107 protein-coding genes and 1 pseudogene (2 of these 108 only partly in view) are annotated in these 115,343 nt (G+C 60.5%); 51 read left to right on the forward strand and 57 right to left on the reverse strand.

Translation table 11 applies throughout. The features are described 5' to 3' along the window. From urtC to urtE, 3 genes are all read left to right on the forward strand, one after another. Positions 1–936 carry the 3' portion of an urea ABC transporter permease subunit UrtC gene (urtC, locus tag BM413_RS04270; protein ID WP_091910773.1) on the forward strand. It extends 294 nt beyond the left edge of the window, so 936 of the gene's 1,230 nt are visible here — the last part of the coding sequence; the start codon falls outside the window, past its left edge; it ends in the stop codon at positions 934–936. Positions 937–942: 6 nt separating this feature from the next. Next, entirely contained in the window at positions 943–1,689 is a 747-nt protein-coding gene (gene urtD / locus BM413_RS04275) for an urea ABC transporter ATP-binding protein UrtD (RefSeq protein ID WP_091910775.1), read from the forward strand. A gap of 70 nt (positions 1,690–1,759) precedes the next feature. Next, positions 1,760–2,455: an urea ABC transporter ATP-binding subunit UrtE gene (gene urtE, locus BM413_RS04280; protein ID WP_091910776.1), complete on the forward strand. Its 696-nt coding sequence runs from the start codon at positions 1,760–1,762 to the stop codon at positions 2,453–2,455. A gap of 9 nt (positions 2,456–2,464) precedes the next feature. Here urtE and fhuB (BM413_RS04285) read toward each other — a convergent pair whose 3' ends face one another. The 5 genes from fhuB (BM413_RS04285) to BM413_RS04305 form a co-directional block, all read right to left on the reverse strand. Further along, positions 2,465–4,459 (reverse strand): Fe(3+)-hydroxamate ABC transporter permease FhuB, encoded by a 1,995-nt coding sequence (fhuB, locus tag BM413_RS04285; RefSeq protein ID WP_091910779.1) that lies wholly within the window; start codon positions 4,457–4,459, stop codon positions 2,465–2,467. Further along, positions 4,459–5,352 (reverse strand): ABC transporter substrate-binding protein, encoded by an 894-nt coding sequence (locus tag BM413_RS04290; protein ID WP_348272876.1) that lies wholly within the window; start codon positions 5,350–5,352, stop codon positions 4,459–4,461. The genes fhuB (BM413_RS04285) and BM413_RS04290 overlap by 1 nt, the downstream gene beginning before the upstream one ends. Further along, entirely contained in the window at positions 5,352–7,826 is a 2,475-nt protein-coding gene (locus BM413_RS04295; protein ID WP_244537752.1) for a TonB-dependent siderophore receptor, read from the reverse strand. Before BM413_RS04295 ends, BM413_RS04290 begins: the two co-directional genes overlap by 1 nt. Before the next feature lie 112 nt (positions 7,827–7,938). Then, positions 7,939–8,946, reverse strand: a complete 1,008-nt coding sequence (locus BM413_RS04300) for a FecR family protein (protein WP_244537753.1) — start codon at positions 8,944–8,946, stop codon at positions 7,939–7,941. 114 nt (positions 8,947–9,060) lie between these two features. Further along, entirely contained in the window at positions 9,061–9,576 is a 516-nt protein-coding gene (locus BM413_RS04305; protein ID WP_091910783.1) for an RNA polymerase sigma factor, read from the reverse strand. Positions 9,577–9,949: 373 nt separating this feature from the next. Between BM413_RS04305 and BM413_RS04310 the strand changes: the two genes are divergently transcribed. The 4 genes from BM413_RS04310 to BM413_RS04325 are packed head-to-tail and all read left to right on the forward strand — an operon-like array spanning position 9,950 to position 14,619. After that, positions 9,950–10,741 carry an ATP-binding cassette domain-containing protein gene (locus tag BM413_RS04310; RefSeq protein ID WP_244537754.1) on the forward strand — a complete coding sequence of 264 codons (792 nt, stop codon included), beginning with the start codon at positions 9,950–9,952 and terminating at the stop codon, positions 10,739–10,741. Further along, the gene (locus BM413_RS04315) at positions 10,738–11,655 is read left to right on the forward strand and encodes an ABC transporter substrate-binding protein (RefSeq protein WP_348272877.1); all 918 of its coding nucleotides are present in this window, start codon (positions 10,738–10,740) and stop codon (positions 11,653–11,655) included. The genes BM413_RS04310 and BM413_RS04315 overlap by 4 nt, the downstream gene beginning before the upstream one ends. Positions 11,656–11,674: 19 nt before the next feature. Then, positions 11,675–13,696 carry a Fe(3+)-hydroxamate ABC transporter permease FhuB gene (fhuB, locus tag BM413_RS04320; protein ID WP_244537769.1) on the forward strand — a complete coding sequence of 674 codons (2,022 nt, stop codon included), beginning with the start codon at positions 11,675–11,677 and terminating at the stop codon, positions 13,694–13,696. A 29-nt stretch (positions 13,697–13,725) separates the two neighbouring features. Beyond that, entirely contained in the window at positions 13,726–14,619 is an 894-nt protein-coding gene (locus tag BM413_RS04325; RefSeq protein WP_091910791.1) for an alpha/beta hydrolase, read from the forward strand. A 20-nt stretch (positions 14,620–14,639) separates the two neighbouring features. On the opposite strand, the gene BM413_RS04330 is transcribed toward BM413_RS04325, so the two are convergent. The 3 genes from BM413_RS04330 to BM413_RS04340 form a co-directional block, all read right to left on the reverse strand. Next, on the reverse strand, positions 14,640–15,716 hold the full coding sequence (locus BM413_RS04330; protein WP_210188904.1) for a M24 family metallopeptidase: 1,077 nt from the start codon (positions 15,714–15,716) through the stop codon (positions 14,640–14,642). Positions 15,717–15,801: 85 nt separating this feature from the next. After that, the gene (locus tag BM413_RS04335; protein WP_091911124.1) at positions 15,802–17,394 is read right to left on the reverse strand and encodes an ABC transporter substrate-binding protein; all 1,593 of its coding nucleotides are present in this window, start codon (positions 17,392–17,394) and stop codon (positions 15,802–15,804) included. Continuing rightward, positions 17,394–18,053 carry a helix-turn-helix domain-containing protein gene (locus tag BM413_RS04340; RefSeq protein WP_091910794.1) on the reverse strand — a complete coding sequence of 220 codons (660 nt, stop codon included), beginning with the start codon at positions 18,051–18,053 and terminating at the stop codon, positions 17,394–17,396. Before BM413_RS04340 ends, BM413_RS04335 begins: the two co-directional genes overlap by 1 nt. Positions 18,054–18,330: 277 nt before the next feature. On the opposite strand from BM413_RS04340, the gene BM413_RS04345 reads away from it, so the two are divergent. From BM413_RS04345 to BM413_RS04390, 10 genes are all read left to right on the forward strand, one after another. Beyond that, positions 18,331–19,335, forward strand: coding sequence for an ABC transporter permease (locus tag BM413_RS04345; RefSeq protein ID WP_244537771.1), 1,005 nt, complete (start codon positions 18,331–18,333; stop codon positions 19,333–19,335). Positions 19,336–19,346: 11 nt separating this feature from the next. Further along, positions 19,347–20,255, forward strand: coding sequence for an ABC transporter permease (locus BM413_RS04350; protein ID WP_091910798.1), 909 nt, complete (start codon positions 19,347–19,349; stop codon positions 20,253–20,255). Beyond that, the gene (locus tag BM413_RS04355; protein WP_091910800.1) at positions 20,252–21,088 is read left to right on the forward strand and encodes an ABC transporter ATP-binding protein; all 837 of its coding nucleotides are present in this window, start codon (positions 20,252–20,254) and stop codon (positions 21,086–21,088) included. Before BM413_RS04350 ends, BM413_RS04355 begins: the two co-directional genes overlap by 4 nt. Then, complete coding sequence (locus BM413_RS04360; protein WP_091911126.1) at positions 21,085–21,825, forward strand: ABC transporter ATP-binding protein; 741 nt, start codon at positions 21,085–21,087, stop codon at positions 21,823–21,825. Before BM413_RS04355 ends, BM413_RS04360 begins: the two co-directional genes overlap by 4 nt. A 27-nt stretch (positions 21,826–21,852) precedes the next feature. Next, positions 21,853–22,359, forward strand: a complete 507-nt coding sequence (locus BM413_RS04365) for a GAF domain-containing protein (RefSeq protein WP_091910802.1) — start codon at positions 21,853–21,855, stop codon at positions 22,357–22,359. Between the two features lie 230 nt (positions 22,360–22,589). Next, positions 22,590–23,543, forward strand: coding sequence for an aliphatic sulfonate ABC transporter substrate-binding protein (locus tag BM413_RS04370; RefSeq protein ID WP_091910804.1), 954 nt, complete (start codon positions 22,590–22,592; stop codon positions 23,541–23,543). Positions 23,544–23,596: 53 nt separating this feature from the next. Next, on the forward strand, positions 23,597–24,559 hold the full coding sequence (locus BM413_RS04375) for a sulfonate ABC transporter substrate-binding protein (protein ID WP_091910806.1): 963 nt from the start codon (positions 23,597–23,599) through the stop codon (positions 24,557–24,559). Between the two features lie 31 nt (positions 24,560–24,590). Next, a complete protein-coding gene (gene ssuD, locus BM413_RS04380; RefSeq protein ID WP_091910808.1) occupies positions 24,591–25,760 on the forward strand; it encodes an FMNH2-dependent alkanesulfonate monooxygenase in 1,170 nt (389 codons plus the stop codon). Then, positions 25,757–26,536, forward strand: coding sequence for an ABC transporter permease subunit (locus BM413_RS04385; protein WP_091910810.1), 780 nt, complete (start codon positions 25,757–25,759; stop codon positions 26,534–26,536). The genes ssuD and BM413_RS04385 overlap by 4 nt, the downstream gene beginning before the upstream one ends. A gap of 9 nt (positions 26,537–26,545) precedes the next feature. Next, the gene (locus BM413_RS04390; protein ID WP_091910812.1) at positions 26,546–27,352 is read left to right on the forward strand and encodes an ATP-binding cassette domain-containing protein; all 807 of its coding nucleotides are present in this window, start codon (positions 26,546–26,548) and stop codon (positions 27,350–27,352) included. A gap of 22 nt (positions 27,353–27,374) precedes the next feature. Here the strand turns inward: BM413_RS04390 and BM413_RS04395 are convergent, their stop codons facing one another. Then, complete coding sequence (locus tag BM413_RS04395) at positions 27,375–28,220, reverse strand: helix-turn-helix transcriptional regulator (RefSeq protein WP_139238552.1); 846 nt, start codon at positions 28,218–28,220, stop codon at positions 27,375–27,377. Between the two features lie 65 nt (positions 28,221–28,285). Here BM413_RS04395 and BM413_RS04400 point away from each other — a divergent pair, with 65 nt between their 5' ends. From BM413_RS04400 to BM413_RS04425, 6 genes are all read left to right on the forward strand, one after another. Further along, the gene (locus BM413_RS04400) at positions 28,286–29,626 is read left to right on the forward strand and encodes a glutamine synthetase family protein (protein WP_091910815.1); all 1,341 of its coding nucleotides are present in this window, start codon (positions 28,286–28,288) and stop codon (positions 29,624–29,626) included. 47 nt (positions 29,627–29,673) lie between these two features. Next, the gene (locus tag BM413_RS04405) at positions 29,674–30,831 is read left to right on the forward strand and encodes an ABC transporter substrate-binding protein (protein ID WP_175544236.1); all 1,158 of its coding nucleotides are present in this window, start codon (positions 29,674–29,676) and stop codon (positions 30,829–30,831) included. Between the two features lie 84 nt (positions 30,832–30,915). Next, a complete protein-coding gene (locus BM413_RS04410) occupies positions 30,916–32,010 on the forward strand; it encodes an ABC transporter ATP-binding protein (protein WP_091910819.1) in 1,095 nt (364 codons plus the stop codon). Positions 32,011–32,014: 4 nt separating this feature from the next. Further along, complete coding sequence (locus BM413_RS04415; RefSeq protein ID WP_091910821.1) at positions 32,015–32,893, forward strand: ABC transporter permease; 879 nt, start codon at positions 32,015–32,017, stop codon at positions 32,891–32,893. After that, on the forward strand, positions 32,890–33,723 hold the full coding sequence (locus tag BM413_RS04420; RefSeq protein ID WP_091910822.1) for an ABC transporter permease: 834 nt from the start codon (positions 32,890–32,892) through the stop codon (positions 33,721–33,723). Before BM413_RS04415 ends, BM413_RS04420 begins: the two co-directional genes overlap by 4 nt. 33 nt (positions 33,724–33,756) lie before the next feature. Next, positions 33,757–34,926 carry an iron-containing alcohol dehydrogenase gene (locus BM413_RS04425; RefSeq protein WP_091910824.1) on the forward strand — a complete coding sequence of 390 codons (1,170 nt, stop codon included), beginning with the start codon at positions 33,757–33,759 and terminating at the stop codon, positions 34,924–34,926. A gap of 71 nt (positions 34,927–34,997) precedes the next feature. Here the strand turns inward: BM413_RS04425 and BM413_RS04430 are convergent, their stop codons facing one another. Genes BM413_RS04430 through BM413_RS04460 form a run of 7 tightly spaced genes read right to left on the reverse strand, consistent with a single transcriptional unit; the run spans position 34,998 to position 43,150 of the window. After that, positions 34,998–36,803 (reverse strand): ABC transporter ATP-binding protein, encoded by a 1,806-nt coding sequence (locus BM413_RS04430; RefSeq protein WP_091910826.1) that lies wholly within the window; start codon positions 36,801–36,803, stop codon positions 34,998–35,000. Positions 36,804–36,806: 3 nt separating this feature from the next. Further along, positions 36,807–37,745, reverse strand: coding sequence for an ABC transporter permease (locus BM413_RS04435; protein ID WP_091910828.1), 939 nt, complete (start codon positions 37,743–37,745; stop codon positions 36,807–36,809). Then, on the reverse strand, positions 37,745–38,719 hold the full coding sequence (locus tag BM413_RS04440) for an ABC transporter permease (RefSeq protein ID WP_091910829.1): 975 nt from the start codon (positions 38,717–38,719) through the stop codon (positions 37,745–37,747). Before BM413_RS04440 ends, BM413_RS04435 begins: the two co-directional genes overlap by 1 nt. After that, entirely contained in the window at positions 38,716–39,684 is a 969-nt protein-coding gene (locus BM413_RS04445) for a nucleoside hydrolase (protein ID WP_091910831.1), read from the reverse strand. The genes BM413_RS04440 and BM413_RS04445 overlap by 4 nt, the downstream gene beginning before the upstream one ends. After that, a complete protein-coding gene (locus tag BM413_RS04450) occupies positions 39,681–40,640 on the reverse strand; it encodes a nucleoside hydrolase (protein ID WP_091910832.1) in 960 nt (319 codons plus the stop codon). The genes BM413_RS04445 and BM413_RS04450 overlap by 4 nt, the downstream gene beginning before the upstream one ends. A gap of 39 nt (positions 40,641–40,679) precedes the next feature. Beyond that, the gene (locus tag BM413_RS04455) at positions 40,680–41,561 is read right to left on the reverse strand and encodes a dihydrodipicolinate synthase family protein (protein WP_091911127.1); all 882 of its coding nucleotides are present in this window, start codon (positions 41,559–41,561) and stop codon (positions 40,680–40,682) included. A 38-nt stretch (positions 41,562–41,599) separates the two neighbouring features. Then, positions 41,600–43,150: an ABC transporter substrate-binding protein gene (locus BM413_RS04460; protein ID WP_091910834.1), complete on the reverse strand. Its 1,551-nt coding sequence runs from the start codon at positions 43,148–43,150 to the stop codon at positions 41,600–41,602. Positions 43,151–43,305: 155 nt separating this feature from the next. On the opposite strand from BM413_RS04460, the gene BM413_RS04465 reads away from it, so the two are divergent. From BM413_RS04465 to BM413_RS04480, 4 genes are all read left to right on the forward strand, one after another. Continuing rightward, positions 43,306–44,244 (forward strand): LysR substrate-binding domain-containing protein, encoded by a 939-nt coding sequence (locus BM413_RS04465; RefSeq protein ID WP_091910836.1) that lies wholly within the window; start codon positions 43,306–43,308, stop codon positions 44,242–44,244. A 108-nt stretch (positions 44,245–44,352) separates the two neighbouring features. Next, on the forward strand, positions 44,353–45,231 hold the full coding sequence (locus tag BM413_RS04470; RefSeq protein ID WP_210188905.1) for a hypothetical protein: 879 nt from the start codon (positions 44,353–44,355) through the stop codon (positions 45,229–45,231). Beyond that, a complete protein-coding gene (locus BM413_RS04475) occupies positions 45,228–45,674 on the forward strand; it encodes a phospholipase D-like domain-containing protein (protein WP_244537755.1) in 447 nt (148 codons plus the stop codon). The genes BM413_RS04470 and BM413_RS04475 overlap by 4 nt, the downstream gene beginning before the upstream one ends. Then, on the forward strand, positions 45,674–46,342 hold the full coding sequence (locus BM413_RS04480) for a hypothetical protein (protein WP_091910840.1): 669 nt from the start codon (positions 45,674–45,676) through the stop codon (positions 46,340–46,342). The genes BM413_RS04475 and BM413_RS04480 overlap by 1 nt, the downstream gene beginning before the upstream one ends. Positions 46,343–46,404: 62 nt before the next feature. Here BM413_RS04480 and BM413_RS04485 read toward each other — a convergent pair whose 3' ends face one another. The 3 genes from BM413_RS04485 to BM413_RS04495 form a co-directional block, all read right to left on the reverse strand. Then, on the reverse strand, positions 46,405–47,091 hold the full coding sequence (locus BM413_RS04485) for an HNH endonuclease (protein ID WP_244537773.1): 687 nt from the start codon (positions 47,089–47,091) through the stop codon (positions 46,405–46,407). Positions 47,092–47,340: 249 nt separating this feature from the next. Next, a complete protein-coding gene (locus tag BM413_RS04490; protein WP_091910842.1) occupies positions 47,341–49,182 on the reverse strand; it encodes a HipA domain-containing protein in 1,842 nt (613 codons plus the stop codon). Positions 49,183–49,353: 171 nt separating this feature from the next. Next, positions 49,354–49,683, reverse strand: a complete 330-nt coding sequence (locus BM413_RS04495; protein WP_091910843.1) for a hypothetical protein — start codon at positions 49,681–49,683, stop codon at positions 49,354–49,356. Positions 49,684–49,813: 130 nt separating this feature from the next. Here BM413_RS04495 and BM413_RS33515 point away from each other — a divergent pair, with 130 nt between their 5' ends. Together BM413_RS33515 and BM413_RS04505 are read left to right on the forward strand one after the other, a co-directional pair. After that, the gene (locus BM413_RS33515; RefSeq protein ID WP_091910845.1) at positions 49,814–50,065 is read left to right on the forward strand and encodes a helix-turn-helix transcriptional regulator; all 252 of its coding nucleotides are present in this window, start codon (positions 49,814–49,816) and stop codon (positions 50,063–50,065) included. Between the two features lie 281 nt (positions 50,066–50,346). Beyond that, positions 50,347–50,577, forward strand: a complete 231-nt coding sequence (locus tag BM413_RS04505; RefSeq protein ID WP_091910847.1) for a helix-turn-helix transcriptional regulator — start codon at positions 50,347–50,349, stop codon at positions 50,575–50,577. 186 nt (positions 50,578–50,763) lie between these two features. Here the strand turns inward: BM413_RS04505 and BM413_RS04510 are convergent, their stop codons facing one another. From BM413_RS04510 to ugpC (BM413_RS04520), 3 genes are all read right to left on the reverse strand, one after another. After that, on the reverse strand, positions 50,764–52,215 hold the full coding sequence (locus BM413_RS04510) for an NAD-dependent succinate-semialdehyde dehydrogenase (RefSeq protein ID WP_091910849.1): 1,452 nt from the start codon (positions 52,213–52,215) through the stop codon (positions 50,764–50,766). 176 nt (positions 52,216–52,391) lie between these two features. After that, positions 52,392–53,321, reverse strand: coding sequence for a PfkB family carbohydrate kinase (locus tag BM413_RS04515; protein ID WP_280141814.1), 930 nt, complete (start codon positions 53,319–53,321; stop codon positions 52,392–52,394). Further along, a complete protein-coding gene (gene ugpC, locus BM413_RS04520; protein ID WP_091910853.1) occupies positions 53,305–54,402 on the reverse strand; it encodes an ABC transporter ATP-binding protein in 1,098 nt (365 codons plus the stop codon). Before ugpC (BM413_RS04520) ends, BM413_RS04515 begins: the two co-directional genes overlap by 17 nt. A gap of 77 nt (positions 54,403–54,479) precedes the next feature. Here ugpC (BM413_RS04520) and BM413_RS04525 point away from each other — a divergent pair, with 77 nt between their 5' ends. Genes BM413_RS04525 through BM413_RS04560 form a run of 8 tightly spaced genes read left to right on the forward strand, consistent with a single transcriptional unit; the run spans position 54,480 to position 64,478 of the window. Then, on the forward strand, positions 54,480–55,673 hold the full coding sequence (locus tag BM413_RS04525; RefSeq protein WP_091910854.1) for an ROK family protein: 1,194 nt from the start codon (positions 54,480–54,482) through the stop codon (positions 55,671–55,673). Then, a complete protein-coding gene (locus tag BM413_RS04530; protein ID WP_091910856.1) occupies positions 55,673–57,031 on the forward strand; it encodes a hypothetical protein in 1,359 nt (452 codons plus the stop codon). The genes BM413_RS04525 and BM413_RS04530 overlap by 1 nt, the downstream gene beginning before the upstream one ends. Continuing rightward, complete coding sequence (locus BM413_RS04535; protein ID WP_091910858.1) at positions 57,024–59,081, forward strand: glycoside hydrolase family 31 protein; 2,058 nt, start codon at positions 57,024–57,026, stop codon at positions 59,079–59,081. Before BM413_RS04530 ends, BM413_RS04535 begins: the two co-directional genes overlap by 8 nt. Before the next feature lie 22 nt (positions 59,082–59,103). Then, the gene (locus BM413_RS04540) at positions 59,104–60,339 is read left to right on the forward strand and encodes an ABC transporter substrate-binding protein (protein WP_175544238.1); all 1,236 of its coding nucleotides are present in this window, start codon (positions 59,104–59,106) and stop codon (positions 60,337–60,339) included. 6 nt (positions 60,340–60,345) lie between these two features. Continuing rightward, positions 60,346–61,290, forward strand: coding sequence for a carbohydrate ABC transporter permease (locus BM413_RS04545; protein WP_091910862.1), 945 nt, complete (start codon positions 60,346–60,348; stop codon positions 61,288–61,290). Positions 61,291–61,292: 2 nt separating this feature from the next. Beyond that, the gene (locus BM413_RS04550; RefSeq protein ID WP_091910863.1) at positions 61,293–62,192 is read left to right on the forward strand and encodes a carbohydrate ABC transporter permease; all 900 of its coding nucleotides are present in this window, start codon (positions 61,293–61,295) and stop codon (positions 62,190–62,192) included. 25 nt (positions 62,193–62,217) lie between these two features. After that, on the forward strand, positions 62,218–63,051 hold the full coding sequence (locus BM413_RS04555; RefSeq protein WP_091910865.1) for a creatininase family protein: 834 nt from the start codon (positions 62,218–62,220) through the stop codon (positions 63,049–63,051). Continuing rightward, the gene (locus tag BM413_RS04560) at positions 63,048–64,478 is read left to right on the forward strand and encodes an FAD-binding oxidoreductase (protein WP_244537756.1); all 1,431 of its coding nucleotides are present in this window, start codon (positions 63,048–63,050) and stop codon (positions 64,476–64,478) included. The genes BM413_RS04555 and BM413_RS04560 overlap by 4 nt, the downstream gene beginning before the upstream one ends. A 20-nt stretch (positions 64,479–64,498) precedes the next feature. Here BM413_RS04560 and BM413_RS04565 read toward each other — a convergent pair whose 3' ends face one another. From BM413_RS04565 to BM413_RS33520, 3 genes and pseudogenes are all read right to left on the reverse strand, one after another. Beyond that, the gene (locus BM413_RS04565; protein ID WP_091910867.1) at positions 64,499–65,353 is read right to left on the reverse strand and encodes a sugar phosphate isomerase/epimerase family protein; all 855 of its coding nucleotides are present in this window, start codon (positions 65,351–65,353) and stop codon (positions 64,499–64,501) included. 132 nt (positions 65,354–65,485) lie between these two features. After that, on the reverse strand, positions 65,486–66,172 hold the full coding sequence (locus BM413_RS04570) for a GntR family transcriptional regulator (protein ID WP_244537774.1): 687 nt from the start codon (positions 66,170–66,172) through the stop codon (positions 65,486–65,488). A gap of 84 nt (positions 66,173–66,256) precedes the next feature. After that, positions 66,257–66,424: pseudogene (locus BM413_RS33520) on the reverse strand (GntR family transcriptional regulator); the annotation flags it as partial. Positions 66,425–66,533: 109 nt separating this feature from the next. Between BM413_RS33520 and BM413_RS04575 the strand changes: the two are divergent. Continuing rightward, a complete protein-coding gene (locus BM413_RS04575) occupies positions 66,534–67,517 on the forward strand; it encodes a zinc-binding alcohol dehydrogenase family protein (protein ID WP_210188914.1) in 984 nt (327 codons plus the stop codon). A 52-nt stretch (positions 67,518–67,569) separates the two neighbouring features. Here BM413_RS04575 and ugpC (BM413_RS04580) read toward each other — a convergent pair whose 3' ends face one another. The 22 genes from ugpC (BM413_RS04580) to BM413_RS04685 all read right to left on the reverse strand — a co-directional run bounded on the left by ugpC (BM413_RS04580) (position 67,570) and on the right by BM413_RS04685 (position 91,443). Beyond that, the gene (gene ugpC / locus BM413_RS04580) at positions 67,570–68,625 is read right to left on the reverse strand and encodes an ABC transporter ATP-binding protein (RefSeq protein ID WP_091910873.1); all 1,056 of its coding nucleotides are present in this window, start codon (positions 68,623–68,625) and stop codon (positions 67,570–67,572) included. Beyond that, entirely contained in the window at positions 68,625–70,088 is a 1,464-nt protein-coding gene (locus BM413_RS04585) for an amidase family protein (RefSeq protein ID WP_091910875.1), read from the reverse strand. The genes ugpC (BM413_RS04580) and BM413_RS04585 overlap by 1 nt, the downstream gene beginning before the upstream one ends. 87 nt (positions 70,089–70,175) lie before the next feature. Then, positions 70,176–71,549: an ABC transporter substrate-binding protein gene (locus tag BM413_RS04590; protein WP_091910877.1), complete on the reverse strand. Its 1,374-nt coding sequence runs from the start codon at positions 71,547–71,549 to the stop codon at positions 70,176–70,178. Between the two features lie 52 nt (positions 71,550–71,601). After that, a complete protein-coding gene (locus BM413_RS04595; RefSeq protein WP_091910879.1) occupies positions 71,602–72,438 on the reverse strand; it encodes a carbohydrate ABC transporter permease in 837 nt (278 codons plus the stop codon). Then, positions 72,435–73,379: a carbohydrate ABC transporter permease gene (locus tag BM413_RS04600; protein WP_175544239.1), complete on the reverse strand. Its 945-nt coding sequence runs from the start codon at positions 73,377–73,379 to the stop codon at positions 72,435–72,437. Before BM413_RS04600 ends, BM413_RS04595 begins: the two co-directional genes overlap by 4 nt. 537 nt (positions 73,380–73,916) lie before the next feature. Then, the gene (locus BM413_RS04605) at positions 73,917–74,618 is read right to left on the reverse strand and encodes a hypothetical protein (protein ID WP_091910882.1); all 702 of its coding nucleotides are present in this window, start codon (positions 74,616–74,618) and stop codon (positions 73,917–73,919) included. A gap of 285 nt (positions 74,619–74,903) precedes the next feature. Further along, entirely contained in the window at positions 74,904–75,941 is a 1,038-nt protein-coding gene (locus BM413_RS04610; protein ID WP_091910884.1) for an ATP-binding cassette domain-containing protein, read from the reverse strand. A gap of 126 nt (positions 75,942–76,067) precedes the next feature. Beyond that, positions 76,068–76,874: a 3-methyl-2-oxobutanoate hydroxymethyltransferase gene (locus BM413_RS04615; protein ID WP_091910886.1), complete on the reverse strand. Its 807-nt coding sequence runs from the start codon at positions 76,872–76,874 to the stop codon at positions 76,068–76,070. Positions 76,875–76,881: 7 nt separating this feature from the next. Next, on the reverse strand, positions 76,882–78,114 hold the full coding sequence (locus BM413_RS04620; RefSeq protein ID WP_091910887.1) for an NAD(P)/FAD-dependent oxidoreductase: 1,233 nt from the start codon (positions 78,112–78,114) through the stop codon (positions 76,882–76,884). An 83-nt stretch (positions 78,115–78,197) separates the two neighbouring features. Then, positions 78,198–78,512 (reverse strand): MocE family 2Fe-2S type ferredoxin, encoded by a 315-nt coding sequence (locus BM413_RS04625; RefSeq protein WP_091910889.1) that lies wholly within the window; start codon positions 78,510–78,512, stop codon positions 78,198–78,200. Between the two features lie 60 nt (positions 78,513–78,572). Next, positions 78,573–79,673 carry a fatty acid desaturase family protein gene (locus tag BM413_RS04630; RefSeq protein WP_175544252.1) on the reverse strand — a complete coding sequence of 367 codons (1,101 nt, stop codon included), beginning with the start codon at positions 79,671–79,673 and terminating at the stop codon, positions 78,573–78,575. A gap of 106 nt (positions 79,674–79,779) precedes the next feature. Further along, positions 79,780–80,961 carry an aldose 1-epimerase family protein gene (locus BM413_RS04635; RefSeq protein WP_091910892.1) on the reverse strand — a complete coding sequence of 394 codons (1,182 nt, stop codon included), beginning with the start codon at positions 80,959–80,961 and terminating at the stop codon, positions 79,780–79,782. Then, positions 80,961–81,743: an ATP-binding cassette domain-containing protein gene (locus tag BM413_RS04640; protein WP_175544240.1), complete on the reverse strand. Its 783-nt coding sequence runs from the start codon at positions 81,741–81,743 to the stop codon at positions 80,961–80,963. Before BM413_RS04640 ends, BM413_RS04635 begins: the two co-directional genes overlap by 1 nt. Next, on the reverse strand, positions 81,740–82,744 hold the full coding sequence (locus BM413_RS04645; protein ID WP_091911132.1) for an ABC transporter permease: 1,005 nt from the start codon (positions 82,742–82,744) through the stop codon (positions 81,740–81,742). Before BM413_RS04645 ends, BM413_RS04640 begins: the two co-directional genes overlap by 4 nt. A gap of 22 nt (positions 82,745–82,766) precedes the next feature. Then, positions 82,767–83,702: a sugar ABC transporter substrate-binding protein gene (locus BM413_RS04650; RefSeq protein WP_091910894.1), complete on the reverse strand. Its 936-nt coding sequence runs from the start codon at positions 83,700–83,702 to the stop codon at positions 82,767–82,769. A gap of 11 nt (positions 83,703–83,713) precedes the next feature. Beyond that, positions 83,714–84,628: a sugar phosphate isomerase/epimerase family protein gene (locus BM413_RS04655; protein ID WP_091910895.1), complete on the reverse strand. Its 915-nt coding sequence runs from the start codon at positions 84,626–84,628 to the stop codon at positions 83,714–83,716. 23 nt (positions 84,629–84,651) lie between these two features. Then, positions 84,652–85,755, reverse strand: a complete 1,104-nt coding sequence (locus tag BM413_RS04660) for a Gfo/Idh/MocA family protein (RefSeq protein WP_091910897.1) — start codon at positions 85,753–85,755, stop codon at positions 84,652–84,654. A 35-nt stretch (positions 85,756–85,790) separates the two neighbouring features. Continuing rightward, positions 85,791–86,852, reverse strand: coding sequence for an ABC transporter ATP-binding protein (locus BM413_RS04665; RefSeq protein WP_091910898.1), 1,062 nt, complete (start codon positions 86,850–86,852; stop codon positions 85,791–85,793). Then, positions 86,845–87,942, reverse strand: coding sequence for an ABC transporter ATP-binding protein (locus tag BM413_RS04670; protein WP_091910900.1), 1,098 nt, complete (start codon positions 87,940–87,942; stop codon positions 86,845–86,847). Before BM413_RS04670 ends, BM413_RS04665 begins: the two co-directional genes overlap by 8 nt. Next, the gene (locus BM413_RS04675) at positions 87,939–88,898 is read right to left on the reverse strand and encodes a carbohydrate ABC transporter permease (protein ID WP_091910902.1); all 960 of its coding nucleotides are present in this window, start codon (positions 88,896–88,898) and stop codon (positions 87,939–87,941) included. The genes BM413_RS04670 and BM413_RS04675 overlap by 4 nt, the downstream gene beginning before the upstream one ends. Continuing rightward, positions 88,895–89,755, reverse strand: a complete 861-nt coding sequence (locus BM413_RS04680) for a carbohydrate ABC transporter permease (protein ID WP_091910904.1) — start codon at positions 89,753–89,755, stop codon at positions 88,895–88,897. The genes BM413_RS04675 and BM413_RS04680 overlap by 4 nt, the downstream gene beginning before the upstream one ends. A gap of 80 nt (positions 89,756–89,835) precedes the next feature. Further along, positions 89,836–91,443 (reverse strand): extracellular solute-binding protein, encoded by a 1,608-nt coding sequence (locus tag BM413_RS04685; protein WP_091910906.1) that lies wholly within the window; start codon positions 91,441–91,443, stop codon positions 89,836–89,838. 319 nt (positions 91,444–91,762) lie between these two features. Between BM413_RS04685 and BM413_RS04690 the strand changes: the two genes are divergently transcribed. The 8 genes from BM413_RS04690 (at position 91,763) to BM413_RS04725 (ending at position 101,512) form a co-directional block, all read left to right on the forward strand. Next, positions 91,763–92,785 (forward strand): LacI family DNA-binding transcriptional regulator, encoded by a 1,023-nt coding sequence (locus BM413_RS04690; RefSeq protein ID WP_091910907.1) that lies wholly within the window; start codon positions 91,763–91,765, stop codon positions 92,783–92,785. 302 nt (positions 92,786–93,087) lie between these two features. Beyond that, complete coding sequence (locus BM413_RS04695) at positions 93,088–94,179, forward strand: LacI family DNA-binding transcriptional regulator (protein WP_091910909.1); 1,092 nt, start codon at positions 93,088–93,090, stop codon at positions 94,177–94,179. A gap of 184 nt (positions 94,180–94,363) precedes the next feature. Then, positions 94,364–95,314, forward strand: coding sequence for an ABC transporter substrate-binding protein (locus tag BM413_RS04700; protein ID WP_091910910.1), 951 nt, complete (start codon positions 94,364–94,366; stop codon positions 95,312–95,314). Positions 95,315–95,393: 79 nt separating this feature from the next. Further along, positions 95,394–96,929: a sugar ABC transporter ATP-binding protein gene (locus BM413_RS04705; RefSeq protein WP_091910912.1), complete on the forward strand. Its 1,536-nt coding sequence runs from the start codon at positions 95,394–95,396 to the stop codon at positions 96,927–96,929. Next, on the forward strand, positions 96,926–97,960 hold the full coding sequence (locus BM413_RS04710; RefSeq protein WP_091910914.1) for an ABC transporter permease: 1,035 nt from the start codon (positions 96,926–96,928) through the stop codon (positions 97,958–97,960). Before BM413_RS04705 ends, BM413_RS04710 begins: the two co-directional genes overlap by 4 nt. Before the next feature lie 85 nt (positions 97,961–98,045). Next, a complete protein-coding gene (locus tag BM413_RS04715) occupies positions 98,046–99,392 on the forward strand; it encodes a hypothetical protein (RefSeq protein ID WP_091910916.1) in 1,347 nt (448 codons plus the stop codon). Positions 99,393–99,509: 117 nt separating this feature from the next. After that, positions 99,510–100,370, forward strand: coding sequence for a formyltetrahydrofolate deformylase (purU, locus tag BM413_RS04720; RefSeq protein WP_091910918.1), 861 nt, complete (start codon positions 99,510–99,512; stop codon positions 100,368–100,370). 110 nt (positions 100,371–100,480) lie between these two features. Further along, a complete protein-coding gene (locus tag BM413_RS04725) occupies positions 100,481–101,512 on the forward strand; it encodes a hydroxyacid dehydrogenase (RefSeq protein WP_091910920.1) in 1,032 nt (343 codons plus the stop codon). Between the two features lie 2 nt (positions 101,513–101,514). Here BM413_RS04725 and BM413_RS04730 read toward each other — a convergent pair whose 3' ends face one another. Together BM413_RS04730 and BM413_RS04735 are read right to left on the reverse strand one after the other, a co-directional pair. Next, the gene (locus BM413_RS04730; protein WP_091910922.1) at positions 101,515–102,513 is read right to left on the reverse strand and encodes an ABC transporter permease; all 999 of its coding nucleotides are present in this window, start codon (positions 102,511–102,513) and stop codon (positions 101,515–101,517) included. A gap of 42 nt (positions 102,514–102,555) precedes the next feature. Continuing rightward, positions 102,556–103,296 (reverse strand): ATP-binding cassette domain-containing protein, encoded by a 741-nt coding sequence (locus BM413_RS04735; RefSeq protein ID WP_139238555.1) that lies wholly within the window; start codon positions 103,294–103,296, stop codon positions 102,556–102,558. A 525-nt stretch (positions 103,297–103,821) separates the two neighbouring features. Between BM413_RS04735 and BM413_RS04740 the strand changes: the two genes are divergently transcribed. Next, positions 103,822–104,808 (forward strand): substrate-binding domain-containing protein, encoded by a 987-nt coding sequence (locus BM413_RS04740; RefSeq protein WP_091910924.1) that lies wholly within the window; start codon positions 103,822–103,824, stop codon positions 104,806–104,808. Positions 104,809–104,884: 76 nt separating this feature from the next. Here BM413_RS04740 and BM413_RS04745 read toward each other — a convergent pair whose 3' ends face one another. Further along, a complete protein-coding gene (locus tag BM413_RS04745; RefSeq protein ID WP_280141816.1) occupies positions 104,885–105,811 on the reverse strand; it encodes an NAD(P)-dependent oxidoreductase in 927 nt (308 codons plus the stop codon). A 150-nt stretch (positions 105,812–105,961) separates the two neighbouring features. Here BM413_RS04745 and BM413_RS04750 point away from each other — a divergent pair, with 150 nt between their 5' ends. Together BM413_RS04750 and BM413_RS04755 are read left to right on the forward strand one after the other, a co-directional pair. After that, positions 105,962–106,858: an NAD-dependent epimerase/dehydratase family protein gene (locus BM413_RS04750; protein WP_091910928.1), complete on the forward strand. Its 897-nt coding sequence runs from the start codon at positions 105,962–105,964 to the stop codon at positions 106,856–106,858. 71 nt (positions 106,859–106,929) lie between these two features. Next, a complete protein-coding gene (locus BM413_RS04755) occupies positions 106,930–107,712 on the forward strand; it encodes a FadR/GntR family transcriptional regulator (protein WP_091911134.1) in 783 nt (260 codons plus the stop codon). Between the two features lie 31 nt (positions 107,713–107,743). Here the strand turns inward: BM413_RS04755 and BM413_RS04760 are convergent, their stop codons facing one another. From BM413_RS04760 to BM413_RS04780, 5 genes are read right to left on the reverse strand one after another with little or no spacing between them, the layout of a single operon-like run. Next, positions 107,744–108,448: a fumarylacetoacetate hydrolase family protein gene (locus tag BM413_RS04760; RefSeq protein WP_091910930.1), complete on the reverse strand. Its 705-nt coding sequence runs from the start codon at positions 108,446–108,448 to the stop codon at positions 107,744–107,746. Beyond that, positions 108,448–109,200, reverse strand: coding sequence for an ABC transporter permease (locus tag BM413_RS04765; protein WP_091910932.1), 753 nt, complete (start codon positions 109,198–109,200; stop codon positions 108,448–108,450). Before BM413_RS04765 ends, BM413_RS04760 begins: the two co-directional genes overlap by 1 nt. A gap of 9 nt (positions 109,201–109,209) precedes the next feature. Then, the gene (locus BM413_RS04770) at positions 109,210–110,010 is read right to left on the reverse strand and encodes an ABC transporter ATP-binding protein (protein ID WP_091910933.1); all 801 of its coding nucleotides are present in this window, start codon (positions 110,008–110,010) and stop codon (positions 109,210–109,212) included. A 1-nt stretch (position 110,011) separates the two neighbouring features. Next, entirely contained in the window at positions 110,012–110,845 is an 834-nt protein-coding gene (locus BM413_RS04775) for an ABC transporter permease (RefSeq protein WP_175544242.1), read from the reverse strand. A 10-nt stretch (positions 110,846–110,855) separates the two neighbouring features. Next, positions 110,856–111,851, reverse strand: a complete 996-nt coding sequence (locus BM413_RS04780) for an ABC transporter substrate-binding protein (RefSeq protein WP_091910935.1) — start codon at positions 111,849–111,851, stop codon at positions 110,856–110,858. A gap of 277 nt (positions 111,852–112,128) precedes the next feature. On the opposite strand from BM413_RS04780, the gene BM413_RS04785 reads away from it, so the two are divergent. Then, on the forward strand, positions 112,129–112,812 hold the full coding sequence (locus BM413_RS04785) for a FadR/GntR family transcriptional regulator (RefSeq protein WP_091910937.1): 684 nt from the start codon (positions 112,129–112,131) through the stop codon (positions 112,810–112,812). Positions 112,813–112,828: 16 nt separating this feature from the next. On the opposite strand, the gene BM413_RS04790 is transcribed toward BM413_RS04785, so the two are convergent. Together BM413_RS04790 and BM413_RS04795 are read right to left on the reverse strand one after the other, a co-directional pair. Continuing rightward, the gene (locus BM413_RS04790) at positions 112,829–113,461 is read right to left on the reverse strand and encodes a hypothetical protein (protein WP_091910939.1); all 633 of its coding nucleotides are present in this window, start codon (positions 113,459–113,461) and stop codon (positions 112,829–112,831) included. A gap of 126 nt (positions 113,462–113,587) precedes the next feature. Next, positions 113,588–114,562 (reverse strand): LysR family transcriptional regulator, encoded by a 975-nt coding sequence (locus tag BM413_RS04795; protein ID WP_091910941.1) that lies wholly within the window; start codon positions 114,560–114,562, stop codon positions 113,588–113,590. 258 nt (positions 114,563–114,820) lie between these two features. On the opposite strand from BM413_RS04795, the gene chvE reads away from it, so the two are divergent. Further along, a protein-coding gene (gene chvE, locus BM413_RS04800) for a multiple monosaccharide ABC transporter substrate-binding protein (protein ID WP_091911137.1) crosses the window boundary here: on the forward strand, positions 114,821–115,343 show its 5' end (the start). 545 nt of this gene lie beyond the right edge of the window; only the first 523 of its 1,068 coding nucleotides appear in the window; the start codon lies at positions 114,821–114,823; the stop codon falls past the right edge of the window.

Genomic DNA, 115,343 nt, shown 5'->3' on the forward strand with positions numbered 1-115,343 from the left:
GGTGAGCGCGGCGTCTACGGCAATCCGCTGCTGCCCGACTTCATGGTCTTCCTGAACTGGAAGGAACTGCCCTGGTTCTGGCATGGCTTCGACCATTTCTGGTTCGCCGCGTTGATGGTGATGCTGGTTCCCGGCCTGCTCGCTTTCATCTTCGGGTGGTTCGCCTTCCGCTCGCGCGTCACCGGCGTCTATCTCTCGATCATCACCCAGGCGATGACCTATGCGCTGCTGCTCGCCTTCTTCCGCAATGACATGGGCTTCGGCGGCAACAACGGCCTGACCGATTTCAAGGATATTCTCGGCTTCAACGTCCAGGCCAACACGACGCGTTCGGCGCTGTTTGCTGCAAGCGCCATCGCCCTTGCGCTCGGCGTCTTCATCACATGGCGCATAATTGGCTCGAAATACGGCAAGCTGCTGATGGCGGTGCGCGATGCCGAAAGCCGCACGCGCTTTCTCGGCTGGAGAGCTGAGAATGTAAAACTCTTCGCCTTCACTGTTTCCGCCGTGATGGCTGGTGTCGCCGGTGCGCTTTATGTGCCTCAGGTCGGCATCATCAATCCCGGCGAATTCGACCCGGCGAACTCAATCGAAGTCGTCGTCTGGACGGCCGTCGGCGGCCGAGGCACACTTGTCGGTCCGATCATCGGCGCACTGTTGGTCAATGGCGGAAAAAGCTGGTTCACCGGCGCATTCCCTGAATTCTGGCTATTTGCGCTCGGCGGCCTGTTCGTTGCCGTCACGCTGTTCCTGCCGAAGGGCATCGTCGGCATGTGGGACCAGTGGCGCAACTCCCGCCGCGAGCGCCGCGCTGCCGCCACGCCGGAACAAGGCATTCCACCGATCGTCGAGGTCGCGATGCCGGTCAAGCCGAAACCGACCGCCAAATCCAGCCCGGCGCCGCTCGACGGCGCGGAACCACAACCGGCGGAGTAGCGGGCGATGTCGAAGAGCAACACCATCCTCTATCTCGACGGCGTCTCGGTCTCCTTCGACGGCTTCCGCGCCATCAACAATCTCTCGCTGGTGCTCGACAAAGGCGAGATGCGCGCCATCATCGGTCCCAACGGCGCCGGCAAGACGACCATGATGGACATCGTCACGGGCAAGACGCGACCCGACAGTGGCGAGGTTTTTTTCGATGGCGAGATCGATCTGACCCGCCATGATGAAGCCGAGATCGCCATGATGGGCATCGGCCGAAAGTTCCAGAAGCCGACCGTCTTCGAAAGCCATTCGGTCGAGGACAATCTGGTGCTTTCGCTAAAAGGGCCGCGCTCGATTTTCCCGGCATTGTTTCATCGACGCTCGCTTGAGGAGACAAGGCGTATCGATGAAATCCTCGCGACAATCAGGCTCGAGGCGAAGCGCCATGACCTTGCAGCCAATCTTTCGCACGGCCAGAAGCAATGGCTCGAGATCGGCATGCTGCTAGCGCAGGACCCCAAACTTCTACTGGTCGACGAGCCCGTCGCGGGCATGACCGACGCCGAAACCGAAGAGACCGCGCGCCTGCTCAAGGAAATCGCCAAGACCCGCTCCGTGGTGGTGGTCGAGCACGACATGCATTTCGTCCGTGAACTCGGCGTCAAGGTAACCTGCCTGCACGAAGGCTCCGTGCTGTCGGAAGGCTCGCTCGACTTCGTCAGCGCCGATGAGCGCGTGGTCGAAGTCTATTTGGGGAGATGATCATGTATTGGCGCGTTCCGTTTAGCCGTTTCGACCTGACATTCTGGCGACGTTGGAAGGTGAGGAAATAATGCTGACCGTCAAAGATGCCGTCCTTCACTATGGCGCGGCGGAAGCCTTGCGGGGCGTGTCGATGGCGGCGGGCGCGGGCAAGATCACCTGTGTGCTCGGCCGCAACGGCGTCGGCAAGACCAGCCTGATGCGCGCCATCGTCGGCCACCACAAATTGACCAGCGGCGCGATCGGGTTCGAGGGTGTGGCTCTCGATGGGCGTGCAGCTTACGATCGCGCCCGCGCCGGCATCGCCTTCGTGCCACAGGGACGCGAAATTTTCCCGCTGCTGACGGTTCAGGAAAATCTCGAATCCGGTTTTGCACCGCTCAAGCGCGCGGAATGGGAAATCCCCGGACATGTGTTCGAGTTGTTTCCGGTGCTGAAGCAGATGCTCGGGCGGCGCGGCGGCGACCTCTCCGGTGGCCAGCAGCAGCAGCTCGCCATCGGCCGCGCGCTCGTTATGCGGCCGAAACTGCTCGTGCTGGACGAGCCGACAGAAGGTATCCAGCCGTCCATCATCAAGGATATCGGCCGCGCCATTCGCTATCTGCGCGACCAGGCCGGCATTGCCATCCTTCTGGTCGAGCAGTATCTCGACTTCTGCCGGGAACTTGCCGATGAGGTCAACATCATGGACCGCGGGCGCATTGTTCACACCGGCCCGGCGCAGGACCTCGATAAACCCGAAGTGCGGAAGTATCTCACTGTGTAACTACGCTGTCTAACGTCGGCTCTTCCACTTCAGGAGCATGAAATAAGGCCCGCCGATAAAGGCTGCGAGAAGCCCGGCGGGAACCTGCCACGGGAAGATCAACATTCGTCCGGCCCAGTCCGCGGCAACAAGGATCAGCCCACCCAGAATCGCCGCAGCGAAAAGCTGAGGCACGGCCCGTCGGAAACCCAGAACGCGCGCAAGATGCGGCGCCATAAGTCCGACGAAGCTGAGTGGACCGATGACCAGGGTCGCAACCGCCGTAGGGATCGCGGTCAGGACAAGTAGGATCGCTCGGGTTCTGCCCAAACCTATTCCCAATGCCCGCACACTGGTTTCTCCCAGCGGCAGGATTTCCAACCAGCGTACGGTCAGCGGCGAAGCAGCCAGGACAAGTGCGGCAGCGATCGCGGCTGTTACCGCGTCCGCAGATGTCGCGCGGTAGGTCGAGCCGGATAGCCACGCAAGCAGGAAATCCATTCGCGGGTCGCCGCTGGCAAGAAACAATGCGGCAAAGGCCGAAGCCATGGTCGCCACGGTGACGCCCGCCAGAAGAAGACGTTCCGGTGACATCGCATTGCGGCTGCCGACCAGCACGACAAGGAGGAGTGCCAACAGCGCGCCGACGAAGGCCGCGCCTGTCGTCGCCGCACGATCGAAGCCGCTGCTGAACAGGAAAAGCATCAACACCCCAAACGAGGCGCCGCCCGAAATGCCGAGCACTTCGGGCGCTGCCATCGGATTGCCGGTCATGCGCTGCATAAGCGTGCCGGCAACCGCGAGCATGACGCCGGCCGACAGCGCCACCACGACGCGAGGAACGCGCAAGGCAAGCAGCTCAACAGTATCGGCCCATTGCCAACCGCCAGCACCTCGTCCAAGACCGATGGCTGCTATCACCGCGAAAATGAGAAGCATTGCACCAACTGCAATCACCGATGGGCCGGCCGGCTTTGCGGGCACTCTTGCAGTGTCCTCGCCGACGCTTGGTGACGATCTCATGCGCGGAAGCAACAATAGTAGCAATGGAGCCATGACAAGAACGGTTGCCGTACCGGCCGGCACTTCCATAGCGAAAGGAAGAATCTGCACCAGCCGATCTGTAAGCCACAGCAAGGCTGCGCCTATCAGCGGCGTCCAGATCATGCGTTGGGCAAGGGTGCGGGCACCAGTCGAACGTGCCAATGCGGGAGCTGCCAGTGCAACGAAACCGACGACACCGACTGCAGCAACGACCATCGTGCTGATACCGACGGCAACACCCATTCCTGCAAGCCGCGTCATTGCTGGCCTGGCACCTAGCGCCGCTGCGCCATCGTCGTTGAGATCGAGCAGGCGCAGGGGTCGCAGCAGGAAAGCGGAAGCAATTGCTGCAAGGACCAGCCAAGGCACCAATGAAGCAATCGCCGCATCGCCATTCTGGACGAGCGACCCGCTTTGCCAGATGAACAGCTCTTCAGTGTATTCGCGATTGAGCGCCATCAAAAGGGCGCTGGCGGAACCGCAGGTGAGGCTGACGACAAGGCCGGCGACAATGATCGAGACCGGCGAGAAGTTGCGCCCTCGGGCGAGAGCAAAAACAATCAGGGTCGCAACTGCACCGCCGGCGAGCGCCACGGCCTCCCGCCCGGATTCCAACAACCACGGCGCGTAGAGCGTCGCAGCGGCCAGAGCGAGACTTGCGCCGGCGTTCGTGCCTATCGTCGTCGGCTCGGCCAGCGGGTTCCTAAGAACGTGCTGCATGATCGTTCCGCCAAGGCCGAGTGCCGCACCGGCCAGCGCGCTCACAACCGCACGCGGCATGAAAGCATAACGATAGAGCAGTTGACGGGAATCGGTCACGTCGGTGGTGACAAGCGCCCGCCACCACATATCCGGCGGCAGTAGCTGTGATAGGTTATAAAGTGTCAGTACCAATGCGGTAGATGCAGGAACCGCAACCAGCAGAAAAAGGTTTCGATGACCATGGCGCGAACTGGTCAAGGCCCTGGCTGGAGACTGCATTACGTGCTCGCCAGAAACTCGGCGAAACGCGCAGCCGCTGCAAGGCCGCCAAAAGGCCACACCGGCGGGATGGTCGTCACTCTGCCATTGCGCACACAAGGCAGATTGGCCCAGAGCGAACTCTGGTCGATCCGGATCTTGATATGCGGCGGGATCGGGTCAAGGGAGATCAGCCGCGCATCGCCGATGGCCACAAGTTCTTCGATGCCGACTGTCGAAAAACCCCAGCTGTTCGTCCTGCCTTGCCAGGCATTCTCTATGCCGAGCTGGTCAAGTACATCCTGAATCAGGCTGCCCGCGCCATACACGCGCACATGGCGATCGTCGAACATGCTGACGACGCAAAGCGGGCCTTGGGCCTGCCGTGCCAGTTTCGTCTTCGCCTCTTCAAGTACTGCATCAACACGCTCGACCAGACGTTGAGCTTCGGTCGCCAAACCAAGGGTATTGCCCAGCCTAAACGTTTCCTGTCGAGCATGAAGCAAAGGCGGCGTCGTGCCGGTGTAAAAGGGAACGGTGAAGGTCCACGCGAAACGCTTGAAGGTGCTTTCGTCCAGTCCGTAGCCATAAGCGCCGCAGATAAGGTCGGGCCGCAACTCCATCAGCAATTCGATGTTGGGCTCGCTGCGCGAGCCGAGGTCGATGGTGCCTGCCGGAAAGGCAGGACCGGCAACCCAGTCCTGATAGCCCTTGGTGTCGCAAATGGCGATGGGTGCGACACCAAGCGAAAGGACCATTTCTGCCGATGTCCATTCCAAGCAGATGACGCGAAGCGGGCGTGCCGCCGCTCGCGCACGCAGGGGCAATCCAGCCAGCGCCGCAGCCATGCCAACCACAACCGCGCGTCGGCCTGGCCAATCCGCGGCTGAGGCTCGGTTCGTGGCGACAGACATCACCAGCGATAGGTCATCGTGCCGGTCACCTTGCGGCCCTCGCCATAGAAGCAGCCAAAGCTTTCGGAGAAACAGGAGGCGACATATTTCTTGTCGAACAGGTTGCTTGCGTTCAGCTGGAGCCGGACCGAATTCCAGTCGTAACGCACCGCCGCATCGACAAGCGTGGCACCGGGAACCTTGAAGGTGTTGGCATCGTCGCCATAGCTGGAGCCGACATAGCGGACGCCCGCACCCAGACCCAAGCCTTCCAGCTTGCCGCTGGTGAAGGAATAGTTGGCCCATAGAGATGCGCTGTGGCTAGGCACACCGAAGGGCGTGTTGCCTTCGTCGCTGGTGCCATCTTCGTTGACGCTGGTCGGGCTGGTGATTTTGGTATCGAGATAGGTATAAGCCGCCCTTACGTCCCAACCCGCGTCAAGACTTGCTACCCCTTCGAGTTCGATGCCGCGTGAACGGATCTCGCCGGTCTGGAATACGTCGTCGGGCCGCCCTACGCCGCCATAACGCGCGACATTCTGGCGGGTGAGGTTGAAAGCCGAAATTGTCATGAAGGAATTCCAGCCGACCGGCTGATACTTCAGGCCGATCTCATATTGCTGACCGGTTTCCGGAACGAAAAGCTTGCCTTCGCTATCTTCACCGGCCAGCGGCTGGAAGGACTCAGAATAGCTGATGTAGGGTGCAAGGCCATTGTCGGCGACATATCCGAAGCCAGCTCGGCCGGTGAAGGCGTTATCTTTTTGCCGCGGAAGATAGTCGCTGGCCAGATTGTCATAGACTTTCGAATCCGCCCAGTCGTACCGGCCACCAAGCGTCAGGCGCCATTTGTCCAGCTTGATCTGGTCCTGAGCGTAGAGCCCGACCTGCGATTGGGTCGTATCGGTATCGGTGTACATCGACAACGGGCCGATCGGGTGACCGTAGACCGGATCGAAGATGTTGAAATCATCTCCCAACACCTCAGCTTCGGAGGCGTAATCGCGATAATTGTAACGCTTGTAGTCGAGACCGACGAGCAATGTGTGGCCAAGCTGTCCAGTATCAAAATCTGCCTGCGCCTGATTGTCGATGGTAAAGCCACTGAGCTTGGTGCCGCCGGCATCCGCGTAGCGATAATACGAGCCATCTTCGTCAAGCAGGCCACCGCCGAATACGCCTTCCTCGTAATGCTTCAGATAAACGTAGCGGGCGTTCTGACGAACCTGCCAGGTGTCGTTAATGCGGTGGTCGAAGATGTAGCCGATCGACGCCTGATCATTGTTGTAGGTATCGAAACCGGGCTCGCCGACGAACATGCTGTTCGGAAGCTTCTTCCCGTCCTTTCCCGGAAACACCGTGCCATATGCCGGAAGGTACTGCATCGCCCATCCCGAGCGGTCGCGCTGGTAGTTGGCGAGGACCGTCAGGCTGGTTTCGGCATCCGGCTGCCATGTCAAAGCCGGCGCAATGAAGATGCGATCGTCCTTGACAAAATCCGTCTGGGTGTCGCCGGTGTGCATGGCTCCAGTGACCCGGTAGAGCAGCGTCTTGTCCTCGTTCAAGGGACCGCTGAAATCAAACTTCCCCTCGAAGCGTTCGAAGCTGCCGGCGCCGATCTCGACCTCGTTGATCTTCTCCTCGGTCGGACGCTTGCTTACATAGTTGATGATACCGCCAGGGCCTGCCTGTCCATACAGAACCGATGCTGGACCGCGCATGATTTCGTAGCGCTCGGCACCGTAGGAATCGAGCGCTGTGAAGAGGGTGAAATTGCTTTCCTTGAGCTGCAAGCCATCGCGGTAGAAAACGCCGTTGGCGTTCGAGATGCCGCGCAGTTGCAAGCCCAGGCCGCGATTGTCAGTGCCGTAGAGGTCACCGCTGGCGCCCGGCGTGTAGCGCAGCGCGCTGTTGAGGCTGTCGACCGACAGCGCCTCCATCTGATCCTTGGTGATGACCGATATCGACTGCGGCGTCTCGAGTAGCGGCGTATCGGTCTTGGTCGCGGTCGCACCACGACTGGTGACATAGCCCTTGACCGGACCCCAGGCGGTTTCAATGCGACTCTCGATCGTGACCGTGTCGAGTTTGATCGCCCCGTCCTCGACGGCACCGGTCTGGATCATATCCTGACCCACCAGCGTCGCAGTGTTCGGTCCTGTCAGGCGAAGCGATATGCCGGTGCCTGCCAGCAGCGATTGCAGCGCCTGGGCCGGCGGCATCGTCCCTGCTACCGCCTTCGACTTTACGCCGTCGGCGATGCGCGAGGAGTAGCCCACCTGCCAGCCCGTCGTGCGAATGAAGGCAGCAATCGCATCCGGCAGCGGCTGCGCGGGGATTGAGATGCTTACCGCCCCACTTTGAGAGGCCGTGCCTTGCGCGAAAGCGGCCGGAGCGTAAACGCCGCACCCCAACACGGTCGATGCAAGCAGAATGACAAGAGTTCCGCCAAATATACCCGTTCTACCCGCACCGCGCCCACACCCAGTCCGCATATCGTTACGCCCCTTGAACACCCCCAGCCAAAGGCGTCCGCAACATGCGAACGCCGGCACCTATGGAGTGAGACGAACGAACGCGGGTAATCTCACAAAGAAAGTTGAGAATTCAACGCAGGAAAATGATTCCACCCGGCAACCGGGTGAATTTGGCACCCGTTGCCTCGGCAAGAGAGCGAATGACGAGTTCTGGATTGTCGAGGCGGTAATCTCCGCTGACAGCGGTCCTTTTCAACCGATCATTCGTGACGATGATGCGGCCCCCATAATAGCGCCGCAGATCATCGAGCACTCGTCCGAAGGGGCGATCGACGAAGCTTATGCGGCCATCCAGCCAGGCAAGCCCGCGTTCAGTGTCCCCTTCCGGCATGGGCGACATGGAGGCCTTTGTAATGATCGCGCCGTGACCGGCAGCGAGCAGTGCTCGCGTCTGGCGAGATTCGAGTGGACCGGCATCGACAAGACCTTCACGGACAAGAACCGTATCCTCCGTTTCATCCGTACGAACGGAAAAGGCGGTGCCTTTGACCTCGGCGTCGCCAAGATGACCCGTTACCCGAAACGGATGCTGCGGGTCATGAACGACCTGAAAAAAGGCTTCGCCGGACAAAAGCGTCACCTCGCGCCGGCCGTCGGCAAAGTCGAGACTTACCGAAGAGGCGGTATTGAGGGTCATGACCGAACCATCCGGCAGCGAGATCTTCTGGCTCTCGCCGGCGGCGGTCATGTAATCGGCCCGCATCGAAAGCATGAAATCCGGAAATTTCGCGACTGCCACCGCGAGTATGACCACAGCGGCCGCCACAGCTAACCTTATCGACCACCGAGCACTTGCACCCCGGCGTGGTGCCGACATCGTTGCCGATGCCGTGGTTCTGGATGGCGCCGCGGAAGCCTTCACCGCAGCACGAAGTTCCGACGAGTTCCACAGGGCTTCGACGCGCCTAAAGGCCTCGGCCCTGCGGGCATCACTTTCGCGCCAAGCGTCGAATTGTTCGGCCACGTGTCGATCACTGGCGGCATCTTGCAGTTTCGCGAACCAGTCGAGCGCCTCCTCGTTGAAGGCGTCGCGTCCGGCCGTTGGCTCATGCGGTCTGGAACCGTTGTCGTCTTGCACTCGGCCCATCCGCCGTCTGTCATATGCTATCCCGAAACCTTAGACGTTTCGCGCTGGCCGTTCTCACAATCTGTAAACCAATCTTAGGCGCAATGCCGCCTTTCGCTGCAAAATTCAATCGTGGTCGTGGCGTGTCACGGCATCGAGGCAATGTGCCATAGCCAATTTCATATCGTTGTAGACGGTGTTCCGCGACACTCTCAGATGCTCGGCTATCCTGGGATATGACCAGCCTTCCAGGCGGCTCAAGATCATCACCTGCCGCGCACGTTCCGGCAGACTTGCCAATGCCTTTTCAAGTATCCTGAACCGCTCCCGGTCAATGATTTCAGCCTCTGGCGACAAGCTCTGCGCCGGAATCTCCCGAACCATCTTATCGTCCGGAATGTGGAGTTCAATGCGGGCCTTCGACTGTTCTGAACGCTTGTGATCGAGCGCCAGGTTGCGGGCTGTCTGGTAGAGAAACGCCTGGATATGCTCTATCTGCCGTTCGCCGAGCGCCTTCGCTACTTTGACATAGCTTTCCTGCGCAAGGTCTTCGGCCGTCTGACGGCTGCCGACGATCTTCATCACCGTCCACACCAGCGAACGCCGCTGCGCGACGTAGATGTCGTTCAGCGATCGAGGCATGCGCGCCTCATCATGACAACGGCGATGCAGTCGCCGTTGTCGTCCGACACCTTCGTTTTGCGGGCGAGATAAAATCCCACGGCCCGACTTCCTTCCCAAACTGGCCCAAGCAAGAAGCGTCGGCCAACCGTCGCTAGAACCTCACGCTTGAGTGCCGTGTAAAAGCCGCCTTGATAGACCCCACACCGCGTCAGAATTCGCTATGAACCGCAATCTCCTTGCGGTAGCTATTGGATTGTTGACTTCAGAAGTCATGTTCAATGTTGACTATTGAAGTCATGTTTCATAGTCAACCGCGTATCGCATGTGCGAAGGGGCTTTCCTCGTTTCTTTGCATCTGCGTTTCAGTCAGCACTGCCAAAGGTCAAATCCCGTGTCTCAGATCGAAACCTCAACTGCCTTCAAGATCGACGATGTCAGCTTCGCGGTCGGCGATCGCAGGCTGCTTGGCCCGGTATCGCTGGAACTGGAACGCTCGCGCGTCTACGGCCTGATCGGCCACAACGGCTCGGGAAAAACGACGTTGATAAAGCTTCTGGCACGGCAACAGGCAGTCACCTCGGGCGCCATCACATTTGCCGAGCGCCCGCTTGAACGCTGGGGGTCACGAGAATTAGCGCGTGCGCTTGCCTATCTGCCCCAGACGACGCCCGCAGCAACCGGTCTGACGGTGCGCGAACTGGCGGCTCTTGGCCGCTACCCTTGGCACGGTGCACTTGGCCGTTTTGGCGCGGAAGACCGCCAGCATGTCGAGGAGGCGCTGAAGCTTACCGACATGGAGGGTTTCGCTGACCGGCTTGTGGACGAACTTTCCGGTGGCGAGCGTCAGCGCGCGTGGCTTGCTATGCTGGTTGCGCAGAACGCCGGCGTGATGTTGCTGGACGAGCCGATCTCGGCACTCGATATCGCCCATCAGGTCGAGGTGCTCGGGCTGGTGCAGGAGCTAAGCCGCAAGCGCGATCTTTGCGTCATCATCGTCCTGCATGATCCGAACATGGCAGCGCGCTATTGCGACGAACTGATCGCGCTCAAGGACGGCCACTTGCTGACACGCGGCACGCCTGCCGAGATGATGAAGAGCGATGTGCTCAAGGGTATCTTCGGCGTCGACATGGGCGTGTTTCCTCATCCCGTTACCGGCCAGCCCATCGGCTACGTTCAGTGACCCGGTTCGAGCATCTTCAGGGCAAGCCTCGTCGAGGATTGAGCCGGCGCGCTGCGCTTGGGCTTTTGGCGCTTCCGTTCATCGGCACGTTGCCGGCGCGCGCGGAGCAGCCTCCGCAACGCATCGTCTGCCTGGATTATGGATTGACGGAAACGCTTCTCGTGCTTGGCGTCATGCCGGTTGCAGTGCCCAATCGTGAATCCTGGGAGACTTGGGTGGTGGAACCGACGCTGCCGCCGGAAATAGCCGATATCGGCACGCTTATGGAGCCGAACCTCGAATTCCTCCAGCAGCTTCGCCCGGACATCATTCTGAGCATCCCACTTCTCGATGGCATCAAGCCGCTGCTGGAGCGCATCGCGCCGGTCACGTCGATCAGCATCTACGCCGAAGACGGCCAACCCTACGAGCGTTCCGTCGCGGCCACCCGGCAACTTGCCCGCCTGGTCGGCAAGGTCGAGGAAGGCGAAGCGCTGATCCGTCAGACAGAAGCCAAATTCGCCGAGATACGGCTGCGCCTTGAACCGCTTTCCGAACGGCCGATCTACGTCGTCAGTTTCCTCGATCCACGCAACATCCGCGTCTATGGCCGCAAGAGCCTGTTCCAGGAGGTTTTCGACCGCATCGGCATCCGCAATGCCTGGACGGCAGAGACCAACTATTGGGGTTTTTCGACCGTCGGCATCGACGGGCTCGCAGCATCGAGCAATGCACGTCTTGCCTATCTGGATCCATTACCGACGGGAGCAACTGGAACGCTGACCGAAAGCCCGGTCTGGAAGGCTATGCCTTTCGTTCGCAACCGGTCGATACTGCATCTTCCGCCGGTTCTCATGTTCGGCGCGCTTCCCTCCGCGACCCGCTTCGCACAGGTCCTTGCCGATGCGCTGACGGCGGAGAACGCCAATGGCTGAACAGGCTGCAACGATGGGGATGGCTGCATCCGGTGTTGGCAATTCGTCACCGAGACTTTCATTCTTCGGCAACCTGCCTATAGGGGCGCTGATCCTTTGTGCAGTGCTGATCACGGCGGCCGCTGCCGCGACCATCTCCAATCTCACTGTGCAGCTTCCTTCCGCACTCTGGGTCGACGCGCTCACCGCACCCGACATCGACGACATGCGGCAGGTACTGGTCCACTACGCTTATCTGCCGCGGCTGGCAGTCAGCCTTCTCTGCGGTGCGGCTCTCGGCCTCGCCGGAACGGTCTTGCAGCAGGTCCTGCGCAATCCGCTCGCTGCGCCCGAGACGGTCGGCGTCTCCGCCGGCGCTTATCTGGCACTGGCCTTGGCGACACTTCTGGCGCCGTCGCTGCTGGCCTATGGCCGCGAATGGGTGGCGCTTGCCGGCGCGCTCCTGGCAATCGCTGCCGTGTTCGGCCTGTCATGGCACAAGGGGTTTTCGCCGCTCTCGGTGGTGCTCGCGGGTCTCGTTGTCAGCCTCTACGCCGGTTCTATCGGCGCCGCACTGATCGTGCTGAAGCATGAATGGCTGGCGGGCCTCTTCATCTGGGGCGCCGGAACGCTTGGCCAGCAGGACTGGACGACGACGCTTTGGCTTCTTCCGCGTCTTGGCATAGCCGCCTTGGCGATTGGCCTCATGGTGCGACCACTGACCTTGCTTGGCCTCGATGACGAAGGCGCGCGCAGCCTCGGCGTTCCGCTCGGCGTCTATCGCGTCGCTGCTCTGGGTGCGGCGGTGGCCCTGATTTCCTTCGTCGTTGCGGCAGTCGGCGTCATCGGCTTCATCGGCCTGGCTGCGGCAGCGTTGGCGCGCATAGGCGGCGCGCGCCGTTTTGGCCAGCGGCTGATCATGGCGCCGCTGATAGGCGCCGCGCTTCTTTGGGCAGCCGATCAAGGCGTGCAGCTATTGACCGGCCCGCAAGGCGATCTGCTGCCGACCGGCGCAATCACCGCGCTGCTCGGCGCGCCACTGCTTCTGTGGTTGCTGCCACGCCTTACGCTCGGCTCAGAAACTCCGGCACTGACTGCCGATCGCCTGCCGCGCACATTGCACCCCGGCCTGCTTCTGATCGGGATCGCCATCCTGCTGGCGGCAGTGCTTTTCTTCGCATTGTTCTACGGGCCGGGACCGGCGGGCTGGAATTTCGCTTTCGGCGATCAGCTTCCGTCGATCCTGTCATGGCGGCTGCCGCGCGTGCTTGCTGCCCTTTCGGCGGGTGCGATGCTAGCGCTTGCCGGATTGATGATGCAGCGGCTGACCGGCAATCCCATGGCCAGCCCAGAAGTGCTCGGCGTCAGCGCGGGTGCGGCCCTCGGCATGATCGTGGCGCTGTTCGTGTTTGTCGACGCAAGCCGTCCGACCCAAACAATCGCCGCAACCATTGGTGCCTTTGCTGCGCTGTCGGTAATGCTCGCGCTTGGACGGCGCGCCGCCTTCGCGCCGGAACGGCTCCTGCTCGCCGGCATAGCTCTGACGGCATTGTTCGATGCCCTGATCCTCATACTGACAGCGACTGGCGATCCACGCGCGATGCTGCTCCTGAACTGGTTCACAGGATCGACATACGGAGTTGACATCAATGCAGCAATCCTGACCGCCGGCATCGCCGCTGTCCTGGTTCTGCTAGCACCACTTTTCCTGCGCTGGCTCGACATATTGCCTCTGGGACCAACGGCTGCGCATGGGCTCGGCCTCAATCTCACGACGACCCGCCTTCTCATCCTCCTGATGACCGCAGCACTGACGGCAGCATCGACGCTTATCGTCGGGCCGCTCACCTTCATCGGCTTGATGGCGCCGCATCTTGCCCGTCGCATCGGGCTGGCGCGTGCCATGCCGCAGGCGGTAGGCGCAATACTTACCGGTGCGCTGATCATGGTGGCGGCAGACTGGATCGGCCGCACGGCGATCTTCCCGCGGCAGATTCCGGCCGGTCTCGTCGCCACGCTGATTGGCGGGCCGATCCTGATGTGGCTGCTGCGCCGTCGCTAACCTTACCAAGCTTTGCCGAGAGACAGTTCATGCCAGAGCGCGCCACCCCGAGACCGGCCCTTATCGCCAATACGACGGTCCAGGATTTCGTTCCTGCCAAGGGCGGCGAACCCTACCGCATCTTCACCTACATACCGGCAGCACCGGAGCCCGAAACCGGCTGGCCGGTGCTCTATATGACCGACGGCAACGCCGCGATCGCAACCGCTGTCGATGCCGTGCGTGCGCAGGCAAACTACCCGCTCGGCACGGGTATCCAGGAAGGCGTGATCGTCGCGATCGGCTATCCAGTCGAAGGCGCTTATGATCCACTCCGGCGCTCATGGGATCTTGGCCCGCCGCCGGGAAAAACCTATCCGCCATTCTACGAAAACACGCCCGATGTTCGCACAGGCGGCGCCGGGGACTTCCTTGCCTTCATCGAAGACGAACTCAAGCCATGGATTGAGGGCCGCGTAAAAATCGACCGCAGCCAGCAGGCGCTTTACGGACACTCATTCGGCGGGCTGTTCGCGCTCTATGCGCTGTTCAACCGTCCCCTCGCCTTCCAGACATGGATTTCCGCCTCTCCCGCAATCTACTGGGAGGATCGCGTGCTCGACCGCTCGCTCGAAGCGTTCGAAGCCAACTTGCCTGAAGGTCTTATAGCCGACTTGATCCTGTCGGCCGGCGAATACGAAACAGAAAAGCTCGCGCCCTTCCAGATCGGCGGGGCTGACGAGACCAAGCGCCTGGAGCAGAAGAAGGTCACCCGCACCGACGAATTCGCAAAAGACATGGCCGAGCGTCTGAACCGCCTTTCACCGGACAAGCTGAAAGCCAGCTTCGAACTGCATCCGGGCGAGAACCACATGTCGATCCTGCCGGTGACGGTCAATCGCGCGGTTCAGGCAGCTTTTGCCGCCAAGCGCGGCGGTTCCTGACCGCCGCGCAACCGGCTCAACTATTTCACGACGAAGGCGCTTCGCGGCAGTTCGGAAAGCACCTCGGCGCGATTGCCGCGCACGATGACTATCTCTTCCAGCCGCAGCCCGAACCTGCCCTGCAGATAGATGCCCGGCTCGATCGAGAAGACGTTGCCCTCTTCGAGGACCGTCTCGGATGTACCCGTGATGTAGGGCGGCTCGTGGATGTCGATGCCGAGGCCATGTCCGGTGCGGTGGAGGAAGAACTCGCCGTAGCCGGCAGCGGTGATCACGTCGCGAGCGGCCTTGTCCACTTCCTTGGCGGCAACGCCGGGCTTAGCCGCTTCGATCGCCGCCTGCACGGCACGCTCCAGGACGCCATGAACCTCGTCGAAGCCTGCCGGCGTCTCGCCGAAAATACCGACGCGCGTCATGTCGCTGGGATAACCATCCTTGCGGCCGCCAATATCGATCAGCACCGCCTCGTTTCGCTTCAGCTTGCGGTCGCCGGTGTGGTGATGCGGGAAGGCGCCATTCTCGCCAAAGCAGACGCTAACGAATTCTGGCCTGGCGCCATTGGCGATATAATACTCGCGGATGGCCTGACCGACTTCCAGTTCGGTGACGCCTTCCCTGAGGGCGGAAAAGCCTGCACGCATCGCCCCGTCATTGAGCACTGCGTTCATCTTGAGCAAGGCGTATTCGGCCTCGTCCTTGCGGGCACGCAGATATCCAACCGTATCGGCCAAGAAAGTTCGGGAGGCGCCAGAAATGGCATCGATAACAAGCAGCGCAAAGTCGGCACGCATGGTCTCATCCAGCGCAATCTTCAGGCCGGGCCGATTAGCGCCGCTGTTGGTCAGCAGTTTTGCCAACGCTGTGTCAGGGCCGTCAGCGTCGCTCCATGTGTAGAAGGGCAGCTTGGTGAATGGCCGCTGGCTATCCGCATTGAGCGACGGCATCAGAAAACCGGCGTGATCCTTGGAGACGATCAGCAACACCGGCCGTTCGTCGCCATGCGGCGACATGCCTGCCAGCCAAACGAGATGCGAGGAAGGGCCGACCACGACGAGATCAGTCCCGGTTGCCGTCATGCGCTCGCGCAGGCGAGCCATCCGCTGTTCATGCATATCTTTAAGTTCTTCTGTTGTTGAATGAGGAGGAGCCGCCAAGCGGCGGCTCCTAGGGACAAAAGACCTGCTATTTCTTGGTGACGAGACGGTAGTAGACGAAATCCGACGTCGCCCCGTTGACGTAGCCCTCGACGTTCTTGACCAGAGCAACCTGTGTCGCCGCCTGGAACATGATGACGATCGGCGAATTGGTCTGAACCTTCTTCTGCAGATCGACATACATCTCGTTGCGCTTGGTCGGATCGGCCTCGGCACGGGCAGCCTTGGTCTCGGCGTTCAACTCGGCCGGCACGGCCCAGCCATTGCGCCATGTCGTGGTCGACTGGTAGTTGCCGTCCGAATTGTCCTCGTTATAGGCAAAAGCCTTGGCGTTGGAATCCGGATCCATGAAGTCCGGCCCCCAATAGAGCAGCATCGCTTCATGCGTACGAGCGCGATACTTGGTGATGACCTGCGAGCCGGTGCCGGGAATGATCTCGAAGTTGATGCCGGCCTCGGCAAAGCCTGCCTGCAGCGACTGCGCCATGTCGGTGAACGGCGTCGAGTTGATGACGTCGAGCGTCACCTTCAGCGGCGTCTTCACGCCAGCGTCGGCTAGGATCTTCTTGGCCTTTTCAGGATCGTGAGTATAGGGCGTCTCGTCCAGCGAGCCCGGGAAGCCCGACGGCCAGAATGCCTGATGGATCTGCATCTGGCCCTTGAGGAAGCTGTCGGTCATGCCCTTGTAATCGACGAGATAACGCGCTGCTTCCCAGATCGCTGGGTTCGTCAGGGCTTCGTCCTTCTGGTTGAAGGAGAGAAAGTGCACCGCTGCCTGCGGATAGGTTTCGACCTTGACGGTGTCCTTGCCGGCAAGCGTGGCGATCTGGTCCGGGGTAAGGTTTTTGGCAAGATCGACGTCACCCGACTCAAGCAGCAACTGCTGGGTGGCTGCCTCGGCAACGTGGCGGATGATGACCGTTTTCAACGCCGGAGCGCCGCCGAAATAATCCGGATTGGCGGCGAGATTGATGATCTCGCCCGGGCGGAAAGCTTTCAGCACGAAGGGGCCTGTGCCGGCCGAATTCGCCTTCAGCCAGGCATTGCCCATGTCGCCATTGGCCTCGTTGGCCTGCACGGTGACGGCATCGACCACCGAGGCCGGGCGAGCGGCCAGCACGTTGAGCACGAAGGCGGAGGAGAAATCGCCGTCATATTTGACGACAACCTTGTTGCCGTCCGCCTTGACCATGGCATCGATGTTTTCAGGGGTCCAGCCGAGCTGGCTCAGGATGAAGGCCGGAGCCTTGTTGAGCGCGACGACGCGCTTGAAGGAATAGACCACGTCTTCGGCGCGCAGCGGGTTGCCCGAGGTGAACTTGACGCCGTCGCGCAAGGTGAAGGTGATGGTCTTGCTGGCGTCGTCGGCGGTCCATTCGGTGGCGAGACCCGGCGCCAGCGTCTTCACGTCCGGCGCATCGTACTGCACCAGGCGATCATAGGTCTGGGTGACATATTCACCCGACGAGAACTCATAGGCCTCGGCCGGATCGATGCTGACGATATCGTCGATATTCTGCGCCACCACCAGCGCGGTTTCCGGCGTCGCCGCATAGGTTGCGCCCGCCGTGATCGGCAGTGCCAGCGCGGCCGCGAGCAACGCGGCCTTGAACAGCTTCATCATGGTCTCTCCTTAGTGAGCTTGGTTCCCATTATTTTCTCATCGGCCCTTGAACTGCGCAGGGCCGGGCGCTCGGCGCGCGATCTGAACATCGGCAAGGTGCCGGTCCAGAGCAGGCGCGCAGTCTCTTTGGTATCGTTCGACCAGGAATGCGGACGGTTGCCGCGAAAGTGCAGGCTGTCGCCGGCAAACAGAACCATCTCTTCACCGTCGAGACGCTGGGTGATGGAGCCTTCGAGAAGGTAGAGGATTTCCTCGCCTTCGTGGCTAACAGTCTCCGACCGATAACCAGGCGGCACGTGAAGGACAAACGAAGAAAGAACGTTGCCGGTGAAATCGGCGGCGATGCGCTCATAGACGATCGAGGAGCCGTCGACCGAAAACCTGTTGCGTTCGCCGGCGCGCGTCAGTCCATCCTCCATGCTGGGGGTGGCAATGAAATAATCGACACCGACATCGAGACTGCGAGCGATCTGCGCGAGCGTGCCGAGAGAGGGCGTGGCATGGTCGCGCTCGACCTGGCTGAGATAGCCGACAGAGATGCCAGCCGCATCGCAGAGCTCCTGCAATGTCATCTGCAATTGCCGCCGCCGGGCGCGGATCAGCGCGCCTATTTTCGGCTGCGCGGAAGCCGCAGACTTGCCGGGTGCAGATGACACCGCGATTTTTCTCCCACCAAAATTTTTTTGATCTAAGCAAAATTCTCTGTATAGTCCAAGCGGAATTTTCAGGTGCCTGCATGGCAAGGCGAACAGCACCTTGCCGCCTTGCAGGCATTTTTGCTTGCAGTCGAGAAAGCAGACGGCTCATGCTTCACAGCCATGATCCGTTGTCAGGAATGGGAAACCGCAGAGCGTGGCATTCGAACCCGATACCGCGGCAGGCACGGCAGTCGTCGTCCGATCGAAAACCTTTGGCAAAAGCAGGAGCGCACAGCTGTTGCTGGGTCTTGCCGGCTTTATCGTCACTGTCGCACTGACCTTTCTCGGTCTCCTTGCCATCACTTTCTTCATCGGTCGTGTCGTCCCCATCGATCCGGTTCTGGCGGTGGTCGGCGATCGCGCGCCCCGCGCCGTCTATGAGGCGGCACGCCTGCAGATGGGGCTCGACCAGCCGCTGGTCGTGCAGTTCTTCCACTACGTCGCCAATGTGCTGAGCGGCGATCTCGGCACATCGATTTCAACCGGCAAGCTGGTCGCCGACGACCTGAAGCGCGTCTTTCCCGCGACGCTGGAAATGGCGACGCTCGGCATCATCATTGGCGTGCTGCTCGGTGTGCCGATGGGCGTCTATGCCGCCAGCCGTCAGGGCAGCCTCACCGACCAGGTCATCCGCGTCGTAGGGCTCCTTGGCTACGCCGTTCCGGCGTTCTGGCTCGGGCTGGTGGGTCTGGCACTGTTTTATGCGCGGCTGAAATGGGTCGGCGGTCCGGGCCGGCTTGACATCTTCTATGACGGGCTGGTGGAGCCGGTAACCGGCCTGCTCCTTGTCGACAGCCTGCTGGCCGGCGAAACGGAAATCTTTTTCAATGCCATCTGGCATCTTGCACTTCCGGCCTCGGTGCTCGGCTTCTTCAGCCTCGCCTATATCGCGCGCATGACCCGCTCCTTCATGCTCGATCAGCTGGCGCAGGAATATGTGACGACGGCACGGGTCAAGGGCGTCCCGGAACGGCTGGTCATCTGGCGTCACGCCTTTCGGCCGATCCTCGTGCCGCTCATCACGGTGATTGGCTTGTCTTATGCCGGACTGCTCGAAGGCTCGGTGATGATCGAGACCATCTTTTCGTGGCCGGGCATCGGCAACTATCTCACCACCGCCCTGCTCAATGCCGACATGAACGCCGTTCTCGGCGCCACGCTGGTCATCGGCGCGGTCTTCATCGGCATCAACAAGATTTCGGACGTGCTCTACCGCGTCCTCGATCCCCGCGCGCGCTAGGAGACCCGGCCATGACCACCACTGTCCGCGCCTGGCTGATCGACGACAGCCCCTCTTCCCGTCTGCAGGCCCGGCTCGGCCGCGCCTGGCGCATCACTGGCGCGCTCACCCGCAATCCGCTCGCAGTGGTCGGCGCTGCCATCATCCTCGTGTTGATCCTGACCGCGATCTTCGCGCCGCTGATCGCCACGCATGATCCCCTCAAGCAGGATCTAACGCAGCGGCTGCTCGCGCCGGGCGCTGCCCACTGGATGGGCACCGACGAACTCGGCCGTGATATCTGGTCGCGTGTCGTTTTCGGCGCACGTATCACGCTCGTCATCGTGGCCATGGTCGCCGTGCTGGCAGCACCTGCCGGACTGATCATCGGCGCGGTTGCTGGCTATTTCGGCGGCTGGACCGATCGCATCCTCATGGGCATCACCGATGTTTTCCTCTCCATGCCTAAGCTCATCCTGGCACTGGCGCTGGTTGCAGCACTTGGGCCGGGCATCGAAAACGCAATCATTGCCATCGCCATAACATCCTGGCCGGGCTACGCCCGCATCGCGCGTGCCGAGACGCTGACCTTCAAGAATTCCGAGTTCATCGCAGCCATAAGATTGCAGGGCGCGTCGGCCATGAGGGTCATCCTCGGCCATGTCCTGCCGCTCTGCACCTCCTCGATGATCGTGCGCGTCACGCTGGACATGGCTGGCATCATCCTAACCGCCGCCGGTCTTGGTTTCATTGGCCTCGGCGCGCAGCCGCCGCTGCCCGAATGGGGCGCGATGATCGCGCGCGGCCGCTCCTTCATCCTCGACCAGTGGTGGGTCGCCACCATGCCGGGCTTTGCCATCATCGTCGTCAGCCTCGGCTTCTGCTTCCTTGGCGACGGATTGCGCGATGTTCTCGACCCCAAGAGCGGAGAACAGCATTGAGTACGCCGCTTTTGGAAGTCGATAACCTGCGCGTCACCTTCCCGACCGCGCGCGGCGACATTGACGTGGTGCGCGGCGTTTCCTTCACACTCGGCCGCGAACGGCTCGGTATCGTCGGCGAGAGCGGGTCCGGCAAGTCGATGACCGGCCGCTCCATCCTGAAGCTCATCCGCGCACCCGGCACCGTCAGCGCCGACAGGCTCACATTTGACGGGATCGATCTGCTTGCCCAGTCGGAAAGGCAGATGCGCGCCATTCGCGGCGCACGCATTTCCATGGTCATGCAGGATCCGAAATTCTCGCTCAACCCGGTGATGACAATCGGCGAACAGATCGCCGAGGCGCTGCTGACCCACCAGAGACTGCCGCGACGCGAGGTCGGCGAGCGCGTCAAAGCCATGCTGGAATCGGTGCGCATCGACGATCCCGAACGGGTAGCGAAACTCTATCCGCACGAGGTTTCCGGCGGCATGGGCCAGCGCGTGATGATCGCCATGATGCTGATCCCCGAGCCCGATCTGCTGATCGCTGACGAGCCGACTTCCGCGCTTGACGTTTCCGTGCAGGCGCAGGTGCTCGACATCATCGACGAACTGGTGAAGCGCAAGGGCATGGGGCTGATCTTCATCAGCCACGACCTCAACCTCGTCTCCAGCTATTGCGACCGCATCCTGGTGATGAACACCGGCCGCGTGGTCGAGGAATGCGAGGCCGGCGAATTGCGCAATGCCACGCACTCTTATACGCGCGGACTGCTTGCCGCCATTCCCCGCCTGAACGAAACTCGCAACGAGCTGCCCGTGCTCGACCGCAGCGCATGGGCCAATTCATGACCGCGCTTTCCCTGAAGAATCTCGACATCTCCTATGGTGACTCGCACATCACTCATAGCGTCAGCCTCGATATCGCCGAAGGCGAAAGCTTCGCGCTGGTCGGCGAAAGCGGCTCGGGCAAGTCGACCATATTGAAGGCGATTGCGGGACTGGCACCGGAATGGACCGGCTCGATCACCGCCTTCGGCAAGTCGCGCAGCCATGGCATCGACCGGCATTTCGCGCGGCTCTGCCAGATGGTGTTTCAGGATCCTTATGGCTCGCTGCACCCACGCAAGACGATCGATGCAACCCTAAGCGAACCGCTGACCATCCACGGCATCGGCAACCAGAACGAGCGTGTCGAGGCGGTCATGGCCTCCGTCGGGCTGGACCGGAAATTCCGCTTCCGCTTTCCGCACCAGCTTTCCGGCGGCCAGCGCCAGCGCGTAGCAATCGCCCGCGCTCTGATGCTGGAACCGAAACTCCTGCTGCTCGACGAGCCGACCTCGGCACTCGATGTTTCAGTGCAGGCGGAAATCCTGAACCTGCTTAAGCGTCTGCGCCGCGAGCAAAATCTGACGTTCCTGATGGTGACCCACAATCTGCCCGTGGTGTCTTTCCTCTGCGACCGGCTGGCCGTGATGCGGCATGGCCGGATCGTTGAAATCGCCGATGTCGCCGACCTCAGACAAGGCGCACTTAAGGAACCCTATTCGCGTGAACTGATGGAAATCAACGCCACTCACGCAGCCTGATCCCTCCCCAACTGCAAGGACTTTGACATGACAAATGAAGAAATCATGGCGGCGCTCGCCGAATTCGACGCGGCTGTCGCCGGCGGCAAGGGAGCCGATGCGCCATGGCTGGCGCTTCAGGCATTGTCGCGGAAGATCGTCGGCGCCAAGCTCTTCACTGTCATGACGGTTGATATGAAGAACGAGTTGGCGCGTCGCGCCTATACGTCGGACCCGGAAAGCTATCCGGCTTCCGGCACCAAGCCGATCCAGTACAATCGCTGGTTCGATATCGTTCACAAGGCGCGTCAGACCTTCGTCGCCAACACCATCGCAGACATCGCGACTGTCTTTCCCGATCACGAGACCATCTGGTCGCTTGGCTGCAGCTCGGTCATCAACATGCCGGTTGTGGTCGCCGGCGAATTGCTCGGCACGGTCAATTGCCTCGATGTCGAGCACCACTACACGCCCGAGCGCCTCGAACGCTCCAGGCTGCTGGCCACCCCCGCCAAGCTTGCGTTCCTTGCTGCAGCCCGCGCCAACGCGGCCTGATTGCGGGGCCGACCGGCTACGAGCGAATATCCTTTCGGGAACCTCTTCCCGGAAGGTTTCTGCCGTCAAACCCCAACTTGCCGGGATTTCTGGAAAGGGATTTCGTATTACCTTGCATTTTTGAAATAATTTAACTCTATAGATTTTGTGGAATACTTAGCATGACCTCTCCTCCTGCGTGACAGGAGCCGGCACGCGCCTCGAAAAAAGGGCGATATCGAGAGGGGTTCATGATGGCCATTACAAGACGTCTATTCGGCGCAGCGCTCCTTGCTGCAAGCGCGTTCGCTGCATTCGGCGCATCCGCTGCCGAGGTGAAAGAACTCAAGATCGGCTATCAGAAGACCGGCCTGCCGGTCATCGCCCGGCAACAGGGCCTCATCGAAAAGGCGCTTGAACCCAAGGGCATCAGCGTTTCGTGGGTCGAATTCACCGCTGGGCCGCCGCTTGTCGAAGCCCTCAACGTCGGTTCGATCAATGTCGGATGGGTCGGCGATGCACCACCGATCTTCGGCCAGTCGGCAGGCTCTGCGATCGTCTACGCCGCTGCCCTGCCCTCCAATGGCAAGGGTGAGGCGATCTTCGTAAAACCGGATTCGCCGGTCCAGTCGATCGCCGACCTGAAAGGCAAGAAGGTCGGTGTCGGCAAAGGCACCAGCGCGCATAATCTGCTTGTTGCGGCACTCGAAAAGGAACGCATCGCATTCACCGATATTCAGCCGGTCTATCTGAGCCCCGCCGATGCTGCGGCAGCCTTTGCCAGCGACAAGATCGACGCCTGGTCTGTCTGGGATCCATTCTTCGCCATCGCCGAAACCCGCTACCAGCCCCGCATCCTGGCGCGGTCGAGCGATGTGCTGAACGTGAATACCTATTTTATCGCCAACAAGACTTTCGCCGGCGAGCGTCCGGATGTCGTCACTTCGACGATCGGCGCGCTCGAAGTGGCCGCCAAATGGGCCGACGGCAATCGCGACAAGGTTGCGGCGGCACTCCATGAAGTGACCGGCGTGCCGCTGGATGCCCAGACACTTGCCGCGAGCCGAAGCGAGTTCGGCATCTTTTCGCTGAGCGACAAGATCATCACCAATCAGCAGGCAACCGCCGATCGCTTCTTCAAGCTCGGCCTCATACCGAATGCCATCAAGATCAGCGACGCGGTCTGGACGCCGCCGGCGAACTGAGCCGCCGGGCTGCCGCTTCGTCAATCAATTTGGACCTTCAAAAGAACAGTCAGATGCTCAAGCGACGTCATTTCCTGTCAGGCCTGATGGGTGCTGCCTTGCTCACCGGAGCCCTCTCGCTCGGCAACGCTCGCGCCGAAGATGCGCCCGGCGAATTTCGGATCGGCTACCAGAAAAGCAGCAGCCTGTTCGTGGTCGCGCGCCAGAAACAGGTGTTCGAACAGCGGCTGAAGTCGCTCGGCGTCGACAATGTGCGCTGGGTCGAATTCCAGTTCGGGCCGCCGCTGCTGGAAGCGCTGGGAGCCGGAGCCATCGATTTCGGCGTAACCGGCGACACGCCGCCAATTCTGGCCCAATCGGCCGGAGCCGGGCTCGTTTATGCGGCAAGCTCGCCCACCGTACAGAACGCAATCCTTGTTCCGAAGGACTCGCCAATAAAATCGGTGGCAGATCTCGAGGGCAAGAAGGTTGCCTTCGGCAAGGGATCGAGCTCGCATAATTTCACAGTGCAGGCACTCAAGAAAGGCGGGCTCGCTTATTCCGACATCGTACCCGCATTCCTGAGCCCCGCCGACGCGGTGGCAGCTTTCACGACCGGCAGCGTCGATGCCTGGGCGGTATGGGATCCATACTTCGCCATTGCCGAGAGCAAACACAATGCGCGCGCGCTGGTTACGACAGCGGACGGATTGGACAGCAACTCCTTTTATCTTGCCAATAAGGATTTTGCCGAGCGCCATCCCAATGTGCTGAAGGCAGCCGTCGAGGAATTGTCAGGCGTCGCGAAATGGGCGTCCGAGAATCGCGACGAGTTGGCGAAAACATCGGCTGAAGCGACAGGCATCGAGCTTGCTGCCCAGAAAGCTGCCACCGATCGCTACAAGATAGAGGTTCGTCCCCTGTCCGATGAAGTGATCGCCCAACAGCAATCGATCGCCGACACGTTCTACGACCTCAAGCTGATCCCGAACGCGATCAAGGTGCGGGACATCGTTTGGACAGCACCGTCCAACTGATTGCAGTAAGCGTAGCCAGGAAGCCCAGCCAATGACCATAAATCCGATCAAATCCGAAAAGCCGCTCGACTTTTTCTGGTTCATTCCGACGCATGGCGACGGAAGTTACCTCGGTTCCGAGCAGCAGCAGCGACCGCCGGAGTTCGGGTATTTCAAGGAGATCGCGCAAGCGGTGGATCGCCTCGGCTTCCCCGGCGTGCTATTGCCGACCGGCCAGAACTGCGAGGATTCCTGGATCACTGCGACCGGACTGGCGGCGCATACCGAGCAACTGAAATTCCTGGTGGCGCTCCGCCCCGGCGTCGTTTCGCCAGCATTTGCCGCGCGTCAGACCGCGGCTCTTGATCGTTTGAGTAACGGGCGTTTGTTGCTCAACGTCGTGGTCGGCGGCAATCCTACCGAACTGGCCGGCGATGGCGTCTTTCTGCCACATGACGAGCGCTATGCGCAGGCGGACGAATTCCTGAAGATATGGCGTGCGCTTGTCTCCGGCGAGCAGGTGAATTTCGACGGCAAATATTATCGCGTCGAAAACGGCCGCCTCGACCTATTGCCCGTACAAGAGCGGCCCCCGCTCTATTTCGGCGGCTCCTCGGACGCCGGCCAGGATCTGGCAGCCGAACAGGTCGACATGTATCTGACCTGGGGCGAGCCGCCGGCGCTTGTCGCGGAAAAGATCGCAAGCGCGCGTCGCAAGGCAGCGCTCAAAGGGCGCACGCTTCGCTTCGGCATCCGTCTGCATTTCATCGTGCGCGAAACCGAGGAAGAGGCCTGGGCCGCGGCCGACCGGCTGATCAGCCGCATAACCGATGCGCAGATCGAAAACGCCCAGGCCAGGTTCCTGAAGGAGATGGACTCTGTCGGGCAGCGGCGGATGGCCGAACTGCATGGCGGCAGGCGCGACCGCCTGCTGGTCGGCCCCAATCTCTGGGCCGGCGTGGGGCTGGTGCGCGGCGGCGCCGGCACAGCACTCGTTGGCACGCCCGATCAGGTTGCCGACCGCATCCGCGAATATCAGGATATCGGCATCGATACGGTTATCGGCTCCGGCTATCCGCATCTGGAGGAGGCCTATCGCGTCGCCGAACTGCTGTTCCCGAAATTCGGCATCGGTTCTCGTCGCATCAAGCCACGGGAAGACATCGCCAACGAGTTTTCGGTCGGCTTCCATGGAGCGGAACGCCTGCAGGCCTCCTCATGAAGAAGGCGTTCGCCAATATCGGCCACGAAAGTGCCGGCTGGATTCTTCCCGCAATCATTCTGGTGGTCTGGGAACTGGCCTCGCGGGCGGGTCTCATCGCAACCAATGTCCTGCCAGCACCCAGCGCGGTGGCCGAGGCCTTCTGGCGGCTGCTCAAATCGGGAGAGCTTCTCGAAAATATCTGGGTGAGCACTGCTCGAGCCTTGAGCGGATTTGTCGTTGGCGGTGCGATCGGCTTTGCGCTCGGGCTTGCCAACGGTCTCTCGGCGCTCAGCCGCGGCTTGACCGACACGACGCTGCAGATGATCCGCAACGTGCCGCATCTGGCTCTGATCCCGCTGGTGATCCTGTGGTTTGGCATCGACGAGGAAGCAAAGCTGTTTCTCGTCGCCCTCGGGGTCTTCTTTCCGATCTATGTAAACACGCTGCTCGGTATCCAGACCGTCGATCCGCAGCTTGTCGAAATGGGGCGCATCTACGGCATGTCGCGCACGCAGCTCTTCCTGCGCGTGATCCTGCCAGGAGCACTGCCAGCTATCTTTGTCGGGCTGCGCTATGCGCTCGGCATCATGTGGTTGACGCTGATCGTGGCCGAGACGATCTCGGCATCGTCCGGGCTTGGCTACATGGCCATGCAGGCGCGCGAATTCCTGCTGATCGATGTCGTCGTGCTTTCGATCCTGATCTACGCCCTTCTCGGCAAGCTCGCGGACAGTCTTGCACGCTTGCTGGAGCGGCTTTCCCTGCAGTGGCATCCCGCCTTCCAGAGAGCGTGAGGTGAGACAATGACCGCAGCAACCGTCACGGCCCGCCGCGCTTTCGAGAGTATCCCGCTGGAGCGCTCAGCACCGCGGCCGCAAACACCGGTCACCTTCTCGTTCAGGAACGTCGGCAAGAAGTTTGGCGACAAGACAGTTCTTGAAGGCATTGATCTCGAAGTGCGTGAGGGCCAGTTCCTTGCCGTTATCGGCAAAAGCGGCTGCGGCAAGAGCACGCTACTCCGGCTGCTCGCCGGGTTGGATCGTCCGACGTCCGGCCAGTTGGCGCATGGCGCAGGCAAGACCGATCACAGCCGTACACGCATCATGTTCCAGGAACCGCGGCTGCTGCCCTGGGCGCGCGTGGTGGACAATGTCGCGGTTGGCCTGACTGGCATTGCCAAAGGCAAGCAAGCGCGTGATCGCTCGCTGGAGATTCTAAGAGAGGTTGGCCTCGCCGATCGCGCCAGTGAATGGCCATCGGTTCTTTCGGGTGGTCAGAAGCAGCGCGTGGCGCTCGCACGCGCGCTCGTCGGGCAGCCGCTCATCCTGGCGCTAGACGAGCCGCTCGGCGCGCTCGACGCCCTCACCCGCATCGAGATGCAGCAGCTGCTGGAACGCATCTGGCTCAGCCAGAAATTCACCGCCGTTCTGGTGACGCATGATGTCGCCGAGGCAGTCGCGCTGGCCGACCGCGTGGTGGTTATAGACGAAGGCAGGATCGTGCTCGACCTCGACATTCCGCTGCCAAGGCCACGTCGCCATGGCACGGCCGAGCTTGCCCGCCTCGAAGGACTGATTCTCGACCGCCTGTTCGCGACGACGCCACGATGAGCCTCGAAAAACGACCGCACAGTCAGTATTTCTGCAGATGGCTGATGAACAACGAGAAGAGTTCTGACTGGCTCGATATCGACAATTTCTGATAGATATTCTTGCGGTGTATCTTGACCGTTCCCTCAACGATTTTGAGCAGCGCGGCGATTGATGCGCTGGAATGTCCGCGCAGTATCAGCGACGTTATTTCGATTTCACGGGCAGTAAGCAGATTGCGGGCCATCTGATCCAACGCCGAGTTTATCGGGTCGGATGGATGGCGCTCCGTGCCTGAAGCTTCACGATCGCCCGCATCTTTCCAGTAGCCTTCGGCGAGTGTGCGTATCACCGGCTCAGCCGCACGGATCGTCCGCAATTCGGTTGCGGAAAACAACGGCTCCTCGATCGGCCGCGTAATGCTGACCACAACACCCATATCCGCCCGAGGCCGGAGGAAAAACCCAACCTCGTCGCGAATGCGGGTGCGGACATAATGGCGTTTGAAATATTCCGAACTGTAGAACTGATCAGGTGCCAGATCGCGCAGCCGGTTTACGCCGGTTTCCCTCAAATTGACGGCGGCATTGTAGAACGGGTCCAGCAGATACGGCCCCTTCGAGTAGTCGGATATGACGGTCGCGGCGCGATCGGCAGTCATATTGTGGTAGAGGCATAAGGGCTTCGCCGGACCGGAATAAGCGAAAACCATCAGTATGTCGAAATCAATGAGGGTCTTCAGTGCGGCTTCGATCGAGGCAGGAAAATCCGCAGAACGGGCGTTCGCAATGACGCGCGCCAAGCTCCGGTTCCATTGTTCAAACCCATAACGCAAACGAGACCGCCCCGATCCTCTGGCGCGACTCTTTATTCGCGCGTCTATCCCCAAAGGGATATTCGTTTCCTATAGCGTGAAGCCTAGCCTCTGGCAAAAATCCAGGGGTCAAACCAAGCATGCAAGGTATTACTGACGCGGCCAGGTTGGAGGCAGGACTTCGCGAACTTGACGCGAAGTCAGTCCACGTCGGCATGGTCGATCCCGATGGCGGCTTTCGTGACAAGCTCGTATCGACGGACAAAGCCGTCAAGCTGGCGAAGAGCGGTTATCCGTTTTGCGAGGTCCTTTACTTCTGGGACATCGCGGAAAAGACGTTTCAGGACGGCGCTTTCATCGATAGACCTGCGGAACTTCACGCTGATACGCTGCGACGTTACCCATTCTCGCCCAATACCGCGCTTTGCCTCGCCGATTTTTCGGGCGAGTTCGGAGAGCGGTCTGCCCGCAATCTCTGCCTGAAGCTGCTCGGTGAAGTAGGCGATCTCGGCTATAGCGTTCACTCAGCCTTCGAATTCGAGTTTTTCGTCTTTGCCGAGACACCAGAATCGCTTCGCGCCAAGAAATATCGCGAACTGACCTATTTCGCGCAGGGAAACCGAACCTATTCGTTACAAACGGCGGCCCTGCACGGTGAGATGTTGGCCGGGTTGAAGGACACGATGACGACGCTCGGCGTCAGCATCGACGCCCTGCATACGGAACTCGGGCCAGGTTGCTTCGAAGCACCGCTGACTCACGCCGAAGGCATCAAGGCTGCCGACGATGCGCTGCTGTTCAAGAATTTCGCCAAGGCCTATTTCCTGCGCAACGGACTGACGGCCGGCTTCATGTCGAAGCTGTCGCCCGATCTTTCGGGTCAATCGGGCCATTTTCATATTTCGCTGTCGGACCGCAGTGGCGCTCCGGCTTTCGCGGCACCCTCCGAGCCGGACGGCATCAGCCAGACCGCCCGGCATTTCCTCGGCGGCCTGGTAACGCTGATGCCGGAACTTCTGGCCATGTGTAGCCACACGGTCAATGCTTACAAGCGCATGGTGCCAGGCGCCTGGGCGCCTACGGCTGCGACCTGGGGCGTCCAGAACCGGACTGCCGCCGTGCGCATCATAAACGACACGCCCGAAGCGACGCGCCTGGAATTCCGGGTACCGTCCGCCGACACCAACCCTTACCTCTCGCTGGCGATGTGTCTCGGAGCGGGCCTGCACGGCATCCGCAACCGCATCGAGCCACCTCAGGGCAGCACCGAAAACTTCTACGCCGCCGCGTCTGACCCTCGCACTGCCTTTCCGACCGATCTCGGACGTGCCACCGACCGCCTCGAGGCCAGTACGGCCGCACGCGCGATCTTTGGAGATGTTTTCGTCGACAGCCATGTGGCCGGCCGCCGTTTCGAGGACGCCGAATACCGCAAGCATGTCAGCGAATGGGAGCTGCGACGATATCTGGAGGTGGCCTGAACGACCGATCGAACAAATCAAATAAGGAAACCAGAGAGGACATCGACATGACAAAAATGGGAACAGGAAAGACAGCCGGCCAACAACCAATGGGCGGCATTTCGCGCCGCTCGGTGCTGCAAGGACTGGGTGCCGGAGCCGTGGCTGCGATTGCCGGGAAAGCCGGCTTTGTCGACCATGCCCGCGCTGCCGAAAGCCTGAACTACATGTGCTGGGAAGGCTACAACACCCCCGCCATTCTCGACCCATTCCAGAAAGCGAACGACGTCGCCGTTTCTGTCGATCTGATAACGGACTCCGCTGGCGGTTTTGCCAAGCTGGCAGCCGGCGCATACCGGGATTTCGATCTCGTTTCCTCCGACAGCCCATGGATCGCCCGCATGGGTCCCGCCGGCATATGCCGCTATATAGAAGACGCCGATTTCACTGAGCAGTATGCCGAATTCTACCCGCAGTTCCGCGCACCCTTCGCGCCGCTCCAGCACGAAGGAAAGGCCACCGGCCTGCCGACACGTTGGGGCTGGGTCGGACCGACCGTGAACACCAAATTCGACAAGCTCGAAACCTGGTCCAGCTACGCGCCGGTTTTCGACGCGGCCTATCGCGACAAAATCTGCCTGCTCGATTGGGGTGATTGGCCGATCATGCCGCTGGCGCTCTATGCCGGCGTGAACCCCTATGAGGAACTCGACCAGGCCGCCCTCGATGAAGTGCGCAAGGTCTTGCGCGCAGCGTTCAAGAACACGCGGGCCGTCGTTGCCGACCTGTCCATCGCACAGAAGGGGTTGATCGATGGCTCCTTCCGCGCGCTGATCGGCGGCGGCACCTACGCTACTTCCTCGCTGCGATTGGCCGGGCACGACTATATCCAGTCGATCGTTCCGGAGCCGCGCAACGGCCTCAAGCAGGGCATCATCTGGATGGAGGCGACAGGCCTTCTCGACAATGGCAAGAACTCCAAGCTTCCGGTCGACTTCCTAAAATACATCGTCTCGCCCGAGGTCGCGGTAAAGCTCGCCATCACCGAGGCCACCTCCAATCTGGTGCCCAACCAGAAGGCGGAAGCACTGTTCACCGAGGAGCAGAAAACCGCCCTGCAGATGGACTACATGTGGACGGCCTGGGACAACAGCCAGTTCCATACGGTCGCGCCGAACATCGACGACATGCTGGCGATCTGGCAGGAAGAATTGTCTGCCCGTTGATAGCGAAGCTCCGGTCTGCGCGTGAATGGCACCACGCGCAGATGCGCGTCTTTCCGCATGACCGAAGAACGAAGGCACTAGGCGTTGCAAAATCCAATCATCGAAGCTTCCGACATCGTCAAGGATTACGGCTCGGCGCGCGCACTGCATGGCGTCTCGATCAGCGTCGGCACGGGTGAATTCCTTGCCCTCGTCGGGCCTTCGGGCTGTGGCAAGACCACGCTTTTGAAGATCATCGCCGGCTTTGAGGACCAGAGCGCAGGTAGGCTCGCGATCCGAGGAGCCGACATGAAAGGCGTGCCCGCTGCAGCGCGGCCGACGCGTATGGTCTTCCAGCGCCTTGCTCTCTTCCCTCACAAGACCGTTGGCGAAAACATCGCCTTCCCGCTGAAGCTCGCAAAGACGCCGAAGGCGGAGAGCGACGAGCGCGTGCGCGCAATGCTTGAACTGATGCATCTCAAGCCCGCCTATCTCGATCGTTATCCGGCGCAGCTTTCCGGCGGCGAACAGCAGCGCGTGGCGCTTGCCCGCGCGCTCATTTCGCGCCCTGACGTGCTGCTGCTCGACGAGCCTATGAGCGCGCTGGACGCCAAGCTGAAGAAGTCGCTCCAGGCCGAGTTGAAGAAGTTGCACAGAAACCTCGGCACAAGCTTCGTGCTCGTCACCCACGACCTCGAAGAAGCAATGATGTTGGCCGATCGCATCTGCGTCATGCAGGTGGGGAAGGTCGTTCAGGCCGGAACGCCCTCCGAAATCTATTATCGTCCGACCAGCAGTTTCGTCGCCGGTTTCATTGGCGAGACCAATTTCTTTCCCGTCTCGTTCACGCGCGAAGACACAGGCGCTGCTGAGATTGCATCGCCGCTGTTCGGCGAAAGCAAGGCAAGCCTTCCCGCCGCACAGATTTCACCCGATCTGTCGGGCGACAAGGCGATGCTTCTGGTGAGACCGGAAGTGATGCGGTTCGTCGATGAAGCGGCCAAGTCCGATTTCGCTCTTCCCGGTGTGGTCGAGGAGTTCTTCACCAAGGGCGCGTCGATCCAGTACCGGGTGCGGGTCAAAGGCAGAGAAACGCCTGTCGTCATGGACCTGCCCGGTTCTCCGAACCTGCCGGCGAAAGTCGGCCAGGATGTCACCATCGGATTCGACCGCGCCGACGTCTTCCTGTTGGCGGAGTAGAGCGATGCGGGTCGAACAGAAATCGTGGCGGGATCCCGTACTGATCGGAACAACCATTCCGCTCGCAGCTATAATGCTGCTCTTCTTCATCGTGCCGCTGGTGATGACGGCAGTACTGTCGTTCCAGACGACGAAATTCTACCGCCTGTCCTGGACCTGGGACCTGAACATCTGGATGGAGGTGTTCGCAAAGCCGCACTATTGGGTGATCATGACGCGCACGGTCAGCATGGCGCTCATCTGTGTCGCCTTGTCCGTGCTCGTCGCCTTCCCCGTGGCCTATGCGCTGGCGACGCGCCTCAAAGCCTTGCAGAACCATGTGAAAATCCTGATCGTGTTCGCCTTCCTGACCGATGCGGTGCTGAAAACCTTCGGTTGGGTGCTCGTCCTCGACAAGAACGGCGTGCTCAACTGGCTGCTCGCCCATCTCGGCATCGGTCCCGACGCGGTCAACATCCTGTTTACGCCGACGGCGACGATGATCGGCATGGTCTACAACCTCGCCGTCTATCCGATGTTCACCATCTATCTCTCGCTGGCACGCATCGACCGCGACCTGCAGCTTGCCGCCTATGATGCGGGCGCCTCGCGATTGAGAACGTTCTTCGAGGTCACGCTGCCGCTTTCGAAGCCAGGCCTCTATTCGGGTGCGGTGCTCGTCTTCGTGCTCAGCCTTGGCGTCTTCCTCGAACCGAAGGTGATGGGCGGCGGAACAGCTCCGATGGCCGCCGAACTCATCCGCCAGAGCTTCGAGACCCGCGTGAACTGGCCGCTCGGCGCAGCCCTTACGCTGGTTCTGATCATCATCGGCGCGCTGTCGCTGATGCTGGCGGCAGCGGTCGCTTTCCGCTCCAATCGGGTTGCGGGGAGTGCTGCGAAATGATCTCCCAGCGTCTCAAGAACACCGCCGTCGACACGTTCCTGATCGGATCGGTGGCGCTCGTCTTGATCTTCTTCTACGTGCCGATCGTAACGCTCGTCGCCTTCTCCTTCACCGAAAGCCGCGTGCTGACGCTCCCCATCGAAGGCATCTCGTTCAGTTGGTATGGCGAGTTGCTGCGCAAGCCGGATTTCCTGCCGGCGCTCACCAATTCGGCACTGGTGGCTGCCATATCGACCATCTTCGTCACGCTTCTGGGTACTGGCGGTGCGATTGCCTGGATGCGCTATCGTTTCCGGTTCCAGAACGCGTTTCGCGCACTGACCTTCGCACCCCTGCTGTTTCCGCAGCTTCTGCTCGGCGTCGTGATGCTCCTGTGGTTCTCCGTTCTTGGCCAATGGCTTGGTTTCTCGACCGGCCTGCCGACAGTCATCATCGGTCACATCGTCTACATCACGCCATTTGCGCTCGTCATCATCGCCGTTCAGGTCTACGGGTTCGACGAGACGCTGGAGGATGCAGCACGCGATGCCGGCGCTAGCGGCTGGGAAGTTTTTCGCGAGGTCACCTTCCCGCTGTTGTGGCCCGGTATTTTTTCAGCGGCGACCTTTGCTTTCCTGCTTTCATGGGGAAACTTTTATGTTTCCTATTCGCTCGCCGGCACAGCGCGCACCTTGCCAACATTCGTCTACAGCGGCATCGCCGTTGGCTCCTCGCCGATCTATCCTGCGCTTGCCACGCTAAATTTCGTGCCCGCGCTGGCGCTGGTTGTGTTGGCCGACGTCATCCGCCGCCGCGCCCTCAAGCGTCAACGGCTCGACATTCCCGCCTGATCCCTTCCGGCTATCATTTCCAAGGATACTTCCATGCCGACATACGCACAGACCGTCACCGCCAATTGGAGCTTTCCGACATCGGTTCGTTTCGGGATCGGGCGCATCGCCGAACTCGCCGTTGTCGTCAAGGAACTAGGGGCAAAACGGCCTCTCGTGATCACCGATAGCGGACTGAAGAGCTTGCCGCCGGTACTGAGCGCTCTCGATGCGCTGCGAGCCGGCGGTTTCGAGCCGGCGCTGTTCCACGACGTCAAGCCGAACCCGACCGGCACAAATGTCGCCGAGGGCGTCAAGGCGCTGAAGGCAGGCCGCCACGACCTGGTGATCGCCATCGGCGGTGGCAGCGCCCTCGATGCGGCCAAGGCTGTGGCATTGATGGCAACCCAGTCGCGTCCGATGTGGGATTTCGAGGATATCGGCGACAACTGGACCCGCGTCGACACATCGGCGCTTTTGCCGGTCATTGCCATCCCCACAACCGCAGGCACCGGTTCGGAACTCGGCCGCGCTTCCGTCATCACCAATGAGGACGAGGCTCGTAAGGTTATCGTCTATCACCCACGCATGATGCCCGACGTGGTGGTCATGGACCCGATGCTGACGACCGGCCTGCCGGCGCACATTACGGCTGCGACCGGCATGGACGCGCTGTCGCATGCACTCGAAGCCTATAGCGCGCGGTCCTACCATCCGCTGGCCGAGGGCATCGCGCTGAATGCGCTGCAGATGATCAAGCAATGGCTGCCGCGCGCTACCGCCAACGGCAATGATCTCGAGGCCCGCGCGCAGATGCTCATCGCGTCCGGGATGGGCTGCGTCGCTCTCCAGAAAGGGCTTGGCGCGATCCATGCGCTGGCTCATCCGCTCGGCGCGTTGCACGACAGCCATCACGGACTGCTCAATGCCGTGCTGATGCCCTACGTCGTCCGCTTCAACGCGCCGGCAATCGAGGACAAGTTAGCCGTTCTGGCGCGTTTCCTCGATTTGTCGAAACATGATTCCGGTGCTGTGATCGACTGGATTTGCGAACTGCGCCAGACGCTCAAGCTGCCCGCCACGCTCACCGACATGGGCCTGAAGAATATCGACCGCGACCGAGTGGCCGCAATGGGCGCCGTCGATCCGTCTGCTAGCGGCAATCCGATCCCACTCGACCCGAAGAACCTTCGGACGATCCTAGACGCAGCGATCGACGGGTAGCTCTGAGCTTCTTCAAACTGCACTGGCCGCTGAAAAGCGGCCAGCCGGACAGGGATCGGGCTCAGCGCCCCTTATTGTACTTGCACGAAATGGCCGGATGAAACCTCGTCGTACTTGCGTACCGGTGCCACGAAATCCGGCGCACGCACTGGGCTCCTGATTTCGTCGTTCGAAATGCGCCGGATTTGCCGCCTCGCGGGGTCGGGCACCGGAACAGCTTCCATCAGCTTTTTCGTATAGGGGTGCTGCGGGTTCTCGAACACCGAGGCGCGCGAGCCGATCTCGACGATCTCGCCCAGATACATGACCGCCACGCGATGGCTGATGCGCTCGACCACTGCCATGTCGTGCGAGATGAAGAGATAGGCGAGCTTGAAACGCTCCTGAAGATCGAGCATCAGGTTGATGACCTGCGCCTTGACCGACACGTCGAGCGCGGAGACGGATTCGTCGGCGACGATGAATCTCGGCTCCAGAGCAAGTGCCCGCGCGATACAGACGCGCTGGCGCTGGCCCCCAGAAAACTCGTGCGGAAAGCGATCGGCCATGCTCGGTGAAAGACCGACGCGAGTAAGAAGATCGGCCACGCGCTTACGAACTTCACTTCGCGCGGCCAGTCCGTGGGTGACGATCGGCTCGGCGATCGCCTCACCCACGCGCATGCGCGGATTGAGGCTTTCGAACGGGTCCTGAAAAATCATCTGCATATGCTTGCGGATATCGAGCAGCGATGATTTTCCGGCATGCCGCACATCCTTGCCGCCGACCGTGATGGAGCCGCTTTTTGCTTCCGTCAGCCGCATGATGGAACGCCCGGTGGTCGACTTGCCACAACCGGATTCACCGACCAATGACAGTGTCTCGCCTTCGCGCAGATCGAAGGAGACGTTTTCCACCGCATGCACGCGGCCCGAAACCCGGCCGAAGAAACCGGACTTGATGTCGAAACGGGTGACGAGGTTCTTCACCTCCAGGATCGGCGCCTTGTCATGCTCGACCGTATCGGCGGTATCGGCCACGGATGCGGCCTCGCACGTCTTCATGTCGACGATCGGAAACCGCTTCGGCTGGAGAGTGCCGGTCATTGAACCGAGCTTCGGCACGGCCGAAAGAAGTGCGCGCGTATAGGGGTGGTTAGCGTGCTGGAATATCTCCTGCGTCGTGCCGGTCTCGACCGCTTCGCCGCGATACATCACGACTGTGCGGTCCGAAATTTCGGCCACCACGCCCATGTCATGGGTGATGAAGAGGACCGACATGCCCTCTTCTTCCTGCAGCACCTTGATCAGTTCGAGAATCTGCGCCTGGATCGTCACATCGAGCGCGGTTGTCGGCTCGTCGGCGATCAGAAGCTGCGGGCTGCAGGCAAGCGCGATGGCGATGACGACGCGCTGGCGCATACCGCCGGAGAAACTCAGCGGATATTCGTCCAGCCGTGACTTGGCAGCCGGAATGCGCACCTTGTCGAGAAGCCGTATCGCCTCGGCCCTGGCCGCCGCCTGAGTCATGCCGCGATGGCGCACCAGGACTTCCGTTATCTGCTTGCCGATTTTCAGAACCGGGTTGAGGCTCGTCATCGGCTCCTGAAAAATCATGCCGATGCGGTTGCCGCGGATCTTCTGCATGTCCTGCTGGGAAATATCCAGGAGGTTCTGCCCGCCGAAATTGATCTCTCCCTTGAGACGGGCATTGTTTTCCGACAGGAGCCGCATGATGGAAAGCGCGGTCACGCTCTTGCCTGATCCGGATTCACCGACGACAGCAACCGTCTCTTTCGCGCCGATTTCGAAGGAAACGTCGCGCACGACATCCATCCATTTGCCGTCGACGAGGAAGGAGGTGTTGAGGTTGGAAACAGAAAGAACCGGAGATGTCATGGCTCAGCCCTCCCGCCTGGGGTTGAAGATATCGCGCAGCGCATCGCCGATGAGATTGATGCCGACGATCAGTAGAAGCAGTGCGAGGCCGGGAAAGAAACTGATCCAGTAATCGCCCGACAGAAGATATTCGAAGCCGTTTGAGATCAGCAGGCCAAGCGACGGCTCAGTGACCGGCAGGCCGATGCCGAGGAAGGACAGCGTCGCTTCCAGCATGATCGCATAGGCGACGCGCATGGTGGCAACGACGATCAGCGGCGGCAGGCAGTTGGGAAGAATATGCCTGAACAGGATACTCCTGTCCGGCAGCGCCATCGAGCGCGCCGCGTCGACATAGCTGCGCCGCCGCTCGACCAGCGCCGAGCCGCGAATGGTGCGGGCATAGTAGGCCCACTGCGTGATCACCAGCGCCAGGATGATCTTGTCGACCCCCTGCCCAAGAATGGCGAGGAAGATCAGCGCGATCAGGATCGCCGGGAAGCTCAGCTGGATGTCAACGATGCGCATCAGGATGGCGTCGGTCTTGCCGCCGGCATAGGCGCTGAGCAGACCGAGCGAGGCGCCGATCACCAGCGCGATCGCAGCACTCGAGATACCGACGATGATCGAGGTGCGCAGGCCGTAGAGGATGGCACTGAAAAGATCGCGGCCCTGATCGTCGGTACCGATCAGGTAGTACAGGCCGCTCATGCTTTCCGAGCCCGGCGGTAGGCGGTTGTCCATGATATCGAGCTGCGCCAGATCATAAGGGTTCTGCGGCGCGATCAGCGGCGCAAACAGTGCAGCCAGCGCCAACAGCGTCACGATGATGATGCCGGTCAGTGCCAGCCTATCGCGCAGCAGAGCGCTGATCGTTGCCCGAAATGGAGAGCGGGATGCGCGTTCCACATCAGTGCCGTCTCGCGAATGGACGGAGTTGCCGGAATTCGCCTCGTTGCTCATCAGGAATCTCCCTCAAGACGAACACGCGGATCGACGATCGAATAGAGAATGTCGACGGCGAGGTTGATCAGGCTGAACATGACGACGGTGATCATCAGATAGGCAAGGATCACCGGGCGATCGAGGACGCTGATAGCATCGATGATCAGCTTGCCCATGCCCGGCCATGCAAAGATGGTTTCGGTAACGACGGCAAAGGCGATCAACGATCCGAGTTCCAGGCCGATCACGGTGATGAGCGGGATAAGCGTGTTCTTCAAAACGTGAACCAGCACGATGCGCGTCTCGGAAAGGCCTTTGGCGCGGGCGAAGCGAACGAAGTCCAGTTGCAGGCATTCCATTACGCCGGCGCGGGTGAGCCGGATGATCAGCGATATCTTGAACAGCGCCAGATTAAATGCCGGCAGAGCAAGGTGGGAAAGCCCGTCGAGCGTCAGGAAGCTAACCGGCACGCCGAACAGGTCGACAGTCGCGCCGCGACCGGACGCCGGCAGCCAGCCGAGCTTGACGGAAAACACCAGGATCATCACCAGGCCGATCCAGAAGGTCGGCAGGCTGAAGCCGAGGATCGAGAAAGTCATGATCGACTTCGACAGGAAGCCTTTGGGCTTGAGTCCGGCATAGACGCCGAGCGGAATGCCGATAACCAGCGCCATCACCAGCGCGACGAATGCCAGTTCGAGCGTTGCCGGCAGCCTCTGCAGGATCAGCGTCAGCGCCGGCTGGTTAAAGACGAAGGAATTTCCGAGATCGCCCGAAAGGGCATGGGTGAGGAAGGTCCAGTACTGCTCCAACACCGGCCGGTCGAGGCCGAAGGATTGGATGACCTGCAGCCGCTCGGCCGGGGTCGCGGTCGTGCTGAGGAGAAGATCGACGGGATTGCCGACCATATAGACGCCGACGAACACCAGAACCGACATGACGAACAGTGTCAGGACTGTCTGGAGTGTGCGGCTGAGAAGATAGGAAGTCATCCGCTCACCTCTTTCAATGCCCGCGCACCATAGATGCTGAGGCGTTCCTCCAGCATCTCGAGGAAACGAACCTCATCGATACCGTTCATGACGATGGCATTCATCGGAAGCCCGGTCTTGCCGTAAAAATCGGCATAGGTATAGCCGGCGGTCTTGCCGGATACCTGTACGCCGACGCTGGCCGCCCTGCCCTCGAACATATCGGGTTCAAGCAGCCAGGCTATCGTGGTCGCATCGTGAACGGGTCCGCCCGGCCGGCCGAACCGCTGCATGTCGCTGCGGTCGAAGGTACGCAGGAGCCCCGCGATTGCGGCACCGGCGGCTCCGCCGTTTTCCCCAATAGCAGCAATGTTTTTCTCGGTGATCAGCGCCTGAAATGTCATGTCGAGCGGCATCACCACGACGGGCACGCCGGACGAATAGACGATCTGCGCGGCGTGCGGATCGGCATAGATGTTGTACTCGGCCCATGGCGTCCTGTGGCCAAGTGCCGTGAAGGCGCCACCCATCGAGACGATCTGCCGGATGCCGCGAGCAACATCGCGGTGCTGGACCAACGCCAGCGCAAGGTTGGTCATCGGGCCGATGGCGCAAATGGTGATCGGATCATTGTCCTGGGCTGCCTGCCGCGCCATCCGCACGAGAAAATCGACCGCATGTTCCTTTTGCGGTTGGACACTTGCCGGTGGCACAAGTGCATCGCTGAACGCACCGATATGGGCGTATTTGCCATAAACCTGCTCGCGCACCAGCGGTCCGTGCGCACCGGCGTAGATCGGCACGTCAACACAGCGGGACAAGGATATGATCTTGCAGGCGTTGGCGAGCGTGGCCTCAAGCGGAACATTGCCAGCGACAACCGAAATGCCCAGAAGCTCAACCTCAGGAGAGGCCAGCGCAAGCAGAATGGCGATGGCGTCATCCACGCCCGGATCGGTATCGATGATGATGCGATGCGGGCTCATCGCACCTCCGCCAACGCGTAGCGCGACAGGCGGTCGAGGAAGAGATCGTACACGCCTTTGGCATCGACCTTGGTGATGATCTCTACATTGGGCACCTCGCCCGATTTGCCATACCAGTCGGCGATGGTCTGCCCCATGCAAAGTTCGCTCTCATACTCGACGAAGACGCGTGCTTTCTGCGTTTCGAAGAGATGCGGCGCAAGCACATAGGCAATCACAAGCGGGTCGTGCAGCGGGCCGCCGCGCGAGCCGTAGCGGCGCACGTCGTTGCGATCCCAGAAGGCCATCATCTCGCCGAGCGGCTTGGCAATGCGGCCGGCCGAGCCGCTGAATTTTTCAGCATGTTCGGGCGTCAGAATGACCTGGTGCGTCGCATCGAGCGACACCGCGACGATCGGAATGTCGGTCGAAAACACGATATGAGCCGCATGCGGGTCAGCCAGGATGTTGAACTCGGAAGTCATCGTGCGGTTGCCCGCCTCACGAAAGGCCCCGCCCATCATCACGATGCGCTCAATGCCTTCGGCAATAGCCGGCTTCATCCTGAGCGCGACGGCGACATTCGTCAGAGGGCCGAGCGTGCAAAGCGTGATCTTGCGGCCGCTTGTTGCCGCCGCTTCGCAGCTTTCAATGAGAAAATCGACCGCGCTCTTTTCTTCGACCTTCTTGATCGGATCAGGGAGGACGGTGTTGCCCAGGCCGCTTTCGCCATGAAACTGGCCGTAGATCGGATTGCGAAACAACGGGCGGAAGCCGCCGACGAAGACGGGAATGTCGCTGCGCTCGCCCAGCTCGCAGATTTGCAGTGCGTTCCTGACCGTGCGCTCCAGCGGCTGGTTGCCGCAAACCGGCGTGATGCCGAGTATTTCAAGCTCCGGCGAAACGAATGCCGCCAGGATCGCGATCGCGTCGTCGATACCGGGGTCGCAATCAATGATGATCAGGGTCGCCGTCATTTTGTCTGTTCTTACCTTCGCTTGGAACGAAACGGGCTTTTAAAGAGCGCCGACGCTTCGCAGCACCTCGGCCACTTCGGCACGGGCGCTTTCATTCAATGGGGCTTGTGGTGGGAGGGGATCACCCACGTCGAACCCCTGCAGTTCCAGGGCAGCCTTGATGCAGGCGGCAATGGAGTATTTGGCGAAAATCTCGTTGACCCGCCACAGCGGGCGCTGCAGCTCCATCGCCTTCGCCCAGTCACCGGCGCGCGCCGCCTCGTAGAGCGCCAGGCTCTGCTTTGGCACGATGCAGGCAGGCCCCGCCATCCAGCCGACGCCGCCGATCATCATCACCGCCGCCGGAATGTGGGCGGAAGCGGCAAAAACCTCCATCCGGCCACGCGTGCGCTCGATGATCGACAGGAGCCTCCCGGTATTGGTCGAGGCGTCCTTGATGTAGCCGATGTTGTCGACCGTGCTCAGCCGCTCGATGACCGGCAGGCTCAGGTCCGAGCGCTGGAACTGCGGATTGGTGTAGAGCACCACCGGCCTGCCTTGGGCTGCCGCCGCAATCGACCGGAAATAGTGCTCGACGCCTTCATCCGAAATCGGAAAATAGGCTTCCAGTATAGCAAGGATGCCGTCAACACCGAGATCGACCATACTCTCGGTCTGCTCAACGGCATCGCGAACCGTCGTCGAGGCGACGCCCGCCACAACCGGAACCCGGTTCCGATTGACTCCCACGACCGTCTCCACCACCTTGAAACGCTGCTCGCGCGACAAATAGGCGAATTCTCCCGTGCTGCCGAGTGGCGTCAATCCATGGACGCCGCTCCCTACGAGGTGCTCCACGAGGTCGGACAGCACCTTCACCTTGATTTCGCCAGCCTGATCCACAGGCGAGGCGAGATAGGGAAATACACCGCTGAAAGACATCATGGAGCCCTCGCGCTTGCCTTGGGAGGACAACCGGATCAGTTCGCCTGCTTCACATAGTAAGGCAGCGTGTAGCCATCCGAGCGACCCTGATAGGTGAACTCTTTTTTCGTCGCCCAGGTGTTGGCCAGGAAGAAAACCGGAATGACGCCATCGTCCTTCATGGCGATGTCCATCGCCGTCTGGAGCAGTTTTTCGCGTTTATCATTGTCCAGCGTCGAGCGGGCTTCGATCAGGGCCTTGTCGAACTCAGGGTTCGAATAACGCCCACGATTGCCCTGCCCAGCCTTCTCGCCATAGGTCTCGAGCAGCGGCCCAAGCACCCCGGACGCCTCGCCGGTCTCGACCGCCGCGCCGCCCATGATCAGGCTGAATTCCAGCGCCGAGGCGCGGGTGAAATAGACGCTGCCGGGCATGGTGGCCACCTCGGTCTTGATGCCGATGCGGCTGAACATCTGGCCGATCGCCTGGGCGATCTTGGAATCGTTCGGATAGCGGTCATTGGTTGCGTGGAAGGTCAGCTTGAAGCCGTCCGGGTAACCGGCATCGGCAAGCATCTGCTTGGCTTTCGGTGCATCGTAGGGATCGACGCCGAGATCCGGCGAATGCCCGAAATAGCCTTCAGGCACCAGCTGTCCGGCCGGCAGGCCCTGCCCGTCCATGATGCGGTCGACAAGCGCTTCGCGGTTGATGGCGAGCGACATCGCCTTGCGAACCTCGACCTTCTGCAGCGGGTTCTTGCCGTCGGCACCGACCGCGAAAGGCGATACGTCGCGGCCCTGATCCATATGCAGATACATGATGCGGTTGCCGGGAACCGAAATCACGCTCAGCTTGTCGGACTTTTCGAGATTGCGGGTATCGGCTGTCGGGATGCTCTCAATCAGATCGACATCGCCCGACAGAATGGCTGCGACGCGGGCACTGCTGTTCTTGAAAACGCGGAAGGTGATCTTGTCCCAGGCAGCCTTCTCGCCCCAATAGCCGTCGAATCGCTCGAGCGTGACGTGATCGTCCGGCGCCCAGGAGACAAATTTGAACGGACCAGTGCCGATGACGCCATTCCCGGAATTCAGATCCTGCGTCGGCGTCTTTTCCAGTTCGGCCGACATCATGGCGATACGGCTGAGATTGTTGGGTAGAAGCGGCGTCGGCGCTTTGGTGGTGATGCGCACAGTCATAGGATCGACCGCCGTGACATCGACGATATCCTTGACATAGGCTTCAAACGAGCTCGGGCTGTTCTGCGAAGCGAGTGCGACGCGCTTGATGGAAGCGATAACGTCGTCTGCTGTAAAGTCGCTGCCATCGTGGAACTTCACGTTCGGCCGCAGCTTGAATTCCCAGGTCGTGTCGTTGATGACCTTCCAGGACTCGGCCAGCGCCGGCTGCACCTGCTGCTTGTCGTCCTGATTGACCAGACCGTCGAAGATGTTGCGCGCCATCGCGCTGTTGGGACCATTGACGTAGAACTGCGGGTCCATCGATGTCGTTGAGGCAGCAAGCCCGACCCTGAGCTCTGCGCCATAGGCGACCGGCGCCATAGCCATCGTCGCGGCGACAAAAGTCGCAATAGTGGAAATCTTCATATCGAACGCTTCTCCCGAATTCCTCCGAGGCAGTAAGCCGGCGCTCATCCGGCAGGCTTTGCCTATTTTTTGAGCCTAGCGACTCCCCGGATTGAAAGAAAATCGCATCTGATGTTAGTTTCATAACAAAATGTTATGCCTTTGGAGTATCCTAAATGCGCATCAATCCACGGCAGGTCGAGGCCTTTCGCAACGTGATGCTGGCGGGCGGCATAACCTCTGCCGCCGAACTCATGAACATCACCCAGCCGGCCGTCAGCCGACTGATCCGCGATTTCGAGTATGCCGTGAAACTGAAGCTTTTCGAGCGCGAGGGCAGCCGCTTCGCACCGCGCGATGAGGCGGTAAAGCTCTATCGCGAGGTCGAGCGTCTCTACCTCGGGCTCGACCAGATCGGCCGCGCCGCCGACGACATCAAGACCGCCAAGGGCGGCTTCCTGCGTATCGGTTCGGTGCCGGCCCTGTCATCGCTATGCGCCAATGAAATTCTTCCCGCCTTGACCCGCGAGATGCCGGACATATCGGTCGTGTTCGACACTGAAAGCACCAACCACATCACCGACATGATCGCCAGCCATCAATATGATGTCGGCTTCGTCTTCGGGGGCGCTGAACGCAAGGGACCGCCTGGCGAACTGCTCGCGAAAACGACAGCCGTGGCTGTCCTTTCTCCCGTTCACAGGCTGGCGCGAAGAGAAGCCATCAGCGTGAAAGACATGGACGGCTGCCGGGCAATCATACCGGGGCGGAAGACACCATTGCGGATCAGCTTCGAGCAGATAGCCGGAAGGAACGCAGTCACATTCAAATCCCCGATCGAAACGTCCATCGCCAATTGCTGCGCTTTGGCAGCAAAGGGCATGGGCGTCGGCATCGTCGATGAGATCAGTGCGTTGAGCTTCGGCGGCGAACTCATCATCCGGCCCTTCAAGCCGGACATAGTCGTTTCTTATCTGGCAGTCCGACCGCCGCAGGCACCCAAAAGCCTTGTGGTGGAAATGTTTACCGAGCGTTTGAAGGAAACCGTTCTGAAGACACTCGACGCGACGAATGCCGGCCGTCGAGAATCGAGTCCCGCTCCTGCAAAGCAGTGACGTGATCCATAACCATTTTCGCGAAGCCATCGGGAGAACGCCGCCGAACTTCGTGAGGGCTGGTTCAGCAAAGGCATCGTTGATCGAGGGCGATTGGAGAGTCCGGCGGTGATCCAAGCCGTCATCGGACGCGAGGATTGGGCTCGCCGCTATGATCCGATCCGCCTGACCGTTCGACACGATGCGCTCCTCCGCGAACATGTCGCGGAGGCGATGGCGACGCATGTCGCCGTCGATGTCATGAATCCCGACGTGACGCTCAGCGATGTCGTCAACGACCCGGCGGCGCTCGCGCAGTATCGAACGGCTACCGGCAACCTACTCACTCACCTCGGCGTCGAGCAGCTTGTCTTAATACCTGGCCTGCCAATCTGCGAATTCAGCTTCGGCTACACGCGCGTATCATCCACGCCGGTCTACAAGCGCGAACACCAGGGTATGAGCGTCAACATGCCGGTTCGGCTCAAGGCGTTTGACCCGCTGCCCATCCAGGGACAGAAGCGCCCGATCTACGTCACCCAGCAGCGCAACGAGGCGCTCTACTTTAAGCTGGACGAGCAACGCGTACGCCGCTGGCTGAAGGCAAACGTCGTCGTCGATGTCCCGGAGAGCAGGCTCGGCCGTGCCTATCTCGAGCAATACGCTGACTTCGGACCATTCCTTGAGGTTTTTAAGGATCGTGAGGGCGGTGGCAGCTATCCCAGGACCGTCCCGGCCTACATCTATCTCCTGCTCCACAGCCTCTCGCACCAGATGATGCACTCGCTGGCGGACTCATCCGGCGTCGACCGCGACGGCATCGGCGAGCACATCTTCCCCGCAGACCTATCCTTCGTGATTTACCGCAAGGGAATGACACCGGATCTTGGAAACATCTCCGCTATGTGGCGCAATCATGGTGAGGAGTTCCTCCGTCGCGCGCGATGCCGCCCGATCCGAGCCGGCTTGCGGCCGCTCTCGCTGCGGACATCGCAAGCGACTACGTGACCCTGACGCCCACAACCGACGCGTTCCAGCACTTGGCAACGCTCGCTCGCCAGCGATTGACCATTATGATCCCATTCGTCGACCGCGTTGGTGCGGAATGGGCGGCTGATCTGTTCGGGACTACGGTCGCACCAGAACGTGTTTTAGTTATTAGGGATGCCGCGCAACTCGTCGGCTGTGGGAGGGCCGCTGCACGGGTGCGGGCGTCGGCGACCCGTATCATCGACTATGGTGGCTCGGACCTGGCTGAGGAGACCTTCCATGCCAAAATTGTTTTGGCCGACGGCATTGCCGCCTATGTCGGGTCCGCCAATCTGCTGCGCCGCTCGAAGGCTGACAATCTCGAATGTGGCATGCTGGTCGAGGGTCCGGCCGTGCATGCGGTTAAGGTACTGGTCGATGCAGTTATCAAGATGACTGAACACAATATGGTCGAAGGCTAATGGCTCGTCGCAAGAAAGCCCGGCCCAATTTCCAGCCGGCGAGGCCGGGTGATCTGTCGCTCGGCGTTGAAGAGATCTGCCGCGCCGAAATCGACGGCGCAATCGATTTGTTGATCCGGCACTACAACTTGGCGGCGGCGCACGTCCTGCTTTCCGCCGCTCAGGCAAACATCCGGAATGTCGCCACCCGTGAGGGTAAGCTCCTGCCGAATGATCCAGCACGTCACTTAAATGACCACGATCCCGAATTTGCCCGCGAAGTAAGTCCGCTTTTGGCTTTGCCGTACAATGCGCTCAAGCACGCATCAGGCGACCGAACTTCCCGCATCACGTTGCAGCCAGAGCTCGTCGAGCTCTTGCTACTCATTGCAGTAAACGACTTTGTCGCAATTTTCGGGAAACTTAGCGCACGAATGATGCTCTACAGGCACTGGGCGCACCCTCGCTATCCGGACCTGTTTGACTATGAGGACGCGCTCGGCGCACCCAGCGAACCCCTGAACTCTGTCAGCGGCGATATTGAGGTCGCGCTGGCGAAAGCGCGGATGATTCTGCACGATTTCGATCTCGACTCCACTCGCTATGAGAGCGCGGCAGCAGAATTGCACTTCGTCGAGCATCCCGATCTCGAGAAGCATCGGGAAAGTGGGTCCGAAAGAAGCCGCTGACCGAAAACCTGCTGGTCCGCCCGATGCACCTGCGGGCGTTGCCGCTTTGAGGGTCTTCAACTCTAGCCGAGAAATCGCTCCTGCCGATGCCAGTCAAGGGCTTCTGGATCAGGGCGCAGCCGCTGTTGAACTGGCAGGCGAAGATCTTGACCGGCCAGGTCATAGTAGTGCTTCCCGTTCTGGAAGTCCTCTCGCAAACGCGGGCTTACAACAAAGCGGAAATCCGGATCGGCCGTTACATAGCCGCGATCGAAAAGCTTGTGAATGTCGGTACGGAGCAGCAGCCCATTACTGACCTCGTGTTCACCGCCTGCGCCATAGGCCCGGATATGCGCTGCATCCAAAACCGGCAAGGTACGCTCGCCTGTAATGGCGCATCGGCGATCGTAGCTATCGGTCACCGCAACCCGAAACGTTCCTTGCCCCAGGCGCGGCTTGACCAAGCGCGGCGTACTATAGCGTGCGACTTCATCAAGCGGGCTGGGCGCAGCCGCCGACCGTGCCGCCAAGCGTTCACGGACCGCATCCCAGAAGAAGCGGCCGTCCGCATGGCCGGTGTCAAAAGACTTCCCTACCACGATGCTGGGAGCCCAGCGGTCGGCAATCGGAATCCACAGGTCACGGGGCCAGAAGAACGGCTGCTCCAGAATCCGGCATCCGATGGAGTAATCGGTTCGATATTCGACGGGCTCGCGCCGATATCGCGCAACCCGTCGTCGCATCTCCTCCAAGGACTCCGCGCCATTCATCACGCCGAAGGCCTCCCACGCGAGTGAGATCGGTACGATCGACGCATGTCCGAACAGCCCACCGCCAACGATGAAGTTGTTGGGGCTATGAAGCTTGAAGAGAAACAGCTCGCCCGGTTGAAGCGCTCGGAACTGCGACCGCCCCCCCGGGCTGCCAGAAGTTCACCTCGTCTACGTCCTGGCGGCGCGACAGAAATTCGAACCAATCCAGATCGGTGACGCCAACATAGATCTTGATCGCGTTGGTGCTCACGGAAACGCCTCGGCGCGGTCGCGCACGATCGCCTTCGCACGCTCTGCCGCTGTTTGAGCAGCATCAGCCCGTTCGGCAAAGGACGGCAGAGCCAGCGTAGGCGCTGCTTCGCGCAGGGCAGCGGCGATCGAACCTATCGCTTCTTCCGCACGAGTGACCGGCAACTCGATCGTGCGCGCGAGAGTTAGGAAGTCCTGCCGTGTAAGCCGGTCGTCCTTACCGTTGAGCTTTAGCGCCATACGATCGCCACCAAGCCCCGGAAAGACGTGGGTCGTCACGGCGTCGTAAAGGGGTGCGAACCGGACGGTCTCGAACCGCTTGGAGCCAGGCTCTGCAATCTTAAGGAGCGCCAGGTTCTTGAGATGCATGTCCCCGTCGGCGATCAGCCACGCGAAAAACGCCCGGCGGAACAAGGTCTCGATATCGGCGGCAGGATCGGTCGAAAGCGGCCGCAAACCCCGCGCCATGCGTTCGATCGTGCCGTCGTATTTGGCGGAGGCCGGCAGATCGAGAACCGAACAGAAATCCTCGAGCGCCAGGAAGCGTCGATCATCAGGCCCGTGTCGCACGTCGAATCGCTCGACGACCAATGCAGGTGACATCCCATCCGGCATGTCGATGAGCGCGGCGGCCGGAACCTCGAAGCCCGCTGCGCGACCAAGTTCAAGACAGAGCCATTCGACGACCGGCAGCATTTCGAAGCCCGCTGTTCCGGCCGGCTTAAGGATGTGAGTGAATGGCAGATCGATCGCGGGCAGTAGCGCGCCGTCCGATGCCAAATTCATCGGCGCCTTGATCTGGACACCCGATAATCTCGGCGTTTCCGCGCGCGCAAATAGCTGAGCCAAATTGTGCTCGAACGTCTCCTCGATCTCGCCTCGCGACGGGCCGACGTATCGACCAGTGAAGCGCCCATCGTCGGTGAACGCGGCAAGTTCGGTGTCGAGTTCGTCCCGCGGCAGGACGTTGAGCTCGGCTTGGCTCTCGACGACCGCGATATTTGACATGTAGCGTTTGCCGCGTCGCAGCGCTTCGCGTTCATCCCGCTGATGAAGCACTTGCGCAAGCCATCCTTCGGGGAGGAGTGACTCGATAAAAGCTGGCAGCTTGCCTGGCGCGGTCTGTCGGACAAGCGGCGGTCCGCTGCGCTTGACAGGCTTCCAACGCCATTCGAACCCATCATGGATTAGACGACCGAGGGGATCCCCATGCCATGCCACAAGGAGATCCAGTGCTGCCTTGTTAACGGGACCCTTGGCTGTCGCCGGGCGCGCAATCAGATAGCGCTCAGCGCCCTCCCCTTCGCGGTACCATCCGTTCTCGCGAGCCAACGCCCAGACCGCGTCAGCGGCCACCTGTGGCGAGCCGTATTCCTCTATGAGTCTTACCGCCATTTCGGCGCGCATCGATTCGGTGATGGCGCTAGCATGCTCGCTCCGCAAGCGGAACGCTTCCAGGAAGCGTTGGCGCGGCGAGGAAACGTCAACTCGCAACTCGCCGAGATCGTCCCCTACCACCGCAGAGGCAGTCGAAGGATGGGGGGGCGCCTCATTCTGGATTATTTCGAGCGTCCGTAGCCGGGTTCGTTGGTTGCGCCGTCCGCTGACGAACAGGCGGCCGTCAGGGGTGGGAGCGAGAAGTTGGGCAGAGGCCGACGATAGATAGGCAGTAGGATAGAGGTAGCGCGCGATGCGCACGGCATGGTCCAGCACGGCTTGCTCGATGTCTTCGCCTGACCGGGCATAAACACCGCGGACGAGCGGGACGAGCTCCCCCGCCGCCGCTAATACATGTGCGCGCCTTTTATCTATCGTCTCTCCAACTAGCAATAAGGACACGGACTTTCTCGCATTTCAGATGCGTGAAAGTCCGCCAACGAACACCAAAAGTCAAGGACTTTCTCGCATCTGAAATGCGAGAAAGTCGCAGCATTCAGGGCTAGGGCAAGTGCCGCCCGCTTCCAGCAGCACGATTCCACCATCTTAGAGGTGTAGGCCAGACAGCTCGACCTAAATCGCAAAATGCTTGGAACGGAGCCCGGTTACCCGCTCGATCCGATTGACTAGATAGGTTCGATAGTTGGTCAGGATACCTTCGGCGTCCGTTTCGCCACCGCTCAAAAACATGTCCGTCTCTCGCAACGCCTGCTCCAATGTCAGACCGCCGGCACCGCCATCGCGACAACCACTTCCGTGGCCTGGTTCCCGAATGGAAAGCTGGCCCGACCCCTCATCGACTAGGCCAGTGGACAGTTCACGACGCGTGTCTGCCTGACTTGAGGCGCGGCGCACCAGCAGGTAAAAGCCCGACTCGAAGCTGGTGGCCCAGACGAAGGGCACTGGCCTGCCCTTTCGCGGTTGATCGGCGAAAATATCAGTTGCAGTCCGGACGGTTCACCGCGGCACAGCAGAGTCGCGAATATCAAGCGTCTGCCCTGGCACCAGACCGTTCCAACAAAGGAAGGAATGTGTGTCCAGTCTTATATTCTTGACCCTGGAGGAAGTAGTCGCCCGCTATCGTGGGCAGATCAGCGAGGGGACCTTTTGCAACTGGCGTTCAAGGAGGATCGGCCCCTCCTTCATCAAGGTAGGCAAAGCGGTTCTCTACCCTCTGGAGGAACTCGAACGTTGGGATCGCAAGAACCTGGTCGTCTGCCGCTCCACTCAAGCGCTGCAAGTCGAAGAACCACCTAAAGGAAAGTCTTCGGAACAGGCTGCATAGCTGGACTGGCACCCTCAGCAGCGAGCCGCTGACGCGGCTCGGACCACTTTTTTTGCCGGGTGGCTACAGCATCCGATTTTTATCCGAAGCTATCCGAGGCTACGATCATCGCATTAAGCCTCTTCCCTTCATCGAAAAACGCGCCTCACTGTGCTCGTGCAAGAGCGGGTTCGACAGTTGCGGTGCGTGCCTGAAGTGGCCCACGGCACTCCGGTCGGCTCCGCGCCCAACCAACTGACAATCGTCTAACCTGCGCGGTCGACGATGCGTGTGGAGGCATCATGAATGAAAGAAAATTTCTCACGGACGAAGAAGTTTCAGAGCGCTATCGCGGGGGTATTTCCGTCGGAACCCTCCGCAATTGGCGAGCGATGAAAATCAGGCCGACCTACATTAAGATCGGCAAAGCCGTGTTATATCCCCTTGAGGAGCTCGATGCATGGGATCGAAAAAATATCGTAATCTGCCGTGCGCCAAACCGACATGCCGTGCGCGCACCTAATGAGGTGTGATCTCCCCGTTGGAGGCCGTCTAACCGCCCCCAATTACCGGCTGCGCAGCCTTTCTGGAATCTACATTTTGTGTTTATTTTCAACTTGTTATGGCGAATTGCAAGATTGATCCATAACACCCCAGCATCATTCTCGATGATGCCAGGGTGCTTAGCTACTCTATTGGGTCTTGATCGCGGCTGCCGATCAAGCCGCAAAATGCGAGACGAATTTGGTCGTCAGATAGGCTTCGATAGCCTCCGAGCCGCCTTCGGTACCGTATCCTGAGTCCTTCGTACCACCAAAAGGCACTTCCGGCAGCGCGAGCCCGTTGTGGTTGATCGTGGTCATGCCGGCTTCAACCTTCATGCCCAGCACCTGGCTCGTCGCAGCCGATGTGGTGAAGGCATAGGATGCCAAGCCGAAGGGCAGCCGATTGGCTTCGTCGATCGCCTCATCAAGCGTGGAGAAGCGGTTGACGATCGCGACCGGACCGAAGGGTTCCTCGTTCATGATCCGCGCGCTCTTTGGAGCATTGGCGATGACGGTCGGCTCGAAGAAATTGCCCTTGTTGCCTATGCGGCGTCCGCCGGTCTTCACTTCAGCGCCTTGCGCGACCGCGTCCGCAATCAAAGCTTCAAGCGCGGGAATGCGACGCTCATTGGCCAGCGGCCCCATCTGGGTACCCTCATCCAGCCCGCTGCCGACGCGAATTGCCTTCGCAGCCTGTGTAATGCCTTCCAGGAAGCCATCATAGACGCCATCCTGTACGAGGAAGCGCGTCGGCGAGACGCAGACCTGGCCGGCATTGCGGAACTTCGACATCGACAGCACTTTTACCGCAGCGCCGAGATCGGCATCCTCGAAGACAATTGCCGGAGCATGGCCGCCAAGCTCCATGGTCGCACGCTTCATGTGCTGCCCGGCCAGCGCCGCCAGATGCTTGCCGATCGGCGTCGAGCCGGTGAACGAGATCTTGCGGATGACCGGATGCGGTATGAGATATTCCGAGATTTCGGCGGGAACGCCGTAGACGAGGTTGATGACGCCCTTCGGCACGCCTGCATCGGCGAAAGCGCGGATCAGTTCCGCCGGCGAGGCAGGGGTTTCTTCCGGCGCCTTGACAATAATGGAGCAGCCGGCAGCCAGAGCGCCCGAAAGCTTGCGCACGATCTGGTTGATCGGGAAGTTCCATGGCGTGAAGGCTGCAACCGGGCCAACCGGGAGCTTGATCGCCATCTGCGACACGCCAATGGTGCGCGCTGGAATGATCTGGCCATAGGTGCGGCGAGCTTCTTCCGCGAACCAGTCGATGGTGTCGGCGCCAGCAAGCACTTCACCTTTGGCTTCGGCCAGCGGCTTGCCCTGCTCGCGCGTCATGATGCGGGCGATCTTGTCGGCCCGCTCGCGCAAAAGATCGGCCGCCTTGCGCATGATCTTGGAACGCTCAAATGCCGAAGTCGCGCTCCAGACCTTGAAGCCGCGATCAACTGCAGCAAGTGCCGCGTCCAGATCGGCCTTCGTGGCATGTGCGATCTTCCCGATCACCTCACCCGTAGCCGGGTCCAGAACGGGAATGGTTTTGCCCTCAACTCCGGATCGCCATTCGCCATCGATGAAAAGCTGCGTGTCGGGGTAACTGACGTCGGTATTGGCCACGGATGAGGTTCCTGTTCAATTTGACATGAGGACAGGATCGCTCACGAGGCAGCCCTGTGCGAGTGGACGTAGTGCCGCAACACCCTGTTTGGCAAGCCCGCCGTGATAAAGAAAGCTTTCCTTTCCCAGCTCGGCCTGCTGCTAACCCTCGTAGGGCGGTCTCCCGTCTTGGGCTTTCACGCAAGATCGAACGACGGGTCGAAACGCATCACATCGGCCCGTGTCGGCAATCCGGCCCGGCCCCCGGGCATCGCACATTTGAGTGCGGCAACCGTGTTCGAGAACGCAATCGCCTTCTCGATCGGCCAGCGATAGGACAGTGCCAGCGTCAACGCGCCATGAAACGCGTCTCCCGCGCCAACCGTATCGACCACATGCACCGACGGCGGTCTCGCGTTCGCCAGTTTTCCATCGCAAAGCCAATAAAGGCCGGCTGCGCCGTCGGTAACACCGATGAGCTGGTGCTCCGGTCCGGCAACGAGCCTCAAGCCGGTTTCGATGTCGTTCTCTCCGGAAAACTGCACCAGGCCCGGCTTCGAGAAGACGACATACTCGGCAATATCGACAAGCGGCGCGATTGCATCGCGACCGTGCCGCGAGATATCCGCGTCAAGCACTGTCGGAATGCCCCGCGACCGCGCTGCCTCATATGACTTGAGCGCACCTTTCGGCCACGACAGATCGCAAAGGACGGCGCCACCGAGGCTCTCAGGCTCCAGCCATTCGGCATCGTCGGGCAGATCGGGGTCGGCATAAGCGACGATCAGCCGTTCGCCCGAGCCGTCGACCAGGATGACCGATCCCGGCGACCTGTGACCGGCAAAATGCCTGAGCCAGCGGGTATCGACGGCCTCGTTGCTCAGTTCCCGGCGAAGCGCGATGCCTGTAGCGTCCTCACCCAGACGGCCGGCGAAAATCGCCTTGCCGCCAAGGCGGGCGATGGCGACGCTGGCATTGGCTGCCGGCCCGCCGCCGACATCGCGGCGCGACTTCGCATAGATCTTGACCGGCTGCGCCGGTATCTCGGCGACGCTCATGATGATGTCCTGGATCGCCAAGCCAAGACAAAAAACTTCGCCCGGCCGATGCTCAGACAAGGGCCGCACCAGAGGTGGGATGAAAAAGATGAATGCGACCGACGTCGAGGTGGAACCTACGCTCCTTGTCGCCTACATGCACCGCGCCCGGCTTGACCCTCGTCATGATCTCGCGACCTCCGAGCAAGACGACTGCGATCGAGTCCGCACCGTGATCCTCGACGAGAACAATGTCGGATGAGAAGTCGTAAGCGCTTCCAGAGCCGCGCCTCTGAGACACAAGGGAGACGTGCTCCGAGCGCAGCCCGACCTCGACATGATCGATGTTCTGCAGCGCTTTCATGCGAGCAGCGGGCAGCTTGACTTCTTGCCCTTTGCCGAAGACCAGCCAGGCCTCATCGCCTTCCCGGCGCAGTTCTGCAGGCAGCAGACTCATCGGCGGCGAACCTATAAACGTACCGACGAAGCTGTTGGCCGGCCTTTCATAGATGTCCATCGGCGTGCCGATCTGCTGCACTTCGCCGAGCTTCAAGACAACGATGCGATCGGCCATGGTCATGGCCTCGATCTGGTCGTGCGTGACGTAGATGCTGGTGGTGCGCAACGCCATCTGCAGCTTACGGATTTCCATACGCATTCCGACACGCAATTTGGCGTCGAGGTTCGATAATGGCTCGTCGAAGAGAAAGACTTCCGGCTCACGGATCAGGGCGCGGCCGAGCGCGACGCGCTGGCGTTGCCCACCCGAAAGCGCCTTCGGCTTGCGTTGCAGAAGCGCATCCAGTTCGAGCATTTTGGCAACATCCGCGACACTTTGCGCGATGTCGCCAGCAGGCAGGTCGCGCATCTTCAAGGCAAAGCCAAGATTCTCGGCGACCGTCATGTGCGGGTAGAGTGCATAGTCCTGAAACACCATCGCCATGTCACGATCACGCGGTGCAACAGTGCTGATGTTGCGTCCATCAAGCAGGATTTCGCCGCCGGATATTTCCTCCAGGCCCGCGATCATGCGCAACAATGTGCTTTTACCGCAGCCTGACGGCCCGACCAGAACGATGAACTCGCCATCGGCCACTTCGAGGTCCACGGCCTTCACGGCCTCGACCGTTCCGAACCGCTTCTGCACGGAGCGCAGTGTCAACCCTGCCACTTTCTTCTCACTCCCGTGTTGACATTCGCTGTTTCTAAAGCACAATAATTACACAGTGTAAATATCATGGAAACTCGATGTCTGGACGCTTTGCACCGAGGAGCAGAAGGGAGACCAGAGCGGTCGTCCTCGAAAGCCTTTTGCGCAGCGGAGGAGCCTTCAGGCCGCTGATTGCCAAGGATGCACAGCTCACTGAAGCAAGTATTTCTCGCATTCTGACCGAATTGCGCAGTGAAGACATCATTGAGGAAATTCGCCGCCCCGCCCCTTATGTCGGCGGCCCGACGGCTCTCGTTACACTAAGCAAGAATATTGCTGTCGCGGGCATAGAACTGTCGAACGACCGGCTTTCGTTTGGCATTGGCGATCTTGGCGGCATCATTGATTATGTCGAACGCATGCCGGCCTCGCCGCAACTGAAACAGTCAGAATTCGAGCGATTGTTCGGCAATTGCCTTGCCACGATGACGCAGTGGACGGCCAAGAGGGGCATTTCCATCCGTCATGCAGCATTGTCCATCCCGGGTTACAGCAGAGCAAACACCAATCCGATTTTTACCTGGGACATGAAACGCCTACGCGCCTTTCTGGCCGAAGTTCTGGAAGGTGTTCCGCTGTCGATCACCAACTCGGTTATCGCGCAAGCTGCTTTCCATCGATATTCCAGCACCGCCGCCTACCCGATCGAAGGCGATCACCTGTTCCTGTTCGTCGGCCATGGCGTGGCCGGCGTGGTCGTCAATGAAACAGCGCCTATCGACACCTTCTCGCCATTCGAACTCGGGCATATGGTCATCGAGCGCAACGGGCACGCGTGCCGGTGCGGCCACAAGGGCTGTCTTGAAGCTTACACCTCCTTGAAAGCCGTCTCGAAGATCATCGGCATCGCCGAGAGCGAGGTGCTGCATCAAGGCGACGGGTTCATCGAAGCACTCGATCTTGGTGACGACATTCGAACAAGCCTTCGCGAACGTCTCTTCCTGCTGGGTCTTGGTCTCGGCAACGCACTGAATTTGCACCCCGTCTCCTCTGTTGTGATCAGTGGCTGGCCGTCGCTGATGCCGGTCGCAGACCACGATGCAATCCTGGAAGGCCTCGACGAAAGCCTTCTTGGCGGCTTCGACCAGGATCGTCTCAAACTTTCTTTCATCGCACCGTCCATCGGCAACGACCCGCAGGCGGCGCTCTACTACGCAGCCTATTGTTTCGTGCGCAGCGGCGGGCTTGAGGCGAAAGCCGAGCCCCAGGCTGCGCTGGGGGAGAATGCCTGATGACGATCTTGCACCGGACCGGAAACATCGTGGCCGGCAGCCGAAAAGTAGGCGTCCTCTTCGTTGCTTCATCTCTGTTTTCCGAAGCTGCAGCCAAGGCGTTGATTAACCGCACGCAGGAACTTGCCGGCGACGAAAGGCTGAAGGGCCGGCTTCAGGTTGCGGAAAAACTCGCTCGGGATCGTGAAAGCTGCGCCGAGGCTCTGAAGGCGCTGGATCTCGATCAACTCGACGGTTTGGTCATCCAGCTTTCGACGTTTTGTACTGCAGAGCTACTGCATGAGGTTCTCGACAAGATCGGAAGCCGCCAGATGCCCATAGCGCTCTGGGCGCTGGAAGAGGCCGATGAGATTGTCACGAACTCATTGTGCGGGGCGCAGCTTTGGGCATCGACGCTCAACCGTTTCGACCGCCGTTTCACCTTGCTGCTCGGCAATCCCGGCGATGCCGCGATCGTCGATGAACTTGCGGCCTTCGCTGCTGCCGCGCGTGCGCGCGCAAGCATTACCGGAGCACGCATTGCCCTGCTCGGCGCGCACGCCGACTGGTTCACAAACCTGGCGGCCGACCCCTGGGCGCTGAAGCAAGCGCTCGACGTGACCATCGAGCAGACGACTTTGGTCCGTTTCCTTGAAGACTGCAAAGCCGACGAGGCCTCGGAGAACGCGGCGGCGAAACGCTGGTCCGACGCCCGCTTCGAAGACGGCAACGCAGAGAACGGGCGACAGACGCTCGGCCGCACCTATGCCCGTCTGGAGGCAGGCCTTGATCGGATAAAGGCCGATGCCATCGCCATTCGTGACTGGCCCGAGATCCTTTATGCGGAAAATTTCCGCGGCACCTGGGCTGCACTCGGCGAACTTTCCGACCGTGCTGTGCCGATCGCCCCGGAAGGCGACGTGATGGGCGCGCTGACTGCCCTTGCCATTCGCGCTTTCGATCCGTCGTCGCTCCCGTTCCTGACCGATATTTCCGGCATCGACCGCGCCAACAACAGGCTGGTGCTCTGGCACTATGGCGTCAGCCCACGCCTTTCGGATGGGCCTCGCTCGCTCGACCCGGTGCTGAAACAGGAAAGCTTTCCGCTGCGCGCCGGCGCGATGACCTTGCTGCGTCTATCCTTGCGAAATGACGGCGAGATCCGGATTTTCGTTGCCGAAGGCGAGATTGAGACGGAGCGCTCAAAGGCCAATCGCGCCGCCGGCTATTTCCGTCCGGCGACGATGGAAGCAGAGGCATTCATCCGGAATTTCATCGAAGAGGGCTACGAGCATCACGTCACCGCCGTTTACGGCCATTGGGGCAATGCAGTGCTTCACCTGGGGCGTCAGCTTGGGCTGAAGGTCAACCATGCTTGACACCGGCCGCACGCCGTTTGCCGATCTGCTGCCGCGCGGCGTGGTCCATCGTCCCGTCTCGGTTGGCTGGCGCGCAGATGGCGGCTCGTGGACATCCGCGCCCTTTGGTGAAATCCCAGGCGGAAAAGTCGACGCAAGCGCCAGTGACAACGGGCAAACCATTCGCATTGTCGTCTCAAAGACGGACGCCTCGGCAATCGAGATTGCCTTCGCCGTTCCGAAAATTTTTCAGGCCTTCGGCGGCGGCGAAAGGTTCGAAACGCTTGATCTGCGCGGCCAGTCGGTGCGTTACTACCTGGAGAATTTCGGGCTCGGCAACGGTACCTACCTGCCAAGCCCATGGATCGCGACGACACTTGGTTATGCGGTATTCCTGCCCGAGGAAGCGCCGGCTGTTTTTCACATAGCGCCTTCCTTCGATCCGAATGTGTTCCGTATTCAGGTCGAGGGCGATCGTCTCGATCTCGAGATTCATCTGGGCGATTTGTCCGAACTCTATGCCCTGCTGATAGACCGCATCGGCCCGCCGCTAATGCCGGAAGACAGCTTTTTCAGCCTGTGGAAGGCCGGCGACTGGAGGACCGAAAACGCAAAGACGGTCGCCGCCGACGTAGCCGGTCACTCCAGCCTGGGCTTGCCGATGGGCGTCAAACTGATCGATGCCTATTGGTCGGGCGAGGTTCATTCCTTCGCCTTCGACACGCAGAAATACCCTGACGCCGAGGGCATGATCGCCGACCTGACCAAGGATGGCACCGACATTTATCTTTGGCTGTGTCCCTGGGTCGTGGTTGGAACCCGGTCTTACGAGCACGCAAAGGCGCAGGGTTATGTGATCGTCGATGCCGCGGGAGAACTCATCACGCGGCGTCCCGGTGCCAATCCCAACATCATCGCCGCGCTTATCGATTTCTCCAATCCGAAAGCCCGAGCATGGTGGTCGGACAATCTGCGCGGCTTGCTAAAACAAGGCATAAAGGGCTTCAAGGCCGACTTCGGCGAACAGTTGCCGGAGCATGCGGTTCTCATGTCGGGAGAAACCGGCGGCAAGGCGCACAACGCCTTCGTTCGCTACTATCTGGAGGCCACCATTGACGCCTTCGATGGCGGCACTCCGGCAATCATCAGCCGTTCAGGTTCGCCCCGCATTCGTGCGCCGATCTGGAGCGGCGACCAGACCTCGGATTTCTGCCCCAAGACCGGCCTTCCGTCGGCGATCCGCGCCGTCCAGAGCGCCAGTCTTTCAGGCTGGTCCTTCGTAGGCAGTGACCTTGGCGGTTACTTCGGTACGCCGACCCCGCAGGTTTTCGCGCGCTGGGCCCAATTTGCCTGCTTCACGCCCCTGATGATGCTTCACGGTCTTGGCTGCCGCGAGCCGTGGGACATGGACGACAGTTCGGCCAGAACGTACAAGCGCTTCGCAGCGCTTCATCTCGCACTGCTTCCCGTCTTCCAGCACTACGGCCGCCAGGCGGCCAGCGGCGGACTCCCGCTCCTGCGCATGATGCCGCTGGCATTCCCGGAGATCGACTGGCGCGCAATCAACGACTGGGATCAGCAATTCATGCTGGGCGATGACATACTGGTCGCGCCTGTTGCCTTTTACGGCAACGTGCGTGCGATCTATCTGCCTGCCGGCGACTGGTACGACGTGTTGGCAGGAGAATGGGTCAGCGGGCCTGCTTGGCGGGTTCATGACGTTCCGCTTGAGAACATGCCGCTATTCGTTCGCTCAGGCGCAAGGCTGCCGCTTGCAGCGGACACCGCATCACGTCGTGTTTCCATGCTGGTTTTCGTCAACCCGGAAAATGCTGATCGCCTGTCGATCGACCATGCGGAGGAGCACGCCTGGAATTTGGACCGTGTCGGGATAGTCGGGTCGAGCGGGCGCGCGCGTATCGAGGGTGGAGCGGAGCGGCGGCCGAACGGCAAGGATGCGGCGATCGAGGATTGGTTCGGCCCTGACATCCTCTGGGCGACGCCGCCTTACGCCAAACATATGGAAATCGTCCTGGATAAAACGACGGAGAAGTCGACACGACAGGGCTGACGTCAACAGTGGAGGAGACGACATGACCATACATAGCTTTCTCAGAAAGAGCGTAGCATCTGCTGCGATCGCCATTGGCCTCGGTCTTTCGCCGGCCATGGCGGACAACATCGTATTCTGGGTCAACTCGCCGCTTGCCTCGGGGCCCGACGCGCCGATCTACGCGGAAATCAAGGCCTTCGAAAAGGAAACCGGGCACACGGTCGAAGTCCAATCGGTTGCCCACATGGAAATGGAACGCAACCTTTTCGTTGCACTGTCCGGCGGTGCCGGTCCCGATGTCATGGCGCTCGACATCGCCTGGGTCGCCGGCCTAGCGGATGCGGGCCTGCTTGCCGATCTCTCCGAAAAATCCAAGCCGTTCGCGGCCGAATATCAGGCCGGCCCGCTTGCCAGCGGACGCTTCGACCAGCGCCAATACGCGATGCCGCTCTACACCAACAACGTGGCGTTGTTCGTCAACGACCGCATGTTGAAGGAAGCAGGCATAGACAAGGCGCCGGCCAATTGGGAAGAGTTTCACAAGGCCGCCGTCGCCATGACGAACAAGGACAAGGATACCTACGGCCTGACTTTCGGCGGCAGCCGCATGGGCGCCTTCCAGCTCTACAGCTTTATCTGGGAGAACGGCGGCGACATAATCGACGAAACCGGCAAGGTTCGCGTCGGTGAGCCGGGAGCGGTCGACGCGGTGGATTTTCTCGCCAAGCTCTACACCGAAAACCACGCCATGCCGGAATCGGTGCTTACCGCAGGCTCGTGGGATGAGGTCAACGCGCCCTTCATCCAAGAACGCGCCGGCATGCTGATCAGCGGCGACTGGGCACTGTCGGCGCTTGAGAAAGGCAACCCCAAACTCGAGTTCTCCGTCTATCCTCTGCCTACCGGCAAGCAGGCCGCCACCGTTATCGGCGGCTACAATCTGGCGATCAACGCGAACTCCTCGGTTCAGGATGCAAGCTGGGAACTGGTGCGCTGGCTGACCGGTCCTCGCAGTGTCGAGCTTATGAAAAAGTATGACCGGCTTTCAGCGACGGTTGCGGCAACCACGCCGGAAGCGATTGCAGCCCTGCCGGAAAAGCAGCGGCCATTCATGCAGCAGGCCGACGCCGGAAAGGCACGCCCGGTCGTCGCGGCATGGAGCCAGATCCACAACGAAATCATCGCTAATGTGTGGGACTCCGTCCTTCGCGGCAAGCCGGCCAAGGACGCCATGGCCGAAGCCTCGACCGCCATTCAGGGTTTGCTGGGGCAATAGCTGCAAATGTTGACGCGCTCCTCGCCCCGTCAGGAACTCAAGAAGACCTGGTCGTCCGTGTTCGAGACCGGACGGGGTGCGCGCATCTATCCTTATCTGATGGTGCTGCCGGCAGTGCTCGTCGTTGTCGGCGTTGTGGTCTACCCGCTGGTCTCCGGCATCCTTTCGGCGTTCTACGACGTCACCCTCAGGACGCTCGGCAGCGGCAGGATGAACTTTGTCGGCCTGCGCAATTTCGAGCGTGTATTCGCCGATCCCGTCTTTCTCCAGGCATCGTGGAACACGCTGGTCTGGGTTGTCCTGAACGTTGTCGCCCAGTTGGGACTCGGCCTGGGATTGGCGCTGCTGCTGCATCGGGCCATGCCCGGCATCGGCTTCTTCCGCTCCGGCATTCTCGTGCCATGGGTCGTGCCGAGTGTCGTTGCTGTGCTGACCTGGCGCTGGATGTATGACCCGAGCGTCGGCATCGCCAACGAATTGCTGCTGCAGCTGGGTATCATCGACGATTACCATCCCTGGCTTGGCGATACGGCGACGTCGCTTTACGCAGTGACGATAGAGAGCATATGGAAGGGTACGCCCTTCGTCATGCTGCTGCTTCTTGCAGCGCTGCAGCTCGTCCCGCGTTCCGTCCTTGAAGCCGCCTCCATGGACGGAGCTTCCGGTTGGCGCAAGCTGTGGCATGTGATCCTGCCGCAGATACGCGTGTCCTTCGCCATTGCCGCAGTGCTGACCTTCATCCTCACTGTCAACAACTTCAATGCGATCTGGCTGATGACGGAAGGCGGACCGCTCAACTCGTCGGAGATCCTCTTCACACTAGCCTATAAATACGGCTTCAAGCGCTTCGATCTCGGCATGGCATCGGCCGTGGCCACCATGCTCTTCGTCGGTCTCGTCATCGCGACGACGATCTACCTTAAACTCATCCAGGCACGTGAGGGCGACTGACCATGCAGCCCGCCTCCATTCCCGAACGCCAGGCGAAACGAGCGGCAATGCCGCGCATTCGATCTGGCTTGAGCCTGCCCAAGCCACTGGGCAAGTTTCTCACCTATGCCACTCTGTGGGTAGCCTTCGTCTGGTCGGTGTTTCCGTTCTACTGGATGATCGCAACCTCGATCCGCGGCAGGGACGAGATATTCCAGCGTCCGCCGAGCCTCGTGCCTCATGCGGTTACGTTCCAGAACTACATCGATCTTCTGGTCGGTGCGCAGTTCTGGCGCTTTGCGATGAACAGTCTCATCCTGACGATAAGCGTCACCGTCATAAGCGTCCTTATTTCGGTCACGGCGGGATACGCCATGGCGCGCCACCGCTTCAAGGGCTCGGTGATGCTGCCGCTGTTCATGCTCTATGGGCAGATGTTCCCGCCCGTGCTGCTCCTCATCCCTTTCTACGTCCAGCTTCGTTATCTCGGCTGGCTCGACAGTCTCTACGGGCTTATCCCTGTCTATCTCAGCTACATGTTGCCGCTCTGCGTCTGGTTGATGCGCGGGTTCTTCTCACAGGTCCCATTCTCTCTGGAAGACGCTGCACGCATGGATGGCTGCACCCGCTGGCAGGCATTCTGGAAGGTCATACTACCGATGGCACGGCCCGGCATCGTCGCTGTCGCCACCTGGGTCATGATCCACACCTGGAACGAATTCCTCTACGCCAGCACCTTTATCCTGAGCGAGAAGAAGCGCACCCTTCCGCTCGGGCTCAGCGGGTTGATCGGCCAGTACACGACGGACTGGGGCGTGCTTATGGCCGGTGGTGTCTTAACCGCCGCGCCCATACTCGTCGTCTTCTTCTTCCTGCAGAGGCATCTCGTCTCCGGCGTCGGCGGTGGTGCGGTAAAGGGATGAACGGGGCACGGCACGGAGCAAATGAATGAGCGGTCGCAGCAGCCACTGGGCTGATCTGACGCGTCATGACTTCGCGTCGCTCGACAGCAACCAGACTATCGCCATCCTGCCCGTAGGGGCAATCGAGCAGCATGGCCCGCATCTGCCGGTTTCAGTCGATACGGATCTCGTCGAAGCAGTCGTCGAGCGTGCGTTGCCGCTGATCCAATCCGACCTGACGGTTCTGTTCCTGCCGACCATGGTCTACGGCAAGAGCAACGAGCATGCGGCAATCGCGGGAACGCTGACGCTCTCAGCCGAAACGCTGATCCGGGTTCTCATGGACATCGGCGAAAGCGTGGCGCGCGCGGGCGTTCGCCGGCTTATCTTTCTTAATGGCCATGGCGGCAACAGCGCGGTTCTCGACATCGTCGCCCGCGATCTCACGGTCAAGTTCGGCCTGCAGACCGCAACCTGCCATTGGTACAATTTCAACGAGGCCGAAACGCTGACCGACAAGACCGAGCAGGCATTTGGCATTCATGCCGGACTGGTCGAGACCAGTGCCATGCTGGCGATCAAGCCCGAGCGTGTTGTCATGGATCGTGCGGCGGATTTCGGCAACGCCGCGCAAGGCTGGCAGGAACGCTATCGCCATATCGGCCTCTCGGCAGGGCGTGCGAGACCAGCCTGGGTGATCGGTGATCTCAACGAGGACGGAGCCTGCGGCAACGCGGCTGCCGCAACTGTCGAGATGGGAGAAGGGCTGCTTTCTACCGCTGCTACCAACTTCGCAACATTCGTCTCCGAATTCGACCGCTTCTGTCAGGAGTTGGATGGGGTCGGGCAGTCAGGTGAGCGAGGAAACCGAGAGCCATGATATCTATTTCCGGCAAATCGACGATCGATTGGCAGGCATTCGGCCATGCGCTGGGCGCTGTCGAATCCTTCGACACGCCGTCAATCGTCAAGAAGCGCTCCCGCGACTTCTTCTGGTACAGCCCAATCCTCAATCGCGAACTTGCGGGAAATTTCGGCGACCTGGTTGTCGCCCCAAAGGATGTTTTCGAACTGGAAACCTGCATAGCCACAGCCGTCCAATGGAACGTGCCAACCGTCCTGCGCGGTGGCGGCACCGGCAATTACGGCCAGGCCGTTCCGATGGATGGCGGCCTTATCATCGACATGACGGGCATCAATCGCATCCTCGAGATCAGTGAGACGACGGTGCATGTTGAGGCTGGCTGCAAGATCGGCGCGATCAATAAAGCTCTGCGCGAACACGGCCAGGAGTTGCCCATATTCCCTTCCACCGAAGACATCGCGACGATCGGTGGCTTCATCGCCGGCGGCTCGGGCGGCATCGGATCGATCACCCACGGCATGCTGCGCGATGGCGGAAACATAGATTCGATCGGGGTCCTGTCGATGGAGAACCCGCCTCACCGGCATGTCTTCAAGGGAGACGATATTCGCGCCATACATCACGCCTGGGGGCTGAACGGCGTCATCACCGATCTGGTGTTGCGCACCGTCCCGGCGCGTAACTGGATCAACGTCATTGCTTCCTTCCCGACTTATCGCGCGGCCTTCGAGGCTGGTATGGCAATCGGCAGGAGCCAGGGTTTCGAACTCAAGCTGCTGACGACGATCGATGCACGAATAGCAGGCGCCATACGTCGCCTTGACGGAATTGGCGACAAAGGTCGCGCACTGCTGCTCGCGCTGGTGGACGACGCTGGTCAGGAGGAACTGGCGAAACTGATAAAGGCGCAGGGCGGCACCATCGAACTCGCAATGGACGACAATGCGATGGAAAAAGCCGGTCTGCCAGGCATGTCCGAGTTTTCCTACAACCACACCACCTTGCAGATTCTGAAGAGCGACCGCAGCGTGACCTACCTGCAGGTGACCTTCAAAGCCCCGCTCGACAGTTCAAAGATCGATACGCTGCAGGCGATATTCGGTGACGAGGTGCTGATGCATCACGAGTTTGCCTTGCTCAACGGTGAACTCGTCGCCTTCGATTTGCCGGTCGTCCGCTACTCCAGCGACGAGCGCCTTTTCGAGCTGATGCGGATCTACGACGAGCATGGTTGCCCGGCGTCCAACCCGCATGTGCCCTATGTCGAAGGTGGCTCGATGAAGCCGGACTTCCGCCATCTGGCCTGGAAGAAGAGGCTCGATGCCAACGGACTGCTCAACTCGGCCAAGTCACGTTACTGGGACGATGTAAAACACCTTTCGCCGGAAGAGATCGAGCAGCTGCCGGCCCGTGCCACGATAGCGAAGGCAAGCGCGCGCTAAACTTCCGGCGGCTGACCTGTTCACCCAAGCGTAAGTCCAGCCTTACGCGCCGCCTCGCGCAGGAACGGCAACCCAACTTCGATGACATCATCGGGGTGCTCGGCGACCGGGTCCCACATGGCTGATTTGCTCGCGATATCGGCGTCGACACGGCTCATGCTTTCGAGCGTGATCGGGCCTTCATAGCCGATATCCGCCATGGCCTTGAATGCCGCGTCCCAGTTCAGCATCCCTCTACCGGGCACATCCCGGTTGGCTTCCGAAACTTGGACATAGCCGAGATATGGGGCGGCGGCCTCGAAACCTGCGGCAAAGCTCTCTTCCTCGATATGCATGTGGTAGGTGTCGAGATGGATGAAGATGTTTTCCGCTCCGATCCGCTCGATGATCCGCGCGGCATCGATGCCGCGATTGATCAGATGCGTCTCATAGCGATTGCGCGGCTCGATGCCGATTTTCACCCCATATGTTCTGGCAGTTTTTGCGACCCGTTCCAGAAAACGACAGATTCCGTCGATCTCCTTTTTCGTACGAGCGCGGCTGGTTGTCTTGCCGATGGTTCCATAGGTCATGCCGCCTAACCCGGAGCTGCCAACTTCCGCACAAACGCGAAATGCCGACTCCAGGTATTCAAGCCCCTCCTCCGGCCGTTCGACAACATCCAGCGACGCGGGCAGTCCGAGCGAGGCAAACAACTCCACCTTGTAATGGGCAGCGAAGGACCGCGTTCGTTTCGTGTCGATTTCTTGGGGTCGAAACATTGGGATTTCGAGCAGGCCGACGCCGTGCTCCTTGAGCAGATCCATCTGCGGATCGATGCGGTCAATATCCCATACCGGTGCAATGGCGAAAGTGTGGAGTCCGAAAGTGCTCATGCATCAGCCTCTGTGTTCGTGCGCCGCGGCAGCACTTTTGTCACCGCCGACGACGATGAGTTCGTTCATATGTTAGTCATTGTCAGATTGGTGCGCGAGTTCCGTCGCAATATCCAAAATCGGACACGCTCATCAGGCAGATCCACGGTGACCAACGGATCGAAGACGACCGCTGTCCTCAGTGCTCCAGCGCACGGACGCGATGAGTGTGCGATATGCAGTCATGAGATGGCGATCGAGCGCGGCAGTCGCAGCGGCACCATCTCCGGCGAGTACTGCCTCGATTATTTCGAGATGCTCCGCCGCTGCTGTGCGGTTGCGCCGGATTTCGTCCACCTTGTTCCAGCGATAATGGAAATGGACGATGATGGCGATCATCCGGCTGAAATCCGAAATGAAACGGTTGTGCGCGGCGCCGCATAGCGTCTGGTGAAACCACGTGTCGAGTTCCGGAAAAGCCAGGGCCTCGTTGTCAGAGCCCTCGATGACGCGCCGGTGTGCCTCGGCGAGCTTGTTCATTTCCTCCCGTTGATGCGCGCTCGTTTCGGCAAGAAGTTCTCGCAGGGCCAGCCGTTCGAAAACCTCACGCACGGTGAACATCTCGTCGGCGAAGGCGCGGGTAAATCCTTTCAACAGCCAGCTTCGGTTCGGCCGCTTCTCAATCAGGCCAAAGGGAGTGAACCGGATGAGGAATTCCCGAACCGCCCCCACCGAAACACCAAAATCACGCGCCAGTTGCGCTTCGTTCAACACGGTGTCCGGCGGTACGTCACCCTGCAGGATCCAGCGCAGGAACCTCTCTTCGACCACGTCCTGCATGGAACGCGTCTCACTGTCGTTGAAGAAGTCGGAAGGCACCGGCCTTCGGACGAGATGCTTCGTCCGACCGTCCCAGGTAACGATACCGCATTCCGTCAGATGAGCGAGCACGGCCCGCACTGTCGTGCGGCTCGCGTCGAGCTGCCCGGCCAGTTCTATCTCTGAGCCGAGTGCCGTACCGGGCTCCAAGTCGGCGAACAGTTCCAGAAGCTGGTTGCAATGCGTTTTGAACAGCCTGTTATCCCGTGCCACGTCGCGCCGCCCTTATGGAAAGTGTTTGACAGAAACGGTCTTTATTCAATAAAAAACCAAACACGCACAAGCTGCAAGCGCATAAGGGGCCAGATTAGGCATGACGGGCATGAAGGCACTCCTTTGTATCGAGCCAGGAAAGCTGGAACTTGTGACGCGCCCGCGGCCAATGACCAGACAAGGGCACACGCGGGTTCGTATCGGTCATATCGGAATCTGCGGCACGGACTACCATATTTATCACGGTCGCCAACCTTTTCTCTCCTATCCACGGGTGATGGGGCACGAGCTGTCGGGACGCACCATGGAGAAATCCGCGGATGGCAGGATCGCCGAGGGGGATCTCGTGGTGATCAATCCGTACCTCAGCTGCGGCAACTGCCGCGCCTGTCGCAAGGGCAGAGCCAATTGCTGCGAGCAAATCGCCGTCCTCGGCGTACATGTCGACGGGGGAATGTGCGAGGAGATCGTCGTACCCGACGCGAACCTCTATCCCGCGGGAGACCTGTCCGAGAAATCTGCGGCGATGGTCGAATTTCTTGCCATCGGGGCGCATGGTGTGTGCAGGGGAGGCGTTGAACCGGGATCTGAGGCGCTGGTTGTAGGCGGCGGCCCGATCGGCATCGGGGCAGCGTTGTTCGCCGCAATCGCCGGGGCCACAGTGACACTGCGCGATATTTCGCCTGCGCGGCTGGAACTCGCCCGCCGGATCGTTCCGGCAGCCACATTGGAATTGGTGGGCGAGGAAGGCGATCGGGCCTATGACGTCGTGTTCGATGCCACGGGCAGCATTGCTTCGATGAGCGCGAGTTTGAAGTGGGTCGGTCACGGCGGATCGTATGTGCTCCTGTCCCTCGCAAAAGGTGACATCGCGTTCGATGATCCGGAGTTCCATCGGAGGGAAGCGACATTGTTGGCCAGCCGGAACGCGCTGGAGGAGGATTTCCGGCACGTCATGACCTGTATGCGGGATGGACGGGTTCCCGTCGAAGCTCTTGCGACCCACGAAACCACCCTCGACAATGCGCTGACCGATCTGCCGTTGTGGGCTACGGACCGCGACACGATGGTCAAGGCGATTATCCGCGTCTGAGGATGTAGCGGCGGCATCGCAATGCCGAGCTCCGAAATGTCGCAATAGCGGCTCAGCCCGCCAGCCTCCTGCCGCCGTCCGCATCGAACAGGTGAACCGCACCGGGTTCGGGCCGGATTTGCAATCTGTCACCGCGCGAGATCGTCGCGCGCTCGCGCAAAAGAAGCTGCATTTCCTCGCCGCCCACATCGAGAATGATGAGCGTTTCGGAACCCAGAGGTTCCACCAGTTCCACCGTTGCCGGTGTCCCATCCGCTTCAACGATGCGCAGCGCTTCGGGGCGGACGCCGTAAAGCGCCGCACCGCCGTTGGGAGCATCCTGGGGGAGCGACAGAAGCGCGCCGCCGTTGGTGCGGAACCCCGTGGCGCCGATCTCTCCGGCGATCAGGTTCATGCTGGGCGAGCCGATGAAAGCCGCGACAAAGGCAGTCTCGGGCCGATCGAAGAGATCGAGCGGGGCGCCTTGTTGCTCGATCACGCCCCCGCGCATCACCACGATCCGGTCGGCCATCGTCATGGCTTCTACCTGGTCATGGGTGACGTAGATCACCGTTGCCTGCAGCGTCTTCTGGATCTTGCGTATCTCGGTGCGCATCTGCACGCGCAATTTGGCATCGAGGTTCGACAGCGGTTCATCGAACAGAAAGACCTTGGGATTGCGTACGATTGCGCGCCCCATCGCCACACGCTGGCGCTGTCCACCGGAAAGCTGCCTGGGCTTACGCTCCAGAAGCGCCTCAAGTCCCAGAATGGAAGCAGCGCCCCGGACTTCGGTGTCGATCACCGCCTTTTCCTTACCGCGCAGCTTCAGCGAAAATCCCATATTTTCCGCAACGGTCATATGCGGATAGAGCGCGTAGTTCTGGAACACCATGGCGATGTCACGGTCACGAGGCGCAACATCGTTCATCTGCTGGCCGTCGATGCGGATTTCGCCGCCTGTTATCTTCTCCAATCCGGCAATGGTTCTCAGCAACGTGGACTTGCCGCAACCCGAAGGACCTACGAGCGCAACGAATTCGCCGTCCTCTACCCTAAGCGAGATGTCGTGGAGCACGCGCGTGCCCGAGAATTCCTTGCGGAGGCTTTGGATCGCGACGGATGCCATCAGATTTTCCTTTCCGCGACAATCGTTGCGTTATCGCCGTCCTTCGTCACGAAAAGGGGCGGCAGCAGCGGCGGAAGGTGCCGACGCAACGCTGCAGCCAGACGCAGGATCGTCGCTTCGCCTCCCCAAGGCGCCACGAGCTGGATGCCCACGGGAAGCCCCTGGGCATCAAGCCCGCAGGGCAGCGTGCAGGCCGGAAGGCCCATCAGGTTGAAAGGGAAAGTGAACGGCGTCCAGTCCGCACGCCACCCGCGGTTCTGCGGCCCTGGATAGTCGTGCCACAAGGGGAATGCGGTGCAGGGCATCGTCGGAAGCACGAGCGCGTCAAAACGCGCAAAGAGGTCACGCAGCCTTGCCATGTAGTCGCCCCGGGCGCGGTGATAGGCGGCGGCATACGCCTGGCCTGTCACAGTCCGCCCCACACGCACCAGTTCCTGCAAGGCGGGTTCCATCAGTGCCTGTCGCTCAGCGGGATAGTCGTCTGCCATCATTGCGGTGCCCGCCGAGAGGATGGCGATATAGGTTTCTTCGGCTTGCGGAAGATCGAGCGAAGTGGTTTCCACGCAAGCGCACTCGCCTTCCAGCAGCTTCACCGCGCCGCTGACGAGCGCTGCGACATAAGCATCGACGGATGCCTCGGATATGGTGGGGAGGAACCCCAGTTTTATGTCACCTGCCGATTGGGACAGCGCGGCCGACATGCGACCCTGCCCGGCATGGGAGGTGGACACGACCATCCCGTCCGCCACGATCGTATCCGCAGTGCCGGCAAGTACGTCGAGCATGAGCGCGGCGTCCTCCAGGCTTCGTGCCAGGGGTCCGGGGGCAACCAGCGGTCCGGTGATCGAAGGCCGGTTCTGCGGGATCGTGCCGGCGCCCGGCTTGATGCCGACGACGCCGCAGAAGGAAGCCGGAATCCGTACCGACCCGCCGCCATCATTGCCCAGATGCAGCGGGCCAAGGCCTGCCGCCGCCGCAGCACCCGCACCGCAGCTGGAGCCTCCCGTGGTCATCTCGCGGTTCCATGGGTTGTGCGTGGCACCCGTAAGAGGGGAGTCGCTCACCCCCTTGTGGCCGAACTCGGTCGTGGTGGTCTTTCCAAGCAGAACCGCACCGGCAGCCCTCAGCCGCGCCACCGTCAGCGCGTCTTCGCGAGCAACGGCGTCTTCCGGGCGGATCACCCGTGTGCCGCACATCGTCGGCCAGCCGGCCACATCTATCAGATCCTTTATCGACACCGGCACGCCGTCCAGCGGGCCCTGCGGCGAACCGGCAGCCCAGCGCGCAGCCGATGCTTCTGCCTCCGCAAGGGTCCGGTCGGAATCGACGAGGCAGAAGGCGTTCAGCGCAGTTGCTGTCTCGTCGATCCGTGCAAGGGATGCCTGCGCCACCTCGACCGGTGTGAACTCACCTGTACGGTAACCGTCAAGCATCTGGCCGGCGCTGAGTTGATTGAGATCCATCACGACATTCCAACAGAAGTTTCAGTTCGGGCGGCAACCGCACAGGTAGATGCCGGCGGAAAGAGTAGCTCCGCCGGCATCGGTAGATCAGCGAATGGCGCTGTTCGCGCGCGCGGCTGCCTGGGTCAGCGCATCGGCAGCAGGCACGCCACCGGTCACGATCTCGTTCGTGGCAACAGCGAATGCATCGAAAATGAGCGGCGCCTGCGGGTGGAAGAGGATTTCCTTCGACCGTCCGACGTCGGCGGTTGAAAGGCTGTGGAGCGCCGCTTCTGCCGCTTCGGCACCAAAGGCGGTGTGAAATGCCTCGCTCGACCAGGCAGACGACCGGGTCGTCGCAAGCCCTTTGCCCGACGCCAGAAGCGCGGTGGGCTTCGAAGTCGCCCAGGTCATGAACAGGAAAGCCGCGGTTTTCTGCTCGGACTTGGCGTTGATGCAGGCCTGCCAGCAGGACATGTAGGGTGTTACCGGATGCGTTCCGTCCGACACGAGGGAAGAGAAGCTGGCCTTTCCCGCAACCCGGCTTTTCTGGGGATTGCCGATGGTGGCAGCAAAGTTCGAACTGTCGCTGGCGATGGCCGCGGCGGCCTGCGAGAAGTCGTTCAGCACTTCGTACCAATCATAACTGCCGACCCCCAAGGGGCCCGCCTCACGCAGAAGGCGGCCGTAGATATCGAGCGCCTTGATCCCCTCGGCACTGTGGAATGCAACCTTGCCTGCGTCGTCCACCATGCGTCCGCCATGGGAGAACAGGAAGCCCATCGAAGCCGCTGTCGCCCCGCTGGACGCCTTGGCGCGCATGGCGATGCCAGCCATCGAGTCGGTCTTGACCGCCCGCGCCGTCTCCAGCAGCTCCTCGAATGTCTTGGGTATGCTCGCACCGGCAGCAGCCATCGCATCCTTGTTGAAGAACATGATCTGCGATTCCGCGGTGATCGGAAAAGCGTAGCGTTCGCTGTTGCTCCAGACGGGGAAACCCCGCGCAGCACCCAGAAGATCGTTCTCGTCGTACCAGGCCGCATCGAACAGCTTCGGATTGGCGTAGTAGCTGTTCAGCGGCTCAAGCCAGCCGGCACCGATACCCTGGCCGTAGGACAGGAACATGAAGACGTCCGGCACTGCACTGCCCGAACCAAGGCGGATCGGGAGCGAGGTGAGGAACTCCGCCTCCGACTGGAAGTCGGTAACCACGTTGATGCCGGTCAATGCAGTGAATTGCGGGACGAGCGGCAAGATCGCGTCCGACCAGGGATGCGTCGCGCCGGCAAGATGCAGCGTTGCGCCCTTGGCCTGATTCCAATCGACATTGGCCCCGGTATAGGCCGAGAGATCGGCCTCCTGAGCCTGTGCGCGACCTGTCAGAATCGCAGGAGCCGCAAGCCCGGCAGCGGCGCCGAGCACAAGCTGTCCGAAACTGCGACGGTTCAGTGATGGTGAGGAAAAGATCGGCTGCTTAGTCATGCTGTCATTCTCCGTGTTGGATAGAATGGGGGTTGCCGGTTTCTGGTCGAGGTTACTTCACCGCTCCCAGCGTCAATCCCTGTACGAGCTGGCGCTGGAACATAAGAAGGATGAGAAGGACGGGAATCAGCATGAGGCTTGCCGTGGCTGAAAGCCGTCCCCACTCGATCTGCTGGTAGCCGATGAACTTGTAGAGCCCGACGGAGATCATCGGTATCTGCCCGCCAAGGATGAGGGAGAAGAGAAACTCGTTCCAGGTGAACAGGAAGACGAGCACTGCCACCGCCGCTATGCCGGTTCGGCTCAGTGGCAAGATGATGGTGAAAAAGGTACGCAGATAGCCTGCGCCATCGATGTAGGCCGCTTCCTCCAGCTCCTTAGGGATTTCGGCGAAGAAGCCGCGCATAAGCCAGATGACGAGAGAGAGGTTCAGCGCGACATGCGCGATGACGAGGCCGACATGGGTGTTGAGGAGCCCGACTGCCTGGAATATCACGAAAAAAGGGATCAGCATGGCCACCGGCGGCGTAAAGCGGGTGGAGAGAATCCAGAAACCGATATCCGTGCTGCCACGAAAATCGAAGCGCGCAAGAACATAGGCCGCCGGCGTGCCAATCACGACCGCAAACAGCGTGGTCGCCGCGGAAACCGAGAAAGTGGTCAGGAAATAGCCGATGATGACCGGATCGGCGATAACCGACGCATAGTTCTCCAGCGTGGGGACGAAAACGAAGCTTGGCGGACGCGCGACAACATCCACCGGCTGCTTCAACGAGGTGTTCACCAGCCAGTACAGCGGAAACAGCGTCCAGACCACGAACAGCCCAAGGATGGCCCGGCGAAATCCAGTCTTGAATGCTGGCGCCACCGCTGAAAGTCCGCTTTTCATCGATCCGACTCCGCAATTTTCAGAAGTCGCGTGCGGCGCAGCAGCAGTTGAGATAGCGCCATGATCAGCAGCATCATCAGGATCGCGATCGCGGAGCCCCTGCCGAGCGCTGTGAACTCCAATGCTTCCTTGAAGGCAAAGACGTTCAGGGTGGTGGTGCTCCGTCCCGGCCCGCCGCCGGTGAGGATGTAGAAGGCGTCGAATGCCTTCAGTGCATCGATCGAGCGTAGAAGGACCGCAATGACAATGAAGGGAAACAGCATGGGGAGCGTGATGTAGCGCAGGACCTGCCAGTCGGTGGCGCCGTCGATTTGCGCGGCTTCCACAGGTTCCTGCGGCAACGACGCCAGCCCGCCCGACAGGATCAGGATAATGAACGGCGTCCAGTGCCATGCATCGACGACGACAAGCGTTGTCATTGCCAGCCAGCTCGACCCCAGCCAGTCCTGCGGAGGCAGGCCGACCATCGCGACAAGATGGTTCACGATGCCAAGACTTGGATTGAGCATCATGCGGAAGGTGAAGAGTGCCGCAATCGGCGTGACAGCCAGCGGGAGGATCAACAGGGTGCGCAGCGGCGCAGCCCATGCCTCAGTGGTGCGAAACAGCAGGATTGCGACCGTCAGGCCGACGGCGACTTCCACGGTCACAGCCGCAGTAACGAAGATCGCCGACCGGCCGAATGCCGCCCAGAATTCCGCCGATTGCATCAGTTCGAAGTAGTTGCCCATTCCGACAAATCGAGCCGGTGGATTGGACAGCATGTAATCAGTCAAGCTGAGCCATACGCTGACGCCGAAGGGGAGGATCGTGAAGGCCACCAGAAGTGCCATTGCAGGCATCAACATCAGGGCAATGAAGCGGGTGGGAGAATCCGACGAGCGTGACGGGGAATGTTCGGATGCCCCTGCCCGTTCTGCTACTGCTTCTGCTTTTGCCATCCGACCTTCCATATTGGATGCCGCGCTTGCCAGAGTTTCTCCGGCCAGCTTCTTGCCGGCTGCCGCCTGTCATATTGAAGTTTCGCTAGGCTGATGTGGGTTCCGGTTTAGACGGACCGCCCTCTGCCGCGCTGGAAGAGCTCACGCTCGCCTGATGTGTTCTGCACCTTCCTGACGCTCGACATCGCCGGGCCGTTTGAAAGCGGACCAGATCCTCGGCAGCTCCACACAGAGACGCGTTTTCATGACTGTCGTTCCCATTTGGCCCAGCTCACGCTTTCCACGCTGCTGTTGTTTCGGCGTTATGTTTTTTATTGAATAAAGACCGTTCTTTGTCAAACACTTTATTCGAGCGATGACCAGCGTCAGCCTTTGAGGCGAAACGGGACACGGATGTGCCGTCGCCGATGGCATATCGCCAGCCGATCGTTCAGCGTACAGTCGCGTCTATGGAGCCAAGCAGGAAGGTGCAGCTGCAGGTAAAGCCGTCGTGAATGTCACGACGAAAAGCCCGGGAAATCTTGCAAAGCCACGATATTACGAGAAACCGAGCTTTCGCTTGAGCTCAGCGTTTTCCTTGCGAAGCTTGTCAGCAAGCAGCTTTTTCAAATGTCTATTTTCAACCTCGAGCTCGACCAGATCCTCGGCGAGATCGCGCCGAGCCTCCTTACCTGTTGGTCTGCTGGCGACATTCTTCTCAGCCTTGCTCGACCCTGCCAATCCGTCATCGCGGACTGGGCTGCTTTCGGAAACCGGCTTGTTCTTTTGGGCAGTTTGCGGGACGCCGCCTACCCGGCGGCGGCTCTTCGCGATTGTCTTCTTCGAAGAAGTCTCCGATGCCGCCAAGGATGCGCCGCCTTTTCTTTCAACAGCGGTCGATATCATCGTAGGCTTGACATCGTCTGCAACCGCTCGCAGGCCATAGTGGTCATTGGGCTTGGGATCGTTGGCGGGCTCTTCAGTGTTTTCCGGGCCCGAATCCTTTTGCTGAATCGCGCTTGGGACAACAGAACCATTCTGGAGGTCGTCGGGTTTGTCTGATGCAGATGCAACTTCGATTGAACCCTGGACGACTGCGCCACCATCGTCCGTGCGCAATAGATCTTCAACGTCGGCGGCATGCGCCTTCAGATCAAGCGAGCCCCAGATCGAACCGGGCTTAGATTTGGCCAAGCGGCGGCTTGATTTGATCTCTACTACGAAATCCCGTTGAGGTCGTTTCATCTTCTGGAAAACCATTGAGTCTTTTCGGGGCGGGAAAAAATACGCGCAATCCACTTTGCCAGCGTCGTCGCTGTCAGCCAATGAATGGTGGCTACGAGTCGGATGTCTAACGATATCCGTCGTCCGTATCAACTCACTTCACGATCAGGACCCTCGGCGCGGTCTAATACGCGCCAGATCCCGCTTGGCTACAGCGGCCACAGTCGTCGCCTTTCAAGCGAGAATTGCACAACGGGCGTGGCCGAATCTTCAGCTCATTGACCTGCCAATGGCGGCGCTGGCCAGTACGGCCACGTAATCTCACGCAGCGGCAGCGATCAAAGTACGCGTGTATTCATGATTGGGCGCTTCCCAGATCGTCTCGGTGCTGCCTCGTTCGAGGATCTTGCCGGAACGCATCACCATCACCTCGTCGGAAATGTAGCGAACGATCGCAAGGTCGTGGGAGATAAACAAATAGGTCAGGCCAAGCTCATGCTTCAGGTCTGCCAGCAAATTCAGGATTTGCGCCTGAACCGAGACATCCAGAGCCGAGGTCGGTTCATCGCAGATAATCAGTTCCGGGCGCAGGATGAGAGCGCGCGCGATCGCAATGCGCTGTCTTTGGCCACCGGAAAACTCGTGCGGCAGGCGATTGATAGAGTTGTACGCCAGACCCACCTGCTCAAGCGTCTCGCGAATGCGCCTGTGACGCTCGAAACTGGACGATACACCATTGGCTTGCAGCACTCCGCCAAGGATCGTGCCCACCGAATGACGAGGATTGAGAGAGGCGAACGGGTCCTGAAAGACCATCTGTAGCCGTTTGCGATGGGGTCGCATGGCCCGGCTCGACAGGCCGGACAGGGAGTCTTCGTCCAGAACGATCTCGCCTGAGGCGGGCCTGACGAGGCCCATGATTGCGCGTGACAAGGAAGACTTGCCGCAGCCTGATTCTCCGACCAGCCCCAGCGTACGCCCCTTCGGAATGGTGAAGGAAACGCCGTCGACAGCTCTGGTTCCCCCATATTGGACAACGAGATCACGAACCGTCAGTGCGGGTCCGGCGGTTGGAAGCGTTCCAGTCGTCGCAGAGATCGCTTGCTTTAGCGTGAACTCGAACTCGCCGTCTGGCTTGCGCACGGCCTGCACCTCGGCAAGGCGAGCCCTGTCATAGCGCTTGCCGTCATCCAGGCGGATAGAAGCTCCGATCAGCCCGCGCGTATAGGGATGGCGTCCGGCCGTGAACAAATCGGGTGACGGCAATGCCTCCATCGCCTTGCCGTGATGCATGATGATTACCCTATCGGTCCATCGGCTGACCAAGGGCAGATCATGCGAGATCAGCAGCACCGCCATATTGAGCTCACGACATTAAACATGGGAAGAAGGAACGAAATGCCTTCCTCATCATCCGTTGGGAGAAATTCTTACGGTCTTGGCGGCCCTGGCCGATAATAATGCTGGGGAAGAACGCCGTGATGGTCAGGCAGCGTCGAGTTGCTTCATGAACTTGTCGAGTTCCGCAGGGTCCATGCGCACGATGTGCTTTTCCTCCGGATAGGCCCCACTCTCGACATCGGCGACGTACTCTTGGAATGCTGCAATCCTCTCCCGCTGCAAGCGCTCAAACTCGGCAGCGAAGTTCCGGTAGACTTTGGAGTGGCGCGGCATGTGACCCCGATTTGTGCCGAGGATGTCTTCAGCGAACAGGTACTGCGCGTCGCAGCCGGTGCCGGCTCCCATCGACAGCATGAAGAGCGAAGTGCGCTTGGAAATGGCTTCAGCGACCTCAACAGGAACCACCTCTATCTCCGCACCGAAGGCTCCTGCCGCCTCAAGCTGCTTCACCGCCTCCATGATTTCCATTGCGCTGTCCGCGGTCTTTCCGACAGCCTTGAAGCCCCCGGTCCAGGTCTTGCGCGACGGAATAAGCCCGACATGGCCGACGACGGGAATAGCTTCATCGGCCATGCGCTTGATCGTGGCGTAGCTGGCGCTGCAATAGATGCAGTCGGCGCCGGCCTTGAACATCCTGAACGCCCAGCGGACGAAGTCATCCCCGGTACCGATCTCAAAGAAGTTGTCGCCGGGCATGGAGAAAAGCGTCGGTGCCGCGTCGCGATACTGGGGGTTCAGGATCAGTTCCGGCGGGATGGACACGATGTCGATGCCTGCGCGCTCAGCAGCCTCTGCCTCCTCGATCGTCATGACGCGCAGCATCGTCAGTTGGCGCTTGCCCTTCATCTCGCGCAGATCGGCGACGGTCGGTCTCTTGCGGCGTGTGCTCATGGTTCCCTCATGCGGCGAGAAGTGATTTCAGTTTCGTGTCCGATGCGGCCAGCTTGTCACTTGGCGGCTTCGCACCCTTGGCAATCAGCATTTCGGCGAGCCGGATATCGCGAGCCACAGTGTTGCCGGGACCTACACCACTGGCGGCGACGAGGCGTCCGTCAGCAGCGAGATGGAAGAGTATGAAAGCATCCTCGCCGACATCCCGGCGAACGGTCGTCACGCCTTCGTCGACCAGGCCCGCAATCTGCAATGAGAGGTCGTATTGATCCGACCAGAACCAGGGGACCGCGCTATGCTGCTCGCCTTTGTTCAGCATGTTCCTGGCGGCCAGCGACCCCTGTTCCTGCGCGTTGCGCCAGGCTTCGAGGCGGACGCGGCGGCCGCCATAGATCGCCAGCGGGAACGAGGCACAATCACCCGCAGCGAAGATGTTCGGATCGGATGTCGCCATGCTCTCGTCGACGCGAATGCCGTTCTCGACGGCAAGGCCTGAATTGCTTGCGATTTCGGTGTTGGGGACAGCGCCAATGCCCACAATACAAAGGTCTGCGTCGATCCTTACGCCGTCAACCACCAGCGAGAGGGCACGCATTGAGTCATCAGGCGTCATTTCGGAAATGGAGACACCGCAGCGGATGGCGACACCGCGTCTTGCATGCGCGTCGGCGATGACGTCGGCGATCTCGGTGGGCACGCCACGCATGAGAATGCGCGGCTGGGTTTCCAGCACGGTGACCCTGCAGCCTCGCATCGACGCTGCCGCAGCAAGCTCCAGACCGATAAAACCGCCACCAATAATGGCAACATGGGCGTCGGGACATAGGCAGGCGCGGATCGCTTCGGCATCGTCCTGGGTGCGAAGATAGACGCAGGCGCTGATGCCTTCGGCCATCGGCAGGCGGCGCGGGCGCGCGCCCGTTGCAAGCAGAAGCTTGTCATAGGGAATGAAGCGGCCGTCACTGAGCGCAAGCGTTCGCGCATTCCTGTCGATCGTGACAACCTCGCTGGAAAGCATCAGGTCGATTTGGGCTTCCAAAAGACGCGCGGCATCAGCAATGACCTTCATGCCGACGGTCTCCGCTGCCATGCCGTCCTTCGACAGCGGCGGGCGCTCGTAGGGCAAATGCCGCTCGGCACCGATCAGCGTGATCGGGCCGTCATAGCCTTCTTCGCGCAACGCTAGTGCCGCACGCGTGCCACACTCACCCGCGCCGACGATCACCATCCCAGGCGTCATAGGGAGATTTCCCGCAAGCCCATCTGAAATCGAAGCCAGGTGGCGACCCGGTTGGGATGAATGCGCACTGTTTCCACCGCCGTCTAACCGATCTGGACCAGGACCTTCCCGGATTCCACCTTCACCGGGTAGGTCTGCAGGTTGACACAGACCGGCGCACCCTTGGCGGCACCGGTCTTGTAGTTGAAGCGGCCATTGTGCTTCGGGCACTCGATGATGTCGTCCATCACCAGTCCGTCGGCCAGGTGAACCTTCTCATGTGTGCACAATCCGTCGGTCGCGAAGAACTCATCATCTGGCGAGCGGTAGATCGCAAACGTCTTTCCCGCGTGGTCGAAGCGGATGACGTCCTCCTCGTCGACATCGTCTACCTCGCAGGCTTCTATCCATTCACTCATGTCACTATTCCAGGTCGTTGGGAGGAAATGCTGGCCGGGCCGGCGGTCTTATCGGGTGGCCTATTCGGCCGCCGCTGGAACCACGAAGTTGTGGTATTCGTCGCGGTAGGGTTTTGCCGTCGGCGGCAGTTCGCGCTTGAGGTAGAAATCCTCGTAGCGCAGCTGCTTCTTGAGGACCGGCCACACCTCCTTGTAGGCGTGCCAGATCGATGGGTTTGGCGTCGGCAGATCGTGCTTGATCATCTCGTGCAGCTTCGGCAGCGCGTGATACGGCACCATCGGGAACATGTGGTGCTCCACATGGTAGTTCATGTTCCAGTAGATGAACCGGCTGATCGGGTTCATATAGACCGTGCGCGTGTTGAGCCGATGGTCGACGACGTTGTCAGCCAGCCCAATGTGCTGCAGCAGGCCGGTCATGACCATGTGCCAGCTGCCGTAAATGCGCGGCAAGCCGATCAACATGAGTGGCAGCCAGGAACGCAGGTAGACCGCCAGCGCCACGGTGGCTATGTAGATGGCGACGTGCCAGCGAGCGGCGACCACGGCCTTGTGACGCTCCATCTCCGGGATATAGCTCTTCTCCTCATCAATCAGGCCGACAAATGCCTGTCGGAACAGGCCGGGCAACGAGTAGCGGAAGTCCAGCAGGCCCGTGAACATCAACGCGACCTTGAGGAGATCAGGCGGACGCATCACGGCGATCTCCGCGTCCCGGCCAACGATGATCGTGTCGGTATGGTGACGCGCGTGGCTCCAGCGCCACTGGGTCGGGTTGCGCATCAGCATGAAGCTGGCGATCTGGTAGACCACGTCGTTCATCCAGCGCGTGCGGAACGCCGTCCCGTGGCCACATTCATGCCAGCGGGAGTCGCTCGACGAACCATAGAGCACGCCGTAGACGAAGAAGAACGGCACGCACCACCAGGTGCCCCAGAAATAGACGCCACCAGCGGCAGAGACCAGGATCGCCGCGAACCAGACAATGGTGTCACGGATCGCCGGACCGTCGCTGCGCTGCATCAGTTCCTTTATGGCCTTGCGCGGCACATCCGTGTGATACCACTCGGCCGAGGCCAGTCCAGTTTCGATCGCCTTGCGTGAGCTTTCGCCCACGAGGCTGTAGTCTCGAACCGTCTTTTTTGATGTCGCCGCTGTCATCTCGTTCTCCATCTCGTCTCCGGTTGTCCTGCGCTCCTCCTCAACTGCCTTGGCGGTGCGGCACAATGCCGGCCGGCCTCGGTACGCGCGTTCAAGCCTCTCCCTGTCATGTGTGTCGCTCGAGCGGGATGAAATTCCCCGACGGAAGCGGAAAATCGGTGTCAGGCTGGCGTGCGATTGACGCGATGCGCTTTTCAGCATCGGCTATTTCGCCTGCTCCGCTCAGCACACGTAATGTCGCGTCGTAAGCGCGCTCCTCGCCATGCTCCAGCCAGATCATCTCGCCGCGCTCGCGCGCAGCCAGGTCACCCAGCACGTGATGTGTCGAAGGCTCGATACCCAGTGCGTATTGGCCGGCCTGGAAATTCTCCCACTGGTAGGCACAGGGCAACTGGTCCTTGCGCGTCACGACCTCAAGGCCAAGGCCGAGCCGGTCGTTGACGATCGCGACCGGGACCGTTCCGTCACCGGCCGCCGCCATCTCGTGCTGCCACACCTGCTCGCGGAAATTCATCTGCGGCGCAGGCATGGTGCGATAACCAACCTTTTGCGCTTCGTAGGCGTTGCCCGCATGCCCCGCCCAGACGACGTCGCGGACTGGCGCGACATAGCGCGCGCCCTTATCGAGCACAGGATAGCTGACGTTCACGTGATAGAAGAACATGTGAGGCGTGCGCGAGAATCCGTGGTTCACCACGCGGTCACGGATGCGGATCTCATTGCCGCCTACATCCGCCTCGATGCGGCGGATGAGATGCAGGTCCTCGGCAAATACCGCAGATTGCTGGACGATGCCCTCTGCCCAGAGCACGCAGTCGTCGCCAGTCCACGTCTCGCCATAGCCGGTAAGGCGCGCCGGGATCCCGCCGATCCGACCATGCAGCGAATGGCGCACGGTCTTCTTGCCGGGATAGTTGTACTCTTCGGCCGGCACTTCTTCCGGTCCGAGGATGTGGTCGAGACCGCAGGTGGTGAGCAGACCCGAGAAGGATCGCGCCCAGGCGAAGCCGTTCTCACCTTCATACTCATGCAGGCCGGGGTGGCGAAAACCGGCCGGCGAATTCCAGCCGATCGCCTTGCCCTGGAATTCGCAGTCGGCAATGTCGAGCGCGCGATCGACGAGCGCGGTGAAGCGGAGGCCGGTGCCGGTGCGGAATTCGAGCATGCGGATGCCCCGCTCGACACCGTCGCCGAGCGTCATGAGACGCACCCCTGCGAATTGCGAAAGCATACCGGAGCGTTCCGCCACCTGCCGCCGCGTCAGTGTCTGGCCGTACAAGCTTACCATCAATGCACCTTCGCCTGTTCGGCCAGCGTCGCGGCATCGACGCCCATGATCAGCGCTTCGACGCTAAGGAGGTCTGTCTCCCCGACAGCCTGTTCCGCGACGACCTCGCCTCGACGCATGACAATGATGCGATCGGCAACCTGGAACACGTGGTGGATGTTGTGGGTTATGAAGAGCACCGTGTGGCCCGCCGCGCGCATTTCCTTGACAAAGCGCAACACGCCATGGGTTTCCTCGACGCCCAGATTGTTGGTCGGCTCGTCGAGGATGATCACCTTGGCGGCAAATTGCATGGCACGCGAGATCGCGATTGACTGGCGCTCGCCGCCCGAAAGCGTGTTCACCGCAGCATCGGCGTCGAGCTTCTTGGAGATGCCCACGCGCTTCAGCAGCGTCGACGCCGCCTGCCGCAGCATAGGAAAGTCGATCGGAGCGAACACGCCGAGAAAGGACAGCTTCACCGGCTCACGGCCGAGGAAGAGATTGCGCGCAATCGACAGGTCGGGCGCCAGCGACGTGTCCTGGTGGATCGTCTCGATGCCCAGTTCGATCGCATCGCGGGCAGAGCGGATTGTCACCTTCTCACCCCGGACATAGATCGCACCACCATCGGCGGGATGGACGCCGGAGATCGCCTTGATGAGCGTCGACTTGCCGGCGCCATTGTCTCCCAGCAGCGCAACGACCTCGCCCTCGCGCAGCGTCATCGATGCACTTTTCAGCGCCTTTACGCTGCCGAAGGATTTGCGGATGCCTTCCAGCCGCAGGACTTCCACGCTCATCGCCGCGCTCCTCGCTTGCTGATCACCGCGTGGAGCACAAGCATGATGAGGATGAGCGCGCCGACGAAGATATTGAAGGCGAGGCCGGGTACACCGATCAACACAATGCCGTTTCGGATCGCGCGCAGCATGAATGCTCCCACCACGGTCCCGAGGATTGTGCCGTAGCCGCCGGTCAGCGCCGTGCCGCCGACGACGACCATGGCGATGACCTCGAGTTCGTAGCCAGTTCCTGCTACGGGCGATGCTGCCGAGATGCGAAAGGCGCTGATCATGCCGGCAAGGCCTGACAATACGGAGGCGGCTACGAAGAGCCCAATCTTGACCGCGTCGGCGGGTACGCCGCGCGCGACCGCTGCATTGCGGTTCGAGCCGATCGCACTGATCCAGTTGCCCAGTTTCGACCAGTTGAGGATGTAGGCCGCGATCAGGATCAGGCCTATGAACCAGAACAGCGACACGTAAAACTTGAACGGGCCCAGTTGGAAGCTGCCCGCCAGAAGTGAAACGAAGATACCGGGCTCGTTCCAGGATTTCAGCGGGAATCCCTGCGTGATGTAGAGGGCTGCCCCACGCACGATGAGAAGCATGGAAAGCGTCACCAGGAAGGATGAGATGCCGATCTTGGTGACGATAACGCCGTTGACGGCACCGATCACGATACAGACGACGAGGCCGACGAGAAGCGCGAGGCCGATGTCGACGCCTGCCTGCTGGGCCAGGAGCATGACGACGACCGGCCCGAGCGCGAACACCGCGCCGACCGAGAGGTCGAACTCGCCCGCCGTGAGCAGCAGCGTCATAGCAAGCGCCATGATGCCGAGCTCCGGCAGGAACGCCATCATGTTGGAAATGTTGAGCGGCGACAGAAAGTTCGGATTGGCGATCGAGAACCCGGCCAGAACCACTGCCAGGATAATGAGAGACGTCAACTGGGGCGAGGCCGTAAGGCCCTGCCACCAGTTCCTTCGTTCCTCCAGTCTTTCCGTCACAGTCGCCATCATTCAGCCGCCGCTCGCCACGTCATTTGCTGTAGAGCTTGAGGATGGGTTCGACGCTGTCCTTGTCGTACAGGCTGAACGTCTGGATGTCGTAGCCGATCGGCTCGCCCGAGGCGGCGAGGTTCAGCAGCGCGACGGGCATGAAACCCTGCGCCGAAGGAAACTGCCAGGCAGCGGCATTGAAATAGCCGGCCTTGACGGCCTCCGCGGTCTCCTTCGAGTTGCCCCACCCGACGACCGGGATGGAGCCCGCGGCCATGCCGGCATTTTCCATGACCGGCTTTACGGCTGCCGCAACGGAATCGCCCAGCGCGATAATCGCCGGCGGATTGTTGGCGAGCATGTAGTCGCTCATCTTGGCGATGATGCCGGCCGGATCAGTGCCCGCATCCACAACGTCATAGGTGATCTTCAGCGGATCGAAGACGCTGGCGATGCCTTCCGTCTCCAGCTGCTGATAGCTGGCGCCTGGCACCTCGACCGGCAGGAAGACCTTGTCACCTTCCTTCACCAGCTTGTTGTCGACGAGATACTTTGCCCAGATCACGCCGGCCTGCCTGAGGTCGGCGCCTACATAGGCCTGACGGCCGGTCGCCGTGTCGTCCGTGTTGAAGAAGACAACCGGGATGCCGGCAGCCTTGGCCACCTTCACTTCCTCGTTCCACAGGCCCGGCTGCGCGGACGTCGTGCCGATGCCGTCCGGCTTGGCGGCGATGGCCGAATTGAAGGCTTCCTTCTGCGCGGCCATGTCACCACCCGAGAAGGAAATCTTGCAGTCAACAGCGAGCTGCTGGCACGCCTTCTCCGCTCCTGCGTTCCAGTCAAGCCAGAACGCATCGGACGGGCCGCCATGCGAAAGAAGATAGAACGTCTTCTTGCCGTCCTGCGCCCCTGCGACGCCCGTGAAGGCGGCGCAGGCGAGGAGTGCGACTGCTGCGAGTTTCAGAACGGATTTCATTGAACCCTCCCTCACAAACTGTTTTCGCGGAACTTGCCGTCGAGGAACTTCTTGGCGCGCGGCACGTCGTCCTCGCTCAGATGCTCGATGATGACCGGGATGTTCGGGTGCTTTTCGGCAAGGCGCTGCAGATAGAGATCGTAGTTGAGCGAGCCGAGGCCCGGAGCCGGCAGTTCGATCTCGCCGACGCCGCGGAAGGTGTGGCTTTCGAGCGCGTCCGCATCGCCGATGTCGGCATGCTTTTCGGTCTTGTCATCGCCCGAGCGCTTCACATCCTTGGCGTGCGCGATCTTGATCTTGTCCGTCAGCGTGTCGAACACCTGATCAAGGATCTGGTCCATGCGATCGATGTTGTGGGTCTCGAAATAGTTGGTCGGGTCCATCAGGAGGCCGAGGCCCGGATGGTCGACCTGGGCGAACATCTTCACCGTCTCCTCAACCGAGCCGACGACATTGTTCACATAGGTTTCGAGCAGGAACACCGCGCCATGGTCGTAGGCGGTCTGCGAGAGGTCCGCGATGATCTTGCGGCATTCCTCAAAACCTTCCTCGGTCTTGTTCTTCTCGTGGTGAACCCAGTCCGATTCAGTGTTGTAGGTGCCCGTCTCCGAGATGACGTAAGGCGTGCCGAAGTGGCGCGCGTTGCGGATGATCTCCTTGAGATAGCCAACGCGTTTGTCGCGCTCGGCTTTGTCGGGATGAATGATGTTGGTGTAGCCGGAGATGCAGCAGATCGGCAGGTGATGGTCGCGGAACGTGTCGCGCACCTTCCTGGCCTTTTCCTTCGTGATCTGCCCCGCCGACAGATCAACATCCTTGAAATGAAGGTCGAGCTGGACGGTGTTGAAATCCAGCGCGCGGATCTTCTTGGCTGTCTCTTCGAGGCCGTAGGGGAAATACCCCGTGAAAATACCGGCTTGCATCATGGTGTAATTCCTCCCTTGGAAACTCAGTCGATTGCGATTTCGGAAAGCCGGACCGTGCGGCGCTCCGTGATGGAGCGGTAACCGGCCTCGATCAGGGCCATGGTCTTCACATTGTCGGCGACGGTGAGCGCGGGGGCTTCGCCCGATTTCAGCGCGTGCTGGAGCTGCTCCATCACGCCGATAAAGGCATGCGGGAACCACATCGTCTCCCAGCTCGGCGAGACCCACTCGCCGCCCGTCGTCCTGGCCGATGCATAGCTGAGCGTGGACGCAGCACCCGTTGGCCAGCCGATCGTTCCCTTGGCCGTGCCGAGCGTGCCTTCGACACGCCAGGTGATGTGCTGGTCGTCCTTGTAGCCCTCCTGGCGCGGACCGGACCAGACATCTTCCAGCGATAGAGCGAGCACGCCGGAGGGAAAGCGCAGCGTCGAAACGACGATGCCGTCCGAATGATCGAATGTCGTGCGCGGATCCTTGCGCGTCAGCGTGGTGATCTCATCGGGGTCACCGAACAGGAAGCGCAGCGCATCGAGATGATGCACGCTCATATTGGAAAGCGTCAGCCGGTCGTATTCCTCGAGGAAACCCTGCCAGTGCGGGATCGCATGCATGTCGATCTGCGCGAAAACGATCTCGCCGAGCGCGCCCTGATCGATGATCTGCTTGAGCACGCGCATCGACTGGTCGTAGCGCATGTTCTGGTTGACGGAGAGGATCTTGCCCGCCGCCTTGGCCTCGTCGCGCAAGGCCTTTGCCTCGTCGAGCGACAACGCCAGCGGCTTCTGCGCAAGGATCGCCTTCACATGCGGCTGCTTCAGCGCATGGCGGATGAGCGCCGGCTGCTGGTCGGGCGGGAAGGCCAGATCGATGATCTCGACCTGCGCATCCTCAATCAATTTCTCAGGCGTTTCATGGACGGTCGGAATGCCCCAGCGGTCGGCGACCTTCTGCGCGTTCGCTTTGGTGCGCGAGGCAATGGCAACGACCGGGAAACCCGCCTCCTTATAGGCGGCGAGATGGCACTCGGCCATGATCATACCGGCGCCGATGCACCCGATCCTGAATTCTTTTGCGCGGACTTTGACGTCCGGCTCGAACCCGCCATTCGTTGCGCCATTGGCATCCATTCGATCCTCCCCCTCTATTTTTCCTGCGGCCTGACTCATCGCTGAAGCGCGCTCCCATCGCTTGCGAAACGGTGGACGCGGGCTGCCTCGCAAGACAGCGCGACCATCGCGTCGGGCCGGATATCGGGCTGGCCACGCACCAAGGCACGCACCCGCGACGACCCGGCATCGACCGTCACCACCGTATAGCCGCCCAGTGGCTCGACCTCGTAGACCTTGGACGGCGGCGTAGCCGCACTCTCGCTCCAGGCGGCGACCTTGATATCTTCGGGCCGCAGGCCCACTTCGGCAATCTCGCCACCTCCGGCAAGGCCGGGCACCGCGATCGCGCCGCCGGCGACGGCGATCGCACCGGCGCGGGCTTGCGACGGCAGGATGTTCATCATCGGCGAACCGAGCAGCCGCGCGACATAGACACTCGCCGGTCGGTCATAGATACCGCGCGGCGTGTCGATCTGGCGGATCGTGCCGGCTTCCAGAATGGCCATGCGGTCGGCGACCGACATCGCCTCTTCCTGGTCGTGCGTGACATAGATCAGCGTCTTGCAGAGTTCGCGCTGGATGCGCTTCAGCTCGACGCGGGTCTCCTCGCGCAACCGCGCATCGAGTGCGGAGATCGGATCGTCCATCAGATAGGCGACCGGATCGCGGACGAGGGCACGGGCGATCGCCACGCGCTGGCGCTCGCCCCCGGAAAGCTGTGCCGGCGGCTTGTGCAGGATGTGGCGGATATGGAGTTTTTCGCAAACCTCATCGAGCTTGCGAACGATCTCAGCCTCGGGAACACGCCGCTCGGCCAGCGGAAAACGAATGTTTTCCGCTGCGCTCAGATGCGGGAAAAGCGCGAGGTTCTGGAACACCATCGCCACGTTGCGCTCGGCCGGCGTGATGCGGTTGACCGGACGCCCGTCGATAAGGATCTCGCCTGCGTCCGGCGTCTCGAGCCCGAGGATCAGGCGCAGGATGGTCGACTTGCCCGACAGCGGCGGGCCGAAGAAGCAGAAGAATTCATTGTCCTCGACCGTGAAGCTGGCGTTGGACAACGCGACCGTCTCGCCATAGCGCTTGGACACATTGCGGAATGCGATCTCAGCCATGACGACCTCCGACAGCCTTGCCGGTTGCAACGTCGAAGATGCGCACGGAGGCTGCATCGGGGGCGAGCACCATCGTCTCGCCCACCGCGACGCGCAAATCATTGTCGAAGACTGCCTTCACCGCGCCGCCACCCTGCCCCAGATGCACGATGGTACGCGCACCGATGCGTTCGACGAAAGTGACCGGAAGCACCAAACCTTTGCCATCTTCGGCAACAGTCGCCTGCTCGGGCCGGAAACCGTAGAGCACCTCGGCATTGGAGCGACGCAGCGCGTCGGCGAGACGATCGGGCAGCGGCGGCGTGACGCCGAGCGGCCCCAGATCGACGACCAGCCCGCGATCGCTTTCGGCGGGGCGGCCGGGGATCAGGTTCATGCCCGGCGCGCCTATGAACTTCGCGACGAAGACATTGGCGGGGTTGTTATAGACCTCGATCGGCGTGCCCACTTGCTGCAGCACGCCGTGGTCCATCACCGCGATGCGGTCGGCCATCGTCATCGCTTCGAGCTGATCATGCGTGACATAGACCATAGTCTGCCTGAATTCGCGCTGGAGGTGCTTGAGTTCGGTGCGCATGACCGCCCGGAAAGCCGCGTCGACATTCGACAGCGGTTCGTCGAGCAGGAAGATCGCGGGCTCCATGATGGCCGAGCGCCCGATCGCTACACGCTGAAGGATGTTGACCGAGAGACGGTCGGCGCGGCGATCGAGTAGCGGCGTCAATTGCAGCAACTCGGCAATGGCGCCGACGCGGCGGTCGATCTCGGCCTTCGGCCTGCCATGCATCCTCGGCCCGTAGGCGAGGTTCTGGCGAACCGTCATGTGCGTGAAGATCGCATAGTTCTGAAAGACGAAACCGACGCCGCGGCGCCCCATCGGCACGCCAGACATGTCGCGGTCACCGAAGAGGATGCGCCCTTCGGTCGGCTCCTCCATGCCTGCAATCATGTTCATCGTCGTCGACTTGCCGCAGCCGGAAGGACCAAGCAGGGCCATGAACTCGCCGTCGGCGATTTCGAGGTCCATGGTTTTCAGCGCGGTGAAATTGCCGAACGTCTTAACCAGGTTCTGGAGATGAATCGCGCTCATGCCCGCACCTCGCGCGCTGCGGCCATGCATTTCATGGCAAAGACCGTGGCGATGGAGAGGACAATGAGGATGGCGAGTGCGATGGCCGCGACATAACCCCAGATCAGGTCCTGCGTGGTCACCTTGTAGATGTAGACGGAGATCGTCTCGGTCGCGACGCCTGGGCCGCCGCCGGTCATGATGTAGAGCGTGTCGAAGATCTTGAAGTTCTCGATCACCCGGATCGCCAGCGCGATGATGATGATCGTCTTCATCTTCGGCAGCACGATGGTGGTGAAGCGCCGCCATGGATTGGCGCCAAGCAATGTCGCGGCCTTGATCTGATCCTGCGGCACGCCGACAAGGCCGGCGAGCAGGATCAGGAACATCAGCGGCGTCCACTGCCAGATATCGGCGATCATGACTGCAATCAGCGCCAGCGTCGGATCGGACAGCCATGCGATGGCAACACGCGTGCCAGCCAGCGTCGAGAGAATGTCGTTCAGCGGGCCGCCCGACTGGAACAGCATGAAGAACATGTAGCCGGCCACCGCAGGCACCACCATCATCGGCATCAGCAGGATGGAATAGAAGAAACGCTTGCCGGGAAAGTCGTCGGCAAAGAGCGTTGCCAAAGCGAGCCCGAGTAGGAACTCGGCTGGCACGCACACGACCATGACCACGGCAGTGCGCCAGAGCGCACCCCAGAAGCGGTTGTCTGATGCGAGATCGGAATAATTGGCAAAGCCGTTCCACAGCTCCCAGGCGCTCCACCAGTTCAGGCCGGAGAGCGGCGACCAGTCGGTCAGGCTGATATAGAGCTGCATCAAAAGCGGGAACACCGCGATGAACAGCACAAGAATTTGCGCGGGCAGCGTCAGCCGGAAGCCAAGCCGTGTAGACTCGTCGCGCGTGCTGGCTGCAGCCCCCGGCATCGACTTCGCCATGGCAGCCTCCGATACAGTCAAGGCGCTCATTGCTTCAGCGCTCCGAAGGTGAGCCCGCGCACGAGATGCCGCTGGATGGCGATGCCCATGATGACCGGCGGGATGGCGGCGATAAGACCCAGCGCTGCCTTGGCGCCGTAGAGCTGGCCCGTCATCGAGGAAGACAGCGAGGCCATGTAAACTGGGACTGTCACCCATTCGCGCGTCGTCAGCAGAAGCGCGATCAGATAGTCCGACCAGTTCAGGATGAAGACGAAGAGCGCAGCGGATGCGAGCGGCGCGCGCATCATCGGCAGTGTGATTTTGGTAAAGACGCGCCAGCGCGAGCAGCCCTCGACCAGCCCCGCTTCCTCGATCTCGCGCGGCATGTCGTCGAAGAAGGTCTTCATCAGCCAGAAGGCGAAGGGCAGCGTGACGATGCCGTAGACCAATGCCAGACCCCACCATGTGTCGGTGAGGTTGAGGAAGGCCCACATGATCATGACCGGGATCATGACGGCCATTGGCGGGAAGAGACGAAGCTGCGTCAGCGCCAGCGGCAGGTTCTGGCCCGAACCGAAACGCGAGAGCCCGTAGGCTGCGGCCGTGCCGGCCGTCATGGCAATCAGCGTGCCGAACGTCGCAGATAGGAGCGAGGATAGAATGGGCTTCAGCGCGGTTCGGTCGAGCGCGACGATGAGGCTGGAATCCGACTCGCCGAAGATGAAGCGGAAATTGGAGAGCGTCGGCTCCTTCGGCCACCAGGTGAGATCCGCACCCGTCGCGGACCACTCGCCGATCGGCTTGAACGCCATGGACACCATCCACAGGATGGGTACCAGGGTCACGCCAAGCGCCAGCAGGATCGCGGCATAGCGGAAGATTTCGAAAGGGACTGAACGCTTCATCTTGCAGTTTCGCTGGAGTGGCTTGTTGCTGAGAGGGAGGAACCTTCGTACCTCCCCCTCATTGGTTCGGCTTGGGAGGATCAGCCGATCGCATCCGTAATTGTCGGCCAGGCCTCCTTGTTGGTCTTGATCGCCTCGAGAAGCTTGTCCTCGCCGGTACGGCGGGCGATGCGCTTCCATTCGCGCTCGGTGTCTGCCATGGCCTGTTCGGGTGTCTTCGCCTTGGTGCATGCGGCGACAAGATTTTCGTCGAGTGCATTGTGGAAGGCGGTCGCGCCCGGGTAGTTGATCGAAGGCACGGTGCGCGCCACCGTCTCCCTCACGACGTCCATGTGGTAGTCATGATAGGTCTGACGCACCAGCGGATCGGCAAAGTCCGACAGGCGGAACGGATCGAAATAGCCGCCCGGGTTCGCAGTCATCCAGGCATAGATGCGGGCCGAGCCGACCCACTGCAGGAAGAGGTAGCAGAGCTCCGGATTCTTTGCCTGTGACGAGACAGAGGCCGACAGGTTGAGCCACAAGACCGAGCGGCTGATCAGCTTGCCGTCGACCTCGCGGCCGGGGGGCAGCATGGAACCGATCTTGCCGGTAACCTTCGAGTCCTTGTTGCCCGGGTTGTCGAGGAATTTCGGCAGGTTCGAGAAGGCACAGGTCATGGCAGCGCCGCCATTGGCGAAATTGCCGTACTGTTCCGGCCAGCCCCAGGATACGGCGTCCGGCGACTTATAGGCCAGGGAGTCGACATATTCCTTTGTCGCAATGATTCCGGCTTCGGTATTGATCAAGGGAGCGCCGGCATCATCGAACAGGAACTGGTTCGGATTGCCCATCGAAACATAGCGCTGATACCAGTTGGTATAGCCCCAGCCCTGGTTGCGGATATCCGTCGAGCCGAGCAGGCCTTTGTCCGGCCGATGGAAGAACGTCCCGATCTCGTCAAGTTGCTTCCACGTCTTCGGCGGCGCAAGGTCGTAGCCGTATTTGTCCTTGAATGCCTTCTTCTCGGCTTCGTCGGAGAAGAGGTCGGTGCGATAGACCCAGGTCTGGAAATCGCCGTCAAGCGACACGCCGTAGGTCGAGCCACGATACTGGTTGAGCAGCGAGACGCCCTTGGCGCCATTGACGTAACCGGTCTTGGGATCGTCCCACTCCGGCTTGTGCTTGGCGACGAAATCGTCGAGCTTCAGGATGCCGCCGGTCTCGGCCAGGTCGCCGAGACGGTTCCATTCCACGGCATAAATGTCATAGGCCCCACCCTTGGTGGAGATGTCCTGCATCGTTTTGGTGAATTCCTGGCCATTCGGAACGCCGATGATCTCCAGCGTGATGCCTGTCTCCTTCTCCCAAAGCTCCTTGATGGACGGTGCGCCCGCTGGAAACGGCTGTGTGAGTTGCCCGATGGAACCATCTGAAAGACCGAGCACGATTTTGTCGGCGCCGGCTGCCTTCAGCGCCTTGGCTGCCTCGACCGCCCTGCCCTCGGGGGTATCGGCTCCATACTGATAGCGTTCCGCGCCGTCGAAACCCGTCGGGCCGCCGATCATCCCCGGCGAAAGCGCGTCCGCCGCATAGGCGCGGCCTGGACGAATGAACTTCGGTGCAATTCCCACCGCACTCACCCACAGTGCGGCCTTCCCCCCAGACGCAAGCAAGCCGCGTCGCGAAATGCGAACCATATCTGACATTGATTTTCCTCCCAGTGGACCATGCCGGGCCCAATATGATGATTATTGACGTTCACAAATGATGATGTCAACATCAAATCAAATCATAACACATCATATCTAGGGTCGAGATCAAAACCAATGCGGAATCAGTCACCTCCCGCATCGCAACATCTGCGCTTCGCAGTCGCAATGATGTCTTTTGATGCACCTCACCGATTGCGTTTTGCACTTCGTTCGACGGCAAAACGCCGCGCATCGCTTGCAAGCACAGCCAGTGCGGCTACATCAATTTCAATCAGATTCGCCCATCGCCAGGGTGGTGAAGCAGGGAAGTGACATGCGTTCAACCCTCATAGACGTTGCCCGGGAGGCGGGTGTTTCCGCAGCGACGGTGGACCGTGTCCTGAACAATCGTCCTGGTGTACGTGTGCGGACGCGTGAGATCGTCTTCGATACGGCACGCAGGCTGGGCTACATCGCCGAGGGCAAGGCTGCGTCGCCCCACACCGCAGCAGACACAATCCGCCTAGACTTCGTGCTGCCGGTGGGTACGAACACCTTCATTCGGAAACTGAACGAGCAGTTGGGCAGTCAGGCCGCTCTCCGGCCGGACCTTGACGTGCGTATTCACGCAATCGAAGGCTTCAATCCCGACACGCTCGCCCAGACGCTGCGCGATCTGCACGGGAATACTCAAGGCATTGGCCTTATTGCCCTCGACCACCCGACGGTACGCGAGGCAATTCGCGAATTGTCAGCCAACAATATCAAGGTCGTGACACTGGCGACCGACATTTTGCACGTGCCGCGCGTCGCCTATGTCGGGATCGACAATCGGCAGGCGGGACGTCTTGCCGGACATGTCGTCGGACGCTTGCTGGGGACGGACGCACCCGGAAAGGTCGCCATGTTCGCGGGCTCCCTCTCCTATCGTGGCCATCAGGAGCGCGAGATGGGCTTTCGCCACATCCTCGCCGAGGAGTTTTCAAAGCTCGAGATCGTGGAACTGCGCGAAATGGGTGACGACCGCGAGCGCGCTTACTCAGAAGCCTCGGCTTTGCTCGACCGCCACCGCGACCTTGCCGCGATCTATAATATCGGTGCCGGCAATCAGGGCATTGCCCAGGCAATGCGCGAGCATAACAAAGAGGGTGAGATCGTCTTCATCGGCCATGAACTGACCGAAGGCACGAAGCGGTTTCTCCTTGACGGCACAATGGATGCAGTGATCGACCAGAACCCCCGCGTTGAAGCTCGCGAGGCACTGAACATCCTGACCCATTCTGTCCGGGAATTGCCTTATGAAGGCCACCCTCCACGCCTGCACCTGATCCTCAAGGAAAACATTCCCGAAGTTTGACCTCTTCCAGCAAGCTGCATCTGGCCAGCGACGGAAGACCCGTGCGAGCCTGCTGCTTATTTCTGCGTGTCGGCGCGCAAATAAGCCACGCACAGACAACAGGACTTTTTGAAGGGAGAGAGGATGGGTCGCAATACATTCGCCCGCAGCGTATCGCCCTTGTCGTAGGCAGCACGGCCAGGAACGGCAGCCCTGCCGCATCTCTTGACAGGGCCCACCAGATGGACATACAACTCCACCCTAATCGTTTATGTAGCCTCAATCGGCCAACATAAACGATTATGTGTTGGGAGGATTAAAGAGTGCCGAAGTCGACCATGCGCGATGTCAGTCGTGCGACAGGTCTTTCAATGTTCACGGTGTCCCGCGCGCTGAGCGGTGCCGAGGGCGTGTCCGACGGCAGCCGCGAGCAGGTCCTCAAGGTGGCCCGGGAGCTGGGCTACATTCCCAACCGTGCTGCCCAGGAGTTGCGGCGGGCAAGCCGGGATTCCGTGGCGGTGATCACCGGCAGCACCTCCAATTCTTATTATCTCGACTTGATGGCAGGCATCCAGCAGGCCCTCCGCCCCTCCAATTGGACCGTCGTCGTGGGCGATATGGCGGTGGACGGCATCTATGACGCACGCCTGGAGGATCGGATGATCCGGCGGTTGATCGAGTCCCGCACCGCGGGGGTGATCTCCACCCTGACGCTGAGCTCCGAAAATACCAGGCTGCTGGCGAAATGGGACATACCGCTGGTCTTCGTCGACTCTGCTCCTCCAGCCGATGCTGCGGATTTCCCTAGCGTTACTACCGACAACTATAATGCCAGTCTGCTTGTCGGGCGACACCTTGCAGATCACGGCTATAAGGATTGGGTGTTTCTCGTCTATCCGGCCAAATGGTCCACGCGGTTCGACCGCGAACGGGGGATCCGGGATGCCGCCCGTCTGCACGGAGCGCGCGTCGACATTCTCGAAAGTGAAAACGACGCTGCCTCGGCCTACACAACACTGGCCACCTATCTGGACAACGTGGAAAAGGCACCGCGCGTGCTCATCGCCGGCAACAACCCTTTACTCCTTGGTGCGCTCAATCTCCTGCGCGAAAGAGGCGTCAGCATCCCCTCCCAGATGGCACTGCTCGGCTTCGACGAGTTTGCCTGGGCTCCGCTCATCGACCCGCCGCTGACCGTCCTGAACGAGCATAGCGAGCAGATCGGAAGGCTGGCGGCGACAACGCTTGCAAGGATCATAAACGGACAGGTCGAGGCCGAAAAGCAAGGCAAACCCGCAAGTCCATCCTATCGGCCGGAAGACAAGCAACAGGTCGCGGCAAGATTGATCGTGAGGAAGTCATGCGGATGTGAATTCTCCCATGACGAACCCCGATCCGGAGTTTCTCTGGCATGACCATCAGCAACTGACAGCGAAAGGCATCGACATTCTTACATCCTGCGTCGAGCAACCTAAACGATTATGAACCGGACCTCTTCTCGCTTGAGGTCAACCTATCCGCGGTGATGTTCGCGGAAAACGCAACGAGGTAAGACCGGGCCGCCGCGTCACGACGGCTCGCGAACCAAGGAGGAAAACCATGAAATTCACTTCGTACTCACGTTTCGCAGTAGCCGCATCCGCAGTGGCCATCGCCGCCATGACGTGTTTTTCTGCGGCACATGCGCAATCGGCTCCAACCAAGATCGAGAAGATTGGGCTGATGGTGCAAGACATGTCCAACCCCTTTTTCGCCGCTATGACCAAAGGGGCTGAGGACGCGGCCAAGGCGATCGGAGCGACAGTCAACACGCAGGACGCGCAGCTCGACCTTGCAAACCAGAATACCCAGATCGACGCCTTCATCCAGCAGGGCGTCAACCTGATCGTCATCTCCGCCGTGGACGAGGCTGGCATAGAGCCGGCCATAGCGCGAGCCAAGGAAGCCGGCATCATCGTAATCGCCGTCGATACGCCGGCCAAGGGCGCCGACGCCGTCATCATGACCGACGCCGTGCAGGCGGGCGAGAAGTCCTGCGAATATCTCTTCTCGCAGATGGGCGGCAAGGGCCAGGTTCTTCTCGTTGACGGCACGCCGATCCAGACCATCATCGACCGCATCACTGGCTGCAAGAATGTCGCCAAGAACTACCCCGACATCAAGATCGTCGGCCAGCAGGCATCCAAGAACGACCGCGCCTCGGGCCTGGCCGTAACCACGGACATGTTGACTGCCAATCCTGACGTGACCGGTATCTTCGGCATGAACGATCCCTCTGCACTCGGCGCGGTGCTCGCCGTGGAACAGGCTGGCAAGACCGGCCAGATCAAGGTGACGGGCGTTGATGGAAGCCCCGAGGCGGTCGCCGAGCTGAAGCGTGAAGGTTCGCCGTTCATCGGAACCGCCACACAGAACCCGGCCGAGATGGTGCGAGAAGCAGTCAAGGTCGCCCAGGAAATGGTTGCCAACAATCCTCCCAAGGAAAAGACCATCCTCATCCCCAGCGTGCTGGTATCGCGCGACAACGTCGCCCAATACGCAGGCTGGTAAAAGGAGCGGTTAGACCGCGGCAACCCATGCGCGGTGGGCGTTCATCCGCCCGCCGCGCAATGAAACACGAGGCTCCCTAATGACGGATATGGCGAAAGCGCCGCTGCTGAGACTGGAGAATGTGACCAAGCGCTTCGGCGCCACGCTCGCTCTCAACGACGTGCGCTTCGATCTGCGCGCTGGCGAGGTTCACGCGCTGATGGGGGAAAACGGCGCGGGCAAATCCACGCTGATGAAAATCCTCGCCGGCAATGTGCAGCGCGACGACGGCACGATCCTGCTGGACGGCAAGGAGATCGATATCCGCTCACCGCGCGACGCTCGCGCGCACGGTATCGCCATTATCCATCAGGAGCTCAATACGGTTCCAGCCATGACGGTCGCGGAAAACCTGTCACTCGGCCAGGAGCCTCGAAATCGGCTCGGTATGCTCGATCGCAAGCGTGTTCTTGCCGAGGCGCGGGAGAAGCTCGCACGGATCGGCGCCGCCATCGATCCCGGTCGCCCGCTGGGCTCACTCAGCGTGGGCATGCAGCAGATGGTGGAAATCGCGCGCGCGGTCAGTGAGGACGCCCGCGTCCTTGTGCTGGATGAACCGACCGCAGCCCTGTCGCGCGCCGAGGCCCAGCAACTTTATCGGCTCATCGAGCAGATGCGAGCGGCAGGCGTGGGCCTCATCTACATCTCCCACCGGATGGAAGAGGTCTGGCAACTCGCCGATCGCGTCACCGTTTTCCGGGACGGCACCTATGTCGGCACCGGCGAAATGGCCGAGCTCAGTCCGGCCGATGTCGTGCGCATGATGGTCGGGCGGCCGGTCGCCGACCTTTATCATCACGAGAAGCGCACGCCAGGAGAGGTCGTGCTCGACGTTTCCGGTCTCAGTGGCGAGCAAGTTGGCCCGGTCGACTTCCAAGTTCACGCGGGCGAAGTCGTGTGCATGGCGGGCCTGATCGGCTCAGGCCGCACTGAAGTCGGCAGGCTGCTTTTCGGGGCCGATCGGCGCACGGGCGGAACCGTGCGGATCGGCAGCCGCCCGAGCCAGCCGGTCGACCCTTTCGCCGCGATTGCGGACGGCATCGGCATGGTGCCGGAGAACCGTAAGGAGCAAGGACTGTTCCTCGGTCATTCCGTCGAGGACAACATCGCGATCAGTTCGCTCGACCGCTTTGTAACTGCAGGCGTGGTGCGCCGGAGCGAAGCGCGGAACGCCGTCAAGAAGCAGATGCAGCGGTTGCACCTGCGCCTCAGTGCTCTCGACCTGCCTGTAAAAGCGCTTTCCGGCGGCAATCAGCAAAAGGCCGCGCTTGCGCGCTGGCTGATGCGCGATTCCAAGGTCCTCATTCTGGACGAGCCGACACGCGGCGTCGATATCGGTGCCAAGCACGAGATTTACGAAGTCATCAACGCGCTGGCCCGCGCCGGCAAGGCCATCCTGGTCATCTCCTCGGACCTGCCGGAAGCCATCGGGATCAGTGATCGACTGCTCGTGATGCGCGAGGGCCGCATCGTGCACGAGATGCGGTCCGAAACTGCAACCGAGGAAGACGTGATGTTCCACGCAACCGGCACGGCGGCGCAGAACACTCCGGACGGCAATGGAGCAAGACAGTGACCAAAGACAGCGAACTTACCGCGCGGGGCACCACAGAAACCCCCAGCGAACCCTTCGACTTCGCCAAATGGTGGGACCGCGTCGGCATTCTGGTCGTGCTGCTCGCTCTGGTGATCCTGATGGCGATCATCGCGCCCAATTTTGCCCGGGTCGACAATCTGCTCAACATCGCGCGTTCGATATCCGTCAATGCTATCCTGGCAGCGGGCCTGACCTTCGTGATCCTGACTGCAGGCATTGACCTTTCGGTCGGATCGATCGTCGCCGTTTCCGGGGTTGTCGCAGTCATTGCAGCGATCGCCGGCTGGCCCGCGCCGGCGGCAATTCTTGCTGGCATGGCCGCTGGGGCTGCCTGCGGGCTCGTCAATGGAACGCTGACCGCCTATCTCGCACTGGCCCCCTTCATCGTCACATTGGGTACGATGACCTTCCTGCGCGGCCTTGCCTATACGATCACGGCTGGCCAGCCCATCGTGTCGAGCGACCTCAACTTCCGCAACGTCGGAAACGGCTATCTTGCCGGCATACCCGTTCCAGTGCTCATCATGATCGTCGTCTATGTGATCGCATGGTTCATCCTGGAGCGCACGCGGTATGGGCGGCATGTCTATGCGGTAGGCGGCAATCCGGAAGCGGCAAAGCTGGCGGGTGTCCGCGTGAACCGGGTCACCACCTCCGTCTACGTCATAGCGGGTGCCTGTGCCGGCCTGGCGGGTGTGATCTTCGCCGCCCGCGTCATCTCGGCCCAGCCGACGGCAGGCACCGGCTATGAGCTCGACGCCATCGCAGCCGTGGTGCTGGGCGGCACGAGCCTGGCAGGCGGCCGTGGCCGCATTGTCGGAACCTTGATCGGATCGGTCATTCTCGGCGTGCTCAGCACCGGCCTTATCCTGATGAACGTACCGTTCTTTACCCAGCTCCTCATCAAGGGCGTCGTGATCATCCTTGCCGTTGCGATCGACAGCCTCAAGCAGCGTTCGTTCAAATTCCGCACGGCACCGAAGGCCGCATCCGAAACCACGCGACGCTAGCACTTCCACCCGCATTCCTTCGGCCGAACTGCCGCAGGCGACTTGCGGCCTGTGCAAAGATTACTCTGTTGGAGACGCCTCCCCCATGACCTTCACCGTTGAAATAAATGATCCTCTGCCGGGTACGCGGAACCACGAGCCAATCACGTTCACGGTCGAGGGGGATTTGCACGAGCCGCTTTGGTGGGCGCTGCTGGATAGCGGAGAGCGCGTCCTCTGCCAGCGCCTCGATGCCGGGTCCGGGGAAGGCCGCACCGCCTTTGTGGTCGTGCTCAGCTTCACCGGGTCGGCCCGGCTGACGCTTGAGGCGCCGTGCCTGGATACGCCGGCCGACGGCATCAAGGTACTGACCGGCAAGGAAGCCGACTGCTTCGTCCGCCTCGACACGGGCGCGTTCGACCTGGAGCTTTGCTCCGGCACCGCGCAAGGATTGGGCTCCTCGAAATGGGGAATCCGCCATTTCCGCGCAACGTCCGACGGCTTCGAGCTGCTGCCGTCGGGCAACAATGCCATTGGCGGCTTCTATGGCCCTTTCTTCACGCCTGAGAATGGGCTGATCAATCCGCCCGAGCACACAACCGTTCACATCGAGGTGGTCGAGCGCGGGCCTGTTTTGCATCATTACCGCATGCATGGAACGATCCCGGATGGCTTGCTTGAGGAGCTGAAAGGCAAGAGCTTCACGATCGACTGGCGCTTCACCCACAACACGCCCTTCTTTCAACGCAAATATCAGGTGGACGACTTCCAGACCGTGATCAACGGCCGCTCGGTCACCAGCAAGATCACGGTCGGTGACGAATTCGAGGGCGGCCCGGGCAAGCTCGTCTTCGACCGTTTCGCAGCCTATGGTGGCACCCGCTACCGTGCCGGCGACCCCTATGCCGGCGAACTGGTTGCCATGGTTGCAGATACAGTGGCCAATTCGGCCAACGAAGGTCCGAAGTTCGAGGAGTTCCGCACCCAGCTGGCCGATATCGAGGCCGCTCATTGGGACCTCTACTGGCGTCTCTTCTGCGCCTGGGAAGGCGTGCTCGGCGAGGATGAGCTGCGCGAACGTCTGTCGCGGGTTCGGGCAGCGGCTCATGTCAAAGCGGATTTGAATGATCGCCCCTGGATACTCACCGAGGAGCCCGTCGACGTCTCGGCCGTGCCCCACGAGACAATATTCCCGGGGCCGGCCACCAAGACCGTGGAGTTCGACCAGACTTCCGGGCGGGCGATGATATGGTGGACTTCGCAAGCGTCCGGCGCCTTCCAGATCGTGCAGCGCCGCCAGTCCGGATGGGTCAACTGGGGCTCGAACGGCGAAAACGAGTGCCCTGAACTCCCCGTCGGGGTGGATATCAAGACAGCCTACGGGCCGTTCGCCGACCGCTGGAAGGTGGTTGCAGACCAGTTGGAAAGTCCACCGGCCGTCACCGTTACCTGACCTTGCGTTATGTTCCTGCCTTACAGCCGGATTATGGGGTATTCAGGCAATTGAAATATGGACACCTCCGGCTTATGACCCGGAGGTGTCCTCTCCGCATCCAGAAAGCTGACCTGCATGACGTCCAGAAGTTTCGTCGTTACCACCGCCTGCGAGAACCGCCCCGGCATTGTGGCCGCCTTGTCGACAGCAATTTTCGAGCTGTCGGGAAACATTCTCGAGGCCCAGCAGTTTGACGATACCGAGACGGGCCGGTTCTTCGCTCGCATCGTCTTCGATGCCACAAGGGACCTGGATGAGGACGCGATCTCGTCCCACCTTGCACCCATCGTGGAGCGTTTTTCGATGGATGCCCAGGTTCGCGAACGAGGCCGCCGGCGGCGTGTTCTTTTGCTGGCATCCCGCTTCGACCATTGTCTCGGCGATCTGCTTTATCGCTGGCGCACCGGCGAACTCGAAATGGATATTGTCGGCATCGGCTCCAACTATCCCCGTGAGACCTATGCCCATGTCATGATGGGGGATGTTCCCTTCCACCATCTGCCGATCACGCCGGCAACGAAAGCGCAGCAGGAAGAGCAGCTTTATGCTCTGGTGAAAGAAAGCAGAGCCGATCTGGTCGTGCTTGCCCGCTACATGCAGATACTCTCCGACGATCTCTCGTCGAAGCTCTCAGGCATGTGCATCAACATACACCATTCATTCCTGCCGGGCTTCAAGGGCGCCAAACCCTATCACCAGGCCCATGAGCGCGGCGTGAAGCTGATCGGCGCGACCGCACATTATGTCACCACAGACCTCGATGAAGGTCCGATCATCGAGCAGGACGTCGAGCGCGTAAGCCACCGCGATACACCCGAGGACCTGGTGCGCAAGGGCCGCGACATCGAGCGTCGGGTTCTGGCACGGGCGGTACGATACCATCTCTCCGACCGCGTTCTCATCAACGGTTCCAAGACCGTCGTGTTTCCCGAATAAGGCTGTGCTGAGCCATGCTCCCTCCCAAGGGAGACATGTTTTCAATGCACACAGCTGATACAACACGGAGACATAGAAAGGCGCAACCTGATTTCGCCGGGAGGAGGATCATGTCTGACAGCAAGCGGCCGCTGGTCATCAGCGCCCCCGAACCGCGTACGCTCGACCTGATCTTCACGCCGTCGGCGCGGAAGATCTTCGGAGACCGGTACGAAATCTTGGAGGCCGAGGCCGCGCAAGTCGATCGCCTGCCGGATGCCATTCTGGAGCAGGCGCGCTACATCGTTGGCCAGCCGCCATTGTCGCGGCCGACGCTGGAGAAAATGCGCTCCCTGCGATGCATCTTCAACGTCGAAAGCAACCTGTTCAACAATATGCCCTATGACTTTCTGTTCGAGCGGGGCATCCATGTCGTGACGACCGGCGCGGTTTTCGCCGAACCGGTGGCGGAACTGGGTCTGGCGATGGCGCTGAATCTTGCCCGCGGTATCGTCGATGCGGATATCGACTTCCGTGCAGGTAGGGAACTCTGGGGCGGCGATGGCAACAGAAAGGCACGGCTGCTCTCGGGATCGGATGTCGGCATCATCGGCTTCGGCGATCTCGGCAAGGCGCTCAACCGGGTGCTGTCCGGCTTCAGGACGCGCACAAAGGTTTTCGACCCCTGGATGCCACCATCGATCCTGATCGAGCATGGCGTTCAGCCGGCTTCGCTGAGTGACGTGCTTTCGCAGAGCGATTTCGTTTTCATCGTCACTTCCGTGACCAGCGAGAATGAGGGGTTTCTCGGCACGGATGCTTTCGCCTCTATGCGGCCGGGTGCGGCCTTTATCCTGCTCAGCCGCGCCGGCGTTGTCGATTTTCCGGCACTGATGGAAGCGGTGCGAAGCGGTCATATCGTTGCTGCCAGCGATGTCTTTCCCGAGGAGCCGCTGGCCAGGGACCATCCTGTCCGCTCCCTGCCCGGCTTCCTCCGCTCCGCCCATCGCGCCGGCGCGCTCGATATTGCTTTCACCCGCATGGGCGACATGGTGCTGGAAGACATGGATCTCGTTGACCGTGGGCTGCCGCCGATGCGCAGCAAGCGCGCGGAACGCGAAACCGTTTCGCGCATGCGCTCCAAACCGGTCGACAAGAACTGAGGCTATTCGCTCTGCCGGAAGTTGCGGATGCGATCGAACAGAACGGCAAACACGATAGCACCGCCGATGAAGGTGCCCTGCCAGAAGGCGTTGATGCCGAGCAGACCGAGACTGTTGCGAATGATCTCGATCAGCGCCGCCCCGATGAGCGCTCCGAATGCGGTTCCGGCGCCACCTGCCAGATTGGCACCGCCGATAACGGCAGCCGCGATGACCTGCAGTTCCATTCCGGCGCCGATATTGGTGGTCACCGCGCCAAGCCAACCCGTTTGAATGATACCGGCAATGCCTGCCGACAGAGCTGAGATCATGTAGACGGCAACCTTGATCCTTTTCACGGGAACACCGGTAAGCGTTGCCGCATGCTCGTTGCCGCCGATGGCGAAGACGTAGCGGCCAAACCTGGTCCAGCGCAGTACGAAGCCGGTGATAAGCGCCAGAACGATCATGTAGAGGACAGGGTTGGCAATGCCTAACAGCCAGGCGCCGCCTCCCAGAGCCAATAGCTTTTCGTGATCGGGTCCGAACTCGAAGACGACGGTATTGTTGGATGCGACCATCGCCAGACTGCGGGCGATCGACAACATGCCAAGCGTAACCACGAATGGTGGAAAGCCGAGATAGGCGATCAATATGCCGTTGAATGCCCCGATCAGAAGCGCCGTGCCGATCGACGCTGCAATGCCGACCTCTATACTGTAACCGGCATGCATGACGACGGCCAGCACCATGCTGCACAGGCAAAGCACTGAACCCACGGAAAGATCGATGCCGCCGGTGATGATGACCAGCGTCATGCCGAGCGCGATAATCGCCACGAAAGTGACGTTGCGGGTGATGTTGTAGAGATTTTTCGTCGTGGCAAAGGAGTCGGTGGCGAAGGATAGGAAGATGCAGGCGAGGATGACCGCGATCAGCACCCAGAAAGTCTGGCTGCCGAGGATAGCTGCAAGCCAGCTCTGCTGCTTCTGCCCAATCGTCTGGTCAAGGGTGATAGCCATCGTCGACCTACGTTTCCTTCCGAGACCCAAGAACAGCGGCGATCACACCTGTTCGATTGCGCCGGTGATAAGTCCCGTCACTTCCTCAGGCGAACTCGCCCCGATCTGCTTGTCGGCAACTTTCCTGCCTCGCCGCATGACGATGACCCGGTCGGCAACGTCGAATACGTCCGGCATGCGATGGCTTATCAGAACAACCGCGATGCCCCGGTCGCGCAGGTGCCGGATCAGGTTCAGCACTTCCGCCACCTGACGCACCGAAATGGCCGCCGTCGGCTCGTCCATCAGCACGATCTTCGCTTCCGAAAGCATGGTGCGCGCGATCGCCACCGCCTGCCTCTGGCCACCCGACATCTGCCTGACGAGATCGCGCGGGCGCGTCTCGGACTTCAGCTCCCTGAATATTTCACCGGCGCGGCGGTACATTGCCTTGTAGTCGAGCACACGTAGCGGCCCGAAGCCGCGCCGCAATTCGCGTCCAAGAAAGACGTTGGCCGCAGCCGTCAGATTGTTGCAGAGCGCAAGATCCTGATGAACGATCTCGATACCATGCTGCCGCGCTTCTACCGGCCGATGCAATATGAGCTCAGCACCGTCCAGTTGCATGTTGCCGTGGCTCGGCCGGAAATTTCCGGCAATCATCTTGACCAGGGTTGACTTGCCGGCCCCGTTGTCGCCCATCAGGCCGACCACCTGGCCTGCCTCGATCGAAAACGAAACATCGTTGACCGCCTGGATGGCGCCGAAATGTTTGGAAATGTTGGTCAGTTCGAGAACCGCCACGCGCCTTCCAGCCTCCCGAAACCTGCAGGCTCGCCAGCGCTTTCAAGCGGCTGGTGTTTGACGCGGAGCCGTCGCGATCTCGCTTTCCCGGTCTCCTCCCAGGAGGGCGATAGCATGCATTTACGCAAAACAGCACCAAAGCGTCAATCAATTGTCTGATGAATCGAAGGGCGTAAGGCAGAAAGCTCATTTGTAGGACAAATAGCCGTTGACGCGCGAAGCACGCCGATATTAGCTGACCATACGAGGAAGAGCATGCCAAGGCTTGTCGCCGTCGCTTGGACAAGGCGTGAGCGTTATTTCCAGGCCTCGGCTCCACCTGAATATCAAGCGCATCGCCCATCGACTGCAAAGCTTGCAAGAAAATCAGATGCCGGCCGTACCGGCAGACTCAATACGATCTGGAAATGCTTATCGGCTCAGCCTGGCACTGCGGGCTTTCGAAAAGATCGTCGCACCGCCTGGCATCCGGTTTGATTTTGAGTAGCGGACACGCGGTGTCCGTCTTTTTCAAGGGAGGAACCAATGAGGAAGGCATTACTGCTCGCAACTGCCGTTCTGGCACTAAGTGCCGGACAGGCACTGGCCAAGAAACAGCTCGTCATCGTTGTGAAGGGTCTCGACAATCCATTCTTCGAGGCCATCAACCAGGGCTGCCAGAAGTGGAACAAGGAAAACGCGGACGCGGAATATGAGTGTTTCTATACCGGCCCCGCATCAACCTCAGACGAGGCCGGTGAAGCGCAGATCGTCCAGGACATGCTGGGCAAGGCAGATACCGCCGCGATTGCCATTTCACCGTCCAACGCCAAGCTGATCGCTCAGACCCTGAAGACTGCCAATCCGTCAGTTCCGGTCATGACGCTCGATGCCGATCTGGCTGCCGAAGACTCGGCGCTGCGCAAAACCTATCTCGGCACCGACAACTATCTGATGGGTGCGCGCATCGGCGACTACATCAAGAAGGCCAAGCCGAACGGCGGCAAGATCTGCACCATTGAAGGCAATCCTGGCGCCGACAACATCTTGCGCCGCGCACAGGGCATGCGCGATACACTCACCGGCCAGAAGGGCCTGACGGAACTGAAGGGCGAAGGCGGCTGGACTGAAGTCGCAGGCTGTCCGGTCTTCACAAATGACGACGGCGCCAAGGGTGTCCAGGCCATGACCGACATCCTCGCTGCAAATCCTGATCTGGATGCATTCGGCATTATGGGCGGTTGGCCGCTGTTCGGTGCGCCACAGCCCTATCGCGACCTATTCAAGCCCTTGGCCGACAAGATCGCCAGCAATGAATTCGCCATCGGCGCAGCCGACACCATCGGCGACGAGGTGGCAATTGCCAAGGAAGGCCTTGTCACGGCACTCGTCGGCCAGCGGCCGTTCGAGATGGGTTACAAGGCGCCGACAGTGATGATGGATCTGATTGCCGGCAAGCCGGTGGAAGACCCTGTTTTCACCGGCCTCGACGAGTGCACCAAGGACACGGTCGACACCTGCATTCAGAAGTAGCAGCACTCCGCTTCGGGCGTCTGTGTTCCAGATGCCCGAAATGCTGCTTTCTAAATCGCGGTCGTGCAGGGCTGCTTCAAGCCGGCTTTGACGGCGACAGGTCGACACCGTTGACGCTGCCGATATGCGTGGCCAGCATTGGAACGAACTGGTCGGCCTTGCCTGCCGCGGACGCGCCGGCAAAGGAGTTCTTGGCGGCATTGCCGAGCGGATTTGCCATGCCGACGGAATCAGCCATCGCTTCCAGATAGGTCATATCCTTCAAGGCGTTGGCGATGGAGAACTTATGAGCATCAGGGTCGCCTTCCAGCGTCCAGCGCATGAAGGTCTGATAGAAGCCGCAATCCATGCGTCCGTTGCGTATGACGCTGTCGAAGCGCGCTGGCGAAATACCCACCTTCTGCGCCAGCACCAACGCTTCGGCATAAAGCGCGGCGTAGCCGAGCGAAACGAAATTGTTCAAGAGCTTCATGCGATGGCCGTCGCCCGTTCCACCGATATGAACGACACGCCCCGCCCATGTGTCCAGCACCGGTTTCAGCCGCGCAAAAAGTTGGTCGGAAGCGCCGACCATCGTGTCCAGAGTGCCTTCCCAGGCCTCCTTCGGCGTACGGCTCAAAGGCGCATCGACATAGGCGACATCAAGCGCGGCAAGCTCATTGGCAAGCGCCATCGTCGAAACCGGATCGGCTGTAGAGCAGTCGACCACGACCGATCCCGGCTTCAGTCCGGCCTTGAGCCCGCCTGCCCCGCGAATGATCTCTTCCACCTGCCGCGAACCGGTTACGCATATGAAGACGACGGTGGAGCGTGCCGCAACCTCGGCCGGCGAGGAGGCCTCGGTTGCACCACGAGCGACCATATCCTCTGCCGGCGCACGGTTCTTGCGGCCCAGGAATGTCAGCGGATAGCCCTTTTCCACGATGTTCTTCGCCATGCCGTGCCCCATGAGGCCAAGGCCGATGAAGCCGATTTGTTCGCTTGCGTTCGCAGTCATGCTCAATTTCCTTGCTTGTCTTGTCCCATGTTGGATTCAGCTCTGGCGTCGCCCGCGTTCACCCACTTCATGGTCATGGCCTGCGACGAAGTGGTGCTCCCGGAAACCTTGTTTGTCTGACAATATCTACCGATCGCGCAGAATGTGGAGGACAAAATGTCGAAGAGGATCATATTCACCGGAGGCAGCGGCAAGGCCGGGCAGCACGTCGTCCAGTACCTTGTCGAACAAGGCCATCAGGTGCTCAATCTCGACACCAAGCCGCTCGACAATCCGAAGGTCCGAACACTCATCACGGACATCACCGACAGCGGCCAGGTCTTCAATGCGCTTTCGAGTTACACCGGGCTGCACGAGTTCGATCCGTCATTGCGGCCGCAGCCCATCGACGCCGTCGTTCATTTTGCCGCGATCCCCCGCATCATGATCACGCCTGACAATGAGGTCTTCCGCATCAACGCGCTCGGCACCTACAATGTGATCGAGGCAGCGGTAAAGCTCGGCATACGCAAGATCGTCATTGCATCGAGCGAGACGACCTACGGGCTGGTCTTCGCCAACGAACCGCGTAACCCGCGCTATTTCCCGCTCGACGAGGAATATGACGTCGATCCGATGGACAGCTATGCGCTCTCCAAGATCGTCAACGAGCAGACCGCGCGTGCCTTCGCCCTGCGCAGCGGTTTCGACATCTACGCGTTGCGCATCGGCAATGTGATCGAGCCGCATGAATATGATCTCTTCCCGAAATGGTTTGCCGACCCCGGTTTTCGCAAGCGGATAGCCTGGAGCTATATCGACGCGCGCGACCTCGGCCAGATCACCCATCTCGCCGTCGAGAAGGACGGTCTCGGTTATCAGGTGTTCAATGCGGCAAACGACGACACGTCGTCGGATCTGCCCACAAAAGAGTTGCTCGAGCGCTTCTATCCCGGCGTGCCGCTGAAGCGTGAGATCGGCGAGTACGAGACGCTTCTGGCGAACCGCAAGGTCAAGGAGTTGCTCAGTTTCCGGCCCCAGCACGGTTGGCGAAAATATGTTCGGCAGAGTTGATCGATCTGCACCACATCGATCTCGATCGGACAACGCTGCTGCGGCACAATTTGCAAGGACAATGCGTAAATATGGCAGAGCCGAAATCCGGAAAGGCCAGGAAGCCAGCCCGCACTGCGGTCACGGACAAGCATGGTCCGAAAGGCAAGCCGACCTCCAATCGAATCGCGGGGGCGAGCGTACCTGCCTCGCTGGCTGACGAGATTGGGCTGCGTATCGTTCGTGGCGACTACCCGCCGGCAACGATCTTGCCGAACGAGGCGAACTGGACCGACATGTTCAACGCCAGCCGTTCGGCGGTGCGCGAAGCCATCAAGATGCTGATGGCCAAGGGCCTGCTCAGCTCGCGACCGAAAATCGGCAGCCGCGTCCAACCACGTGATCACTGGAACCTGCTGGATCGCGATGTTTTGAGCTGGTATGCGGCCTCACCGGACCGCGAAGTCTTTCTCAGGACGGTTCAGGAATTCCGGCATATCATAGAGCCTGAAGCGACCGCCTTGGCGGCACTGCGCCGCACCGACGAGCAAATGGCTGAGATCAGCCAGGCGCTGCACGATATGGAGCACGCCGGGTCGCTTCGGCAGCGAACTCAGGCAGATACAAGATTTCATGTGGCCATCCTGCGTGCATCCGGCAACGATTTGCTTGTGCCGCTCGGCGTGCTGATCGAATCCGCGCTCAATCATCTCTTCGTCCATGTCACCCGAGAGGGCGACAGCCTGCAACGCGCGCAGAAACTTCATGAAAACATAGAAAAGAGCATTCGATTGCAGCGGCCCAATACAGCGCGCAGCGCGGTTCGCAAATTGCTGGCGAATACCGATGAGATCATAGGGCAAGGACCTTCATGATCCTCGCCCTATCTATGTCGTTCTGGAAAGCTTAGGCGACGCGCATGCGGATTTCCCCGACGCCTTCGACAGCGCCGTGCATCTCGTCGCCACGCACCACCGCACCGACTCCGGCAGGCGTTCCCGCAAAGATCAAATCGCCGGCCTGCAGCGTGAACAGACCCGAAAGGTAAGAAATCATTTCCGGCACTTTCCAGATCATCTGGTTTAGATCGCCGCTCTGGCGAAGCTCGCCGTTGACCTTGACCCAGATAGCACCGGCCGTCGGATGACCGATCTTGGAGGCTGGAACGAGCGGCGTGCAGGGTGCCGAGGCCTCGAATGCCTTGCCTGTTTCCCACGGCCGCCCGAGCTTCTTGGCTTCGCCCTGCAGGTCGCGGCGCGTCATGTCGAGGCCGACACCATAACCAAATACGTGATCCATCGCGCTTTCCAGCGGAATGTTGGTGCCACCCTTGTTCAATGCCACGACCAGCTCGATCTCGTGATGGACGTCGCTGGTCTGGGAGGGATAGGGGAAATCCTGGCCGGAAAGCACAAGCGTGTCGGGGTTCTTCTGGAAGAAGAAGGGCGGTTCGCGATTGGGATCATGGCCCATCTCGATGGCATGGTCGGCAAAGTTGCGCCCGACGCAATAGATGCGGTGAACCGGAAACAACGCATCGCTTCCGACGATCGGCAGCGTCGGTATGGCCAAGGGCGCAAACAGATAGTTGGTTGTGGTATGCACGTTCATTATCTCGCTCCTGCATAATATTCGATGCGTTTTTCGAAGGTTTCGATCAGCGCGGACAGAAGCATCGCTGCCGCGAAGAGGATGATGGTCAGGGCCCAGAAGCTTTCCATTTCAAAGCTACGGGAGAAGAGCTCGAACAGTTCGCCATAACCGAGGATCGAGACGAGGATCTGGCCGATGACGACGCCTTTGACACCACGGATAAGTCCGATGCGGATGCCTGCCAGTATCTCCGGCAAGGCAGATAGAAGGATGATCTTGCTGAACAACACCCAGCCATTCGCGCCATAGCTTCGGCCCATCTCGATAAGCGAAGGCGGCACCTGCATCACCCCAGCCCGCGCGTCAAGAACGATGATCCAGACCGCGAAGAGGAAGACTGTGACCACGACGGTTGTTTCGCCGAGACCAAAGAGGATCATCAGCACTGGAACCAGTGCCGACAGCGGCGCGCTGACGAACATGTTGACCCACAGGCCCATCAGATTGTCGACCGCCTTGAACCGTCCCATCAATATGCCGAGCGGGACGCCGATGCCGATGGCCAGGGCCATGCCGATGGCAAAGCTGCGCAGGGTGATGATGGAGGCATTCTGCCAAGAATTGGTCTGGACCAGATGCAGGCCCGTTTCGATGATGGAACTCATCGGCGGGATCAGGAAGATCAGGTCGAGCCGACCGACGATCTCCCAAAGGATCGCCCATACGATGAGCGAGGCCATCATCGGGATACGGAAACCAAAAATCGTCATGGCCGCGCCTCAATCCACATAGTGCCTGAGCCCGTCCCAGATCTCCTCGACGGTATTGAGGTAGCCTGGGTCGCGGCGGATGTCGTCTGGCGAAGCACTTCGATCGATTTTCGGATCTATGATCTGCGATATGCGACCGGGCCGCGGCGAGAGAAGCACGATGCGATCGGAAACATACACCGCCTCCTCGATCGAATGCGTAACGAAGATAAAAGTCTTCTTCTCCAGATCGACCAGCCGCAGGAGATCTTCCTGAAACTTGCGGCGGTTCTGCTCATCGACGGCCGAGAACGGCTCGTCGAGCAGCAGAACGTCGGCGTTGACCGAAAAGGCTCTTGCGATGCCGACGCGCTGGCGCATGCCGCCGGAGAGTTCATGGGGATATTTGTCCTCGAAGCCGACGAGGCCGACTTCCTTGATGTAATGGGTCGCGATGCGTTTGCGCTCGGCAGCGTTGACGCCGCGCAGCTCAAGGCCGAACGCAACATTGCGCATGACCGTCGCCCATGGCATCAGGGCAAAATCCTGAAACACGAAGGCACGTTCTGGGCCGGGTCCGGTTACGACGCGGCCATTGACCCGGATTTCGCCGGCAGTCGCAGGCACAAGGCCGGCGATGATCTTAAGCAGCGTGGTCTTGCCGCATCCGGATGGGCCCAGCAGCGTCGTCAGCTTGCCACGCGAGAATTCCAGATCGACATTACGCAATGCCTCGATGTCGCCATAGGTCTTGTCGATCCCGCGAACCTGGACGATCGCCTCATCGTTTGTGGCGGCGGTTTTGATGGTGGAGCGAGCAGCTTGCTGCATGTCACCTCTTCCTTTTTTCGGGGCGCAGGAACCGGACTTCGAACCACTGCAGGGCTGCGAGCGTCACGGTCGACACGACGATGATGGACGCGACCGCTGCATACATATGCGCGTAATTCGCGATGGACCGGTGATAGGTTATGAGGTCGCCGACGCCGGTCGGCGTGATCAGCAGTTCGGCCAGCATGACGCCGATGAAGCCGGCCGCGATGCCAAGCCGCAGCCCGGCGAAAATGACCGGAGATGCATCAGGAATAATGATCTTCATGATCTGCTGAAAGCGCGTTCCCTGAAACGAGCGGCACATGGCCACCAGCGACGGATTGACGTGGCGAACGGCCTTGTAGGAATTCAGCACGATCACCGGCAGGGCCAGCATGATGACTGCCAAGGTCTTTGCTGTCAGCCCGATGCCATAGATGAACGTGACCAGCGGCACCAGCGCTGCCATGGGCGCAGCCTGCAGCACGATGAAGACGGGCGCCAGAAGCCACTCGGCCTTGAGCGACAATCCCATCAAAATGCCGAGCACGACACCCAAGACCGCCGAGACAGCAACGCCGAGCAGCAATGGCTGCAAGGTCAGGAAATATGCGTGGCCCATCGTGCCATCGAGAACCATCTCCACGAAGGCGGCAACGGTCGAGGTAAAGGTCGGAAACGCAATGCTGATCGGTACGAGACCCGCGATCTCCCAGGCGCCGAAGAGCAGTGCGAGAGACGCCGCCGTCCATAGTGCCGGCACTTTTTCGAATACACGAGCGAGGGCTTGGCCGATATTGACCGGGGCTTTATCAGCCCCGGTCATATCGGTCAGTTTGAGCGATGAGGACATTCCGCCTGCCCTATTTCGTGCCGAGCTTGGCGATAGCGGTATCAAGCGGTCCGAGCGCCCAGAAATCCTCGACCTTGAGTTCCTCAGCCTTGCCTTCGAGCGCGCCCGAAATGGTATAGAAGTCGAAATCGTCCTTGGCCGCGTCCGCACCGCCGCCATTCACCGGCAGGCCGAGAGCGGCTGCCTCAGTGAAATAAGGCTCGATGTCTGCCACCATATCCGGCGTGGCATCCGGCAGCAGTTTGTATTTTTCGCGCAGAGCGACGATTGACTTGGGATCGGCAGCAATGTCGCGCCACGTAGTCAGGATTGCCTCGACCAGCGTGGCGACGGCTTCAGGATTGCTCTCAAGGAAAGCGGTATTGGCAAACAGCGCCTCGTCGGTGGCGCTGACATCGCCCAGCGGCAGGAAGACGAATTTGCCCGGCGCCTTGTCTTCAAGGATGCGCTTGCCGGACGAGTCCACGATGGTGGCCTTGACGTTGCCTTGCAGGAGCGCGCCGGTGCGCACTTCAGCACCCGGTACATAAGAGATGTTGGAATATTTGATGCCGTGCGTATCGGCCATCAGGCGCATGATCGCTTCGGTGCCCGACCCGCGCGAGTGGACGGCGATTTCCTGGCCATCCAGATCCTTCCAGTCCTTGTAGAACTCCGAATTCACCACCGGATAGAACCGCAACTGGCTCAGTTGCAGGAACATGCGGACCGGCGCCTTGACCTTCTGTATCAGCGAGTAAGGCCCGCCGACACCGATATCGGCCTGACCGCCGACCACGGCCTGCGCGGCAATGTCTTCGGACTTCAGATAAGTGACTTCGAGATCAAGACCCTTTTCCTTGGCGCGCTCGAACGCGACCAGCAGATGCAGTGATTCAACGGTCGGGATATCCCCGAATGCAATGCGAACCGGATCAGCTAGCGCAGACACCGGCGCGGCAATCAAAAGAATTCCCAACGTGAAGACGGTCGCAATGTTTCTAAACTTGTCGATCAACCCGTGCATGTTTTCTCCTCCCAGCTTGAATATCGAACACTCCTCCAAGACCAATTCGATATCAATTACAGATTAATCTAGATTGATTTTTCACCGCGTGTCAACGACGCAATGTCGACAAGCGCCGTAGACCAACTGCTCGTATTACCTTGATAGGTTATTTATTGATTGAAATCAGTATCTTAATGAGTTCACAAGATCGGCAGCTATCTCTGCATACATGTGATTGACAGCTAACATGATGGCGGTTATATATTGAACCAATGTGGTAATTGGTTTTGAAACAATGCCCCGAAAGAGCGATACACTGGCTGATGCGGCCGCGGCAACGAAGCTGCGACAATTCCTAGCGGGCATGGATTTGCCCAGCGACGGCCGCTTACCACCCGAGCGCGAGTTGGCAGAAACGCTCGATCTGGGGCGCGCCGCTTTGCGTAAGGCCCTGGCGGCGCTTGAGGCCGAAGGGCAGTTGTGGCGCCATGTCGGCAAGGGCACCTTTACCGGCAGCCGGCCTATAGACACCGTGGCCGATGTCACCGCAATGGCGCGGCGTACCAATCCGATCGAAGTGATGGGCGCACGCATCGCCTTCGAGCCTGAGATCGCCCGGAGCGCCGCACTCAACGCAACACCGGCATTGGTGGCAGAAATGCGCAATTGCATCGCCCGCACGAGGCAGGCGCCCAGTTGGCGGCATTATGAACTGTGGGACAACAAGCTCCATCGCACCATCGGCGAGGCGACGCAAAACAGCCTTCTGCTTGGCCTGCTCGACACGCTCAATGCCGTGCGCCGGGAAGTGACATGGGGCCGGCTGCGCGAAAACCCCGTGCGGCCTCCGGACGATCACCACAGTTTCGCCGAGCATGACCAGATTGTGGAAGCTATCGCTCATCGCGACACCGCGGGCGCCGCTGCAGCAATGCGCATCCATCTGCAGAGCGTAGAGCGGCATCTGCGCAATTCATGAGAGGCTGGCTGACGCCTCAGCTGTTGCGCGTCGCTATCTGTCGCGACGACTGAGGACAAAGTGGCTGATTGTCGTTTCTCGCCCGCTTCAGAGCTCGGTCGAACATGGCGGTCGAGTACCTGTCGGAGACACTGTTGAAGGCTCCAAGATTACCGGCGTCATCGGTCAACCAGCTTATCCGATATGTTGCATAGCTCAGCAGGCGGGACTGAAATCCTCGACTGCCGCGGTAGGCGAAACCATATGTAATCGTCTCGTGCATTTCGGTGCGTGAGGCCGGGCCAACCGGACCAACCGATCGGAATGCTCCGATATACTGCATCGGCACGGCTCGGAAAGTCGCATCCATCAATGCAAGCTTTTCCGATTCCGTGCCCATCTTCCCGGCCTGGCTCTCGAACCAGACGGTGAGGTCCGTCGCGAGACTTGGTTCGTACACCCTTCCCTCGACCCGCAGTGCCTGCCTGGCTTCGCGCTCAACATGTTCATAAAACTCCGGCGAAACACCGGCAACGCGGCAGGCATCAAACCAAAGCCGGGCGTCATAGAGCGTGTGATGAACCAGCGCGGCGAATGCCACAGTGCCGAGGGCAAGGAGGCCCACTACGGAGACGGCTACCCGGACCAGAATTTTCTTCCGTCTGGCCATGACGTTGTCCTGCTCCTCGAATTATGAATGCAGAGACCCGACACGCCATGATTGCAGGCAACCCGGCGATTGTAAGGCAGGCGTGTGGAAAGCATCCGGATCAGGAATACCCGGCGACCAAAAAGCTCAAATCTCCCGCAATATCTGCTCGTACAACATTTCAGCTGTTGGCGAGAGCGTCCGGTCACGAACCTTGATCAGGCTGTAGGGTTGCACATTGATCTCGAAAGGGATTGACAAAATGTCGATGGAGCCGGCAAGCCCAGATCGACCGGTGACGAAGCGTGCGACATCGATGGCTATCGGCGAAATCGCATCGGACTGAGCGACCATCACCAGGGTCAGAAGCAGCGAACTCGTGTTGAGGATGCGGTCAGGCAGCGGCGCGCCCTGGCTGACGAATATGCCTTCCACAGTCTGCCTGAGCAGGGAGCCGCTGGGTTGGAAGACCCAGTCATAATGGCTGAGTTGATCCAGATCGATGGTCTTGCCGGTTGAAAGCGGATGACCGCGGCGCGCAATCAGGCATGCCTTTTCGACTCCTATGATACGCGCCTCGAACAGCCTCGGGTTCAGATCGTCGGGGATGCGCGCGATGATGAAATCATGTCGTGACGCCAGCAATTCGCGCGCCAGCACTGCGCTGGTCTCGATCTGCACGCTGATCTCGATGCGAGGATGACTTTGCCTGACCTTCCTGATGGCCGGTACGGCGAGTTCGATCGCCGGCGCCGTGACGGCGCCGAGAAAGACGGATCCGCCCGTGCCCTGCTTCAGGCCGGAAATTTCCCTGTCCACCTCGCGCATTTCAAGAAGAATTGTCCGCGCGCGCCGCGCCAACACCTCGCCGAATGGCGTTAGCCTGATACCGCGCGGCAATCGTTCACATATTTCGACGCCGAGGATCGCTTCGATTTCGGCGATCATGCGCGACGCTGCCGGCTGCGAAATATTCATGACATGCGCCGCAGCGCTGATCTGGCCGTGGTCCTCGAGCGCGACCGTCAGGCGCAAGTGCCGGAGCTTCAATCCACTTCGCAGCAGGCCTTCATCGCTTTCATAGCTGTTTTGGACACGCCCCTGCTTCGGACCGGTTGGCATGAGAACTTACTCCGCTAAGTGATCTCTACAACAGCATAAGCATACCGATTTTGATATATCATGCCATCGAAATTGCATTTGACAGTTATATCGAAATCCTAAACCTTCGGCCCGTCGCTTGCTGCACGAAGGAGGAATTCGTAGCTCGCGGCCAAATGGGAGTTTGCTTCTCAGAGTTTTCAGCCCGGGCCTTCAACGGCCGGGATGAGCCGCACCGGCGGCAATGCCGGCTGCGATTTTCACAAGGGAGAGATTAAAGTGAAGATCATCAAGACGTTAGTCGGTGCGCTCGCGCTCGGCCTCGCCGCCATGACCTATACCGCCTCGGCGCAGGAAAAGGGCCTCGTGGGCATCGCCATGCCGACAAAGTCCTCGCTGCGCTGGATCAGCGACGGTAACGAACTGAAGGCGGCGCTGGAGTCGAAGGGCTACACTGTCGACCTGCAATACGCCGAAGACGACATCCCCAACCAGCTCGCCCAGATCGAGAACATGGTGACCAAGGACGCCAAGGCCCTGGTTGTCGCCTCGATCGACGGCACCACGCTATCGGCCGTGCTGCAACAGGCTGCCGACAAGGGCGTCAAGGTCGTCGCCTATGACCGCCTGATCCGCGACAGCGGCAATGTCGACTATTACACCACCTTCGACAATTTCAAGGTCGGCGTGCTTCAGGCAGAGTCGATCCTCAAGGGCCTCGGCTATCCGGAAAAGAAGGGTCCGTTCAACATCGAACTTTTTGGCGGTTCGCCGGACGACAACAACGCATTCTTCTTCTATG

The organism is Mesorhizobium sp. YR577 (genome assembly GCF_900116595.1).
Taxonomy (GTDB): domain Bacteria; phylum Pseudomonadota; class Alphaproteobacteria; order Rhizobiales; family Rhizobiaceae; genus Mesorhizobium_M.

Bases quoted from the DNA above. Each gene is read 5' to 3' on its own strand.
- urtD (WP_091910775.1), top strand. From the start codon at position 943: ATGTCGAAGAGCAACACCATCCTCTATCTCGACGGCGTCTCGGTCTCC.
- urtE (WP_091910776.1), top strand. From the start codon at position 1,760: ATGCTGACCGTCAAAGATGCCGTCCTTCACTATGGCGCGGCGGAAGCC.
- fhuB (WP_091910779.1), bottom strand. From the start codon at position 4,459: ATGCAGTCTCCAGCCAGGGCCTTGACCAGTTCGCGCCATGGTCATCGA.
- BM413_RS04290 (WP_348272876.1), bottom strand. From the start codon at position 5,352: ATGTCTGTCGCCACGAACCGAGCCTCAGCCGCGGATTGGCCAGGCCGA.
- BM413_RS04295 (WP_244537752.1), bottom strand. From the start codon at position 7,826: ATGCGGACTGGGTGTGGGCGCGGTGCGGGTAGAACGGGTATATTTGGC.
- BM413_RS04305 (WP_091910783.1), bottom strand. From the start codon at position 9,576: ATGCCTCGATCGCTGAACGACATCTACGTCGCGCAGCGGCGTTCGCTG.
- fhuB (WP_244537769.1), top strand. From the start codon at position 11,675: ATGGCTGCATCCGGTGTTGGCAATTCGTCACCGAGACTTTCATTCTTC.
- BM413_RS04325 (WP_091910791.1), top strand. From the start codon at position 13,726: ATGCCAGAGCGCGCCACCCCGAGACCGGCCCTTATCGCCAATACGACG.
- BM413_RS04330 (WP_210188904.1), bottom strand. From the start codon at position 15,716: ATGGCTCGCCTGCGCGAGCGCATGACGGCAACCGGGACTGATCTCGTC.
- BM413_RS04335 (WP_091911124.1), bottom strand. From the start codon at position 17,394: ATGAAGCTGTTCAAGGCCGCGTTGCTCGCGGCCGCGCTGGCACTGCCG.
- BM413_RS04350 (WP_091910798.1), top strand. From the start codon at position 19,347: ATGACCACCACTGTCCGCGCCTGGCTGATCGACGACAGCCCCTCTTCC.
- BM413_RS04360 (WP_091911126.1), top strand. From the start codon at position 21,085: ATGACCGCGCTTTCCCTGAAGAATCTCGACATCTCCTATGGTGACTCG.
- BM413_RS04365 (WP_091910802.1), top strand. From the start codon at position 21,853: ATGACAAATGAAGAAATCATGGCGGCGCTCGCCGAATTCGACGCGGCT.
- BM413_RS04370 (WP_091910804.1), top strand. From the start codon at position 22,590: ATGATGGCCATTACAAGACGTCTATTCGGCGCAGCGCTCCTTGCTGCA.
- BM413_RS04375 (WP_091910806.1), top strand. From the start codon at position 23,597: ATGCTCAAGCGACGTCATTTCCTGTCAGGCCTGATGGGTGCTGCCTTG.
- ssuD (WP_091910808.1), top strand. From the start codon at position 24,591: ATGACCATAAATCCGATCAAATCCGAAAAGCCGCTCGACTTTTTCTGG.
- BM413_RS04385 (WP_091910810.1), top strand. From the start codon at position 25,757: ATGAAGAAGGCGTTCGCCAATATCGGCCACGAAAGTGCCGGCTGGATT.
- BM413_RS04390 (WP_091910812.1), top strand. From the start codon at position 26,546: ATGACCGCAGCAACCGTCACGGCCCGCCGCGCTTTCGAGAGTATCCCG.
- BM413_RS04400 (WP_091910815.1), top strand. From the start codon at position 28,286: ATGCAAGGTATTACTGACGCGGCCAGGTTGGAGGCAGGACTTCGCGAA.
- BM413_RS04405 (WP_175544236.1), top strand. From the start codon at position 29,674: ATGACAAAAATGGGAACAGGAAAGACAGCCGGCCAACAACCAATGGGC.
- BM413_RS04415 (WP_091910821.1), top strand. From the start codon at position 32,015: ATGCGGGTCGAACAGAAATCGTGGCGGGATCCCGTACTGATCGGAACA.
- BM413_RS04420 (WP_091910822.1), top strand. From the start codon at position 32,890: ATGATCTCCCAGCGTCTCAAGAACACCGCCGTCGACACGTTCCTGATC.
- BM413_RS04425 (WP_091910824.1), top strand. From the start codon at position 33,757: ATGCCGACATACGCACAGACCGTCACCGCCAATTGGAGCTTTCCGACA.
- BM413_RS04430 (WP_091910826.1), bottom strand. From the start codon at position 36,803: ATGACATCTCCGGTTCTTTCTGTTTCCAACCTCAACACCTCCTTCCTC.
- BM413_RS04435 (WP_091910828.1), bottom strand. From the start codon at position 37,745: ATGAGCAACGAGGCGAATTCCGGCAACTCCGTCCATTCGCGAGACGGC.
- BM413_RS04440 (WP_091910829.1), bottom strand. From the start codon at position 38,719: ATGACTTCCTATCTTCTCAGCCGCACACTCCAGACAGTCCTGACACTG.
- BM413_RS04445 (WP_091910831.1), bottom strand. From the start codon at position 39,684: ATGAGCCCGCATCGCATCATCATCGATACCGATCCGGGCGTGGATGAC.
- BM413_RS04450 (WP_091910832.1), bottom strand. From the start codon at position 40,640: ATGACGGCGACCCTGATCATCATTGATTGCGACCCCGGTATCGACGAC.
- BM413_RS04455 (WP_091911127.1), bottom strand. From the start codon at position 41,561: ATGTCTTTCAGCGGTGTATTTCCCTATCTCGCCTCGCCTGTGGATCAG.
- BM413_RS04460 (WP_091910834.1), bottom strand. From the start codon at position 43,150: ATGAAGATTTCCACTATTGCGACTTTTGTCGCCGCGACGATGGCTATG.
- BM413_RS04465 (WP_091910836.1), top strand. From the start codon at position 43,306: ATGCGCATCAATCCACGGCAGGTCGAGGCCTTTCGCAACGTGATGCTG.
- BM413_RS04480 (WP_091910840.1), top strand. From the start codon at position 45,674: ATGGCTCGTCGCAAGAAAGCCCGGCCCAATTTCCAGCCGGCGAGGCCG.
- BM413_RS04485 (WP_244537773.1), bottom strand. From the start codon at position 47,091: ATGAATGGCGCGGAGTCCTTGGAGGAGATGCGACGACGGGTTGCGCGA.
- BM413_RS04505 (WP_091910847.1), top strand. From the start codon at position 50,347: ATGAATGAAAGAAAATTTCTCACGGACGAAGAAGTTTCAGAGCGCTAT.
- BM413_RS04525 (WP_091910854.1), top strand. From the start codon at position 54,480: ATGTCTGGACGCTTTGCACCGAGGAGCAGAAGGGAGACCAGAGCGGTC.
- BM413_RS04530 (WP_091910856.1), top strand. From the start codon at position 55,673: ATGACGATCTTGCACCGGACCGGAAACATCGTGGCCGGCAGCCGAAAA.
- BM413_RS04535 (WP_091910858.1), top strand. From the start codon at position 57,024: ATGCTTGACACCGGCCGCACGCCGTTTGCCGATCTGCTGCCGCGCGGC.
- BM413_RS04540 (WP_175544238.1), top strand. From the start codon at position 59,104: ATGACCATACATAGCTTTCTCAGAAAGAGCGTAGCATCTGCTGCGATC.
- BM413_RS04545 (WP_091910862.1), top strand. From the start codon at position 60,346: ATGTTGACGCGCTCCTCGCCCCGTCAGGAACTCAAGAAGACCTGGTCG.
- BM413_RS04550 (WP_091910863.1), top strand. From the start codon at position 61,293: ATGCAGCCCGCCTCCATTCCCGAACGCCAGGCGAAACGAGCGGCAATG.
- BM413_RS04555 (WP_091910865.1), top strand. From the start codon at position 62,218: ATGAGCGGTCGCAGCAGCCACTGGGCTGATCTGACGCGTCATGACTTC.
- BM413_RS04560 (WP_244537756.1), top strand. From the start codon at position 63,048: ATGATATCTATTTCCGGCAAATCGACGATCGATTGGCAGGCATTCGGC.
- BM413_RS04565 (WP_091910867.1), bottom strand. From the start codon at position 65,353: ATGAGCACTTTCGGACTCCACACTTTCGCCATTGCACCGGTATGGGAT.
- BM413_RS04570 (WP_244537774.1), bottom strand. From the start codon at position 66,172: ATGCAGGACGTGGTCGAAGAGAGGTTCCTGCGCTGGATCCTGCAGGGT.
- BM413_RS04575 (WP_210188914.1), top strand. From the start codon at position 66,534: ATGAAGGCACTCCTTTGTATCGAGCCAGGAAAGCTGGAACTTGTGACG.
- ugpC (WP_091910873.1), bottom strand. From the start codon at position 68,625: ATGGCATCCGTCGCGATCCAAAGCCTCCGCAAGGAATTCTCGGGCACG.
- BM413_RS04585 (WP_091910875.1), bottom strand. From the start codon at position 70,088: ATGGATCTCAATCAACTCAGCGCCGGCCAGATGCTTGACGGTTACCGT.
- BM413_RS04590 (WP_091910877.1), bottom strand. From the start codon at position 71,549: ATGACTAAGCAGCCGATCTTTTCCTCACCATCACTGAACCGTCGCAGT.
- BM413_RS04595 (WP_091910879.1), bottom strand. From the start codon at position 72,438: ATGAAAAGCGGACTTTCAGCGGTGGCGCCAGCATTCAAGACTGGATTT.
- BM413_RS04600 (WP_175544239.1), bottom strand. From the start codon at position 73,379: ATGGCAAAAGCAGAAGCAGTAGCAGAACGGGCAGGGGCATCCGAACAT.
- BM413_RS04605 (WP_091910882.1), bottom strand. From the start codon at position 74,618: ATGGTTTTCCAGAAGATGAAACGACCTCAACGGGATTTCGTAGTAGAG.
- BM413_RS04610 (WP_091910884.1), bottom strand. From the start codon at position 75,941: ATGGCGGTGCTGCTGATCTCGCATGATCTGCCCTTGGTCAGCCGATGG.
- BM413_RS04615 (WP_091910886.1), bottom strand. From the start codon at position 76,874: ATGAGCACACGCCGCAAGAGACCGACCGTCGCCGATCTGCGCGAGATG.
- BM413_RS04620 (WP_091910887.1), bottom strand. From the start codon at position 78,114: ATGACGCCTGGGATGGTGATCGTCGGCGCGGGTGAGTGTGGCACGCGT.
- BM413_RS04625 (WP_091910889.1), bottom strand. From the start codon at position 78,512: ATGAGTGAATGGATAGAAGCCTGCGAGGTAGACGATGTCGACGAGGAG.
- BM413_RS04630 (WP_175544252.1), bottom strand. From the start codon at position 79,673: ATGACAGCGGCGACATCAAAAAAGACGGTTCGAGACTACAGCCTCGTG.
- BM413_RS04635 (WP_091910892.1), bottom strand. From the start codon at position 80,961: ATGGTAAGCTTGTACGGCCAGACACTGACGCGGCGGCAGGTGGCGGAA.
- BM413_RS04640 (WP_175544240.1), bottom strand. From the start codon at position 81,743: ATGAGCGTGGAAGTCCTGCGGCTGGAAGGCATCCGCAAATCCTTCGGC.
- BM413_RS04645 (WP_091911132.1), bottom strand. From the start codon at position 82,744: ATGGCGACTGTGACGGAAAGACTGGAGGAACGAAGGAACTGGTGGCAG.
- BM413_RS04650 (WP_091910894.1), bottom strand. From the start codon at position 83,702: ATGAAATCCGTTCTGAAACTCGCAGCAGTCGCACTCCTCGCCTGCGCC.
- BM413_RS04655 (WP_091910895.1), bottom strand. From the start codon at position 84,628: ATGATGCAAGCCGGTATTTTCACGGGGTATTTCCCCTACGGCCTCGAA.
- BM413_RS04660 (WP_091910897.1), bottom strand. From the start codon at position 85,755: ATGGATGCCAATGGCGCAACGAATGGCGGGTTCGAGCCGGACGTCAAA.
- BM413_RS04665 (WP_091910898.1), bottom strand. From the start codon at position 86,852: ATGGCTGAGATCGCATTCCGCAATGTGTCCAAGCGCTATGGCGAGACG.
- BM413_RS04670 (WP_091910900.1), bottom strand. From the start codon at position 87,942: ATGAGCGCGATTCATCTCCAGAACCTGGTTAAGACGTTCGGCAATTTC.
- BM413_RS04675 (WP_091910902.1), bottom strand. From the start codon at position 88,898: ATGAGCGCCTTGACTGTATCGGAGGCTGCCATGGCGAAGTCGATGCCG.
- BM413_RS04680 (WP_091910904.1), bottom strand. From the start codon at position 89,755: ATGAAGCGTTCAGTCCCTTTCGAAATCTTCCGCTATGCCGCGATCCTG.
- BM413_RS04685 (WP_091910906.1), bottom strand. From the start codon at position 91,443: ATGTCAGATATGGTTCGCATTTCGCGACGCGGCTTGCTTGCGTCTGGG.
- BM413_RS04690 (WP_091910907.1), top strand. From the start codon at position 91,763: ATGCGTTCAACCCTCATAGACGTTGCCCGGGAGGCGGGTGTTTCCGCA.
- BM413_RS04700 (WP_091910910.1), top strand. From the start codon at position 94,364: ATGAAATTCACTTCGTACTCACGTTTCGCAGTAGCCGCATCCGCAGTG.
- BM413_RS04705 (WP_091910912.1), top strand. From the start codon at position 95,394: ATGACGGATATGGCGAAAGCGCCGCTGCTGAGACTGGAGAATGTGACC.
- BM413_RS04715 (WP_091910916.1), top strand. From the start codon at position 98,046: ATGACCTTCACCGTTGAAATAAATGATCCTCTGCCGGGTACGCGGAAC.
- purU (WP_091910918.1), top strand. From the start codon at position 99,510: ATGACGTCCAGAAGTTTCGTCGTTACCACCGCCTGCGAGAACCGCCCC.
- BM413_RS04725 (WP_091910920.1), top strand. From the start codon at position 100,481: ATGTCTGACAGCAAGCGGCCGCTGGTCATCAGCGCCCCCGAACCGCGT.
- BM413_RS04730 (WP_091910922.1), bottom strand. From the start codon at position 102,513: ATGGCTATCACCCTTGACCAGACGATTGGGCAGAAGCAGCAGAGCTGG.
- BM413_RS04740 (WP_091910924.1), top strand. From the start codon at position 103,822: ATGAGGAAGGCATTACTGCTCGCAACTGCCGTTCTGGCACTAAGTGCC.
- BM413_RS04750 (WP_091910928.1), top strand. From the start codon at position 105,962: ATGTCGAAGAGGATCATATTCACCGGAGGCAGCGGCAAGGCCGGGCAG.
- BM413_RS04755 (WP_091911134.1), top strand. From the start codon at position 106,930: ATGGCAGAGCCGAAATCCGGAAAGGCCAGGAAGCCAGCCCGCACTGCG.
- BM413_RS04760 (WP_091910930.1), bottom strand. From the start codon at position 108,448: ATGAACGTGCATACCACAACCAACTATCTGTTTGCGCCCTTGGCCATA.
- BM413_RS04765 (WP_091910932.1), bottom strand. From the start codon at position 109,200: ATGACGATTTTTGGTTTCCGTATCCCGATGATGGCCTCGCTCATCGTA.
- BM413_RS04770 (WP_091910933.1), bottom strand. From the start codon at position 110,010: ATGCAGCAAGCTGCTCGCTCCACCATCAAAACCGCCGCCACAAACGAT.
- BM413_RS04775 (WP_175544242.1), bottom strand. From the start codon at position 110,845: ATGTCCTCATCGCTCAAACTGACCGATATGACCGGGGCTGATAAAGCC.
- BM413_RS04780 (WP_091910935.1), bottom strand. From the start codon at position 111,851: ATGCACGGGTTGATCGACAAGTTTAGAAACATTGCGACCGTCTTCACG.
- BM413_RS04785 (WP_091910937.1), top strand. From the start codon at position 112,129: ATGCCCCGAAAGAGCGATACACTGGCTGATGCGGCCGCGGCAACGAAG.
- BM413_RS04790 (WP_091910939.1), bottom strand. From the start codon at position 113,461: ATGGCCAGACGGAAGAAAATTCTGGTCCGGGTAGCCGTCTCCGTAGTG.
- BM413_RS04795 (WP_091910941.1), bottom strand. From the start codon at position 114,562: ATGCCAACCGGTCCGAAGCAGGGGCGTGTCCAAAACAGCTATGAAAGC.